The organism is Pectobacterium hainanensis (assembly GCF_046237015.1).
Lineage (GTDB): Bacteria > Pseudomonadota > Gammaproteobacteria > Enterobacterales > Enterobacteriaceae > JBJYIN01.
This window is the reverse complement of the sequence record NZ_JBJYIN010000001.1, coordinates 110,238-225,580: the sequence shown is the minus strand read 5'-3', so window position 1 is coordinate 225,580 and position 115,343 is coordinate 110,238. Positions and strand designations below refer to the sequence as shown.

Annotated in this window: 102 protein-coding genes, 3 tRNA genes and 1 pseudogene (2 of these 106 cut by a window edge); 72 read left to right on the top strand and 34 right to left on the bottom strand. The window is 45.8% G+C overall.

Annotation, left to right across the window (positions count from 1 at the left end; genetic code table 11):
* The 4 genes in view from pxpB to nei are tightly spaced (at most 24 nt apart) and all read left to right on the top strand, a layout consistent with a single transcriptional unit that may run on beyond the window.
* On the top strand, positions 1-387 hold the 3' portion of the coding sequence (gene pxpB, locus ACKPVM_RS01185; protein WP_409306321.1) for a 5-oxoprolinase subunit PxpB. It extends 270 nt beyond the left edge of the window; only the last 387 of its 657 coding nucleotides appear in the window; its start codon lies beyond the left edge, outside the window; its stop codon occupies positions 385-387.
* Positions 381-1,310 (top strand): 5-oxoprolinase subunit PxpC, encoded by a 930-nt coding sequence (gene pxpC / locus ACKPVM_RS01180; RefSeq protein ID WP_409306320.1) that lies wholly within the window; start codon positions 381-383, stop codon positions 1,308-1,310. The genes pxpB and pxpC overlap by 7 nt, the downstream gene beginning before the upstream one ends.
* Entirely contained in the window at positions 1,300-2,037 is a 738-nt protein-coding gene (gene pxpA / locus ACKPVM_RS01175) for a 5-oxoprolinase subunit PxpA (protein ID WP_409306319.1), read from the top strand. Before pxpC ends, pxpA begins: the two co-directional genes overlap by 11 nt.
* Before the next feature lie 24 nt (positions 2,038-2,061).
* On the top strand, positions 2,062-2,853 hold the full coding sequence (gene nei, locus ACKPVM_RS01170) for an endonuclease VIII (protein ID WP_409306318.1): 792 nt from the start codon (positions 2,062-2,064) through the stop codon (positions 2,851-2,853).
* A gap of 96 nt (positions 2,854-2,949) precedes the next feature.
* Here the strand turns inward: nei and ACKPVM_RS01165 are convergent, their stop codons facing one another.
* Positions 2,950-4,236: a citrate synthase gene (locus ACKPVM_RS01165; protein WP_409306317.1), complete on the bottom strand. Its 1,287-nt coding sequence runs from the start codon at positions 4,234-4,236 to the stop codon at positions 2,950-2,952.
* A 661-nt stretch (positions 4,237-4,897) separates the two neighbouring features.
* Between ACKPVM_RS01165 and sdhC the strand changes: the two genes are divergently transcribed.
* From sdhC to ACKPVM_RS01055, 22 genes are all read left to right on the top strand, one after another.
* A complete protein-coding gene (gene sdhC / locus ACKPVM_RS01160; protein WP_409306316.1) occupies positions 4,898-5,287 on the top strand; it encodes a succinate dehydrogenase cytochrome b556 subunit in 390 nt (129 codons plus the stop codon).
* The gene (gene sdhD / locus ACKPVM_RS01155) at positions 5,281-5,628 is read left to right on the top strand and encodes a succinate dehydrogenase membrane anchor subunit (protein ID WP_409306315.1); all 348 of its coding nucleotides are present in this window, start codon (positions 5,281-5,283) and stop codon (positions 5,626-5,628) included. Before sdhC ends, sdhD begins: the two co-directional genes overlap by 7 nt.
* A complete protein-coding gene (gene sdhA / locus ACKPVM_RS01150; protein WP_409306314.1) occupies positions 5,628-7,394 on the top strand; it encodes a succinate dehydrogenase flavoprotein subunit in 1,767 nt (588 codons plus the stop codon). Before sdhD ends, sdhA begins: the two co-directional genes overlap by 1 nt.
* 16 nt (positions 7,395-7,410) lie before the next feature.
* Positions 7,411-8,127 carry a succinate dehydrogenase iron-sulfur subunit gene (locus tag ACKPVM_RS01145; protein ID WP_409306313.1) on the top strand — a complete coding sequence of 239 codons (717 nt, stop codon included), beginning with the start codon at positions 7,411-7,413 and terminating at the stop codon, positions 8,125-8,127.
* Between the two features lie 448 nt (positions 8,128-8,575).
* Positions 8,576-11,383, top strand: a complete 2,808-nt coding sequence (gene sucA, locus ACKPVM_RS01140) for a 2-oxoglutarate dehydrogenase E1 component (protein ID WP_409306491.1) — start codon at positions 8,576-8,578, stop codon at positions 11,381-11,383.
* Positions 11,384-11,400: 17 nt separating this feature from the next.
* On the top strand, positions 11,401-12,621 hold the full coding sequence (gene odhB, locus ACKPVM_RS01135) for a 2-oxoglutarate dehydrogenase complex dihydrolipoyllysine-residue succinyltransferase (RefSeq protein ID WP_409306312.1): 1,221 nt from the start codon (positions 11,401-11,403) through the stop codon (positions 12,619-12,621).
* A gap of 135 nt (positions 12,622-12,756) precedes the next feature.
* Positions 12,757-13,923: an ADP-forming succinate--CoA ligase subunit beta gene (gene sucC, locus ACKPVM_RS01130; RefSeq protein ID WP_409306311.1), complete on the top strand. Its 1,167-nt coding sequence runs from the start codon at positions 12,757-12,759 to the stop codon at positions 13,921-13,923.
* A complete protein-coding gene (sucD, locus tag ACKPVM_RS01125) occupies positions 13,923-14,798 on the top strand; it encodes a succinate--CoA ligase subunit alpha (RefSeq protein ID WP_409306310.1) in 876 nt (291 codons plus the stop codon). The genes sucC and sucD overlap by 1 nt, the downstream gene beginning before the upstream one ends.
* Before the next feature lie 339 nt (positions 14,799-15,137).
* A complete protein-coding gene (locus tag ACKPVM_RS01120) occupies positions 15,138-16,322 on the top strand; it encodes a YfaP family protein (protein WP_409306309.1) in 1,185 nt (394 codons plus the stop codon).
* Positions 16,323-17,153: 831 nt separating this feature from the next.
* Positions 17,154-18,722 carry a cytochrome ubiquinol oxidase subunit I gene (gene cydA, locus ACKPVM_RS01115; protein ID WP_409306308.1) on the top strand — a complete coding sequence of 523 codons (1,569 nt, stop codon included), beginning with the start codon at positions 17,154-17,156 and terminating at the stop codon, positions 18,720-18,722.
* A 13-nt stretch (positions 18,723-18,735) separates the two neighbouring features.
* Entirely contained in the window at positions 18,736-19,875 is a 1,140-nt protein-coding gene (cydB, locus tag ACKPVM_RS01110; RefSeq protein ID WP_409306307.1) for a cytochrome d ubiquinol oxidase subunit II, read from the top strand.
* A gap of 16 nt (positions 19,876-19,891) precedes the next feature.
* Positions 19,892-20,008 carry a cytochrome bd-I oxidase subunit CydX gene (gene cydX / locus ACKPVM_RS01105; RefSeq protein ID WP_409306306.1) on the top strand — a complete coding sequence of 39 codons (117 nt, stop codon included), beginning with the start codon at positions 19,892-19,894 and terminating at the stop codon, positions 20,006-20,008.
* Positions 20,005-20,298 carry a cyd operon protein YbgE gene (gene ybgE, locus ACKPVM_RS01100; protein ID WP_409306305.1) on the top strand — a complete coding sequence of 98 codons (294 nt, stop codon included), beginning with the start codon at positions 20,005-20,007 and terminating at the stop codon, positions 20,296-20,298. Before cydX ends, ybgE begins: the two co-directional genes overlap by 4 nt.
* A 133-nt stretch (positions 20,299-20,431) precedes the next feature.
* Complete coding sequence (gene ybgC / locus ACKPVM_RS01095) at positions 20,432-20,836, top strand: tol-pal system-associated acyl-CoA thioesterase (protein WP_409306304.1); 405 nt, start codon at positions 20,432-20,434, stop codon at positions 20,834-20,836.
* Complete coding sequence (tolQ, locus tag ACKPVM_RS01090) at positions 20,833-21,519, top strand: Tol-Pal system protein TolQ (protein ID WP_113864624.1); 687 nt, start codon at positions 20,833-20,835, stop codon at positions 21,517-21,519. Before ybgC ends, tolQ begins: the two co-directional genes overlap by 4 nt.
* 12 nt (positions 21,520-21,531) lie before the next feature.
* Positions 21,532-21,957: a colicin uptake protein TolR gene (gene tolR, locus ACKPVM_RS01085; protein WP_409306303.1), complete on the top strand. Its 426-nt coding sequence runs from the start codon at positions 21,532-21,534 to the stop codon at positions 21,955-21,957.
* 64 nt (positions 21,958-22,021) lie between these two features.
* Positions 22,022-23,191, top strand: a complete 1,170-nt coding sequence (gene tolA, locus ACKPVM_RS01080) for a cell envelope integrity protein TolA (RefSeq protein ID WP_409306302.1) — start codon at positions 22,022-22,024, stop codon at positions 23,189-23,191.
* A 139-nt stretch (positions 23,192-23,330) separates the two neighbouring features.
* Positions 23,331-24,623, top strand: a complete 1,293-nt coding sequence (gene tolB, locus ACKPVM_RS01075) for a Tol-Pal system beta propeller repeat protein TolB (RefSeq protein WP_409306301.1) — start codon at positions 23,331-23,333, stop codon at positions 24,621-24,623.
* Positions 24,624-24,663: 40 nt separating this feature from the next.
* Positions 24,664-25,173, top strand: a complete 510-nt coding sequence (gene pal / locus ACKPVM_RS01070; RefSeq protein WP_010299226.1) for a peptidoglycan-associated lipoprotein Pal — start codon at positions 24,664-24,666, stop codon at positions 25,171-25,173.
* 9 nt (positions 25,174-25,182) lie between these two features.
* A complete protein-coding gene (cpoB, locus tag ACKPVM_RS01065) occupies positions 25,183-25,947 on the top strand; it encodes a cell division protein CpoB (RefSeq protein ID WP_409306300.1) in 765 nt (254 codons plus the stop codon).
* Positions 25,948-26,121: 174 nt separating this feature from the next.
* Positions 26,122-26,197, top strand: a tRNA-Lys gene (locus ACKPVM_RS01060).
* A gap of 46 nt (positions 26,198-26,243) precedes the next feature.
* Positions 26,244-26,319 (top strand) — tRNA-Lys (locus tag ACKPVM_RS01055).
* A gap of 575 nt (positions 26,320-26,894) precedes the next feature.
* Here the strand turns inward: ACKPVM_RS01055 and ACKPVM_RS01050 are convergent.
* The 3 genes from ACKPVM_RS01050 to ACKPVM_RS01040 form a co-directional block, all read right to left on the bottom strand.
* Positions 26,895-27,416 (bottom strand): YdgH/BhsA/McbA family protein, encoded by a 522-nt coding sequence (locus ACKPVM_RS01050; RefSeq protein WP_409306299.1) that lies wholly within the window; start codon positions 27,414-27,416, stop codon positions 26,895-26,897.
* Positions 27,417-27,749: 333 nt separating this feature from the next.
* On the bottom strand, positions 27,750-29,204 hold the full coding sequence (locus tag ACKPVM_RS01045) for a Cu(+)/Ag(+) sensor histidine kinase (RefSeq protein ID WP_409306298.1): 1,455 nt from the start codon (positions 29,202-29,204) through the stop codon (positions 27,750-27,752).
* Positions 29,194-29,877, bottom strand: coding sequence for a copper/silver response regulator transcription factor (locus tag ACKPVM_RS01040; protein ID WP_409306297.1), 684 nt, complete (start codon positions 29,875-29,877; stop codon positions 29,194-29,196). The genes ACKPVM_RS01045 and ACKPVM_RS01040 overlap by 11 nt, the downstream gene beginning before the upstream one ends.
* Before the next feature lie 193 nt (positions 29,878-30,070).
* Between ACKPVM_RS01040 and ACKPVM_RS01035 the strand changes: the two genes are divergently transcribed.
* The 5 genes from ACKPVM_RS01035 to ACKPVM_RS01015 all read left to right on the top strand — a co-directional run bounded on the left by ACKPVM_RS01035 (position 30,071) and on the right by ACKPVM_RS01015 (position 37,456).
* Entirely contained in the window at positions 30,071-31,456 is a 1,386-nt protein-coding gene (locus ACKPVM_RS01035) for an efflux transporter outer membrane subunit (RefSeq protein ID WP_409306296.1), read from the top strand.
* Between the two features lie 34 nt (positions 31,457-31,490).
* Positions 31,491-31,847 carry a cation efflux system protein CusF gene (cusF, locus tag ACKPVM_RS01030; protein ID WP_409306295.1) on the top strand — a complete coding sequence of 119 codons (357 nt, stop codon included), beginning with the start codon at positions 31,491-31,493 and terminating at the stop codon, positions 31,845-31,847.
* A gap of 116 nt (positions 31,848-31,963) precedes the next feature.
* Positions 31,964-33,247, top strand: a complete 1,284-nt coding sequence (locus ACKPVM_RS01025) for an efflux RND transporter periplasmic adaptor subunit (RefSeq protein ID WP_409306294.1) — start codon at positions 31,964-31,966, stop codon at positions 33,245-33,247.
* A gap of 10 nt (positions 33,248-33,257) precedes the next feature.
* The gene (locus tag ACKPVM_RS01020; protein WP_409306293.1) at positions 33,258-36,404 is read left to right on the top strand and encodes a CusA/CzcA family heavy metal efflux RND transporter; all 3,147 of its coding nucleotides are present in this window, start codon (positions 33,258-33,260) and stop codon (positions 36,402-36,404) included.
* Positions 36,405-36,739: 335 nt separating this feature from the next.
* Positions 36,740-37,456: a DUF554 domain-containing protein gene (locus ACKPVM_RS01015; RefSeq protein WP_409306292.1), complete on the top strand. Its 717-nt coding sequence runs from the start codon at positions 36,740-36,742 to the stop codon at positions 37,454-37,456.
* 48 nt (positions 37,457-37,504) lie between these two features.
* Here the strand turns inward: ACKPVM_RS01015 and ACKPVM_RS01010 are convergent, their stop codons facing one another.
* Positions 37,505-37,903, bottom strand: a complete 399-nt coding sequence (locus ACKPVM_RS01010; protein ID WP_409306291.1) for a YjaA family stress response protein — start codon at positions 37,901-37,903, stop codon at positions 37,505-37,507.
* Between the two features lie 196 nt (positions 37,904-38,099).
* Here ACKPVM_RS01010 and nadA point away from each other — a divergent pair, with 196 nt between their 5' ends.
* A complete protein-coding gene (gene nadA, locus ACKPVM_RS01005) occupies positions 38,100-39,161 on the top strand; it encodes a quinolinate synthase NadA (RefSeq protein ID WP_409306290.1) in 1,062 nt (353 codons plus the stop codon).
* A gap of 74 nt (positions 39,162-39,235) precedes the next feature.
* Entirely contained in the window at positions 39,236-39,961 is a 726-nt protein-coding gene (pnuC, locus tag ACKPVM_RS01000; protein WP_409306289.1) for a nicotinamide riboside transporter PnuC, read from the top strand.
* Positions 39,962-39,974: 13 nt separating this feature from the next.
* On the opposite strand, the gene zitB is transcribed toward pnuC, so the two are convergent.
* Positions 39,975-40,898: a CDF family zinc transporter ZitB gene (zitB, locus tag ACKPVM_RS00995; RefSeq protein ID WP_409306288.1), complete on the bottom strand. Its 924-nt coding sequence runs from the start codon at positions 40,896-40,898 to the stop codon at positions 39,975-39,977.
* A gap of 247 nt (positions 40,899-41,145) precedes the next feature.
* Here zitB and aroG point away from each other — a divergent pair, with 247 nt between their 5' ends.
* Entirely contained in the window at positions 41,146-42,201 is a 1,056-nt protein-coding gene (aroG, locus tag ACKPVM_RS00990) for a 3-deoxy-7-phosphoheptulonate synthase AroG (RefSeq protein ID WP_409306287.1), read from the top strand.
* Between the two features lie 115 nt (positions 42,202-42,316).
* Here the strand turns inward: aroG and gpmA are convergent, their stop codons facing one another.
* The 5 genes from gpmA to modE form a co-directional block, all read right to left on the bottom strand.
* Entirely contained in the window at positions 42,317-43,069 is a 753-nt protein-coding gene (gene gpmA, locus ACKPVM_RS00985; RefSeq protein ID WP_409306286.1) for a 2,3-diphosphoglycerate-dependent phosphoglycerate mutase, read from the bottom strand.
* Between the two features lie 196 nt (positions 43,070-43,265).
* On the bottom strand, positions 43,266-44,312 hold the full coding sequence (galM, locus tag ACKPVM_RS00980; protein ID WP_409306285.1) for a galactose-1-epimerase: 1,047 nt from the start codon (positions 44,310-44,312) through the stop codon (positions 43,266-43,268).
* A gap of 82 nt (positions 44,313-44,394) precedes the next feature.
* Complete coding sequence (gene galE, locus ACKPVM_RS00975) at positions 44,395-45,411, bottom strand: UDP-glucose 4-epimerase GalE (RefSeq protein ID WP_409306284.1); 1,017 nt, start codon at positions 45,409-45,411, stop codon at positions 44,395-44,397.
* A 161-nt stretch (positions 45,412-45,572) separates the two neighbouring features.
* A complete protein-coding gene (gene modF, locus ACKPVM_RS00970) occupies positions 45,573-47,051 on the bottom strand; it encodes a molybdate ABC transporter ATP-binding protein ModF (protein WP_409306283.1) in 1,479 nt (492 codons plus the stop codon).
* 86 nt (positions 47,052-47,137) lie between these two features.
* A complete protein-coding gene (modE, locus tag ACKPVM_RS00965; RefSeq protein WP_409306282.1) occupies positions 47,138-47,929 on the bottom strand; it encodes a molybdenum-dependent transcriptional regulator in 792 nt (263 codons plus the stop codon).
* 204 nt (positions 47,930-48,133) lie between these two features.
* On the opposite strand from modE, the gene ACKPVM_RS00960 reads away from it, so the two are divergent.
* The 4 genes from ACKPVM_RS00960 to modC all read left to right on the top strand — a co-directional run bounded on the left by ACKPVM_RS00960 (position 48,134) and on the right by modC (position 50,983).
* Complete coding sequence (locus ACKPVM_RS00960) at positions 48,134-48,289, top strand: AcrZ family multidrug efflux pump-associated protein (RefSeq protein WP_409306281.1); 156 nt, start codon at positions 48,134-48,136, stop codon at positions 48,287-48,289.
* Between the two features lie 173 nt (positions 48,290-48,462).
* Positions 48,463-49,236 (top strand): molybdate ABC transporter substrate-binding protein, encoded by a 774-nt coding sequence (gene modA, locus ACKPVM_RS00955; RefSeq protein ID WP_409306280.1) that lies wholly within the window; start codon positions 48,463-48,465, stop codon positions 49,234-49,236.
* Positions 49,236-49,925 (top strand): molybdate ABC transporter permease subunit, encoded by a 690-nt coding sequence (gene modB, locus ACKPVM_RS00950; RefSeq protein ID WP_409306279.1) that lies wholly within the window; start codon positions 49,236-49,238, stop codon positions 49,923-49,925. Before modA ends, modB begins: the two co-directional genes overlap by 1 nt.
* The gene (gene modC, locus ACKPVM_RS00945) at positions 49,925-50,983 is read left to right on the top strand and encodes a molybdenum ABC transporter ATP-binding protein ModC (RefSeq protein WP_409306490.1); all 1,059 of its coding nucleotides are present in this window, start codon (positions 49,925-49,927) and stop codon (positions 50,981-50,983) included. The genes modB and modC overlap by 1 nt, the downstream gene beginning before the upstream one ends.
* A gap of 62 nt (positions 50,984-51,045) precedes the next feature.
* Here modC and ACKPVM_RS00940 read toward each other — a convergent pair whose 3' ends face one another.
* The 4 genes from ACKPVM_RS00940 to ACKPVM_RS00925 form a co-directional block, all read right to left on the bottom strand.
* Positions 51,046-52,026: a LacI family DNA-binding transcriptional regulator gene (locus ACKPVM_RS00940; RefSeq protein ID WP_409306278.1), complete on the bottom strand. Its 981-nt coding sequence runs from the start codon at positions 52,024-52,026 to the stop codon at positions 51,046-51,048.
* 139 nt (positions 52,027-52,165) lie between these two features.
* On the bottom strand, positions 52,166-53,317 hold the full coding sequence (locus ACKPVM_RS00935) for a Gfo/Idh/MocA family protein (protein ID WP_409306277.1): 1,152 nt from the start codon (positions 53,315-53,317) through the stop codon (positions 52,166-52,168).
* On the bottom strand, positions 53,314-54,384 hold the full coding sequence (locus tag ACKPVM_RS00930; RefSeq protein WP_409306276.1) for a sugar phosphate isomerase/epimerase family protein: 1,071 nt from the start codon (positions 54,382-54,384) through the stop codon (positions 53,314-53,316). The genes ACKPVM_RS00935 and ACKPVM_RS00930 overlap by 4 nt, the downstream gene beginning before the upstream one ends.
* A 29-nt stretch (positions 54,385-54,413) precedes the next feature.
* Positions 54,414-55,655, bottom strand: a complete 1,242-nt coding sequence (locus ACKPVM_RS00925; RefSeq protein WP_409306275.1) for an MFS transporter — start codon at positions 55,653-55,655, stop codon at positions 54,414-54,416.
* A 186-nt stretch (positions 55,656-55,841) separates the two neighbouring features.
* On the opposite strand from ACKPVM_RS00925, the gene glk reads away from it, so the two are divergent.
* The gene (glk, locus tag ACKPVM_RS00920) at positions 55,842-56,807 is read left to right on the top strand and encodes a glucokinase (RefSeq protein WP_409306274.1); all 966 of its coding nucleotides are present in this window, start codon (positions 55,842-55,844) and stop codon (positions 56,805-56,807) included.
* 67 nt (positions 56,808-56,874) lie between these two features.
* Here glk and ACKPVM_RS00915 read toward each other — a convergent pair whose 3' ends face one another.
* Positions 56,875-57,696: a pyridoxal phosphatase gene (locus ACKPVM_RS00915; protein WP_409306273.1), complete on the bottom strand. Its 822-nt coding sequence runs from the start codon at positions 57,694-57,696 to the stop codon at positions 56,875-56,877.
* 297 nt (positions 57,697-57,993) lie between these two features.
* On the opposite strand from ACKPVM_RS00915, the gene ACKPVM_RS00910 reads away from it, so the two are divergent.
* A tRNA-Ser gene (locus tag ACKPVM_RS00910) sits at positions 57,994-58,081 on the top strand.
* 119 nt (positions 58,082-58,200) lie between these two features.
* Here ACKPVM_RS00910 and ACKPVM_RS00905 read toward each other — a convergent pair.
* Positions 58,201-58,569 (bottom strand): DUF4186 domain-containing protein, encoded by a 369-nt coding sequence (locus tag ACKPVM_RS00905; RefSeq protein ID WP_409306272.1) that lies wholly within the window; start codon positions 58,567-58,569, stop codon positions 58,201-58,203.
* A gap of 208 nt (positions 58,570-58,777) precedes the next feature.
* Between ACKPVM_RS00905 and pgl the strand changes: the two genes are divergently transcribed.
* Positions 58,778-59,773 (top strand): 6-phosphogluconolactonase, encoded by a 996-nt coding sequence (pgl, locus tag ACKPVM_RS00900; RefSeq protein ID WP_409306271.1) that lies wholly within the window; start codon positions 58,778-58,780, stop codon positions 59,771-59,773.
* A 64-nt stretch (positions 59,774-59,837) separates the two neighbouring features.
* On the opposite strand, the gene ACKPVM_RS00895 is transcribed toward pgl, so the two are convergent.
* The 5 genes from ACKPVM_RS00895 to metG form a co-directional block, all read right to left on the bottom strand.
* On the bottom strand, positions 59,838-61,208 hold the full coding sequence (locus tag ACKPVM_RS00895; protein ID WP_409306270.1) for an esterase-like activity of phytase family protein: 1,371 nt from the start codon (positions 61,206-61,208) through the stop codon (positions 59,838-59,840).
* 189 nt (positions 61,209-61,397) lie between these two features.
* Positions 61,398-62,036 (bottom strand): formate dehydrogenase-N subunit gamma, encoded by a 639-nt coding sequence (gene fdnI / locus ACKPVM_RS00890; protein WP_409306269.1) that lies wholly within the window; start codon positions 62,034-62,036, stop codon positions 61,398-61,400.
* On the bottom strand, positions 62,029-62,922 hold the full coding sequence (gene fdxH / locus ACKPVM_RS00885; protein WP_409306268.1) for a formate dehydrogenase subunit beta: 894 nt from the start codon (positions 62,920-62,922) through the stop codon (positions 62,029-62,031). Before fdxH ends, fdnI begins: the two co-directional genes overlap by 8 nt.
* A gap of 12 nt (positions 62,923-62,934) precedes the next feature.
* Positions 62,935-65,982, bottom strand: a complete 3,048-nt coding sequence (gene fdnG, locus ACKPVM_RS00880; protein WP_409306267.1) for a formate dehydrogenase-N subunit alpha — start codon at positions 65,980-65,982, stop codon at positions 62,935-62,937.
* A 281-nt stretch (positions 65,983-66,263) separates the two neighbouring features.
* Positions 66,264-68,291 carry a methionine--tRNA ligase gene (gene metG / locus ACKPVM_RS00875; protein WP_409306266.1) on the bottom strand — a complete coding sequence of 676 codons (2,028 nt, stop codon included), beginning with the start codon at positions 68,289-68,291 and terminating at the stop codon, positions 66,264-66,266.
* Positions 68,292-68,476: 185 nt separating this feature from the next.
* On the opposite strand from metG, the gene apbC reads away from it, so the two are divergent.
* The 5 genes from apbC to dcuC all read left to right on the top strand — a co-directional run bounded on the left by apbC (position 68,477) and on the right by dcuC (position 74,811).
* Entirely contained in the window at positions 68,477-69,586 is a 1,110-nt protein-coding gene (apbC, locus tag ACKPVM_RS00870) for an iron-sulfur cluster carrier protein ApbC (RefSeq protein ID WP_409306265.1), read from the top strand.
* 191 nt (positions 69,587-69,777) lie between these two features.
* On the top strand, positions 69,778-70,419 hold the full coding sequence (gene udk, locus ACKPVM_RS00865; RefSeq protein WP_409306264.1) for a uridine kinase: 642 nt from the start codon (positions 69,778-69,780) through the stop codon (positions 70,417-70,419).
* A gap of 60 nt (positions 70,420-70,479) precedes the next feature.
* Complete coding sequence (gene dcd / locus ACKPVM_RS00860) at positions 70,480-71,061, top strand: dCTP deaminase (protein ID WP_409306263.1); 582 nt, start codon at positions 70,480-70,482, stop codon at positions 71,059-71,061.
* Positions 71,062-71,281: 220 nt separating this feature from the next.
* Entirely contained in the window at positions 71,282-73,114 is a 1,833-nt protein-coding gene (gene asmA, locus ACKPVM_RS00855; protein ID WP_409306262.1) for an outer membrane assembly protein AsmA, read from the top strand.
* Between the two features lie 338 nt (positions 73,115-73,452).
* Complete coding sequence (gene dcuC, locus ACKPVM_RS00850) at positions 73,453-74,811, top strand: anaerobic C4-dicarboxylate transporter DcuC (RefSeq protein WP_409306261.1); 1,359 nt, start codon at positions 73,453-73,455, stop codon at positions 74,809-74,811.
* A gap of 32 nt (positions 74,812-74,843) precedes the next feature.
* On the opposite strand, the gene hepT is transcribed toward dcuC, so the two are convergent.
* The 5 genes from hepT to ACKPVM_RS00825 form a co-directional block, all read right to left on the bottom strand.
* The gene (gene hepT / locus ACKPVM_RS00845) at positions 74,844-75,263 is read right to left on the bottom strand and encodes a type VII toxin-antitoxin system HepT family RNase toxin (RefSeq protein ID WP_409306260.1); all 420 of its coding nucleotides are present in this window, start codon (positions 75,261-75,263) and stop codon (positions 74,844-74,846) included.
* On the bottom strand, positions 75,260-75,643 hold the full coding sequence (gene mntA / locus ACKPVM_RS00840) for a type VII toxin-antitoxin system MntA family adenylyltransferase antitoxin (protein ID WP_409306259.1): 384 nt from the start codon (positions 75,641-75,643) through the stop codon (positions 75,260-75,262). Before mntA ends, hepT begins: the two co-directional genes overlap by 4 nt.
* A 48-nt stretch (positions 75,644-75,691) precedes the next feature.
* Entirely contained in the window at positions 75,692-76,903 is a 1,212-nt protein-coding gene (locus tag ACKPVM_RS00835) for a type II toxin-antitoxin system HipA family toxin (protein ID WP_409306258.1), read from the bottom strand.
* Positions 76,903-77,160: a helix-turn-helix domain-containing protein gene (locus ACKPVM_RS00830; protein WP_409306257.1), complete on the bottom strand. Its 258-nt coding sequence runs from the start codon at positions 77,158-77,160 to the stop codon at positions 76,903-76,905. The genes ACKPVM_RS00835 and ACKPVM_RS00830 overlap by 1 nt, the downstream gene beginning before the upstream one ends.
* A 118-nt stretch (positions 77,161-77,278) precedes the next feature.
* Positions 77,279-78,865 (bottom strand): TerC family protein, encoded by a 1,587-nt coding sequence (locus ACKPVM_RS00825; RefSeq protein WP_409306256.1) that lies wholly within the window; start codon positions 78,863-78,865, stop codon positions 77,279-77,281.
* 816 nt (positions 78,866-79,681) lie between these two features.
* Between ACKPVM_RS00825 and wecA the strand changes: the two genes are divergently transcribed.
* The 17 genes from wecA to ACKPVM_RS00740 all read left to right on the top strand — a co-directional run bounded on the left by wecA (position 79,682) and on the right by ACKPVM_RS00740 (position 98,620).
* A complete protein-coding gene (gene wecA, locus ACKPVM_RS00820) occupies positions 79,682-80,779 on the top strand; it encodes a UDP-N-acetylglucosamine--undecaprenyl-phosphate N-acetylglucosaminephosphotransferase (protein ID WP_409306255.1) in 1,098 nt (365 codons plus the stop codon).
* A 118-nt stretch (positions 80,780-80,897) separates the two neighbouring features.
* Positions 80,898-82,034, top strand: coding sequence for a polysaccharide export protein (locus tag ACKPVM_RS00815; RefSeq protein WP_409306254.1), 1,137 nt, complete (start codon positions 80,898-80,900; stop codon positions 82,032-82,034).
* Between the two features lie 8 nt (positions 82,035-82,042).
* The gene (locus ACKPVM_RS00810) at positions 82,043-82,477 is read left to right on the top strand and encodes an arsenate reductase/protein-tyrosine-phosphatase family protein (protein WP_409306253.1); all 435 of its coding nucleotides are present in this window, start codon (positions 82,043-82,045) and stop codon (positions 82,475-82,477) included.
* Between the two features lie 15 nt (positions 82,478-82,492).
* Entirely contained in the window at positions 82,493-84,673 is a 2,181-nt protein-coding gene (gene wzc, locus ACKPVM_RS00805; protein WP_409306252.1) for a tyrosine-protein kinase Wzc, read from the top strand.
* A gap of 229 nt (positions 84,674-84,902) precedes the next feature.
* On the top strand, positions 84,903-85,901 hold the full coding sequence (gene pseB, locus ACKPVM_RS00800) for a UDP-N-acetylglucosamine 4,6-dehydratase (inverting) (RefSeq protein WP_409306251.1): 999 nt from the start codon (positions 84,903-84,905) through the stop codon (positions 85,899-85,901).
* A gap of 1 nt (position 85,902) precedes the next feature.
* Positions 85,903-87,066 (top strand): UDP-4-amino-4,6-dideoxy-N-acetyl-beta-L-altrosamine transaminase, encoded by a 1,164-nt coding sequence (gene pseC / locus ACKPVM_RS00795; RefSeq protein WP_409306250.1) that lies wholly within the window; start codon positions 85,903-85,905, stop codon positions 87,064-87,066.
* Positions 87,063-87,761, top strand: coding sequence for a pseudaminic acid cytidylyltransferase (gene pseF / locus ACKPVM_RS00790; protein WP_409306249.1), 699 nt, complete (start codon positions 87,063-87,065; stop codon positions 87,759-87,761). The genes pseC and pseF overlap by 4 nt, the downstream gene beginning before the upstream one ends.
* Positions 87,754-88,836 carry a UDP-2,4-diacetamido-2,4,6-trideoxy-beta-L-altropyranose hydrolase gene (pseG, locus tag ACKPVM_RS00785; RefSeq protein WP_409306248.1) on the top strand — a complete coding sequence of 361 codons (1,083 nt, stop codon included), beginning with the start codon at positions 87,754-87,756 and terminating at the stop codon, positions 88,834-88,836. The genes pseF and pseG overlap by 8 nt, the downstream gene beginning before the upstream one ends.
* An 18-nt stretch (positions 88,837-88,854) precedes the next feature.
* Complete coding sequence (gene pseH / locus ACKPVM_RS00780) at positions 88,855-89,370, top strand: UDP-4-amino-4,6-dideoxy-N-acetyl-beta-L-altrosamine N-acetyltransferase (RefSeq protein WP_409306247.1); 516 nt, start codon at positions 88,855-88,857, stop codon at positions 89,368-89,370.
* A 3-nt stretch (positions 89,371-89,373) separates the two neighbouring features.
* Entirely contained in the window at positions 89,374-90,420 is a 1,047-nt protein-coding gene (pseI, locus tag ACKPVM_RS00775; RefSeq protein WP_409306246.1) for a pseudaminic acid synthase, read from the top strand.
* 556 nt (positions 90,421-90,976) lie between these two features.
* The gene (locus tag ACKPVM_RS00770; RefSeq protein ID WP_409306245.1) at positions 90,977-91,969 is read left to right on the top strand and encodes a polysialyltransferase family glycosyltransferase; all 993 of its coding nucleotides are present in this window, start codon (positions 90,977-90,979) and stop codon (positions 91,967-91,969) included.
* Complete coding sequence (locus ACKPVM_RS00765; protein ID WP_409306244.1) at positions 91,950-93,173, top strand: oligosaccharide flippase family protein; 1,224 nt, start codon at positions 91,950-91,952, stop codon at positions 93,171-93,173. Before ACKPVM_RS00770 ends, ACKPVM_RS00765 begins: the two co-directional genes overlap by 20 nt.
* Positions 93,173-94,285, top strand: a complete 1,113-nt coding sequence (locus tag ACKPVM_RS00760; protein WP_409306243.1) for a glycosyltransferase — start codon at positions 93,173-93,175, stop codon at positions 94,283-94,285. Before ACKPVM_RS00765 ends, ACKPVM_RS00760 begins: the two co-directional genes overlap by 1 nt.
* Before the next feature lie 29 nt (positions 94,286-94,314).
* The gene (locus ACKPVM_RS00755; protein WP_409306242.1) at positions 94,315-95,364 is read left to right on the top strand and encodes a hypothetical protein; all 1,050 of its coding nucleotides are present in this window, start codon (positions 94,315-94,317) and stop codon (positions 95,362-95,364) included.
* A 179-nt stretch (positions 95,365-95,543) separates the two neighbouring features.
* Positions 95,544-96,356, top strand: coding sequence for a glycosyltransferase (locus ACKPVM_RS00750; RefSeq protein ID WP_409306241.1), 813 nt, complete (start codon positions 95,544-95,546; stop codon positions 96,354-96,356).
* A gap of 29 nt (positions 96,357-96,385) precedes the next feature.
* Positions 96,386-97,393, top strand: coding sequence for an NAD-dependent epimerase (locus ACKPVM_RS00745; protein WP_409306240.1), 1,008 nt, complete (start codon positions 96,386-96,388; stop codon positions 97,391-97,393).
* Between the two features lie 60 nt (positions 97,394-97,453).
* Complete coding sequence (locus tag ACKPVM_RS00740) at positions 97,454-98,620, top strand: nucleotide sugar dehydrogenase (protein WP_409306239.1); 1,167 nt, start codon at positions 97,454-97,456, stop codon at positions 98,618-98,620.
* Positions 98,621-98,762: 142 nt separating this feature from the next.
* Here ACKPVM_RS00740 and ACKPVM_RS00735 read toward each other — a convergent pair whose 3' ends face one another.
* The 3 genes and pseudogenes from ACKPVM_RS00735 to rfbA all read right to left on the bottom strand — a co-directional run bounded on the left by ACKPVM_RS00735 (position 98,763) and on the right by rfbA (position 100,255).
* Complete coding sequence (locus tag ACKPVM_RS00735; RefSeq protein ID WP_409306238.1) at positions 98,763-99,086, bottom strand: sugar nucleotide-binding protein; 324 nt, start codon at positions 99,084-99,086, stop codon at positions 98,763-98,765.
* Positions 98,995-99,363 (bottom strand): annotated as a pseudogene (locus tag ACKPVM_RS00730) (dTDP-4-dehydrorhamnose 3,5-epimerase family protein); the annotation flags it as partial. The pseudogene ACKPVM_RS00730 and the gene ACKPVM_RS00735, both read right to left, overlap by 92 nt.
* Positions 99,364-99,385: 22 nt before the next feature.
* The gene (rfbA, locus tag ACKPVM_RS00725; protein ID WP_409306237.1) at positions 99,386-100,255 is read right to left on the bottom strand and encodes a glucose-1-phosphate thymidylyltransferase RfbA; all 870 of its coding nucleotides are present in this window, start codon (positions 100,253-100,255) and stop codon (positions 99,386-99,388) included.
* A gap of 103 nt (positions 100,256-100,358) precedes the next feature.
* Between rfbA and ACKPVM_RS00720 the strand changes: the two genes are divergently transcribed.
* Entirely contained in the window at positions 100,359-100,577 is a 219-nt protein-coding gene (locus tag ACKPVM_RS00720) for a type II toxin-antitoxin system Phd/YefM family antitoxin (RefSeq protein WP_409306236.1), read from the top strand.
* 190 nt (positions 100,578-100,767) lie between these two features.
* Here ACKPVM_RS00720 and ACKPVM_RS00715 read toward each other — a convergent pair whose 3' ends face one another.
* A complete protein-coding gene (locus ACKPVM_RS00715) occupies positions 100,768-101,679 on the bottom strand; it encodes a hypothetical protein (RefSeq protein ID WP_409306235.1) in 912 nt (303 codons plus the stop codon).
* Positions 101,680-101,763: 84 nt separating this feature from the next.
* Positions 101,764-103,173, bottom strand: coding sequence for a thiol-activated cytolysin family protein (locus ACKPVM_RS00710; RefSeq protein ID WP_409306234.1), 1,410 nt, complete (start codon positions 103,171-103,173; stop codon positions 101,764-101,766).
* Positions 103,174-103,885: 712 nt separating this feature from the next.
* Here ACKPVM_RS00710 and ACKPVM_RS00705 point away from each other — a divergent pair.
* Positions 103,886-104,782, top strand: a complete 897-nt coding sequence (locus ACKPVM_RS00705) for a sugar phosphate nucleotidyltransferase (RefSeq protein WP_409306233.1) — start codon at positions 103,886-103,888, stop codon at positions 104,780-104,782.
* Positions 104,783-104,859: 77 nt separating this feature from the next.
* Here the strand turns inward: ACKPVM_RS00705 and ACKPVM_RS00700 are convergent, their stop codons facing one another.
* Together ACKPVM_RS00700 and ACKPVM_RS00695 are read right to left on the bottom strand one after the other, a co-directional pair.
* Positions 104,860-105,225: a DUF4751 family protein gene (locus ACKPVM_RS00700; RefSeq protein ID WP_409306232.1), complete on the bottom strand. Its 366-nt coding sequence runs from the start codon at positions 105,223-105,225 to the stop codon at positions 104,860-104,862.
* 96 nt (positions 105,226-105,321) lie between these two features.
* A complete protein-coding gene (locus ACKPVM_RS00695; protein ID WP_409306231.1) occupies positions 105,322-106,263 on the bottom strand; it encodes an omptin family outer membrane protease in 942 nt (313 codons plus the stop codon).
* Between the two features lie 532 nt (positions 106,264-106,795).
* On the opposite strand from ACKPVM_RS00695, the gene ACKPVM_RS00690 reads away from it, so the two are divergent.
* The 7 genes from ACKPVM_RS00690 to ACKPVM_RS00660 all read left to right on the top strand — a co-directional run.
* The gene (locus ACKPVM_RS00690) at positions 106,796-108,247 is read left to right on the top strand and encodes a M20 family metallo-hydrolase (protein WP_409306230.1); all 1,452 of its coding nucleotides are present in this window, start codon (positions 106,796-106,798) and stop codon (positions 108,245-108,247) included.
* Positions 108,248-108,500: 253 nt separating this feature from the next.
* Positions 108,501-109,907, top strand: coding sequence for an NADP-dependent phosphogluconate dehydrogenase (gene gnd, locus ACKPVM_RS00685; RefSeq protein WP_409306229.1), 1,407 nt, complete (start codon positions 108,501-108,503; stop codon positions 109,905-109,907).
* A 475-nt stretch (positions 109,908-110,382) separates the two neighbouring features.
* Entirely contained in the window at positions 110,383-110,664 is a 282-nt protein-coding gene (locus tag ACKPVM_RS00680) for a hypothetical protein (RefSeq protein ID WP_409306228.1), read from the top strand.
* 111 nt (positions 110,665-110,775) lie between these two features.
* Positions 110,776-111,435, top strand: coding sequence for a YjbF family lipoprotein (locus ACKPVM_RS00675; RefSeq protein ID WP_409306489.1), 660 nt, complete (start codon positions 110,776-110,778; stop codon positions 111,433-111,435).
* A gap of 9 nt (positions 111,436-111,444) precedes the next feature.
* Complete coding sequence (locus tag ACKPVM_RS00670; RefSeq protein ID WP_409306227.1) at positions 111,445-112,224, top strand: capsule biosynthesis GfcC D2 domain-containing protein; 780 nt, start codon at positions 111,445-111,447, stop codon at positions 112,222-112,224.
* Positions 112,224-114,359: a YjbH domain-containing protein gene (locus ACKPVM_RS00665; RefSeq protein WP_409306226.1), complete on the top strand. Its 2,136-nt coding sequence runs from the start codon at positions 112,224-112,226 to the stop codon at positions 114,357-114,359. The genes ACKPVM_RS00670 and ACKPVM_RS00665 overlap by 1 nt, the downstream gene beginning before the upstream one ends.
* Before the next feature lie 450 nt (positions 114,360-114,809).
* Positions 114,810-115,343, top strand: partial view of a diguanylate cyclase gene (locus ACKPVM_RS00660; protein ID WP_409306225.1) — the 5' end (the start) only. It continues 540 nt past the right edge of the window; 534 of the gene's 1,074 nt are visible here — the first part of the coding sequence; it begins with the start codon at positions 114,810-114,812; the stop codon falls past the right edge of the window.

The following is a 115,343-nucleotide window of genomic DNA, read 5'->3' as shown; positions in this document are numbered from 1 at the left end:
CCCGTTGTTTATGGCGGCGAATTTGGGCCGGATCTGGACATCGTGGCTCAACATTGCCATTTGACCGCACGTCAGGTGGTTGAAGCCCACGCCGCTGCGCATTACGTCGTTTATTTTCTTGGATTCCAACCGGGGTTCGCCTATCTGGGCGGATTGGATGAGCGCCTTCATACTCCGCGACGGGCGGAACCTCGTTTGCGCGTCGATATCGGTTCGGTTGGAATCGGCGGCGCACAAACGGGGATTTATCCGTTGGCTACGCCAGGAGGGTGGCAACTGATTGGTCGCACCTCGCTGACATTATTCAACCCGGACACCATGCCGCCGACTTTGCTTCGACCTGGTGATAATGTGCGCTTTGTACCACAGAAGGAGGGCATATGCTGAAAATTATCCATGCCGGGTTGCATACCTCCGTACAGGATACCGGACGTCAGGGATTTCGTCGTTTGGGGATCAGTCAGTCTGGCGCGTTGGATGTCCCTGCGTTGAAACTGGCGAATCTGTTGGTTGGTAATCCAGAGGGCGCGGCAGCGCTGGAAGTGACGCTGGGAAAATTTGTTGCCACTTTTACCTCACCCTGTTGGATCGCGCTAACGGGCGCGGATTGTCATGCCAATTTGGATGGCAAACCGTTATGGACCGGTTGGCGTTTTGCGGTAAAAGCCGGACAAACACTGAAAATGCACTTACCGCGACATGGTATGCGTAGTTATCTGGCGTTCTCTGGCGGTATCGATGTTCCTGAAGCCCTTGGATCGCGTAGTACCGATTTGAAAGCGGGTTTTGGCGGTTTTGCTGGTCGTTTACTGGCAGATGGTGATGTGCTTGCGTTGGGAACGCCGACTCGATTGCCGCTTAGGGAAACTGGGGTTAAACAACTGCTGTTTGGGAATCGCGTGCGGGCGTTACCGGGGCCGGAGTATCAGGCGTTTAGTGAACAAGCGCAGGAAACATTCTGGCGGACTCCCTGGCAATTGAGTCCACAGAGTAACCGCATGGGGTACCGGCTTCGTGGGCCAGAATTGCAACGAACGACACCGCGTGAAATGTCGTCACATGGATTATTACCAGGGGTGGTGCAAGTGCCACATAATGGTTATCCCATCGTGCTATTAGCCGATGCTCAGACGACGGGAGGGTATCCGCGAATTGCCTGTGTGATTGAAGCCGATCTTTTCCATTTGGCCCAGATCCGCCTCGGCGAACCGATACATTTTATTCGTTGTACGCTGGATGATGCTCAGCGGGCGGCTCAAGAACAGCAGCGTTATCTGGAGCAACTGGCGTGGAGGCTGAATGATTATTGATCTGAATGCCGATCTGGGCGAAGGTGGCTCGAACGATGAAGCGTTGCTGAAGTTAGTGAGTTCGGCCAATATTGCCTGTGGATTTCACGCTGGTGATGCGCAGACCATGCGGCAGTCAGTACGTTGGGGAATTGACTATGGCGTATCGTTGGGGGCTCATCCTGGGTTTCACGATCGTGAGCATTTTGGACGCAGAGCGATGAGTTTGCCCGCGGAGACCGTGTTTGCGCAGGTGCTTTATCAGCTTGGTGCTCTGAATGCCATTGTGATGGCCGAGGGGGGCAAGCTGTCACATGTGAAGCCACATGGCATGCTCTATAACCAGGCGGCAGACGATCCGGCATTGGCGGACGCGATAGCCAGGGCGGTGAAGGCGATTAACCCCGCATTGCGCTTAGTCGGGTTGGCTGGCAGTGAATTAATTCGCGCTGGGCGACGTTTTGGCTTGGTTACTCGTCAGGAAGTGTTTGCCGATCGGTGTTATCAATCTGATGGATCGCTGGTTCCTCGTCAGCAGTCTGGTGCGTTGATCAACAGTGATGAACTGGCGTTGGCGCAAACGTTGGAAATGATTCAGCGACAGCGAGTACGGGCTAGCGATGGTTCCTGGGTGCCCGTTCAGGCTGATACGGTCTGCGTTCACGGCGATGGTGAGCATGCGTTGACATTTGCCCGTAAGTTACGCCACTGCTTCACTCAACATCAGATACGGGTAGCGGCAGCATAACGATATTTTGTTATTGGAGAAAACATGCCGGAAGGACCGGAGATTCGTCGTGCTGCGGATAAACTTGTTGCCGCAGCAGCGGGTAAAACATTGCGCCACGTTTGGTTTGCCTTTCCTGAATTAAAACAGTACGAATCAGTATTAATCGGGCAGCACATTGAGCAAATTGTTACCCGTGGTAAGGCCCTGCTGACTTACTTTAGTAATGGATTGGTGCTTTACAGCCACAACCAGCTCTATGGCGTGTGGCGCGTTGTCAATGCGGGTGAAACGCCACAAACGAAACGCGATTTGCGAATCCGATTGGAAACGCAGGATGCTGCCATTTTGCTTTATAGCGCTTCCGATATTCACATGTTGACCCGTGAAACTATTGCTACACACCCTTTTTTACAACGTATCGGTCCTGACGTGCTCGATCTGACGTTGACCCGGGATACGGTGCAGGAAAGGCTATTGTTGCCTCGTTTTCGCCGTCGCCAGTTTAGTGGATTGTTGCTCGATCAATCATTTTTGGCTGGGCTTGGCAATTATTTGCGTGTGGAAATTCTCTGGCATGCCAGACTGGCACCACAGCGTACCGCACAGCAGTTGAATGAGTCTGAACGACATGCGTTGAGTCAGGCATTGATTGATATTCCTCGTTTGTCTTACAACACGCGCGGAAGCGTGGACGAGAATCGTCACCACGGTGCAGTGTTTGCGTTCAAGGTTTTTCATCGGGACGGAGAGCTATGTGAACGTTGTGGCAACGTTATTGAAAAAACGTCTCTGGCATCACGGCCATTTTACTGGTGTCCGTTCTGTCAGAACTAAAAGGGTATGAGCGCGAAGAGCGAAAGATTGATAGAAGAAAAGTTGCCACAATAAAAGAGGCCGGAGTTTCCGGCCTCTTTTCACATCGAGGGTGGATTAGTCGTTTTTCAAATTGGACGTAAAATCACGTTTGTCATAACCCGTATACAACTGACGTGGACGAGCGATCTTGATGCCGTCGTCGTGCATTTCGTTCCAGTGTGCAATCCAGCCTACCGTACGTGCCATGGCAAAAATAACCGTGAACATGGAAGAAGGAATGCCCATTGCTTTGAGAATGATGCCTGAGTAGAAATCGACGTTTGGATACAGTTTCTTCTCAATGAAGTACGGGTCGTTCAGGGCGATATTTTCCAGCTCCATTGCCACTTCCAGCAGGTCATCTTTGCGGCCCAACTCTTTTAATACTTCATGGCATGTCTCGCGCATAACGGTGGCGCGTGGATCGTGATTTTTGTAAACGCGGTGACCGAAGCCCATCAGACGGAAAGAATCGTTCTTATCTTTTGCCCGTTCGATGAAGGCCGGGATGTGTTCAACGGAGCTGATTTCTTCCAGCATACGCAAACAAGCTTCATTGGCCCCACCGTGCGCAGGCCCCCACAACGAGGCGATCCCTGCGGCGATACAAGCAAATGGGTTGGCACCGGAAGAACCGGCAGTACGCACGGTAGACGTCGACGCATTCTGTTCGTGATCGGCGTGCAGAATCAAAATTCGATCCATTGCACGTTCTAACACGGGATTGACCACATATTCTTCACAAGGCGTAGAGAACATCATGTGCAGGAAGTTACCGGCATAGGACAGGTTGTTTCTTGGATAAACAAAGGGTTGTCCCAGCGAATACTTGTAACACATCGCGGCAACGGTCGGCATTTTTGATAGCAGACGATACGCTGCAATTTCTCTGTGACGCTCAATACTGATATCCAGGGAATCGTGATAGAACGCTGCCAGTGCGCCCGTCACACCACATAGCACCGCCATTGGGTGAGAGTCACGACGGAAGCCGTGGAACAGACGTGTAATCTGCTCATGAATCATCGTGTGGCGGGTTACCGTGGTTTTAAATGTTTCGTATTGTTCTGGCGTTGGTGCCTCGCCAAATAGCAGGATGTAACAGACTTCCAGATAGTTGGATTTTTCTGCCAACTGGGCGATGGGATAACCACGGTGTAATAAAACACCCTCGTCACCATCGATATAGGTAATTTTAGATTCGCAAGACGCAGTAGAAGTGAAGCCAGGATCAAAGGTGAACAGGCCTTTAGAACCAAGGGGACGAATGTCTATTTCATCATACCCAAGCGTACCGGACAGGACATTTAACTCGATTGGATCTTTGCCATCTAGAGTAAGTGTTGCTTTTTTATCAGCCATTTACAGTCTCCTTAGCGCTTTAATTTTTAAATTTTCACCGAAGAAATACCGTCATGCCTGCACACCGGAGCACTCGCTACCGATGAAACTCTGTTGCGACACGTTTTGTCGATAAGGGCACAGAGCAGGGCGATGGGTCGTAGGCCCGCCACATTCAGGATGAAAACATCGTTCTCCAGGTAATTAACCATTCTCGGGATTTAATTCTCGGAATTTATTGTAGTCATTATCTATGACTTTTACGTGGGTTCTCTCCGTCCACTGTTACATAAGTTGTGCCAGTGGGGAAGCGTAACTATGTTTGCATTAATACATCATAAGAAATTTAGTGCCCTAGTTGTAATTTAAATGTTTAAGTTTTGTCAAATAAGATAATTAATTTTATATAAATTGTGAAAATCGTGACCTAAATCACTATTCAAGGGAAATGTTACCAAACGGTTTGTATGGGAATTGTAATGGGAATGTGAAGGACCTATACTGCCGCCAGGTCTCCGGAATACCCTGCAGTAGGCGCACCCAGTATGAAGGGATCATGCGCTGTTTAGACACCGGAATGTCGATGTTTGAGCGCGTACCGAAAACCTCGTTCCAAGGTTTTCAACTTTCATGCTGTCTGACCTCATCCAGGCCCGGAGGAAGAAACAATAATAAAAGCTGTGTGGGCAAATCTGTGAAAAAACAAAGACCTGTCAATCTGGAATTGCAGACGATCCAGTTTCCCGTTACTGCGATAGCCTCTATCCTTCACCGCGTTTCTGGCGTTATTACCTTTGTTGCCGTTGGCATTCTACTGTGGCTACTCGGCCTGTCTCTTTCTTCTGAGGAAGGTTTCCTTCAGGCTGCCGCAATGATGAATAGTTTCATTGCTAAGTTCATCGTCTGGGGCATTCTTACTGCATTGGCCTACCATATTGTCGGTGGCTTACGTCACCTGATGATGGATTTCGGCTATATAGAAGAAGATCTTGCCACGGGTAAACGTTCTGCAACGCTCTCCTTTATTATTACTGTCGTGCTTTCACTTCTGGCTGGAGTCCTTGTATGGTAAGCAATGCTTCTGCATTAGGACGTAATGGCGTACACGATTGGTTGCTGATTCGCGCTTCTGCCATCGTCATCGTGTTGTATGTGCTGTATATCGTTGGTTTTATTGTGAGCGCCAGCGAACTGACTTATGACGTCTGGCATGGCTTCTTCGCTATGTCTCTCACCAAGGTTTTCACACTGTTAACGTTATTTTCCATCCTGGTACATGCATGGATAGGGATGTGGCAAGTGCTGACCGACTACATTAAACCGCTCGCTTTGCGCCTGACTTTACAGTTGGCGATCGTGGTAACGCTGTTGGTGTATGTCATTTATGGAACTATCGTGGTGTGGGGTGCGTAATGAATTTGCCAGTCAGAGAGTTTGATGCTGTTGTTGTCGGTGCCGGTGGCGCAGGTATGCGAGCCGCACTGCAAATCTCCCAAATGGGTCTTTCCTGTGCGTTGTTATCCAAAGTCTTTCCAACCCGTTCCCATACGGTATCTGCTCAGGGCGGTATTACCGTGGCGCTGGGTAATACCCACGAAGACAATTGGGAATGGCACATGTATGACACGGTAAAAGGGTCAGACTATATCGGCGATCAGGATGCCATTGAATATATGTGTAAAACCGGTCCGGAAGCGATTTTGGAACTGGAACACATGGGATTACCGTTCTCACGTCTTGATGATGGTCGTATTTATCAGCGTCCATTCGGCGGACAATCCAAAAATTTTGGCGGTGAGCAGGCTGCGCGCACGGCGGCGGCGGCTGACCGTACCGGGCATGCATTGCTGCATACGCTGTATCAGCAGAACCTGAAAAACCACACCACCATTTTCTCCGAATGGTATGCGCTGGATCTGGTGAAAAATCAGGATGGCGCAGTAGTTGGGTGTACTGCGATTTGTATCGAAACTGGTGAAGTGGTTTATTTCAAAGCGCGAGCAACCGTACTGGCGACAGGAGGCGCGGGGCGCATTTATCAGTCTACGACCAATGCGCACATTAATACCGGTGATGGTGTGGGAATGGCGCTACGTGCTGGCGTGCCCGTGCAGGACATGGAAATGTGGCAGTTCCATCCGACAGGCATCGCGGGAGCAGGGGTGCTGGTCACGGAAGGTTGTCGTGGCGAAGGCGGTTATCTGCTGAATAAGCACGGCGAGCGCTTTATGGAACGTTATGCGCCGAATGCCAAAGATTTGGCAGGGCGTGATGTTGTCGCCCGTTCCATCATGATCGAGATCCGTGAAGGGCGTGGTTGTGAAGGGCCGTGGGGGCCGCATGCCAAACTGAAACTGGATCATCTGGGGAAAGAAGTTTTGGAATCGCGTCTGCCGGGGATTCTGGAACTGTCTCGTACCTTTGCTCACGTCGATCCGGTTAAAGAACCGATTCCGGTTATTCCAACTTGCCACTATATGATGGGCGGGATTCCGACCAAAGTGAGTGGGCAGGCGTTGACGATTAATGAGAAGGGTGAAGATGTCGTCATTCCAGGCTTGTTCGCCGTGGGTGAAATCGCCTGTGTATCAGTACACGGTGCAAATCGTCTGGGGGGGAACTCGTTACTCGATCTGGTGGTCTTTGGGCGTTCAGCCGGTATGCATCTGCAAGAGTCACTGGACGAGCAGGGGGCAAGCCGTGATGCCAGCGAGTCGGATATTGAGGCTTCGCTCGATCGCTTAACGCGTTGGAACAACACGCGTTCTGGTGAAGATCCGGTCGATATTCGCAAAGCGTTGCAATCCTGTATGCAAAATAACTTCTCGGTCTTCCGCGAAGGGGATGCGATGGCGAAAGGGCTGGAAGAGTTGAAAGTGATTCGCGAGCGTTTGAAAAATGCACGTCTGGATGATACGTCAACAGAGTTCAATACTCAGCGCATTGAATGCCTGGAATTGGACAATTTGATGGAAACTGCTTATGCAACAGCCGTTTCGGCCAATTTCCGGACCGAAAGCCGTGGCGCTCACAGCCGTTTCGACTATCCTGAACGTGATGATGAAAATTGGTTATGTCATTCGTTGTATCTGCCGCATACCGATAGCATGACGCGCCGTGAGGTCAACATGCAACCTAAACTACGTCCGGCTTTCCCGCCGAAAATACGTACCTATTAATAGCGGAGATCAGACGATGAAACTCGAATTTTCTATTTATCGTTATAACCCGGATGTTGATGATGCGCCGCGTATGCAGGATTATTCGCTGGAAGCGGAAGAAGGACGCGACATGATGTTGCTGGACGCGCTGATTTTGCTGAAGGAACAGGACCCGACGCTGTCATTTCGTCGTTCCTGTCGTGAAGGCGTATGCGGTTCTGACGGTGTCAACATGAACGGTAAGAATGGTCTGGCCTGTATTACCCCGGTTTCGGCGTTAAGGCGTGGCAGTAATAAGATTGTGATTCGTCCTTTGCCTGGATTACCCGTTGTCCGCGATTTGGTGGTAGACATGGGACAATTCTATGCTCAATATGAGAAAATAAAACCTTACCTGTTGAATAATGGGAAAAATCCACCGGCGCGTGAACATCTTCAATCTCCGGAACAGCGTGCGAAGCTGGATGGGCTATATGAATGCATCATGTGTGCCTGTTGTTCAACATCTTGTCCGTCGTTCTGGTGGAACCCGGATAAGTTTGTCGGACCGGCAGGGCTGTTGGCAGCATACCGCTTCCTGATTGATAGCCGTGATACAGAAACCAAACCGCGATTGGATAATCTGGACGATGCTTTTAGCGTTTTCCGCTGCCATAGCATTATGAACTGCGTCAATGTGTGCCCGAAAGGGCTTAACCCGACGCGAGCTATCGGCCACATCAAGTCAATGCTGTTACAGCGTAGTGCTTGAGTGCACCGTGTTGTTTTGAAGAAAAAGCGGTAGAGCATTTGCAGTAGAGTATTTGCGGTAAGCAGTAGTGTGTTTGCAGCAAAAGGTAAGAAGCCTATACCCTAAATAATTCAAGTTTCAGGAAGGCGGCAAGAGAAGGAATCCCGATGAGCTTACTTGAGTAAGTGATTCGGGTGACTGAACGTAGCCAACGCGCATGCAACTTGAAGTATGACGGGTATAAAACATGTACGCCCTCTGGTTCTGTATTGCCAGAGGGTTGCAGGAAACCTTTAAAAACCGGCTTACGCGCCAGAACCGGTTTTTAAAGGTTCCTTAAAGGGTGGGATACCCTGATAGCGCGTACCGATGTACGACAAGTGAACCGTTTACGGCAACTGATTTTATACGGCACGAATGACATGTTAACCACGGCGAAAACTGAAGCTTATTAGCTTAAGGGATCATGATGCAGAACGGCGCAATGAAGGCCTGGCTGGATTCCTCCTATCTGGCGGGCGCGAACCAGTCCTACATAGAACAGCTTTATGAAGATTTTTTAACCGATCCGGATTCTATCGATCTCAGCTGGCGCTCGATCTTCCAGCAATTACCGACTACTGGGGTCAAGCCAGATCAACTCCACTCCAAAACACGTGACTATTTCCGTCGTTTAGCGAAAGACTCGTCACGTTTTACCTCATCAGTTACCGATCCTGATATCGATGCCAAACAGGTCAAAGTGCTGCAATTGATCAACGCATTCCGTTTTCGCGGGCATCAGCAGGCGAATCTGGATCCGATTGATCTACGTCCTCAACTTCCTGTCGCTGAGTTGGATTTGGATTATCACAACCTGACTCAGGATGATTTGCAGGAAAGCTTCAATGTGGGTTCGTTTGCCATTGGTAAAGAAACCATGAAGCTGGCGGATCTGTATGACGCGCTGAAACGGACCTATTGTGGGTCTATTGGTGCGGAATACATGCATATCACCAGCACGGAAGAGAAACGTTGGGTTCAGCAGCGCATCGAATCGGTGATGGGGCAATCGTCATTTTCGGTGGAAGAAAAACGCCGGTTCCTGAAAGAATTGACCGCGGCGGAAGGGTTGGAACGTTATCTGGGGGCTAAATACCCTGGAGCTAAACGTTTCTCGCTGGAAGGGGGCGATGCACTGGTCCCGATGCTAAAAGAGTTAATTCGGCATGCCGGCAGTAACGGTACTCGCGAAGTGGTCTTGGGGATGGCACACCGTGGTCGTCTCAATGTGCTGGTCAACGTATTAGGTAAGAAACCTCAGGATCTCTTTGATGAGTTTGCCGGTAAGCATAAAGAGCATTTGGGCACCGGTGATGTGAAATATCACCAGGGTTTCTCTTCTGAGTTCGATACTGCGGGTGGGCTGGTGCATTTGGCGTTAGCGTTTAACCCCTCTCACCTGGAAATTGTGAGTCCGGTAGTCACGGGATCGGTTCGTGCTCGCCTCGATCGTTTAGGTAGCCAGAGTGGTCCCCGTGTACTCCCCATTACTATTCATGGTGATGCGGCGATCAGTGGACAAGGCGTGGTGCAAGAGTTGCTGAATATGTCGACGGTACGTGGCTATGAAGTCGGCGGAACACTGCGTATCGTTATTAATAACCGTATTGGGTTTACCACGTCTCACCCGCTGGATATTCGGTCGACGGAATACTGTACCGATATCGGTAAGATGGTTCAGGCACCGATTTTCCACGTTAATGCGGATGATCCTGAAGCCGTTGCCTTCGTGACCCGTTTGGCGCTTGATTTCCGTAACACCTTTAAACGCGATGTCTTTATCGATCTGATTTGCTATCGCCGACACGGTCATAATGAAGCGGATGAGCCAAGTGCGACTCAGCCGATGATGTATCAGAAGATCAAAAAGCATCCTACGCCACGTAAGGTGTATGCCGATCGTCTGGAGGATGAAAAAGTCATTAAGCTGGAAGACGCAACCGAAATGGTTAATCTGTATCGTGATGCGTTGGATGGTGGTGAATGTGTGGTTGAAGAGTGGCGAGAGATGGATATGCAGTCCTTTACCTGGACGCCTTATCTAAACCACGAATGGGATGAACCGTATCCGCACAAAGTTGAAATGAAACGTTTGCAGGAGCTTGCCAAACGCATCAGCGAGGTGCCAGAAGGCATCGATATTCACCCTCGTGTTGCCAAAGTTTACAATGATCGGGCCGAAATGGCGCAGGGAAATAAACCGTTCGACTGGGGCGCGGCAGAGAATCTGGCTTACGCAACGCTGGTCGATGATGGCATTCCAATTCGTCTTTCTGGTGAAGATTCTGGACGAGGAACGTTCTTCCACCGTCATGCTGTCGTCCACAATCAGAAAAATGGCTCAAGCTATACGCCATTGAGCCATGTCCATAACGCACAGGGTATATTCAACGTTTGGGACTCAGTCCTGTCCGAAGAAGCGATATTGGCTTTTGAATATGGCTATGCCACGGCGGAACCTCGGACACTGACTATTTGGGAAGCGCAGTTTGGCGATTTCGCCAATGGCGCGCAGGTGGTCATCGATCAGTTCATCAGTTCCGGTGAGCAGAAATGGGGACGGATGTGTGGTCTGGTGATGTTGCTGCCGCATGGCTACGAAGGGCAGGGGCCGGAGCACTCTTCTGCTCGATTGGAACGCTATCTGCAATTATGTGCTGAACAAAATATGCAGGTTTGTATTCCGTCAACGCCTTCTCAGGTTTACCACATGCTGCGCCGACAGGCTCTGCGTGGTATGCGCCGTCCGTTGATTGTTATGTCGCCGAAATCGCTGCTGCGTCATCCGCTGGCTATCTCGTCTCTGGATGAGTTGGCTAACGGTCAATTCCTGCCAGCAATTGGTGAAGTCGATGATCTGGATCCCAAGGCTATCAAACGTGTCGTTCTCTGTTCCGGTAAGGTTTACTATGATTTAGTGGAACAGCGTCGTAAGAACGAACAGAAAGATGTTGCCATCGTGCGTATCGAACAGCTTTATCCGTTCCCGCATCAGGCTGTTCAGGCGGTACTTGAGCCATTTGCTCATGTACATGACTTTGTGTGGTGTCAGGAAGAGCCGCTGAATCAAGGTGCCTGGTATTGCAGTCAGCATCATTTCCGTGAAGTGATTCCTTTTGGCGCATCTTTACGTTACGCCGGACGCCCGGCATCGGCTTCGCCTGCTGTCGGCTATTTGTCTGTGCATCAGCAACAACAACAAGCTCTGGTTAATGACGCGCTGAACGTTGATTAAATAAAAAAGGATAGATAATGAGTAGCGTAGATATTCTCGTTCCCGACTTGCCTGAATCGGTTGCCGACGCCACAGTGGCAACCTGGCACAAGAAACCCGGTGATAGCGTCGAACGTGACGACATTCTGGTTGAAATTGAAACGGATAAAGTTATTTTGGAAGTCCCTGCTTCCGAGGCTGGTGTTCTGGATGCGATTCTGGAAGATGAAGGCGCCACGGTAACGTCTCGCCAGGTATTGGGTCGTTTGCGCGCCGGTGACAGCTCCGGTAAAGAAACCAGTGAGAAAGCGCAGAGCAAGGAATCTACTCCTGCTCAGCGCCATACGGCTGCACTGGAAGAAGAGAACAATGAAGCACTCAGCCCGGCTATTCGACGCCTGATTGCAGAACACGACCTTGATGCCGCCGCGATTAAAGGCAGTGGTGTCGGTGGGCGCATTACCCGCGAAGATGTTGATAAACATCTGGCTGAACAGAAAAAAAGCGCGAAGAAAGAAGAGAAACCAGCTACATCCCCTTCAGCGCCGGCTCTGGGTAACCGTAGTGAAAAACGTGTTCCGATGACGCGTCTGCGCAAACGCGTGGCAGAGCGTTTGCTGGAAGCGAAGAACAGCACGGCGATGCTGACGACGTTCAACGAAGTCAATATGCAGCCTATTATGGATCTGCGTAAGCAATACGGCGAGGCTTTCGAGAAACGTCATGGTGTGCGTTTGGGCTTCATGTCTTTCTATCTCAAAGCGGTGGTCGAAGCGCTGAAACGCTATCCGGAAGTCAATGCATCCATTGATGGCGAAGATGTGGTTTACCACAACTATTTTGATGTCAGCATCGCTGTATCAACGCCTCGCGGTCTGGTTACGCCGGTTCTGCGTGATGTTGATGCCTTGGGTATGGCTGATATCGAGAAGAGAATCAAAGATTTGGCAGTGAAGGGGCGCGATGGAAAATTAACGGTTGAAGAGTTAACCGGTGGTAATTTTACCATTACTAACGGTGGCGTATTCGGCTCGTTGATGTCAACGCCTATCATCAACCCGCCGCAAAGTGCGATTCTCGGTATGCATGCGATTAAAGATCGCCCGATGGCGGTGGACGGTCAGGTGGTTATCCTGCCGATGATGTATCTGGCGCTGTCCTACGATCATCGCCTGATCGATGGACGTGAATCCGTAGGCTTCCTCGTCACCGTGAAAGAAATGTTAGAAGACCCTGCTCGTCTGTTGCTGGACGTTTGATCGAATAAGGCGGTAAGCCAGTAAAGGCTTACTGCCTGAAAATGTGTGCTATGCAGGCCGTTCTTATTAACGGCTTTATCCAAAAATATCAGAGAGCCTTGCGTCCTCTCTTCAAACTTAAATGGATAGAACATCATGAATTTACATGAATATCAGGCAAAACAACTCTTTGCTCGATATGGTTTACCGGCACCAACCGGTTATGCCTGCACGACCCCGCGCGAAGCCGAAGAGGCTGCATCAAAGATTGGTGCGGGCCCGTGGGTTGTTAAGTGTCAGGTTCACGCTGGTGGCCGTGGTAAAGCGGGCGGCGTGAAAGTCGTGAGTAATAAAGAAGATATTCGTGCGTTTGCAGAAAACTGGTTGGGTAAAAATCTGGTGACTTACCAGACAGATGCAAATGGGCAACCCGTTCACCAGATCCTGGTTGAAGCGGCTACCGATATTGATAAAGAACTGTATTTGGGCGCGGTGGTCGATCGTGGTACGCGCCGCGTAGTGTTCATGGCTTCTACCGAAGGTGGCGTTGAAATTGAGAAGGTCGCGGAAGAAACGCCTGAGCTGATCCATAAAGCCGCGTTAGATCCGCTGGCTGGGCCACAGCCTTATCAAGGGCGCGAATTAGCCTTTAAATTGGGTTTAAGTGGTAAACAGGTTGCTCAGTTCACTAAAATTTTTATGGGACTGGCAAAGATATTCTTGGAACGCGATCTGGCCCTGATAGAGATTAACCCGCTGGTCATCACCAAAGAAGGCGATTTAATTTGCCTGGATGGAAAACTGGGGGTAGATGGTAACGCGTTGTTCCGTCAGCCAGAATTGCGTGAAATGCGTGATCCGAGTCAGGAAGATTCCCGTGAAGCACATGCTGCACAGTGGGAACTGAACTATGTGGCGTTGGATGGCAACATTGGTTGTATGGTGAACGGTGCCGGTTTGGCGATGGGCACCATGGACATTGTTAAATTGCACGGCGGCGCTCCGGCTAACTTCCTGGATGTCGGCGGTGGCGCGACGAAAGAACGTGTGACCGAAGCGTTCAAAATCATTCTGTCCGATGACAAAGTGAAAGCTGTGCTGGTCAATATCTTTGGCGGCATTGTTCGATGTGACCTGATCGCTGACGGCATTATCGGCGCGGTAGCTGAAGTGGGCGTTAACGTACCTGTTGTTGTCCGTCTGGAAGGGAATAACGCAGAGCTCGGCGCTAAAAAATTAGCGGATAGTGGCCTGAATATCATTGCAGCAACCAGTCTGACAGACGCGGCTCAGCAGGTTGTTGCGGCAGCGGAGGGTAAATAATGTCCATTCTGATCAACAAAAATACCAAAGTTATCTGTCAGGGCTTCACCGGTAGTCAGGGGACATTTCACTCTGAGCAAGCGCTTGCTTACGGTACGCAAATGGTTGGTGGGGTAACGCCGGGTAAAGGCGGTACGGAACATTTGGGTCTGCCCGTATTTAATACGGTACGTGAGGCTGTCGAAGCGACGGGCGCGACCGCATCGGTTATCTATGTTCCCGCTCCGTTCTGTAAAGACTCCATTCTGGAAGCGATTGACGCAGGTATCGAGCTGATTATTTGTATCACTGAAGGTATCCCAACGCTGGATATGCTGACGGTGAAGGTCAAACTGGAACAAAGCGGTGTTCGGATGGTTGGCCCGAACTGCCCAGGGGTGATTACGCCGGGCGAATGTAAGATTGGCATTATGCCGGGACACATCCACTTGCCGGGTAAGGTGGGGATTGTTTCCCGCTCTGGTACGTTGACGTATGAAGCGGTAAAACAGACAACGGATACTGGTCTGGGGCAATCCAGCTGTGTAGGTATCGGTGGCGATCCTATCCCCGGTTCCAATTTCATCGACATCCTGAAATTGTTTGAACAGGATCCACAAACGGAAGCCATCGTTATGATCGGTGAAATCGGTGGCACCGCAGAAGAAGAAGCCGCAGCATACATTAAAGATCATGTGACTAAACCGGTTGTCGGATACATCGCAGGCGTAACGGCGCCAAAAGGCAAACGTATGGGGCATGCGGGAGCGATTATTGCCGGTGGTAAAGGTACTGCCGATGATAAATTTGCTGCGTTGGAAGCGGCTGGGGTGAAAACCGTGCGCAGTCTGGCTGATATCGGTGAGGCAGTTAAATCGGTATTATACCCAAAATAATTCAAGTTGCGTGAAGGCGGCAACCGAACGAATCCCCAGGAGCTTACTTAGGTAAGTGACTGGGGTGAGTAAGGGCAGCCAACGCACAAGCAGCTTGAAGTATGACGGGTATAGCGCGTTAATTAATTATTCGCTTAAATACTCTAGCCACCTTCGGGTGGCTTTTTTTTAAGCGAGCTTATCTGAGTAAACGGCGTAATTAAGTGACGCATGACTTTGATATCATTTTACTGGATAATTCACACAGTTAAACATGTTGGCTAGTAATTTATAGAATGGAAATTATCCCATTGGGTGAATGTAAATAGGTGTAATTAATTGACTTTAAGAGAGGGTTGTGTGAAAGGAAATATAAAAGCGCTGATACTGGTATTATCTGCATTTACCTGTGCGGCTAGCGCACAACCTATTAATCTCGAAGTGCTAAGTGCAACAGTTAAAGATAAAAAAATTGATGATGCAGAAGTTATTCTGCAAAAAAATGGGGCGCAGTCCGTCATCGCTCGCTCTGATATTGCTGGTCGAGTGGCACTTAACTCAACATTCGAGGACGATAATGACAGCCTGTTGATCATAAAAAAAGCAGGTTACTCTGATCTGGTGGTGAAATGTCCGTGTAATGGCATGACTTATGCCGTTAGCCCAGTAATGAAAAACCTGGATGGCATGCGAATTGTATTAACCTGGGGTAAAACACCATCCGATTTGGATTCTCATCTTATTTACTCGAAGAATCATATTTATTTCGCCAGAAAAAATGGTCGTGATGCGAATCTGGATGTTGATGATACCGATAGCTTTGGCCCGGAAACGATCACCATTGATAAAAAGCATTTAGGTGAAAGTTATGTGTATGCGGTGCAAGACTATTCGAATAGTGATATCACTCAGTCATTGGCTCTTTCCTCAAGTGATGCAAAGGTGTTTGTCTATGTAGGGAGCTCGCAGGTACGAACCTATTCTGTTCCGCTGAATAAGCAAGGAAATATCTGGACCGTTTTCCGGCTTAACCCTAACGGAGATTTTGAGGACATTAATACTGTTACTGCGGCTAATTTCGGCGAAGTGACTGGCGGTGTTGATTCGCTACCGACAGTGCTTAATTCGGCGCAGGCAGCCCTCCATGCAGACGTTCCCGCTACGAGAAATACCGAGTTAGCAAAAAATCTTAATCGTGATGGTGAGGCAGCCTATGGTCGCGGTGATCTTGCGCAGGCCACCGCGCTATTTCTTGCCGCGATCGAAGAGGATAGTGCGTTTGGTCAGGCATATAGCAATCTGGGTCTGGCTTATCACAAGCAGGGGAATATCGCTGAGGCAATTTGGGCCAATCGTAAAGCGATTGCATTGGCAAGTGGTAGCAAGGCTGAAACTATTCGTGCCAGTTCGTATTACAACATTGCAAGAATCTACGAAAATGCTGGTCAGCTCAACGATGCACTTCAGCATTATGAATTCGCAAAAAGTCAGAAAAGTAACGTGGTTTACGATAAGGCAATAGAACGTGTGAAAAGTAAGATGTAACTCAATGAGTTTATTTACTTATTTTTTAGGTCGCAGGAATAATCGTTACCGCGTTTAGACAATATATCGCGTTGGTTCTCAGAGAGGCACATTATGTGCCTCTTCATGCGTTAAGAGACCCTCTTTCGATAAATTTACTCGGGTAGTTTCGGGTGACTGACAAATCTGTCAGACGCTGATGTAGATGCGGATTGGAGTGGTGCCTTTGTCAGGGATGAGTAGCGCTAGTCGTTTGAATTCTGATGAACATATCACCCCGCTAATTTATAACGACATAATTTATAACCACAGTGGAAATTTTTCAGATCCCCACTTTTTTGGGTATTAATCGATAATGGAAAGTAAAGAATATATTTTTTTATTGGTTTTAATTAAACCTAAAAATCACATTACATTAACAATTGATCTAATGGGGAAATTAATGCAACGTTTTAATTACTAAAAAACATTAAATTGTTTTAGATCAAAAAGTTCATCTGGATATATTTAGAGAAATAAGATTAAATTGCGGCAGATCAATTATGCGCATATGGCATCTAAATTGGGAAAGTTGATTTGAAACCAAAAACCCAATCTGTGTCACGTAAAAACCTATTTATTGTAGGGGATTACAGGCGTAATATACCGTTACCCCTTCTAGGGTAGGATATTTGTAATATTTATGATCTTTTTTTGGGCTTACTGTTGGATTCGCTGATTTATTTTCGACAGTGTAAGCCTATGCGAAGGCAATTTTCTGTTGTGTTCTTTTTTGGGTGTTTACTGCCGGGTTTTTAGCGGCTTGTCAGTTTCTGCAAGCTAAAATCTTCCTGCGAGGAGCAAGGAGTCAAGATGTTTGATATAGTCGAACTGTCACGCTTACAGTTTGCCTTAACTGCAATGTACCATTTTCTATTCGTACCATTAACGCTGGGGATGGCGTTTCTGTTGGCGATTATGGAAACGGTGTATGTGCTGTCTGGTAAACAAATCTATAAAGATATGACCAAGTTCTGGGGCAAGTTATTTGCGATTAACTTTGCTCTGGGGGTTGCTACCGGTCTGACCATGGAGTTCCAATTTGGTACTAACTGGTCATATTTCTCGCATTATGTTGGGGATATTTTTGGGGCGCCTCTGGCCATTGAAGGTTTGATGGCATTCTTCCTTGAATCCACATTTGTTGGCTTGTTCTTTTTCGGCTGGGACCGTTTAGGAAAAGTTCAACACATGGCGGTCACCTGGCTTGTTGCGTTGGGCTCAAACTTTTCAGCGTTGTGGATCCTGGTCGCGAATGGCTGGATGCAAAACCCTATCGCCTCTGATTTCAATTTTGAAACCATGCGTATGGAAATGGTGAGCTTTGCTGATTTAGTGCTGAATCCGGTCGCACAGGTGAAATTCGTTCACACGGTGGCTGCGGGGTATTGTACTGGTGCCATGTTCATTCTGGGTATCAGTTCTTACTATCTGCTGAAAGGCCGCGACATTGCCTTTGCCAAGCGTTCGTTCGCAATTGCAGCCAGTTTCGGTCTTGCTTCTGTCTTATCCGTTATCGTACTGGGTGATGAATCCGGCTATGAGATGGGCGATGTGCAGAAAACCAAGCTTGCCGCTATCGAAGCCGAGTGGGAAACGCAACCTGCACCCGCTTCCTTTACCCTGATTGGTTTACCTAATCAGGAGAATATGAAAAACGATTATGCCATCAAGATCCCTTATGTTCTGGGGCTAATTGTGACGCGTTCTACTGATAAGCAAGTTACTGGTCTGAAAGAGCTGATGGAAATGCACCAGGTGCGTATTCGTAACGGCATGAAGGCCTATCAACTGCTGGAAGAGTTACGTGCGGGTAGCACTGACCCTGCTGTTAAAGAAGCGTTTAACCAATCCAAGCAGGATTTGGGCTACGGTATGCTGCTGAAGCGTTATACGCCGAAGGTATCTGACGCAACAGAAGCCCAGATTCAGCAGGCAACGAAAGATTCTATTCCACGCGTCGCGCCGTTGTACTTCTCTTTCCGTATCATGGTGGCATGCGGCATCCTGATGCTGTTGATTATCGGCTTGTCTTTCTGGACGGTGCTGCGCGGCAAGATTGGTCAGAAAAAATGGCTACATCGTGCAGCGCTATACGGGATCCCATTGCCGTGGATTGCTGTTGAAGCGGGGTGGTTTGTTGCCGAGTATGGACGTCAGCCTTGGGCTATCGGTGAGATACTGCCGACAGCGGTGGCAACTTCATCACTGACCGCTGGCGACATTCTGTTCTCTATGGCGTTGATTTGTGGTCTGTATACGCTATTCCTGATCGCAGAAATGTATCTGATGTTCAAATACGCTCGCCTTGGCCCAAGCAGCCTGAAAACAGGGCGTTACCACTTTGAACAACCCATAGCGGTTGCGCAGGAAGCACGGTAAACAGGAGTCCACTATGTTTGAATATGAAGTTTTACGTTTTATCTGGTGGCTGTTGATCGGCATCCTGCTGATTGGTTTCGCTGTCACCGATGGTTTTGACATGGGTGTCGGGGTGCTGGTCCGTTTAATGGGGCGCGGCGATACCGAACGTCGTGTGATGATCAACAGCATCGCTCCGCATTGGGATGGAAATCAGGTGTGGTTGATCACCGCCGGAGGGGCGTTGTTCGCGGCCTGGCCAATGGTCTACGCTGCGGCATTCTCCGGCTTTTATATCGCGATGATCCTGGTTCTGGCATCACTGTTTTTCCGTCCCGTTGGCTTCGACTATCGCTCGAAAATAGAAGATCCGCGCTGGCGTAATATGTGGGACTGGGGCATTTTCATCGGTAGCTTCGTTCCACCGGTTGTGATTGGTGTGGCGTTCGGCAACCTGTTACAAGGGGTGCCGTTCCATGTTGACGAATACCTGCGTCTCTATTACACCGGCAACTTCTTCCAGCTTCTCAATCCGTTTGGTTTACTGACCGGTATTGTCAGCCTGACCATGATTGTTGCGCAGGGAGCTACTTATCTGATGATGCGGACAACGGGTGACTTACACGTTCGCGCTAGATCGGCGGCTCAGATTTCTGCGTTGGCCATGATGGTGACGTTTGCGTTAGCCGGTATTTGGGTCGTTTACGGTATTGATGGATATGTAGTGACTTCTGCCTTGAATACGGCGGCGGAATCTAATCCGCTGCATAAAGAAGTTGCGCATCAGGCGGGAGCCTGGCTGATTAATTTCAGCAATCACCCGATCTTGTGGGCGATTCCTTTATTAGGCGTGGTGTTACCCTTACTGACTATTGTGATGGCTAAAATGGAAAAGGGTGCATGGGCTTTCTTGTTCTCTTCCTTGACCATTGCTTGTGTCATTCTGACGGCGGGTGTTGCGATGTTCCCGTTCATTATGCCTTCGGTAACCGTGCCAAATGTCAGCCTTACCATGTGGGATGCGACATCTAGCCTGTTAACGCTGAAAGTGATGACGGTTGTGGCGATCATTTTTGTCCCCATCGTGCTGTCTTATACTGCATGGTGTTACTACAAAATGTTCGGACGGATCACCAAAGAACAGATTGAGCAAAACACTCATTCTATGTACTAAGTAAGGAGCTTAATTTATGTGGTATTTTGCCTGGATACTCGGAACGCTTCTTGCTTGTTCTCTGGGGATTATCACCGCCCTGGCGCTAGAACAGAGCGAGGCAAGTAAAGCGACTGAAGATAAAACTCAATGAGTGATTTGGTCGATAAGCTTTATCGCCTGATGGATAAGAGCCTGCTAAGGGCTCTTTCCCTAATCATGGCTCTTTTTATGGCCGGTTGTGTTTTCTGGGACCCAGCACGTTTTGCTGCCCGTACCAGTGAACTAGCAGTATGGCAGGGTTTTCTGCTGATTTGGGCGGTGTGTGCTGGCGTCGTTCACGGTGTGGGGTTTCGTCCTCAACGGGTTCGCTGGCGCGCGTTTTTCGCACCGCTTCCGGCCTTTGTGATCTTGGGCGCAGGTTTGTATTACTTCTTTAGCTAAAATAGCTGTCTATTCCATTTAGTTATGGGTTGCTTGCAACCCATAACTATTTTCTTTCCTCAGTGACAATCCATTCCAAACCTCATTTCTCTTGCGTATAGTAGCGATGTTTATTGCATTACCGGGATGTAGAGTGAGTAATACGTTGTTCCGCTGGCCAGTTAGAGTCTACTTTGAAGACACTGATGCAGGTGGTGTTGTCTACCACGCGCGTTATATCGCCTTTTATGAAAGGGCGAGAACGGAGATGTTGCGCGAGCGCAATTTTCATCAGCACACTTTAATGAGTGAGCATGTCGCTTTCGCTGTTCGTCGAATGACGGTGGAGTATCTTGCCCCGGCGCGCCTTGACGATATGTTGGAAGTGCAAAGCGAGATCGTTTCGATACGTGGTGCTTCTCTGACTTTCGCACAGCGCATTCTCAATTCACATGGTACCTTATTGAGCCATGCTGACGTTTTGATCGCATGTATCGATCCACATCAAATGAAGCCAATTGCGCTTCCTAAGTCTATTGTCGCGGAGTTTAAGCAGTGACTGACATGAACATTCTTGATTTGTTCCTGAAGGCAAGCCTTCTGGTCAAACTAATCATGCTGATTTTAATCTGTTTTTCCATCGCTTCTTGGGCGATTATCATTCAGCGTACTCGCATTCTGAATGCGGCAACGCGCGATGCTGAAGCGTTTGAAGATAAATTTTGGTCAGGTATTGAACTGTCTCGTCTGTATCAGGAAAGCCAAACTCGCCGCGATAGCCTGACGGGCACGGAACAAATCTTCTATTCAGGTTTCAAAGAATTTGCCCGTTTGCATCGTGCCAATAGCCATGCGCCGGAAGCGGTGGTTGAAGGCGCTTCCCGTGCGATGCGTATTTCCATGAACCGAGAACTGGAAGCATTGGAAACGCACATTCCGTTTTTAGGTACGGTCGGCTCTATTAGCCCCTATATCGGTCTGTTTGGTACGGTTTGGGGGATTATGCATGCATTTATCGCTCTGGGTGCTGTAAAACAGGCTACCTTGCAAATGGTTGCTCCGGGTATTGCTGAAGCGTTGATTGCAACGGCGATTGGTTTGTTTGCTGCTATCCCGGCAGTGATGGCATATAACCGCTTGAACCAGCGGGTAAACAAACTGGAACAGAACTACGACAACTTTATGGAAGAGTTCATTGCCATCCTGCACCGCCAGGCTTTCTCCAGCGATAGCAGCAAATAATCAGGGGGAATCATGGCTCGAGCACGTAGAGGCCATCGCGAACTTAAGTCCGAGATTAACATTGTTCCGTTGTTGGATGTGTTGTTGGTGTTATTGCTCATTTTCATGGCAACGGCACCCATTATTACGCAAAGCGTTGAAGTCGATTTACCCGATGCGACGGATTCAAAAACGGTGTCCAGCAATGATAATCCACCTGTGATTGTTGAAGTCTCAGGGGTGGGACAATACAGTTTGGTGATCGAACAAAACCGAATGGAACAACTTCCTGCGGAGCAGGTGGTTGCTGAAGCGCAATCACGTTTAACAGCCAACCCCAAGACGGTGTTTTTAATTGGTGGCGCAAAAGATGTTCCTTATGATGAGATTATTAAAGCGTTGAATCTGTTGCATCAGGCCGGGGTCAAATCCGTGGGTTTGATGACACAACCGATTTAAATGAGCGAATCACCGTAATGAGCGTTAGACATATTTCTGGCAATACAGTTTTTGGGAATCGCTTGTGCTAAAGGCAACCGAACAAAACGATAAGCTGAAACGTGCCGTTATTATCTCGGCTGTTTTGCATGTCATATTGATTGCTTTGCTGCTCTGGAGCTCGTTTACTCAAACGATGGATGCCAGTGGAGGCGGAGGAGGCGGGTCATCCATTGACGCTGTCATGGTTGACCCTAGCGCGGTTGTTGAGCAATACAACCGACAACAGCAACAGCAGACTGATGCTAAACGCTCAGAACAATTGCGTAAGAAGCAGGCCGAGCAACAGGCTGAAGAATTGCAACAGAAGCAGGCGGCAGAGCAACAAAGGTTAAAAGAGCTGGAGAAAGAGCGCTTACAAGCACAGGAAGAGGCGAAAAAGCAGGCTCAGGAACAAGCCCAGGAACGTAAGCAGGCCGAAGCTGCTGCTCAACAAGCGAAGGAGCAGCAAAAGCAAGCTGAAGCAGCGGCTGCGAAGGCGAAAGCGGAAGCTGAGCAGCAGGCTAAGGCAGCGGCAGACGCAAAGAAGAAAGCGGAAGAAGAAGCTAAGAAACAAGCTGCCGCCGCAGCCGCAGCGAAGAAACAGGCAGAAGACGACGCGAAGGCTAAAGCGGCCGAAGACGCGAAGAAAAAAGCAGCAGAAGCGGCAAAAGCCGAGGCGGCGAAGGAAGCCGAACAGGCAAAACAACAGAAAGCAGCGGAAGCCGCTAAACAAAAAGCCGATGCTGAGGCAGCCAAGAAAGCGGAAGCAGCGGCAGCGGCTAAGAAAGCGGCAGAAGATAAGAAAAAAGCAGCGGCTGAAGCGGCTAAGCAGGAAAGTGCGGTTGATGATTTACTGGGTGGATTGGCGTCATCAAAAAATGCGCCTAAATCGGGCGGAGGTGCGCCTGCCGGAACCGGTAATAACAAGAAGAGTGGCGCATCAGGTGCTGCGCTTGATAGTTACGGTAGTCAGGTTCGTTCGGCAATCCAGAGTAAATTTTACGACTGGCAATTGTATAAAGGCCGAACCTGTACCTTACGTATTAAGCTGGCTCCCGATGGGCTGTTGATCGATGTGAACGCTGAAGGTGGCGATCCCGCCTTGTGTCAGGCTGCGATTGCTGCGGCTAAGCAGGCTAGAATTCCTAAGCCGCCAAGTTCAGATGTTTATGAGGCTTTCAAAAATGCGCCGATAGATTTTAAACCGCAGTAACTTGGGCTGTTTACCCTATAGGTTTAGGATTATTACTATGGTAAGCAAACCAGGTTATAGTGTTTTGTTAACATTGGTTTGTTTTTGTTAAAATTCTGCTAATTTATCGCAGACTCTGCGTCTGGATAAGGGAGATGAAATGAAGCAGGTACTTAAAGTTGCATTAGGATTTTTAATGCTGTTTGCCGCGGTGGCGCACGCGGAAGTACGCATTGAGATTACCCAAGGGGTAGACTCTGCGCGTCCGATTGGTGTTGTGCCTTTCAAATGGGCGGGGCCAGGAGCTGCGCCTGAAGACGTGGGCGGTATCGTCGGCGCTGATTTGCGCAACAGTGGTAAATTTAATCCGATCGATGCCAACCGCATGCCTCAGCAGCCTGCTACGGCATCGGAAGTCACTCCGGCAGCCTGGACCGCGTTGGGTATTGATGCTGTCGTCATTGGACAGGTTCAACCAGGCGCAGATGGTAGCTATGTCGTCTCTTATCAACTGGTTGATACCTCTGGTAACCCCGGTAGCGTATTGGCGCAAAATCAGTTCAAAGTGACCAGACAATGGTTACGTTATGCCGCGCATACTGCTAGTGATGAAGTGTTTGAAAAACTGAGTGGTATCAAGGGGGCGTTCCGCACTCGTATTGCTTATGTTGTGCAGACGAATGGTGGTCAGTTCCCTTATGAACTGCGTGTTGCGGATTACGATGGTTACAACCAGTTCGTTGTGCACCGTTCTCCAGAACCGTTGATGTCTCCGTCTTGGTCTCCAGATGGCAGCAAGCTTGCTTATGTTACCTTCGAAAGCGGGCGTTCGGCGTTGGTGATTCAAACGCTGGCGAATGGTGCCATTCGTCAGGTAGCTTCATTCCCGCGTCATAATGGGGCACCCTCTTTCTCTCCTGATGGCAGCAAATTGGCATTTGCGTTATCTAAGAGTGGTAGCTTGAATTTGTATGTGATGAATCTGGGCTCAGGGCAAATTAGCCAGGTTACTGATGGTCGTAGTAATAATACAGAACCGACATGGTTCCCAGACAGTCAGACTCTGGCCTATACTTCCGATCAGGCCGGACGCCCTCAGGTTTATAAAATGAATGTCAACGGCGGTGCACCACAGCGTCTGACTTGGGAAGGTTCCCAGAATCAGGATGCAGAAGTGAGCGCCGATGGTAAATTTCTGGTAATGGTTGGCTCTAATGGTGGAGCTCAGCACATTGCTAAGCAGGATCTGGTAACGGGAGCCGTACAAGTATTAACGGACACGTTCCTGGACGAAACGCCAAGTATCGCGCCGAATGGCACCATGGTTATCTATAGCTCTAAACAGGGCTTGGGTTCCGTGCTGCAACTGGTTTCGACTGACGGGCGTTTCAAAGCGCGTCTTCCGGCTACTGATGGACAGGTTAAATTCCCTGCCTGGTCGCCGTATCTATAAGTACAGATATGTACAATAAACTCGTCAAAGGACATAAGAAATGCAATTCAATAAAGTGCTGAAAGGCCTGATGTTGGCTCTGCCGGTACTGGCAGTGGCCGCTTGTAGCTCCAACAAGAATGCGGACAATGACCAATCTTCCATGGGTGCTGGTAACAACGGCATGATGGACGGCGGTAACATGTCTTCTTCTGAGCAAGCTCGTTTGCAGATGCAAGAATTACAGCGTAATAACATCGTTTACTTCGGTCTGGATAAGTACGATGTGAGCTCTGAATTTGCTCAGATGCTGGACGCACACGCTGCATTCCTGCGTAGCAACCCGTCTTACAAAGTGACTATTGAAGGTCACGCGGACGAACGCGGTACGCCAGAATACAACATCGCACTGGGCGAGCGTCGTGCCAACGCGGTACAAATGTACCTGCAAGGTAAAGGCGTTTCTTCCGATCAGATCTCTATCGTTTCTTACGGTAAAGAGAAACCAGCTGTTCTCGGTCATGACGAAGCGGCGTATGCCAAAAACCGTCGTGCCGTTCTGGTATATTAAGAGAATCGCATGAGCAGTAACTTCAGACGTCACCTGTTGGGTCTGTCGTTACTGGTTGGCGTAGCGGTCCCTTGGGCCGCTACTGCCCAAGCGCCAATCAGTAATGTCGGCTCGGGCTCGGTCGAAGACCGCGTCACGCAATTGGAGCGTATTTCTAACGCTCACAGTCAGCTTTTAACTCAACTTCAGCAACAACTCTCTGATACGCAGCGTGACATTGACAGTTTGCGTGGGCAGATTCAGGAAAGTCAGTACCAACTGAATCAAGTTGTTGAACGTCAGAAACAGATCTATCAGCAGATTGATGGATTAAGTTCTTCATCAACAGCAACGACAGGAAGTAACACTTCTTCCGTTGATACAGGTGCCGCAAATAATGCGGCACCTGCTGCGACGACGGGTGATGTGAACAGTGATTACAATGCCGCTGTTGCACTGGTACTGGAGAAAAAACAGTACGATCAGGCAATCAACGCATTTCAGGCCTTCGTCAAAAAATACCCTGATTCAACGTATCAACCTAATGCCAATTATTGGCTTGGGCAGTTGAATTACAATAAGGGCAAAAAAGACGATGCGGCCTATTATTTTGCCAATGTGGTAAAAAATTACCCCAAATCACCTAAAAGTGCGGAAGCGTTATTTAAGGTTGGGGTGATCATGCAGGAAAAAGGGCAAACGGATAAGGCCAAGGCCGTTTACCAGCAGGTCGTAAAGACGTATCCCAATACGGAAAGTGCAAAGCAGGCTCAGAAACGCTTATCCGCATCATGATCGTTATCATCAGGCATAAAAATTACTCATAACGAGCAATTTTTATGCCTGAATGCCTTAAGAATAGACAGTTGAACTATTTTTATAGGAAATAGGTTGCGCTGAAAATTTAAATTAGTAATATATGCCGCCGTTGCCAAGGTAAGCGTGAAACGTTAAGGCAGCGGAGAAATTGGGTCGTTAGCTCAGTTGGTAGAGCAGTTGACTTTTAATCAATTGGTCGCAGGTTCGAATCCTGCACGACCCACCAATTTAAATTTGAAGTGTTATTGGATTTCTCAAAAATTCCGCATTGCGGGTCGTTAGCTCAGTTGGTAGAGCAGTTGACTTTTAATCAATTGGTCGCAGGTTCGAATCCTGCACGACCCACCAAATCAGAAGTAGAATTCCTTTCTCGAATAAAGTCATTTTAACTCATATATCCCAAGTATCGTGTAGGTGAACAACCTGTGCTCAGATTCTAGCCGAGCGAAGCGAGACCGCAACAATCATACGACCTCTCCTCTTTTTTGGCGATCTGCCAGCCACCGTTCTCGTCGCGATAAATCGCTCATCTTTGTAAACAGGTCGATGTGAGAGGAAAATCCTCGGTAGTTGGTATTCAGGGGTTAGGTTGATGCCAAATAGTCGGCAGGGTGGCCCCAGAATGGCGTGACAAAGCCTTCTGTTTGTCCTTCTGGTGGAAATGCATGACTATTTTCCTGGATAGCCTTGTGGCATTGCTACGATGCGGGAAGGAGAGATCGGACTTTGGGGTTCCTGAATCGATTAACCGTTGGGGTTTAACCGTAGGCGCTCAACACGAGTTAGATATATCCCCGTCATACTTCAAGTTGACTATATTCGTCCCTTGGCCCATCCATGAGCCTTATTTTTGCTGCGTGGTTCAATACGCTAACGTTTTGCCCTGGGACTTGAATAAGTTAGCGTCTCTCAGGGCGTATCCATTATTGCAGTAGCACTGCATTGCCGAACAGTTGGTTGTTTCCTCTGACTGATATCACTTTAAAAAATGGTGCACCAGCATCTCGTGCCTTTTCAGCCAGCCCTGCAACAACGTCATCAGGGGTCGCTTTACCGTGGACAGAGACGTGACCGATAATCGTATATCCATGGATCTCGGTTCTTTTATGCTCATTTGTTGGTGAGAGTGGGTGAATGTTTTCACCGATGACGTTTTTAGCAGCCTGATTTTCACTCATCTTTTGATGCCGCTCCGATATTTGTTCGTGAGCGTAAGAAGTACCATTGTTCATCGTTCCATGCGCAATCATTGCTCTTTGATGTTGATCCATCTCTGTCATTTTTTTACTTTTCCCTGTTATTGCCGAGTCCTGAGTGGAAGCCTGCACTTGATTTGCTGGTATAAGAACGTGATTGGTTCTGCCGATTGAGCTCATTGTATCGGTTGCTAATACAGGCGCAGTAAAACTCATGGCAATAGCCGTGACGATAAAAAATTTTTTCATGGTATGTCCCCTATAGTTAAGTTAAAGGCCTCTAACTAGCCGTGGTAATGTGGCGTGCTGGTCATGCCCGCTATGAAAGATTTTTGATACACGATCTCGAACCGAGCAATGAGCAACAAAATGCGTTATTTTCGCGTTGTTTATTTAAGATGTGATTGATTATAAAGAGGTTGTTCTGTTAGCTGCGTGACGGGGCAATGACAAGTGTGTCATGTGCTGAAAATAGGTAAATGTGATGACAATCAAATGGTTGCAATATTAAGAATATTGTCGCATTGACGTTGTCTCTTGGCATTTGAAATGGGATCTGCATGCTGCAGATCCGTATCTGTGTTAGTTACTGGGTCGTGGAAGTGAGATGGTAAAACGAGTTGATATCGTATCGGAAGCGACACGTATTTTTCCCTGATGCGCATTTACAATGGATTTTACAATTGCAAGGCCGATGCCGCTCCCTTCACTTTTTCTCTGCCTCGAGGGATCAACACGATAAAATCGATCGAAAAGATGGGTCAAATGATCTTGCGGAATAGGGGAGCCCGGGTTTTCAACGGTAAGTTCAATCTGTGTTGCTTGTTCATGCAGATGAACGGTAACAAACTGTCCGGCAGGCGTATAACGAATCGCGTTGGATAATAGGTTATTGATAACGCGTCGGAGCATCAGGGGGTCACCTTCAACAATGGAGGAGTGACCTTCAAATCTAAGCCCTACTTCTTGTTCTTCAGCCCAGGCTTCGAAAAATTCAAACACTTTGATCGTTTCGGATTGCAGATCCAGCGGTAAACGCTCAAGGATAAGTTGATTGTTATCCGCTTGAGCAAGGAATAGCATATCGCTGACCATTTTTGCCATCCTGCGATATTCTTCCAGATTAGAATACAGGACATCCTCCAGCTCTTTTTCTGAACGATGTTTGCTTAACGCAATTTCAGTTTGCGTAACAAGATTAGTTATTGGGGTTCTGATTTCATGTGCGATATCTGCCGAGAAATTAGCCTGACGCGTAAATACGTCTTCGATGCGCTCGATCATATGATTAAAGGAAATGACGAGTTGCTCTAGTTCAATTGGCACTCGTTCTGGTTCAAGCCTGACATCGAGATTTTCGGACGTAATATTTTTAATTTTCATGCTGACATTTCGTAAGGGCTGATGCCCTTTATGGACAGCAATCAACACGATAAAAATAATCATCAGGTTAATCGCGGAAGCGATCATAATCAGATTTCTTTTGAGCTCATCAATGTAATGAAGATGAAAATCGATAGAAAGGGCTACCAACAATGTATAAGGGGAACCTTGTTCATTTTTCGAGGGATAAATAGACGTCGCAATAACTCGATAGCTAGTGTGTTTCATTTCCTCAATAGTATGTGTTTTACCTGGAGAAGCTTCCCCTGACCAGAGAAATATATTGTTGCTATCAAGATATTGTTTGAAATTTTCTGTGTTAAAAATGGACGTCAGATCCGGCCCATTAGGGGAATGATAGAGTATCTGGTTATCTGGATGACGGAGCAATACCGAGATATTTCGGTAGCTGGCGAGAACATTACTAAATTGTTTTATTTTTTGTGGTTCTGATTCTGTCGTATTTTCCATTATGTTACTTAATGTGGCACTGATTTGCTGGAGATCGTTGATGTCTTGATCTGCAAAATGTTTTTCCACCGAGTGCAGCATAATCCAGGTAAAAGCCACGAGTGCAATAATGGTTGAAACACAGATGAAGAAAGTGAGTCGGGTTGCCAAAGAGAACGGGCGGTGGATTCGGTTAATCCCCATTCGGCACCTCAAGGACATAACCTACGCCACGTACCGTCTGGATCAATTTAGGTTCAAAATCGTTGTCGATCTTGGCTCGTAATCGTTTAACGGCGACATCGATGGCATTGGTATCGCTGTCAAAATTCATATCCCAAACCTGTGAAGCGATGAGAGAGCGGGGTAAAACCTCATCTTGATGGCGAATGAAAAATTCGAGCAGGGTAAACTCTTTGCTTGTCAGCGTGATACGGACTCCCCCTCGACTTACTTTTCTGGATACAAGATCCAGCGTTAAGTCAGCAACCTGAAACTGACTTTCTGGTATTAAGGTCGCGCCTCGGCGTAGTAGCGTTCTGACGCGTGCGAGAAGTTCAGCGAAGGCAAAAGGTTTCACCAGATAATCATCAGCGCCGAGCTCCAAACCTTTCACCCGATGTTCTATCGTTCCGAGTGCTGTCAGTAGCAAAATGGGCATTCCCTTATTTGCCGCACGCAGCATACGGACAATATCCCAACCGTTAACGTCCGGTAGCATGATATCCAGAATAATAAGGTCATATTCTTCCGTCATAGCGAGGTGGTAGCCGGTCATACCATTATTGGTGAGGTCTACCACGAAACCAGCCTCCGTGAGACCTTTACTTAGGTACTCACCTGTTTTCACCTCATCTTCAACAGTTAGTATTTTCATATGGTCTCCGGCACATCAAGTCATGATGTCATTCTAGTGGGCCAAAACACGATATCAACGACTTAAATCGAAAATGACAATTTTGTCATTATCCTGTCACCCGCCAAACAGAGTTGGTCCGCTAAGGTAGCTACAGTAAATCTCCGGAAAGCATTTGAACCCTTTTATTAAGGTCTCCTGGGCAGGAATGGATATGTTCACATTAAAACGGCTGACCATCGGCACGGCATTTATTCTGGCGGGATGTGTTTCCTTGACGCCTGAATCTCCGCATCCAGAACTTCCGGTGCCACAGCAATTTTCGCAGTCCCGTAACGCTCTTGTGCCCGCAACCGTTGGCTATCAGGAGACGGGATGGCGTACATTTTTTACTGACCCTCAGGTAAAGCGACTGATTGGTGAGGCTCTGACTCATAACCGTGATCTGAGAATGGCGACCCTAAAAGTACAGGAGGCCAGGGCGCAGTTTAATGTGACCGATGCTGATAGGTATCCTCAGTTGAATGCTTCATCCGAGAGTACCTATCGACGTGGATTAAAAAGCGAAAGTTCAACAACCAGAGAATATGAAGCGGGGTTGGATCTGCGTTTTGAATTGGATTTTTTCGGTAAACTAAAAAATTTGAGCGAAGCCGATCGGCAGAGTTTCTTTGCTAGCGAGGAAGCTCGACGCGCCGTACATATTCTTCTTGTTTCAAATGTTTCCAAAAATTATTTCAGTCGGCGACTGGCTGATGCGCAGTTGAATATCGCCAGAGAGACATTACAGAATTATCAGCAGTCATATGCTTTCGTTGAGCAGCAGCTTATTACGGGGAGCACCAATGTGCTTGCTCTGGAACAGGCGCGAGGTGTGATAGAAAGCACTCAGGCGGAAATTGCAAAGAGGGAAGGCGAGTTAGCTCAGGCAAACAATGCCCTTCAGCTTATTCTGGGAACCTACAACGCACTCCCGGATGATAACGGTAGCGCCGAGGATGATCTCAACCCTGTAAAATTGCCTCCGAACCTGTCATCTGAAATTTTGTTACAACGACCGGATATTATGGAAGCAGAATATTTGTTGAGAGCAGCAGATGCCAATATTGGTGCGGCAAGGGCCGCATTCTTTCCCTCGATCTCCCTGACCGGTGGGCTTTCAGGCAATAGCACAGAACTGTCGAGCCTGTTTAATGCCGCCAGTGGTATGTGGAATTTCATTCCGAAAATAGATATACCCATTTTTAATGCTGGTCGTAATAAGGCGAATTTGACACTGGCAGAAATTCGTCAGCAACAGTCAATCGTCAATTATGAGCAGCGAATCCAGACAGCATTCAAAGACGTTGCTGACGCACTTTCGCTTAGGGAAAGCCTTCGCAGCCAGATTACGGCGCAGCAACGTTATCTGAATTCTCTTCAAATAACGCTGCAACGTGCTCGAGGGCTTTATGCTAATGGTGCGGTGAGTTATATCGAAGTGCTGGATGCTGAGCGTTCTTTATTCTCTACTCGGCAGTCAATACTTGATTTGAAATATGCTCAGCAGGTAAATGAAATAAATCTATTTACCTCACTTGGCGGTGGTTGGGCAGAATAATTATTTTAACTTTAAGAAATTAAGGGCAGTTAATATGAATAAATCAATGAGCATTTTTTTGTTTGGTCTTATCTCCGTTTTTGCAATGACGGGAGTTCAGGCAAATGAACATCACCACGGCGAAATGGCATCTGTCGCTGAAACACCCTCTCAGCAACAGGTTGTCAGTGCGAGCGGAATAATTAAAGGTATCGATCTTGATAATAAGAAAATTACTATCGAGCACGGTGTTATTCCGTCAATAAATTGGCCTGCAATGACGATGCGGTTTACTTTCACCACACTCAATAGCAGCATCAGTGATTTGAAAATAGGCAATCATGTAAATTTTTCGTTTGTGCAACAGGGGAATATTTCCTTACTTAAGGAAATAACAACCATTCAGCCTTGATTTATTTTCTGATGAGTCATTGTATTGTCTGCCGTAACGCGGTTATGGCAGATATACCCGTCATACTTCATCAATCACGCCTACTGGGATAGGCTATAAACTCAGCGGGAATAATAATGATTTCTTTAAAATTAAAATATGCTGTAGTGACTGTGAGTAGCCTTGTTATCGGAGGGCTTATATCTGTTAGTGCTTACCAGTATTTCAATTCAGCGGATAAAACGGCGATCCAACCATCGGAGCGGAAAGTGCTGTTTTGGTATGACCCGATGAAGCCTGATACCAAGTTCGATAAACCAGGAAAGTCGCCGTTTATGGATATGGATCTTGTGCCCAAGTACGCCGATGAAGGGGGCGCTGAGAACAACAACGGTATCCGTATCGATCCAACTCAGGTTCAGAATCTGGGGCTTAAAACAGAAAAGGTGAGTAAAGGTCGCCTAACGTATTTTCAGACTATCCCTGCCAATGTCAATTTTAATGAATATCAGTTTGCCATCGTTCAGGCTCGGTCGGACGGATTTATTGAAAAAGTTTATCCGCTGACTATCGGAGATAAGGTGAAAAAGGGAACACCTCTGGTAGATATTACCATTCCTGCCTGGGTGGAAGCCCAGAGTGAGTATCTTTTGTTGCAGGGAACAGGCGGCTCGGCAACACAGCTTAAAGGTGTACTTGAACGGCTTCGTCTTACCGGCATGTCGGAAGAGGATATCCTCCGCTTACGCACGGCTCGTACCATTCAGACTCGCTTTACGATTAAAGCACCTATTGATGGTGTGATCACCGCGTTTGATTTGAGAACCGGGATGAACATTTCAAAGGATAATGTTGTGGCTCAGATTCAAGGAATGGATCCGGTCTGGGTGAGTGCCGCAGTCCCTGAGTCTATTGCCGCTCTGCTTAAGGATTCTTCCCAGTTTGATATCACCGTTCCGGCTTACCCGGATAAGACTTTCCATATTGAGAAATGGAGTATTCTCCCCAGCGTTGATCTGACGACCCGGACGCTTCAGGTTCGTTTTCAGGTAGATAATAAAGATGAATTACTCAAACCAGGCATGAATGCCTATCTCAAGCTCAGCACTCAGAGCCAGGAAATGTTGCTCATTCCCTCTCAGGCTGTCATCGATACCGGTGACGAACAGCGCGTTATTACCGTAGACAACGATGGTCGTTTTGTTCCTAAAGCAATTCGAATCTCGCATGCGTCGCCACGACAGACGGGGGTAGCGGCTGGGTTGAGTGAAGGGGAATCTATCGTTGTTAATGGCCTTTTCCTGATTGACTCGGAAGCCAATATTTCGGGTGCCTTGGAACGTATGCGCCATTCGGATAAGCCAGAAAGTTCGACGCCAGAGCACGCTGACCATTCTGCAAATGCACATGCTGGTCACTGAGGAGACGACGATGATTGAATGGATTATCCGGCGTTCGGTCGCCAACCGGTTTCTGGTGATGATGGGGGTTTTGTTCCTGAGTGTCTGGGGAACCTGGACGATCATCAATACGCCCGTTGATGCGTTGCCTGACCTCTCCGATGTACAAGTGATTATTAAAACCAGCTATCCAGGGCAGGCACCGCAACTTGTTGAGAATCAGGTAACTTATCCTCTGACGACAACCATGCTTTCTGTACCCGGTGCAAAAACGGTACGCGGTTTTTCCCAGTTTGGTGATTCCTATGTGTATGTGATTTTTGAAGACGGCACCGATTTGTACTGGGCAAGGTCGCGCGTACTGGAATATCTCAATCAGGTTCAAGGGAAATTACCCGCCGGAGTCAGTTCAGAGATTGGCCCTGATGCCACCGGTGTAGGTTGGATTTTTGAGTATGCGCTGGTCGATCACAGTGGCAAGCATGATCTTGCGGAGCTACGTTCTCTTCAGGACTGGTTTTTAAAATTCGAATTGAAAACCATTCCTGATGTAGCGGAAGTTGCCTCCGTGGGCGGAGTGGTAAAACAGTATCAGATTCAGGTTAACCCGATGCAACTGGCCCAGTACGGCGTTGGTCTTCAGGAGGTTAAACAGGCGCTTGAGTCTTCCAATCAGGAGGCTGGTGGCTCTTCGGTAGAGATCGCAGAAGCAGAATACATGGTCCGCGCCAGCGGATACCTCAAAACCATTGATGATTTTAATCATATTGTTCTTAAAACGGGGGAAAACGGCGTTCCAGTCTATCTGAGCGACGTAGCCCGTGTTCAGATCGGACCGGAAATGCGGCGTGGCATCGCAGAACTGGATGGTGAAGGTGAGGTGGCCGGTGGCGTGGTGATCTTACGTTCAGGTAAAAATGCCCGCGAAGTCATTTCCGCGGTGAAAGATAAGCTTGAAACGCTGAAAAACAGCCTGCCGGAAGGGGTGGAGGTGGTCACGACTTACGATCGTAGTCAGCTCATTGATCGTGCGATTGATAACCTTAGCGATAAATTATTGGAAGAGTTTATTGTCGTCGCCATTGTTTGTGCGCTGTTCCTCTGGCATGTGCGCTCAGCGCTGGTTGCGATCATCTCGTTGCCGCTGGGCCTGTGCATTGCTTTTATCGTCATGCGTTTTCAAGGACTGAATGCCAATATCATGTCACTGGGAGGCATCGCGATTGCCGTTGGGGCGATGGTGGATGCCGCTATTGTGATGATAGAGAATGCACATAAGCGACTGGAAGAGTGGGAGCATAACCATCCGGATGAGCAGATAAACAATGAAACGCGCTGGAAGGTGATCACGGATGCGTCGGTTGAAGTGGGTCCTGCATTGTTTATCAGTCTGCTGATTATTACGTTATCGTTTATTCCGATTTTTACGCTGGAAGGACAGGAAGGTCGTCTATTTGGTCCGCTCGCCTTTACTAAAACGTACGCTATGGCTGGTGCGGCAGCACTGGCTATTGTGGTGATCCCTATTCTCATGGGATTCTGGATTAGGGGGAAAATTCCGGCTGAAACCAGTAATCCACTGAACCGTTTTTTGATCAGAATTTATCACCCCTTGCTGCTCAGGGTACTTCACTGGCCAAAACTGACGCTGGTGGTTGCGGTGTTATCGATTTTTACCGTGATATGGCCATTGAGTAAAGTCGGGGGGGAATTCCTGCCAAAAATGAATGAAGGCGATTTACTCTATATGCCGTCAACGCTGCCGGGCGTTTCGCCAGGGCAGGCCGCTGCACTTTTGCAGATAACGGACAAACTCATTAAAACGGTACCCGAAGTCTCATCGGTATTTGGTAAGACGGGGAAAGCAGAAACGGCAACTGACGCGGCTCCGTTGGAGATGGTGGAAACCACCATTCAGCTTAAGCCGGAAGATCAATGGCGTCCGGGCATGACGTTGGACAAGATTATTGAGGAATTAGACACAACGGTCCGTTTGCCGGGGCTGGCTAACCTCTGGGTTCCGCCGATCCGTAATCGTATTGATATGCTATCCACCGGGATTAAGAGTCCGATCGGTATAAAAGTATCAGGCACGGTGCTCTCGGATATTGATGAAACGGCCCAGCAAATTGAAAATGTGGCTAAAACGGTTCCTGGCGTTGTTTCCGCGTTGGCTGAGCGTCTGGGGGGCGGGCGCTATATTGATGTGGATATTCATCGGGAGAAAGCTTCACGTTATGGAATGACGGTGGGGGATGTGCAACTGTTTGTCTCTTCTGCTATCGGAGGGGCAATGGTAGGTGAAACCGTCGAAGGCGTGGCGCGTTATCCTATCAATATTCGTTACCCCCAGGGATTTCGTGATGGTCCAGAAGCGCTGAGGCAGTTGCCGATACTCACACCGATGAAGCAGCAAATTACACTGGGTGATGTGGCTGAGGTGAAGGTTGTTTCCGGCCCGACAATGCTGAAGACCGAAAATGCGCGTCCTGCCAGTTGGATCTATATTGACGCTCGTGGCCGTGACATGGTCTCTGTTGTCAACGATCTGAAGACTGCTATCGGTGAGCAGGTTAAGTTTCGACCCGGCATCAGCGTCTCTTTCTCTGGACAATTTGAATTGCTGGAGCATGCCAATAAAAAATTGAAGTTGATGGTTCCCATGACGGTGATGATCATCTTCATCCTGCTTTATCTGGCATTTCGTCGCGTTGATGAAGCGCTTTTGCTGCTGATGAGCCTGCCGTTTGCGCTGATCGGGGGGATATGGTTCTTGTATTGGCAGGGGTTTCATATGTCTGTCGCGACGGGGACAGGGTTTATTGCGCTGGCGGGGGTAGCCGCAGAGTTCGGTGTCGTGATGTTGATGTATCTGCGTCATGCTATCGAAGCGGATCCTGCATTATCCAATAAGGATACATTTACCTCGGATAGGCTTGATGACGCGTTATACCACGGTGCCGTATTGCGGGTGCGGCCAAAGGCGATGACCGTGGCTGTCATTATTGCCGGTCTTCTGCCCATTTTATGGGGAACTGGCGCGGGCTCAGAAGTGATGAGTCGTATTGCGGCACCGATGATTGGCGGTATGATCACTGCGCCATTGCTATCGCTGTTTATTATTCCTGCGGCCTATAAATTGATCTGGTTACGTCGGCATAGCAACCATTCTTATTAGCCGCAGAAAACTCGCGGCACAGATCCATCAGGTTGATAATCGGGTCCCGGCTGGAAGCTGGGACCCCACGCCAATAACGTTGGCAAAAGTAGCGTGTGGATGATACCCCGAGTCACTTGTCTCGCAGCCATCTCTGTTTGAATCCGTCTCTCTCCGCACTGCCGTTGCCGTTTTTTAATGTTCTCCTTTCACCTCCACTTTGGGGTATATTATGTTTTTTAATCCCTCGCTATAGCGCCGTAAAGCCCATCCGGTCATTTATATTTCAAAACCTATAGTTGTTGTGGAGTCGTCGCTACGGAAACGTATGTTTTGCCGTGGTTAGGGAGATTTTTATGGTTGGTCCTTTGATTAATGGTGCTGCTATCCTGATTGGTGGCGGCTTGGGTATTGCATTACGTCGTTTTATTCCACAACGCTTACAAGATGGTTTGCCTCCGGCATTTGCCATGGTGTCTATTGCGATGGGAATTACGCTGATCGTAAAAGTTCAGCAATTACCCGCAGTGGCGCTGGCAACGGTTATCGGTGTTGCCGTTGGTGAGTTGCTGCGTATGGAATATGGCGTTCAAAAGTTTGGTGTGTTTATCCAACGAATGTTAAGCCGTGTTTTGCCTACGCCTGAACACCGGTTGCCACAGGATGTTTATACACAGAATTTTACGGCACTTATCGTATTGTTTTGTGCCAGTGGTACGGGGGTAGTTGGTGCATTAACAGAAGGGTTGACCGGTGACTATCAGTTATTGATTATCAAGTCGGCGCTGGATGTGTTTACCGCACTGATTTTCGCCATTACGCTGGGTTTCGCGGTGATGTCGATAGCTGTCCCACAGTTGATTATTCAGGCTTTGCTCTTTTTCTCCGCTAAGCTGATTATGCCGTTTATGACCGATATCACGATGGGCGATTTCTCCGCCTGTGGTGGCATTATTATGGTTGCCGTAGGGCTGAGGATTGCTCAGATTAAACTCTTTGCGGTTGTCAATTTTCTGCCAGCGTTAGTACTTATTATCCCTATATCCCTTTACTGGCACCGGATTTTTGGCTAGTGCTCTTCTGTCACATTGGCTAGCATTCGATGGCGATATGGCGATCGCTTAACGGCTGACAACACCGCTCTGTTGGCCGCTAACTATCTGAATAATCTCCTGATCGGTTAACAAGGCTGGTTTACTGCATACGTAAATTTGCTTTCCTTGTGGGCTAATAGTTTTGGCAAGTTCGATATAACTGGCAAACTCAACCTGACTGTGTCCTCCTTCATTCATCTCCATCGGATGAATAATCACTTTATGAGGAAAGAAGCAATTGACGAGTCGTTTGGGTGCGGCCTTTTTGGTTAATTGTTGCAGTAATTTCATCGCCGGAATCATTTGCCCGAGCAGCAACCGTGCTGTGGTAAACGGTGTTTCCGGTTTTCCCGTCACTTCTTCCCCAGTATCCACATTTCTGACGATCAACGTATTGCGATAAATTTTGATATAAATATGCGCCACTGAATCTCCCGTTTCCTTGATGAATGATTTATAACGTTGTTTTTAGCAGAGTAAACAATTAAGCCATGGTTATGTAAAAATAAAGCGACTTTAGGCGTTTTTTTCGGTATTTTGTTTAGGATAAAAAACACATGAGAGTAAAACCGATGCGGAAATGTTCGTTCGGTATTCTACATTGTCATCATGGAAATCCATAATGAGTATCCTTTTCGATAGCAATGAAACAATTTACCCCTTCCCCGCGAAGCCAAAGCCTCTGTCTGCCGAAGAAAAGCTGCATTACCGTAGCAGGATAAAATCCTTACTGCAGCAGAGAAATGCGGTAATGGTTGCTCACTATTATACCGATCCGGAAATCCAATCATTAGCGGAAGAAACGGGAGGATGTGTGGCGGACTCGCTAGAAATGGCGCGTTTTGGTCGTTCGCATCCCGCGTCAACGTTGTTAGTGGCGGGTGTTCGCTTCATGGGCGAAACAGCGAAAATACTCAACCCCGAAAAAACGGTACTGATGCCGACGCTGGAGGCCGAATGTTCGCTCGATCTTGGCTGTCCTGTTGAGTCGTTTAATCAGTTTTGTGATAGCCATCCCGATCGTATTGTCGTGGTGTATGCCAACACATCCGCGGCGGTTAAGGCGCGAGCGGACTGGGTCGTGACGTCGAGTATTGCGGTTGAGTTGATTGAGCATCTTGACAGTCTGGGACAAAAAATCATTTGGGCGCCAGACCGCCATTTAGGAAACTATGTGCAAAAACAGACTGGTGCTGATGTGCTGTGTTGGCAGGGAGCCTGTATTGTTCATGATGAGTTTAAAACTCAGGCGCTGAAACGCATGAAAGTACTTTATCCCAATGCGGCAATTTTAGTGCATCCAGAGTCCCCTCAAAGCGTTGTTGAAATGGCAGATGCGGTGGGTTCGACGAGTCAGTTGATTCAAGCGGCAAAGACGTTGGCCCAGAGAGAACTGATTGTGGCGACCGATCGCGGTATTTTCTACAAAATGCAGCAGGCATGCCCAGATAAAACATTGTTAGAAGCGCCGACGGCGGGGGAAGGAGCTACGTGCCGTAGCTGCGCGCATTGTCCCTGGATGGCAATGAATGGCCTTGAGGCAATTGCTCAGAGTCTGGAGCAACAGGGGGGAAATCATGAAATTCATGTTGATGAATCACTACGTAAAGGCGCGCTCATTCCATTGAACCGGATGCTGGATTTTGCGGCAGAACTAAAATTACGTGTACGCGGGAATGCCTGATACCGATATTTTTTGTTATGTCTTGATTAAAAACATAACAAATTTTATTTAATCAATAAGATAGGGTGGCGGAGATGGACTTTTTTAGTACCAGTAATATCTTGATTCATATTCCATTGGGTGCGGGAGGATACGATCTTTCTTGGATTGAAGCGATTGGCACAGTGTTTGGTTTGCTGTGTATCTGGCTCGCGAGCCTGGAAAAAACCATCAACTATTTGTTTGGCTTGATTAATGTCACCCTGTTTGCGGTGATTTTCTTCCAGATTCAGCTCTATGCAAGCCTGTTGTTGCAGATTTTCTTTTTCGCTGCCAACGTATACGGCTGGTATGCCTGGACGCGTAAAACGGATGCCAATGAGATCGAACTCAGGATCCGTTGGCTTCCCTTGCCTAAGTTGATTGGCTGGTCTGCGGTGAGTGTTATCGCGATTGGTTTGATGACGGCCTACATCGATCCGGTTTTTGCTGTACTGACGCGTGTTGCGGTATCAGGGATGCAAATAGCAGGAATGGATATACAGATGCCAGAATTGCAACCTGATGCATTCCCGTTCTGGGACTCAACCATGATGGTACTATCTATTGTGGCGATGTTATTGATGACACGTAAATATGTTGAAAACTGGCTATTGTGGGTCGTGATTGACATCATCAGCGTCGTGATTTTTGCTTATCAAGGGGTCTATGCCATGGCCGTGGAATACGTGATTCTGACGCTGATTGCGATGAACGGTTCGTGGATGTGGATTAAAAGCGCTCGCGAAAACCGCTCGGCCCCACTTGCGCGTGGAGCCTAATCATCGGATCAACCTATTCGTGATGGTGATGATGACGAGTTGTGGGATGAATATCGCAATGGTCATCATCACAGTGTTGATACTCCATTTGGATCGTTGTGTGACCAATCTGATAGTTTTGTCGTAAGTATTCCTGAATCCGTTTTAGCAAAGCGTCATGGTCGTGAGGCGGAATGATCTGCGCATGTAGCGTCATCATCGGTTGTTCGCCAATCTGCCATATGTGTACATGATGAATATTTCTGACTTCGGGGATATTCATCGTTAAATCTTTCTTCAGTGATTCAATGCTTATCGCACCGGGTGTCCCTTCCAGCAGTTCATGAATACTCTCTTTCATCAGGGACCAGGCGCTACGTAGTACCAGACAGGAGACTAAAATCGACAAAATAGGATCGATAGGCGTCCAGTTGGTCAGCAAAATAATGAGTGCAGCGATAATAGCACCAACGGAACCGAGTAAATCACCCAGTACATGTAATGCTGCCGCACGGACATTGATGTTTTTCTCTCCGCTACCGTGATGCAATAACCAAAACGCGACGATATTCGCCAATAAACCGCCGACGGCAACCAGTAACATGGGAATACCCGCCACAGGTTGGGGTTCATAAAAACGTTGGATCGCTTCCCAAACAATGAACGCAGTAATGACTAACAGCGTTAGGGCATTGACGAATGCGGCAAGCGTAGTGAAACGCAAATAGCCAAACGTATGACGAGAATTTGGTTTCTTTTGGGAAAAATGAACAGCCAGTAGCGCGACAAATAAAGCGGCGGCGTCAGTTAACATATGCCCAGCATCGGCAAGCAGCGCTAAGGAGCCAGATAGCAACCCGCCTACTACCTCTGCCACCATAAAGGTAGCCGTTATAATAAACGCAGCCAGAAGACGCTGACTGTTGCCTGACTCTGCATGGTTATGATCGTGTGCCATCGTTTGACCACCTAATTAATTTACCCACATTCGGATGCTAAAGTGACGATATGCTGAAAAGGTAAGAATATTTCATGGTGAATAGGATTTCATCGAATAATATTGCTCGAATTTAGCGCCATGATGCCACCTGATTGACATATAATGCGTGAATATCACTGTTTCTCAAGCTTGCAGCTGTCTTGTGTACGAGCGATACGCGTTGCGTGTAAGCTAAAAATACCGTTCTGGAATCGATGGAATTACTATGAATTACCAAAATGATGATTTAAGAATTAAAGATATTAAAGAACTTTTGCCGCCGGTTGCTCTGTTGGAGAAGTTTCCCGCTACGGATAAAGCTGCGGAGACGGTATCGTTCGCGCGTACTGCTATCCATAAAATCCTCAACGGTAACGATGATCGCTTGCTGGTTGTTATTGGCCCTTGCTCTATTCATGACCCAAAAGCGGCCAAGGAATATGCTGCTCGTTTGCTCAAGTTGCGTCAGGAATTGAATGACGACCTGGAAATCGTCATGCGGGTTTATTTTGAAAAACCTCGTACGACAGTTGGCTGGAAGGGATTAATTAACGATCCGCATATGGATCATAGCTATCAGATTAACGATGGTCTGCGTATCGCCCGTCAACTGCTGCTGGAAATTAATAGTTTGGGGCTGCCCGCGGCTGGTGAGTTTCTGGATATGATTACGCCACAGTATTTGGCAGATCTCATGAGCTGGGGAGCGATAGGGGCGCGTACCACCGAGTCTCAGGTTCATCGTGAATTGGCTTCGGGCTTGTCTTGTCCGGTTGGGTTCAAGAATGGCACGGATGGTACAATCAAAGTAGCCATTGATGCTATCAATGCGGCCAGTGCGCCACACTGTTTCTTGTCCGTGACGAAGTGGGGGCACTCCGCGATCGTTAACACCAGTGGTAACAATGATTGCCATATTATCCTGCGTGGCGGTAAAACGCCGAATTACAGCGCTGAACATGTGAAAGATGTGAAAGTGGGTCTGGAAAAAGCAGGATTAAAACCGCAGGTGATGATTGATTTTAGCCATGCCAACAGTAGCAAAAAGTTCGAAAAGCAAATGGAAGTCTGCGAAGACGTGAGTGGTCAGCTTGCTCAGGGTGAAAAAGCGATCGTGGGTGTGATGGTGGAAAGCCATCTGGTTGAAGGTAATCAGAATCTGGAAGGAAACGAGTCGTTGGTCTACGGACAGAGTATCACTGATGCCTGTATCGGCTGGGAAGATACTGAAGTGTTGTTGCGTCAGTTAGCGGCCGCCGTGCGTGCGCGTCGCAGCAAATAACGATCGGGTTATGATCACAAAAAACCGGCTTATTAGCCGGTTTTTTTATGGAGGTAATAAATCTTACCTTCAGGTTATTAGCGCAACATTTTCATGCGTTTGAGAATGTCTGAGATTACTTGGCTTTACCCTGATTTGCTACGGCTGCTGCTTTTGCTGCGATTTCGTCAGCATTGCCCAGATAGTAGTGTTTGATTGGCTTGAAGTTTTCATCGAATTCATAAACCAGCGGTACACCGGTTGGGATATTGAGCTCAAGAATTTCATCTTCACCCATGTTGTCCAGGTATTTAACCAAAGCACGCAGTGAGTTGCCGTGAGCAGCGATAATAACGCGTTCACCACTCTTGATGCGTGGCAGGATGGTTTCATTCCAGTAAGGCACAACACGTTCAATCGTTAGCGCCAGGCTTTCGGTCAACGGCAGCTCTTTATCACTCAAAGATGCATAGCGCGGATCGTGTCCAGGGAAACGTTCATCTTCACGAGTCAGTTCCGGTGGTGTCACCGCGAAGCCGCGACGCCATTGTTTTACCTGATCATCGCCATATTTTTCAGCGGTTTCGGCTTTATTTAAACCTTGCAGCGCACCGTAATGACGTTCATTCAGTTTCCAGGATTTTTCAACTGGTAGCCAGGCTTGATCCAGCTCGTCCAGTACATTCCACAGTGTATGGATGGCACGTTTCAGCACGGAGGTATAGGCGAAATCAAAGGCGAAGCCTTCTTCTTTCAGCAATTTACCGGCGGCTTTAGCCTCTGTGCGACCCTTGTCGGACAGATCAACATCGTACCAGCCCGTGAAGCGGTTTTCGTTGTTCCACTGGCTCTCACCGTGTCTTACCAATACCAGCTTAGTTACAGCCATAGCTAAACTCCTTCATATCCTAAGATTTCTGTGATAACTCATTTCATTATAGGGGCGGAGAGCGGTGATCGGCAATGGATTGTCAATAAGGACGTCATTTATCCGCATGCTATTTGTTCGAAATCACGTACTGCTTTACCGTTTCAGCTTTTTCTCACGCTGATGTCGGGCACTTGGTCAGAGGTGGCTATCTTCGTCATTGAGTAAAAAATTGATAAATGGTTTCAGAACGATAGACTTTGCCTGGTTTTAGCCAACAATCCGGTTGTGGCCAGTTCGGATGATTAGGGCTATCCGGTAAAAATTCACTTTCCAGTGCCACACCAGCATGATTTTTGTAGGTTCCACCTTCTCTTGATGGCGTGCCGGATAAGAAGTTTCCGCTGTATAGCTGTAATGCAGGCGCACTGGTAAAGACACTCATCATTACCCGGCCATCTGATGACCATAGATTGGCTGCTGGGCTTTCACTGGATCCGCATGTTCTATGTAATAGGTAAGCATGATCGTAGCCGCTCACCGCAACCTGATCGTCATCCCGCAGGAAATCCTGTTCCAAAGTCTTTGGGTGCCGGAAATCCATTCCTGTCTCTTTAACCTGTTTAAGATCAGCACAAGGAATACCCGCACTATTTACCGGTAAGTAGTAATCGGCAAACAACTGTAACTGGTGTTTTCGGACATCGGTTGTGCCGCCGTCAAGGTTGAAATAGGCATGATTAGTCAGGCAGACCGGGCAGGTTTTCTCTGTGACGGCCTGATAGGTGATTTCCAGTGAATGATGTTCCGTCAGGCGATAACAGACTTGCACATTGAGCTGTCCGGGATACCCCTGATCGCCGTCTGACGAATAGAGTTGGTAGGTAATCTGTGAGGCATCTTGACTGAGGATGGTCCAGCGTCGAGCATGAAACCCTTCAGGTCCTCCGTGTAATTGATGGATATCCTGATTGGCGGTGAGAGAATAGGTTTCATCACCACGGGTTAGCGTGGCATTGGCAATGCGATTAGCGTATCGACCAATTGATGCGCCGAGGTAGGCACTCTGCTGGGGATATTGCTCTGGCGAAGCACATCCTAATAGTACCTCTCTGACTTCTCCCTCTAGAACGGGAATCTGGCAAGAAAGCCAGGTTGCCCCCCAATCCATCAGGCAAACGCGCATGCCAGCCAAATTCTGTAAGGTAGTTAATTGAAATGGCTGACCATCGGGTGCTAACGCTGCCGTTTTTTCATTCAACATGACCAACTCCTGTAGATGACCGACCAACATCGCATAATGTTAGTTTATGCGATGTTTTGATGTTTTTTCGTCCGAGTAACGTTTAGTCCGGATAACCATAAGGATGTGTGGACTGCCAGCGCCAAGTGTCTTGCGCCATCTCTTCCAATGAACGGCTGACCCGCCAGTTTAGCTCTCGCGCTGCTTTCTCGGCATCAGCCCAATAAGCGGCCAAATCGCCTTCACGGCGCGGCACAAAGTGGTGGGCCAGCGGTTTGCCGCAGGCTTTGCTGAAAGCATCGACCACTTGTAATACGCTATAGCCCACGCCAGCGCCAAGGTTATAAACATGTACGCCAGCGCGATCTTGCAATGCTTTCATCGCGGCAACATGTCCATCAGCCAAATCAACGACATGGATGTAATCACGCACGCCTGTGCCATCTTCTGTTGGATAATCATTGCCAAAAATGGCCAGTGACTCCCGACGACCAACGGCAACCTGAGAGATATAAGGCATCAGGTTATTAGGAATACCCTGTGGATCTTCACCCATCTGGCCTGACGGATGCGCACCTACCGGGTTGAAATAACGCAGTAGTGCGATGCTCCAATCAGGCTCAGCTTGCTGCAGGTCCCGCAGAATTTGTTCCACCATCAATTTACTACGGCCATAAGGGCTAGCAGGGTGACCTGTCGGGAAACTTTCCTGATACGGAATCTGAGGCTGATCACCATATACGGTAGCGGAAGAACTGAAAATCAGGTTTTTCACGCCAGCCTTTTTCATGGCTTCCACCAGTGTTAGGGTGCCGTAAACGTTATTATCGTAATAACTAACCGGTTTGCGGACAGATTCCCCAACGGCTTTCAGACCGGCAAAATGGATCACCGTATCGATAGCATGGCGAGAAAATATGTCATTCAACAATGCAGTATCACGAATATCCCCTTGGTAAAAGTCGGGCGTCTTACCCGTTAATTGCGCGATAGTTTTCACTACGCTGGCTTTGCTGTTACATAAATTATCAAGAATGATAGGGTGGTGTCCTGCCGTGAGTAATTGCACGCAAGTATGACTACCTATGTAACCGCTACCACCAGTAACTAAAACGTTCATAATGACCTCTTTTGTGACAACAAAGCAGAAAATAACACGACTTTATACAGTGAAAGGTGATCTATAACGAAATCCTGAAACTTGAATTGTGTAGAGTATAAACACATTCTTTCTTTGATATATTTATTTTTGTGGTAGCGTTATCATCCCTGGTTTAGGGGTTATATATCCTTATTTCCTTCTATCTGATAGCGATAGATATCGCCTTCAGCGAGAAATGTCAGGCGGTGAGTGATGCATTTCGGGGCATCTTCAGCGTGGTGAGAAACGAAAAGCAATTGCGTATCGCCTTCACCAATTAAGATATCCAGCCAGCGAAGAACCAACTGACGATTGAGCGGATCCAAACCTTGTAACGGTTCGTCCAGAATTAACAGCGCGGGGTGCTTTACCAATGCTCTGGCGACCAGAGCTAGACGCTGCTGGCCCCAGGATAATGACTGAAAGGGGCTATCCGCTATCGCACCATCAAGGCCTAACAGCGCCAGCCATTGATCGGTGAGCTGCCGTTGACGATCGGAAATAGCCTGATAAATCCCGATAGAGTCGAAAAATCCCGATAGGATAACGTTACGAACGCTGACACTGACTCGATAGTCCAGATGTAAGCTGCTGCTGACGTAACCAATATGGCGTTTGATATCCCAGATCGTTTCTCCGCTACCGCGTCTGCGGCCAAACAGCGTCAGGTCATTACTGTATCCTTGTGGGTGATCGCCAGTAATCAAACTCAACAACGTTGATTTTCCTGCGCCGTTAGGACCGACGATTTGCCAGTGTTGACCACTCAGCACTTCCCAATTTAATCCATGTAGGATGGGGCGATCGTTATATTGAACGATGCCATTACGCAGTGTAATCAGTGGACGGTTAGTGGGTAATTTGGTGTGCCGCAATGGATCTTCAGGTTCGGGAATTGACGTGCCGGTTAATTTTTCGCTATAAGCCAATTGTGCAATCAACGCGTCAGAGAAAATCTTTTCGCGTTCGCCAATGCGAGTTAATGTGCAGTCGGCGAGAATACCGACATGGCTAATAAAAGAAGGGATATCATCGAACCGATTGAGGATCAGGACCAAAGTGCAACCATCGTCGGCAAGTTGTGAGAGTTGCTCAGCCAATTGCTGACGCGAAGCGACGTCCAGCCCGTCAAACGGTTCATCCAGAATGAGTAAGTCGGGGTGGGGCATCAGCGCCTGGCATAACATAGTTTTGCGTGTTTCGCCGGTAGAAAGATATTTGAATCGGCGAGTGAGAAGATGTTCTATACCAAACTGTTCGGCAAGTAATTGACAACGAAATTGATCTTTCACGTTATCCTGAATGACGTCGGCAGTTGTGCGCCCGGTATCGTCTTCGCCATCGCTGAGCATGTCGGTGTTATTACGTTGCCACTCTTCGGAAACCAGCTTTTGTAATTGTTCAAATGATAGCCTGACGATTTGGTGGAAATTGCATGTCCGTTCACCGCTCAGAATGGGCAAATCACCGGATAATGCGCGTGCTAATGATGATTTTCCGCTGCCGTTTGCGCCCACAAATGCCCAGCATTGCTCTTGTGTTACCGCTAGATCATCCAGTCGTAGCATTCGCGTATCACTTAAACGAAACAATCCTTGCGATATTTTTAATAACGACATTTTTTATCCTTTCTCAGCAGAGCGATAACCTATTCTTATCATGAGAGACCTTGGCTGGGGGCTACCGGTGTGACCACATCGTAGCGCTAACAGAGGGTCGCGATAATCACCTGATCGGCATTAAAAGATGCCTTGACGTCCATACCCAGTTGCAAGCCCTGTGCTTTGACGGCTTCATTAGGCACGGTTGAGCACAGCGTTTCTCCTCCGGCCAGCGAGATCAATACTTCACTGTTGTCGCTGCCTGTTTCGAGGGTGCTGATTTGACCGGTGAGAATATTATCGGCCTGTATTTCAGGGAAATCGGTGGCGTAGACATTTACCCAAGGAGCCTTAATCAGCACTAACACTTCTTTCCCGGTATCCAAACGCAGACGTTCCGCACTTTGACGGGTGATCAGTGCGCTAACCGTTGTTTTACCGTCGGCGAGCAAAATGTCCAGATGTTGTTGAACGGCTTGATGGCTGCGTGCAAGCACGGTTCCAAAAAATTGGTTGCGAGCGCTGGTTTGCAACGAAAAACGTGCTATTGCTGCTAACAGACTATCCAGCGGTAGCCCATCCTCTTGCAGTACATCGAAGGCTTTTTGCTGAATCTGAGCCAGTAAATCATAAAGTTGGAGCAGGCGTTCGCCATAGCGGGTGACCTGCGCACCGCCGCCGCCTTTACCCCCCGTCATGCGATCGACAATGGTTTGTTCAGCCAATTGGTTCATCTCGTTAATGGCGTCCCAGGCGCTTTTATAACTGATTCCTGCCAGTTTGGCCCCTTGACTAATGGAGCCGGTATGGCGGATTTGTTTTAGGAGTTCGATGCGCCGGGGATCGGCAAATAAACGCTGTTGAAGTTTTAAGGTAAGGAGAATTTCAGCCTGCATAGGGAAAGTCCACGGGTGACGGATGTAATAAAGGGTATTGTCGCTATTTTTTTCATCAGGGGCAAATCGCACAAATGGACGTATTATTTTCTTTCATTACGGTAAACTGTTGGTATGTAAGTATGACTATGCTAGTTTACGGCGAGGCTGTACGTTATGTGAACGGCAGACGTAGCCCTGATGATTGTGATAAGTGAGGTGAGCATGTTGGAGTTATTAACTAGCCTGTTGTTTGCGGTGGCGATGGTTCCCGTGATGATGGCGATCATTCTGGGTGCTATTTATGGTCTGGGTGAAGTGTTTAATGTTTTTTCAAGAATCGGCCACTCTGATCACCAAGCTGTTAAAAAATCACATTAATTATCGATTTTTTAGATTCATGTCCGGCGTTGTGCCGGACGTTATCTACCCCTTCATTACGCCTGCATCTACCCCCTAATAATTGTTTATGTCCCTGATAAATTAGGTGACATAGTTTGATTCAGCGCTATAGTATGCTCTGTATAACGATGATAACGGTCAGGAGATAAATAATGAAACAGCAATGGTTGAAATGGTTTGCTGCGCTGACAATTAGTGCAGGGATGGTATCGTCGGCGTTGGCTGCGGAAGAAAAGGTCACTGTATTTGCTGCCGCTTCGCTGACTAATGCTTTACAGGAAATTGGTGCCCAGTATCAGAAAGAAAAACAGGTAACAATTGTCGCGTCTTATGCCTCTTCTTCAACGCTGGCACGTCAAATTGAGCAAGGTGCGCCTGCTGATATGTTTATTTCAGCCGATCAGCAATGGATGGATTACGCTCAAGATAAAAAACTGATGGATAATGACAGCCGTCATACGCTGTTAGGCAATGAGTTAGTTGTGATTGCGCCTAAATCCAGCGCACAAAAAGAGATCACCGTTAATGAAAAAACGGATTGGAAAAGTCTGCTGAAGGGGGGGCACTTGGCGGTAGGCGATCCTGATCATGTGCCTGCGGGTCTTTATGCTAAGGAAGCACTGCAAAATTTAAAATCATGGGATGAGCTTTCCCCGATTATGGCGCGTGCTAATAACGTGCGTGCTGCCATGGCGTTAGTTGAACGCGAAGAAGCTCCTCTGGGGATCGTTTATGGTTCGGATGCAGTGGCCAGTGATAAAGTTAAGGTTATTGGCGTATTCCCGGCAACCAGCCATAAGCCAGTAGAATATCCGATGGCCATTGTGAAAGATCACAAGAACGCAACGGTTAGCGGGTTCTATGACTATCTGAAAACCCCCGAAGCGGCTGCAGTCTTTAAACGTTATGGATTTACTCCTCGTTAATGATGCTGAGTGATTATGAATGGCAGGCGGTTGAATTAAGCCTCAAGGTTTCTGTTGTGGCGGTGGCATGTAGCTTACCGTTCGGAATATTGATGGCGTGGATTCTGGTGCGTTGCCGGTTTCCTGGTAAATCGCTTCTGGACAGCATTATCCATTTGCCACTGGTGCTGCCGCCAGTGGTAATTGGGTATCTGCTGTTGATCGGCATGGGGCGACGCGGTGTTATTGGTGCGTGGCTCCATGACTGGTTTGGTTTCAGCTTCAGTTTTAGCTGGCGTGGTGCGGCATTGGCATCGGCTGTTGTCGCTTTTCCCCTGATGGTGCGAGCAATTCGTTTGTCACTGGATGCTGTGGATACGCACCTTGAACAGGCTGCGAGGACGTTAGGTGCCTCACCGTGGCGAGTTTTTTTCACTATCACATTACCCCTTTCCTTTCCTGGTATTGTTGTTGGCACGGTATTAGCGTTCGCGCGTTCGTTAGGCGAATTTGGTGCGACGATTACGTTTGTTTCCAATATTCCGGGTGAAACCAGAACGATACCGCTGGCGATGTATACGCTGATTGAGACGCCAGGTGCGGAAGCTGATGCGGCCAGGCTTTGTATCATCGCAATTGTTTTATCACTGGTGTCGTTACTGGCATCCGAGTGGCTGACGACATGGAGTCGTAAGCGGTTGGGGGGATGATGCTAAAACTTGATTTTGACCAGCAACTGGGGGCGCTTTCTCTTAGCGTCAGCGCAGAATTACCCGCCAACGGTATTACGGCCATCTTCGGTGTTTCCGGTGCGGGTAAAACATCGTTGATTAATGCGATTGTCGGTCTAACTAAGCCTGACTCTGGGCGTATTGTATTGAATGACCGGGTGCTGGTTGACACGGCGCAGCACATTTCTCTGCCGCCGGAAAAACGACATATTGGTTATGTTTTTCAGGACGCTCGTCTGTTCCCCCATTATCGTGTTCGCGGTAATTTATGTTATGGCATGTCTGCTGTGATGAAGACACAGTTTGACGACATCGTGGGGTTACTGGGTATTGAACCGTTGTTGAACCGCTATCCATTGACGCTATCTGGTGGTGAGAAACAGCGCGTAGCCATTGGTCGAGCATTGCTTACTGCACCAGAATTGTTATTGATGGATGAACCGCTGGCATCGTTGGACTTACCCAGAAAACGTGAGTTATTGCCTTATCTGGAACGGTTGGCTAAGGAAGTAAAGATTCCTATTCTGTATGTTACGCATAGTATGGAAGAAATCGTTCGGCTGGCGGATAGCGTATTGGTGTTGGATAGTGGCAAGATCAAGGCGCAAGGTAAATTGGAAGACGTTTGGGCCAGTAGTGCGTTACGTCCCTGGTTGCCACACGATGAGCAAAGCAGCATTCTGAATGTCAGGTTGTTGGCTCATCACGAACGCTATGCGATGACGGCATTGTCGTTAGGAAAACAGCAACTGTGGGTGGCGAAACTGGATGCTCAGCCGGATGCCGCCTTACGCATTCGCATCAATGCTGCCGATGTTTCATTAGTGCTTACACCGCCAGAGGTCAGCAGTATTCGTAATATCCTGCCGGTTACTGTCGTTGAGTTTATTGATGTCGATGGACAGGTAGAGGTCAAACTCCTCATTGATAGCCAAATTTTATGGGCACGAATTACGCCTTGGGCGCGCGACGATCTGGCATTACATCCACAGCAGCAGCTTTATGCGCAAGTGAAAGGCGTATCGATTACGGCATAAACATATGGTTGTAAGGCCAGAATGCGTGGTCATCGTATGATGTGTGCCGTTTGTCGGGTTTGTTAACTCGACGCCCGTTCAATAAATTTCCAATCAAGTATGCGCTTTTCCGTTTCGCTATCAGGGTGGTCAATCTGTGCCAGCAGCAGTTTGACGGCTTGTCGACCAATATCGGCCGAAGGCTGTTGTATGGTACTCAACTGAGGGGAAGTTATATAACCTAGTTCGACGCCATCGAAGCCAATGACAGCAATATCGTCAGGTACACGCAATCCAGCATCACTGATAGCACTGAGTGCACCAGCCGCTAAGGTATCGGATACGGCGAAAACCGCATCTGGTCGTTTTTCCGTGTTCAGTAATGCTGACATCGCCGTTTTTCCACTTTCATAGCTCAGTGTGCTGGCATATTCGACCGTGCAATAGTCGAGCTGGTTTTCAGCAACGACATCGCGATAACCTTTTTCACGTAACTGAGCATAGAGGTAATTCATATCGTGATTAATCATCGCGATATGACGGCGGCCCTTGGAGAGAAAATGGTTAATGACGAAACGAGATGCTTCAACATCATTGATACCGACGGACGAAATGGAGGAGCGATCATCATGTTCAGCACATTGCACCCAAGGCGCATCACCGATAATGTTCTGAAGTTCTGACAGTGTTGATATTGCGTCCATGGTGATGACCCCATCGACCATTTTACCTGACAGAAGTTGTAAGCTGGATTGAGCACGGACGGTATCAGAGCCTGAATTGCAGAGAAGAATGCGATAGCCATTCTTTTCAGCCTCCGCTTCTATTCCTTTAACGACATCGGCACAAAAAGGATTCGCAATATTGGAAACCATAACGAGCAGCATATGGCTACGAGCGGTGCGTAATTGTCTGGCTAGCAAATTTGGCTGGTAGTTGCTTGTTTCTATTGCGTTTAAAACACGTTCGCGGTTTTTAGGTTTAACCGTACCGATGTTATTTAACACCCGAGAAACGGTTGCCACCGATACACCGGCGATCCGTGCTATTTTTTGAATCGACATAATTCAGAAGGCGCTCGTGCTCACTTATCATAGGTCAGGCAGATTATCATAAATCGAGAGTTGGCTGAATCGCCTCAGATCAGCAACGCGGTCGTGAATAAAGACGCCTCTGAAGGGAGGCGTAGCGGTAAGCAGTACATTAATCGGCAACGTGAACCCATCGTTGTTGCTGGTGGCTCTGTACGATAGCGTCAATAATAAACACGACGTTAGCACCGTCGTTAAATGTCGCAAAGTTTGTCGGATCGACGTTCGGCTGTTTGCCATCACGTAAATAAGTATAAAAGTTCGCCATCATATTCTTGAACGCATCCGGCCATCCTTCAATATGTCCACCGGGAAAATGGACGGAGGAAGCCGCGTCACGATTCATCAGCGATGGATCGTCGGAAAGCCATTCATTCGGCTTATCACGATAACCAATCCACAGGTTTTGTGGTGTCTCCTGATCCCATGCGAGCGATTTTTTGCTTCCGTTGATCTCGAATGTCAGGCGATTTTTCCTGCCCGCACTCACTTGTGAAACGGTGAATGATCCCCGGCTACCATCATTGAACCGCAATAGGATGGCGGCATAATCTTCCGTATTCACCGGTTTATCATCGTACTCTGTCGTAGCATCCGATGATGAAAACGTTGAACTTCCCCTCCGACTTGATTTACGCGTTGGGTGTACGATGGCGAAATCGGCAAACACCTCGGTGATTTTCTTTCCGGTAATGAACTGTATTGTATCGCACCAGTGTGAGCCGATGTCTGCGACCGTGCGCGATATGCCGCCGAACGCGGCCTCAACTCGCCAATTGTAGTCGGTTTCATATAGCATCCAGTCTTGCAGATAACCACCGTGGACGGCAAAGATGCGACCAATCTCCAGTTGTTTAATCATACTGGCGGCCTGTTGCACCATGCCGAATTGACGATACACAAAGCTGACGCCATGAACGATCCCCTGTTTTTGCGCCAGCGATACGAGTTCGCGAGCTTCCTCGCTGGTCATACACAGCGGCTTTTCGGAAAAAACATGCTTGCCGGCGAGTATAATTTGTTTATTGATCGCAGCATGCAGATGATTCGGCGTACAGTTATGGATAACGTCAATATCAGGATGATTCAGCAGGTCGGTAACAGAACCATAAGCGTGTGGAATATTAAGCTGGCGAGCTTTTTGCTGTGTGGTTTCCACAGAATTTTCAGCCAGTGCCACTACGTCCACAAAACCCAGTCGACGAATAGCGTCAATGTGCGCCGGTCCAATAAAGCCAGAACCAATAATGCCAACACGGATCATTTGGCGTTCTCCTCTGCTAACCCAAGCATCTTTCTCACCAGATCGCTGTCATGGCTGGTGGCGGCAAAATCATCAAAAGCGTGCTGTGCAACGGGAATGATATGTCGTTTAATAAATTCCGCGCCTTCTTTTGCACCGCAAGCACTGTCTTTCAGGCAGCACTCCCATTCAAGAACAGCCCAACCGTCATAATCGTATTGGGCAAATTTGCTGAAGATTGCACCAAAGTTGATTTGTCCGTCACCCGGCGAGCGGAAGCGTCCGGCTCGGTCTGTCCATGTCTGATAGCCACCGAAAACGCCACTCTTTCCTGAAGGTATAAACTCAGCGTCTTTCACATGAAAAGCCTTGATCCGTTGGTGGTAGCAATCAATAAACGCAAGATAGTCCATGTGTTGTAAATGCATATGGCTGGGATCATAGAGGATGTTGGCGCGTGGGTGATGATTAACCGCGGCGAGAAAACGCTCGAATGTGGCCCCGTCATGTAAATCCTCCCCAGGATGAAGCTCATAGCAAACATCCACTCCTTGTTCGTCAAAGTGGTCGAGAATTGGCATCCAACGTCGAGCCAGTTCCTGAAAGGCTTCTTGAATCAAGTTCTCGTTACGTGGTGGCCAGGGATAAAAGTAGGGCCAAGCCAGTGCCCCGGAGAATGTGGCGTGAGCCTGCAATCCTAACCGGGAAGACGCTACGGCTGCCTGTTTGAGTGTGGAAATAGCCCACTGCTGCCGGGCCTGTGGGTTATGCCTATAGGCTGGGGGCGCAAACTCATCGAATGCATCATTGTATGCAGGGTGCACTGCAATAAGCTGCCCTTCCAGATGCGTGGAGAGTTCACTTATCACCAGTCCATACTGCGCCAGGAGGCCTTTAACATCGTCGCAATAGGTTTGGCTGGTAGCTGCTGTAGCCAAATTAAAAATATGTGGATGATGACAGGGTATTTGCAATGCTTTAAATCCTAGTCCTGCTGCCCAGCCAGCCAGATTTTCCAATGTGTTAAAGGGAGCCTGCTCGCCAATATATTGGGTGAGAAAAATGCCCGGTCCTTTTAACGTTTTCATCTGTACCTCCTCGGAGAAAATGGTGGCAGTTATGCCCGTTCTTTATATTTGAAAGAGAATAAGAAGATGGCCGCGATAATTGAGGCCGCAATTGCCGGGATCCACCAGAAGGTCGCCCAGATGTCTGGTGCATTGAGCGTACCGTTTTCGAATAGCTTGTTATAAATCGCGCCAGAAACTTGGGATCCCAATAGCATGCCGATGCCGTAAGTGAACAGGACGACAAGACTTTGTGCCTGGCCTTTAATTTTCTCGCCAGCGATACGATCGGTGTAGATAAAACCGATAACAAAGAAGAAATCGTAGCAAACGCCGTGTAATAGAATGCCAATATAGAGTAACCAACGGGCTTCTTCGTTTACCCCTAGTGCGAAAAGGGCATAGCGGACAAACCAGGCTAACATACCGATAAATAGCATGTATTTCACACCCAGCCGTTTGAACAACAGCGGGATGATCAGCATAAAGACAATTTCAGACATCTGCCCGAAAGACATGGCGGTGCTGACGTTATTGATACCAACATCGCTTAGGAATGACGCGGTGTAAGCGTAGTAGGTCCCCAGTGGAATAGAGATCAGCATTGCGCAGATAGCGAATACCAGAAAATGGCTCTGTTTTAGCAGGGCGAATGCATCGGCACAGAACAAGTCGCGAACTGCCAGCGGCTGACCTTTGGCCGGGGCTGGCGTGTGCGGTAGTGTCAGACTGTAAAACGCAAGGATCGTGGAGAAAACGGCGGCAACATAAAAGATGGTGACGCTGGCTGAGATGCCGGCTATGCCAATACATACGCCAGCCACAATCCAGCCAATCGTGCCGAATACACGTACGACAGGAAAACTTTTTTCGCTGTTAGTCAGATTGTGGAACGCAATATTGTTGGTTAACGCCAGTGTTGGCATAAAGCAAAGTGTATAGGCGAAGAGCAATATCAGTAGTTGGGAGCCGTTCTCACTAGTCAAAGCAGCAGGAACGAACCAGAGAATAACGGCCCCAGCCAGATGCAATAGCGCCATGACTTTTTGTGAGGGGAAAAAACGATCGACCACCATACCGAGTACAAAAGGTGAAAGAATGGAGGCGATTGGCGCGGCAGAAAACGCATCACCAATCATTGAAGCCAGATTGTGCTGTGTCATCACCAGTCCAAGCGTTACTGACCACGACCCCCAGATGAAGAATTCTAAAAACATCATGAGTGACAGTCTGGGAACCACAAATGCCGGCTGTAACGATTTGGATGCGGTATTTTCAGATGAAGAAACCATGGCGTATCCCTTTTTAAAGTAATCGATTACAATTTGAAAAATAAAATGTAATCGATTACTTTTTATTTTTCCGCCGCTTTGAGTGATAAATGCGAGCTTTATCACTAGAAAGTTATAACAAGGTTGTTGCATGCGGTATGGTGCAGCGATGATCTGAGCATCTATTTTAATCTGGAGAAAGAAATCATGGCGCATTATGTTTTGGTCGGCGATGTCGGTGGTACCAATACCCGCTTGTCGTTGTGCGATCGTGAAACGGGCGAATTATCGCAAACGAAAACCTACTCCGGATTACATTTTCCGTCGCTGGAAGCCACAATTCGTCACTACCTTGAAGAACGGGCGCTATCGGTACAGGATGCCTGTATCGCTATTGCTTGTCCGATCACCGGGGATTGGGTTGCGATGACGAACCATACCTGGGCTTTTTCTATTGCAGAAATGAAGGTGAGTCTTGGGCTAAAGCATTTCGAAGTGATTAATGATTTTACGGCAGTATCGATGGCCGTGCCAGTTATAGAAAAAACACATGTGTTTCAGCTCGGTGGTGGCGCACCCGTTCCGGGTAAGCCGATTGCTATATATGGCGCAGGAACCGGGCTTGGTGTTGCGCATCTGGTTTATGCCGCAGAGCGCTGGATAAGTTTGCCGGGTGAAGGTGGTCATGTAGATTTCGCGCCTGGCAGTGATGAAGAAGAAAGTGTTCTGACTATTATGCGTAAAGAGTGGGGGCATGTTTCGGCAGAGCGACTGCTTTCGGGGCAGGGGCTCGTTAATATTTATCGTGCGCTGGTATTGTCCAATGGCCGAGTCCCCGAGGAGATTGAACCTAAAGAAGTGACTGAGAGAGCGTTGGCGAATGCTGATATGGATTGTCGTCGGGCATTGTCACTATTCTGCGTAATGTTGGGTCGTTTCGGGGGGAATTTGGCTCTCACGATGGGCACTTTTGGGGGCGTTTATATTGCCGGAGGGATTGTTCCGCGTTTTCTTGAGTTTTTTAAAGCATCTGGTTTTCGATCTGCGTTTGAAGATAAGGGGCGATTTAAGGCGTACGTCCAGGATATTCCTGTTTATCTGATCACACATGAACAACCGGGATTATTGGGTGCCGGGGCTCATCTCCGGCAATTACTGGGCAATAGACTTTAAAACATAGCACTCGATGAGCATGAGTTCAGGAAGCACCTAACGTGCTTCCTGATAGGGGGGGTCGGGCTTACGACAGGACTCGGGTACGAATGACATTCGCGATGCTGGGTTCTTCGTTACTGCCGATAATCAGATCGGCTCGGGCTTTGATTTCATCAGCGCTATTGCCCATGGCAACGCCCAGTCCCGCACCTTCCAGCATGCTGATATCATTGAAATTATCACCAAAGGCAATAACATCTGTCATGCTAATATCCTGCTCTGCAAGCCACTGTTGCAGTAGTTTTCCTTTGCTGTTGCCGGTTTGGGCAATATCAACCTGATCTTGCCATGACCATTCACAGGCGAGCCCGAGTTGTTGCTCCACCGCGCCGGCGAAGTCGTTCAAGGTAGGGATGTCCGCATGGGATGTAGCAAATTTCCAGATGGCTACAGATTCCTCGGTCTGTTGGATCAAATTGGCAACCTGTTTAAATGAAGGGCGCTGTGATTCCGGTAAGGTGGATGCCCAGGCTTGGGTCCGTGTTACGTGCCCTGTGGGATATTGGTAATACATTGCATCGTCGGCGTACATTAGCCCGTGAATATCAAATTCATGCAGCATGTTAAGAACGCTTTTAGCCTGAACGGCAGATAACGGATTGGCGTGAGACGCTTTTCCTGTCAAATAGTCGTAAACATAAGTGCCATTACAACAGATCGCGGGGGTATCAAGCTGCAATGCCTGATAAAACGGGTGAATGGCAGAATGGTGGCGTCCGGTAACGATCACAACTTTGATGCCTTGCTGGCGAGCCAATGCCAGTGCGGAAAGGGATTCCGGTAAGATTTTTTTCTGTTGATTCAACAAGGTTCCATCAAGGTCAAGTGCAATTACACGGTAGGTCATAGTCATCTCGCAAATAAAAAGGCCATTATTAATCGCCTTACGATAAATGACATGATGATAAATGAATAGGGAACAACGCAATAAATACGGCATTACAGGATATCGCGAGCTTCCGGTCGCGTTTTTATCTCTGTTTTTTATTGCTTTCGTTATTGTCTGATGCGGCAGGATTGCCACATTATCGACGTTTGTTGGTGATTTTCTGTGCTTTCAATAAGTTGTCATCTATTTTTTCAGCAATTGGTTACGGTGTGGCTTTACAATACCCGACATACTATTTATAGTTTGCTCCGTTGCGGAGGAGTGGCCGAGTGGTTGAAGGCACCGGTCTTGAAAACCGGCGACGCGAAAGCGTTCTAGAGTTCGAATCTCTACTCCTCCGCCACTTCACCGATAAATCCCGATTTTGTCTCGCACAACAATACATAAATGCGTTCTGTTATGGTTTTTAGCATTTCTGAACGATTTGTTGTATCCCTTGCTTTTATCTCTGTTCATTCGCCGTCACGACTCAACCTCAGAACTCAGATCGTTTTCAATCCAATACAGAATAACCTCAACAATATAGCGCTGTTCGCCGTCATTTAGCGGACGGTGTTGCTTAATATTATGCCATTTTTCCAGACAGCCACGGCAGCAAGTGGCGGTGGCGTGCTGTGCGATAAAAACGGGATGGCCGCGCATCGGCGTTTGTTTCCCATCGTTGACCGGGTCCGCTGGCGCTAATCTGCGAGCAACAAAGTCGGCTGCGTGGGAGGCAATCAGCGGTTTACCTTTATTAAAACAATAGTTGCGTTCTTTAGCGCCGAGGTGAAAACGTTGACGAAAACGAGAGCGGGATAATCGGATAAACAGCGTATCGAATGGCATCATTATTCAGGCGTTATGTCGTTATCATTGATGTGGAATGTCGCCACCATAAATGAATGGTAGTCTTGCTACGTGTCTGTAGAATAAAGCGATTATTCACTATGGTACACCGTAAGTCAGGTTGTACAAGGTGCAATGGGTAGAAACGGCTATTCAAGGTCGGTTAGCATGTGCCTGAGCAGCAAAATTCGCGTTCATTAAGGAGAGTACGATGCAACAAGTGGTTTATGTCGCCAGCCCGGAAAGCCAACAGATCCACGTATGGCAGCTCGGAGCTGAAGGTCATCTGACGTTATTGCAGGTTGTTGATGTTCCCGGTCAGGTGCAGCCAATGACCATTGCTCCTGATAAGCGCCACCTGTATGTCGGTGTTCGCCCTTCGTTTCGTGTGATTAGCTACCATATTGATAATCAGGGCCGGTTGACTGATGTTGGCGCGGCAACATTACCTGGTAGTCCGACGCATCTTTCTACCGACCGCAAGGGGCGTTTTCTGTTTAGTGCTTCCTATAGCGGTGCCTGTGTGAGCGTTAGTCCTATTGGTGAGGACGGTGTGGTCGGCGAACCTATTCAGCAGTTGGATGGGCTGGAAGGATGCCATTCAACCAATATCGATCCGACGAATACGGTGCTATGGGCACCTTGTCTGAAAGAGGATCGTATTCGCTTATATGATTTGGGGGAGGCGGGGGAACTGAGTACGCATCGTCAGACGCAAATGACGACGGTCTCGGGAGCGGGTCCGCGTCACATGGCATTTCACCCTAATAACCGTTTCGCCTATTGTGTTAACGAATTGGACAGTTCTGTGGATGTTTATCAGCTTGACGCTGCCGATGGTCAATTGCAGAAAGTTCAAACGCTGGATGCGATGCCTGCGGGGTTTGCCGACACGCGTTGGGCGGCGGATATTCATATCACGCCTGATGGCCACTTCCTGTATACCAGTGACCGTACTGCCAGCTTGTTGAGTATTTTCAGCGTATCTGAAGAAGGGCGTACGCTAGCCTTAGTTGGGCATCAACCAACGGAAACGCAACCACGTGGTTTCAATATCGACCACTCTGGTCAGTTCCTGATTTCAGCCGGGCAAACGTCACATCATATTGAAGTGTACCGTATTGAAGGTGAAACAGGCGGCTTACAGCCACTCGCCCGTTATGCGGTTGGTCAAGGGCCGATGTGGGTGAGTATTTTAGCGCGTTAATTGTTATTGCTGGTTAAAACAGGCTTTCCCTGCCGATGAGAAACGACAGGGAAAGTAGGACGGTTTATTTTTCTAGCAGTGCTTTGACATCCAACAGGATGAACTCATTATCATCAGCCGAATTGGGCTCGCGACTGGATGAGAAGGGGAAGTTGTTGTCATTCCCCACGATGATATGGCTATCGTCAACGACATCCACATTCTCAATCGTCATAAACGGAAATGTTAACACGCCATGAGTTAGCGGCTTGCGTGCCAGATGATGGGGATCCTGAATGTTCATCAGATCGATATAGGCGATTTTTTCTACGGGTTGGCCAACATTCGCGTCAGAAAACGTGACCTTATAAATGCGTTTGAATGCGGCAGGTTTGCTAAAGCAGCGTTCCGTTGGTGCGCCTGCCGCACAGGCTTTATCGGCGGTTCCTTCGTTACTGTCGCGTTCAATGATTAACCCGTGCTGCTTGTCAATCATGTTAAAGTCGCCTATAGCATTCTGATTGTCTTCTAATACATATTTCCAACTCCGACCCGTCCATGCCTGATTTTTAACATCAAATTCGAGCACGCGCAGGTAGCGTTTGCCGTTCTGGTTTTCATATTCTTGTGCGGCAGTATCCCATAATGCTCCCTCAAGTAGGGGATATAACATGGAGCCGTTTTTTGCTGCGGCCATGCCTTCAAATCCCTTTGAACGGGAAACCTGAAAGTTTAATTTGCCATCCGGTGTGCCTGGCGATGCCAATGTTGGATTATCTGGCGATTTGACTACCTTGCCGTCAACCTGAGTACTGAATACCCGCTGTATTCTGCCATTTAAATCAGCTTTGATCAGATAGGGGCCAAATTCATCGCCGATCCACAGGCTGTCATCAGCGAACTGAAAACTTTCGGGATCGAAATCGGCACCGGTTAAATAACGCTGTTCGGTACTTTCATTCACGATATGAAACGGGACTTGTCTGTCGGGATCGTGTAGGAAAATGGTTTTTAATCGTTTGACATCACCCTGTTTAAAATCAATCTGGTAATGGCTTAGAAATAACATGGAATCAGGAGAGTTAGCCTTGGTTCCGTAGCCGTTATCCGTCAATACCCAGTAAGTGCCATCCGGTAGATGTTTAATTCCGGAATGCCCTTGCAGCGGTTGTCCTTCTACTGGCAGACCGATCCCCGTCAGACGATCGGCTGATTTGGCGGCTATGCGACCTAATTCGGTGACTCTCTCGCCATTGGTGTATTTACCGCTGATCGTGAGATCGGAAGGTGCATCCTCGGGTGTGGTGATAAATGACTTAACCGGCATCACGGCATGACCGCTTAATATAGCGGGAACGGCCTGTGCTGTTTGTGCATAAAGATGAGTATTGAAGCCGAGTATTGTGATGAATGCCAGAGCGCAACGGCGTATCGGAAAGGGGTTAGCGATATTCATAGCGGTCCTTTTATCGTTGTGGAAATGAGCGTATTCGTCTCTGATGCGGGTCATTCAATATAGAAATTGCCAATGACAAAAATATGAAATGACCTGAAGAAGGTCTTCCTGCTGGCGTGAGAATGATGGAGAGGCATAGGGGGAGATCAGAAACCGTCCCTGCGTGTGCAGGGACGGTGTGGGTATTGTTTACTTTTTGATTTCTTTCTCTTCTTTTAGGCTACGAGCCCAACGAGGGTGGTGTTTCTTCGCCCAGCGTTTGGAAACCTTGCCTTCTATCATGCCCTTAATTGAGCCTTTTACCCAAAATGCCATGTACATATGAATCAGAATGGCGTGGATTAAGACAATTGCCGCAGCCGCGTGGATCAAGATTGCGTAGCGCACGATATCAATAGGGAAAAGATGAGCGAAATAGGGCCGCCACATAATGACGCCGGTAATCAATAGGACTAATGTCAGCCCCATGATGCTCCAAAACATCATCTTCTGCCCAGGGTTGTATTTGCCCACATCAGAGACTTCATGCTCGTTGCCTTTCAATACCTCAACGATATGCAGGAACCAAGGCAGATCGCCGCGTTTGGGAATGTTATGACCGACAAAGCGGAAGAACATTGGAACCAGACAAATCACAATCAGCACACCGAAAAAGGGATGCATGATCCGGCCCATTTGCGGAGTACCGAAAGTTTGCGTCAGCCATTGCAGCGTTGGGAAAAACAAGGCTATACCCGATAGGGAGACCAGGAAAAAGCTAATCACCACAATCCAATGACAGATGCGATCGATAAATTTGGTACGCAAAATCATTTTCTGCTTACTCATGTTTGTCTTCTCCCTCATCTTCGTGCTCCATTTCTTCGGTATTCGGCCCGATACCGACATAGTGGAACATTAACCCGGCAAAGGTGGCGACAAACCCCAGTGCGGATAGTGGCTTCAGTATGCCTTTCCACAAATTCACCGGTGTGGAGATTTGCGGATTGTCCGGCAGGTTGTGATAGAGCGACGGGCGATCGGCATGATGCAGGACATACATTACGTGTGTTCCGCCGACACCTTGAGGATCGTAAAGCCCCGCATGTTGATAGCCGCGTTTTTTCAGATCGACAATGCGCTCTTCTGCCAGATGCTTCATTTCTTCTTTGGTGCCGAAACGAATGGCTCCGGTTGGGCAGGTTTTCACGCAGGCTGGTTCTTGCCCAACGCTAACGCGATCAACACACAGAGTGCATTTATAAACACGGTTGTCCTCTTTATTCAGACGAGGAATATTGAACGGACAACCCGCGATGCAATAGCCACAGCCGATACAATGTTCCGACTGAAAATCGACAATCCCGTTGGCATATTGGATAACTGCGCCTGCTGACGGGCAGGCTTTCAGGCAACCAGGATCGCTACAGTGCATACAGCCATCTTTGCGGATGAGCCACTCCAGACGATCGTTTTCCTCTACTTCGGAAAAGCGCATCAGCGTCCAGGATTTGGCGCTGAGATCGGCCGGGTTGTCGTAAACCCCTGCGTTATGACCCACTTCATCACGAATGTCATTCCATTCAGAGCAGGCAACCTGGCAGGCTTTACAGCCAATACAGGTTGTGACGTCGATAAGTTTAGCCACTTCACTTTTATCGCTGCGTACCTGCGGCGGCGGTGTAAAGTCATTGGTGGCCGAACGTTTGATAATATCTTGAGATTGCATTGACATGGTTGGCTACCCTTACACCTTCTCTACATTAACCAAAAACGCTTTGTACTCAGGCGTTTGTGAATTAGCGTCACCGACGCTGGGGGTGAGCGTGTTAGCCAGGAAACCTTTACGGGTGGCCCCCTCAAAACCCCAGTGGCAGGGAATTCCGATGGTTTCCACGGTTCGACCAGCGATTTGCAATGTTTTAATACGCTTGGTCACGACCGCCTTGGCTTTGATGTAGCCGCGCTGGCAAGAGACTTTCACATCGTCGCCTGCTTTTATGCCTTTGCTTTGTGCCAGGTTTTCACCGATCTCAACAAATTGTTCGGGTTGAACAATCGCATTCAGACGCGCATGTTTTGTCCAGTGACGGAATAGCTCGGTAATCGAGTATGTTGTCGCGACGTAAGGGAAGTCCTTCGCGGTGCCCATTGTTTTGGCATCACGTGCAAACAAGCGCGCGGCCGGACTGGAAACCACCGAAGGGTGCAGCGGGTTCGTGCCGATGGGGGACTCAATGGGTTCATAATGTTCAGGGAACGGCCCGTCGACCAGCTTGTCCATGGAAAACAGACGAGCAAGACCTTCCGGTAGCATAATGAATGGCCCGGTGTCTTTGCCCGGAGGAACGGTAGCGGCGAAGTCAGGCACATCAATGCCTTGCCATTTCTGACCATTCCACTCCATGAGTTTACGTTTACTGTCCCACGGTTTACCTTGCAGATCAGCAGAGGCGCGGTTGTATAGAATACGGCGGTTTTGCGGCCACGCCCACGCCCAGTGAGGGGTGCAACCTAAACCGGCGTCGGCGTTATCACGCTTGTCCATCTGGTTGCCAGCTTCGGTCCAGCTTCCGGCATAAATCCAGCAGAAACTGGATGTAGAACCATCGTCACGCAGTTGCGAAAAATCTGCAATTTGCTGACCTTTCTTCAAAATCAGCTTGCCGCTGTCATCATAGATATCGGCTAGCGCGATGCCGTTGGCTTCACGAGCAATTTCTTCCGGCGTAGGGTCTTCCTGATCCTGATAGTTCCAATTGATATTCATCAACGGATCGGGATAAGCCCCGCCTTCTTCACGGTAAAGTTCGCGCAAACGCATGAGCAACTTACCGAGAATTTTACCGTCGTGCAGCGCTTCTCCAGGTGGCTCAGCGGCTGCCCAGTGCCACTGTAGCCAACGGCCTGAGTTGGCGATGGAGCCGTTTTCTTCGGCAAAGCAGGAAGAGGGCAGGCGGAAGACTTCAGTTTGAATAGCCGCAGGATCGACATCGTTAAACTCACCGTGGTTTTGCCAGAACGTTGACGTTTCTGTGACCAACGGATCAATGGTTACCATGTACTTGAGTTTTGATAGTGCTTCTGTCGCTTTATTCTTGTTAGAAAAAGCGGCAACCGGGTTGAAACCCTGAACGATATAGCCGTTCATTTTACCCTCAACCATCAACTCGGTTTGTACCATCACATCGTAGCTACGATCCCACTTGGGTAAGAAGTCATAGCCCCAATTGTTCTCTGCTTGAGCGTGGTCGCCGTAGAAACTCTTCATCATGCTGATAAAGAATTTGGGGGTATTTTTCCAATAGTTAACCTGTTCCGGCAGCAGGGCGTTTGGTGTGATTTGCCCCAGATAAGTCTTCAAATCGGCCTGTTTTTCGGATGGCAGCGGCATATAGCCCGGCAGATTTAATGACAGCAGACCCAGGTCGGTATAGCCCTGAATGTTGGAGTGACCGCGCAACGCATTGATCCCGCCACCGGACATACCAATGTTACCCAGCAATAATTGGATAATGGCGGCAGAACGAATGATCTGGGCACCGTTGGTGTGGTGTGTCCAACCCAGAGCGTACATAAAGGTTGCGGTTTTATCGGGTACGCAGGTTTCTGCCAGCGTACGGCAGATTTCTTCGTAATCTTTGGTTGAGGTGCCGCAGAGCGACGTCACCATTTCGGGTGTGTAGCGCTCAACGTGCTTTTTCAGCAGATTCCATACGCAACGAGGATGTGTCAACGTTGTGTCGCGTTTGGCGAAACCAGATGCATCGAGTTCATATTGCCAACTGGACTTGTCATACTGACGTGTTTTTTCGTCGTAGCCGCTGAACAAGCCTTCTTCAAAGTGGTAATCGTCACGAACGATCAAGCTGGCGCTCGTATAAGAGACAACATATTCATGATGGATCTTATTGTGTGTAATGAGGTAATTGACAATACCGAGTAAGAAGGCCGCATCGGAACCTGCACGTATCGGCGCATACAGGTCAGCGACGGCAGCAGAGCGGTTAAAGCGTGGATCGACCACAATCAGTTTGGCGTCGTTATGCGTTTTGGCTTCAACGGCCCATTTAAACCCGACAGGGTGCGCTTCCGCTGGGTTCCCGCCCATCACGATAACGACGTTGGCGTTCTTGATATCGACCCAGTTGTTGGTCATTGCGCCGCGGCCGAAAGTAGGGGCCAGCGCGGCGACGGTTGGCCCATGACACAGACGAGCCTGACAATCGATGGCGACCATGCCGAGCGAACGCGCGAATTTTTGGTCGAGAACGCCCGTTTCATTACTGGCGGCGGAAGAACATAGCATACCCGTTGTTAACCAGCGGTTAACAGTCGTGCCTTTGGCGTTGGTCCGTTCGAAATTGGCATCACGATCGGCTTTCATCAGTCGCGCAATGCGGTCAATTGCCTCATCCCAACTGATTCTTTGCCATTTATCTGAACCCGGTGCGCGATATTCAGGATATTGCAGGCGGTTTTCGCTGTGAATGTAATCCACCAGACCCGCGCCTTTAGGGCACAGAGAACCACGGCTAACCGGATGGTCAGCATCGCCTTCAATGTGGAAAACGGAGGGCTTGGCGTTTTTAGCGCCGTCTCCCAGGCTATACATGAGGACGCCACAACCGACAGAACAATAAGTGCAGTTGTTACGCGTTTCTTTCGCGCGTAACAATTTATATTGACGAACTGATGCCATTGCTTCCGTCGGTGTAAAGCCCAATACCGCGAGAGTGGTTCCGGCCATCCCTCCCGCGCAAACTTTAAAGAAACCTCTTCGATTCAGTTTCATTAGTTTCCCTATATTATTATGTGTCATTTTTGTTAAGAGGCAATTTAACAACACGAAAAATACGGGTTTTGCGCGAAATCAAGATTTAAGTATTTAAACCACCAGAACACCCCCTAAGAGGTATGTTTTTTATTCGTTATATAGTGTAATATATAACGTTTTTGTTGTTTGTTTGTTAAATGTGGGTTTTATTTCGTGAGTGGCTAGAAATGTAAAAAAGAGGTTTAGCGGGAATGTGTTACAAAAAAGAAACAGGCCGGACAATATCCGGCCTGAAGCGATTATTTAACTTGCATACCCGGTTGGGCGCCGCTATCCGGGCTCAGAAGGAAAATTTCCTTCCCTCCAGGACCTGCCGCCATCACCATACCTTCCGATACGCCAAATCGCATTTTACGAGGGGCAAGGTTAGCGACCATGATAGTCAGGCGACCCACCAGTTTGGCTGGTTCCGGATAGGCTGAGCGAATGCCGGAGAAGATCTGACGGGTTTCGCCACCGAGATCCAACGTCAAGCGCAGCAGTTTATCTGAACCATCAACCAGTTCCGCTTTCTCGATCAGCGCGATACGCATATCCACTTTGTCAAAGTCATTAAAGCTAATCTCATCCTGTATTGGATTGTCCGCCAGTGGGCCAGAAACGACCTTAGCTTGCGCCATATCTTCTTTAGAGGCGGTGACCATCGCGTTGACTTTATCCAGATCGATACGGTTGAAAAGTGCTTTGAACGTATTGACCTGATGGTTAAGTAAAGGCGTTTCGATTTCATCCCAATGCAGGGTTTTATTCAGGAATGCTTCCGCTCGTTCTGCCAGTGCAGGTAACACGGGTTTCAGGTAAGTCATCAATATCCGGAACAGGTTAATCCCCATGGAGCAAATGACCTGTAGGTCGGCGTCGCGACCTTCGGCTTTAGCCACCACCCACGGAGCCTGCTCATCAACATAACGGTTTGCCAGATCGGCCAGCGCCATAATTTCCCGAATCGCCTTGCCTGATTCGCGATGAGCATAAGCTTCAGCGATACTTTCGGCCGCATCGGTGAATGTTTTATACAGCGCGACGTCGGCCAATTTATCGGAAAGTTTGCCGTCAAAACGTTTGCTGATGAACCCTGCATTACGTGACGCAAGATTGACCAGTTTATTCACGATATCGGCATTGACACGCTGCACGAAATCTTCCAGGTTGAGGTCGATATCATCGATTCGTGAAGAAAGTTTCGCCGCATAGTAATAACGCAGGCAGTCTGAATCCAGGTGTTGCAGGTAGGTTCCGGCTTTTATGAACGTACCGCGAGATTTGGACATCTTGGCACCGTTAACCGTGACATAACCATGGACAAACAGGTTAGTCGGTTTGCGGAAATGGCTGCCTTCAAGCATGGCTGGCCAGAACAGACTATGGAAATAGACAATGTCTTTACCGATAAAATGATAAAGATCCGTTGTTGAATCTTTACTCCAGAACTCATCAAAATCCAGATCGCCGCGCTTGTCACACAGATTTTTGAATGATCCCATGTAACCTATTGGGGCATCGAGCCAGACATAAAAATATTTGCCTGGTGCATCAGGCACCTCGAATCCGAAGTAAGGGGCGTCACGCGTGATATCCCACTGTTGCAGGCCAGCATCGAACCACTCCTGCATTTTGTTGGCAACCTGCTCTTGTAACGCACCAGAACGCGTCCACGCTTGCAGCATTTCACTGAACGCTGGCAAATCAAAGAAGAAATGCTCCGATTCGCGCATGACCGGTGTTGCGCCAGATACGGCAGATTTAGGATCAATCAGCTCTGTAGGGCTATAGGTTGCGCCGCAGACTTCACAGTTATCGCCATACTGATCGGCTGCTTTACATTTTGGACAGGCCCCTTTCACGAAACGATCGGGCAGGAACATGCCTTTTTCCGGATCGTAAAGCTGAGAGATCGTCCGGTTTTTAATAAAACCGTTCTCTTTGAGGCGACCATAGATTAGCCCAGACAACTCTCGGTTCTCTTCGCTATGCGTAGAGTGGTAGTTGTCATAGCTAATGTTGAAACCAGCAAAATCCTGCTGATGTTCCTGACTCATCGCCGCAATCATTTGTTCTGGCTCGATTCCCATTTGCTGCGCTTTCAGCATGATGGGGGTGCCGTGGGCGTCGTCTGCGCAGATAAAATGAACCTGGTTGCCGCGCATTCGCTGGTAACGAACCCAGATATCCGCCTGAATGTGTTCAAGCATATGACCGAGGTGGATCGAACCATTAGCGTAAGGTAGCGCGCACGTTACCAATATTTTCTTTGCGACTTGAGTCATGAGGAACTTGCTTTCTTTTGTGATAGAGGAAGACCGATGGTAACCGATAGCGGCTTGCGCCGTAAACCGCTGCCTTGCTTAATCCTGCCTGCATGAGTTTTTTGCATTCATCCACGCTACGGCGGTCTCATTCTGATATGCTACAGCCGTTTATCGGTTAATAATCAGAATTTCAAGGAGCCGGAATGAACTCAACACCCTCCGAGCAACGTCCTGAAGCATTGCGGGCCATAGTCAATGGGGTCCTTTCCACTTTTCAGCACCCGACACTAAAAAATAACCTGACCACTTTACATGCGTTGCATCATTGTGCACTTCTGGATGATGTGCTGCATATTGAGCTGACGATGCCATTTGTCTGGCTCAGCGGATTGGAAGCATTAAAAGAGGCAACCAGCGCCGAACTACTGAGTCTGTCTGGCGCGAAAGCGATAGAATGGCGTTTAACCCATAGTATTGCCACACTGCGTCGAGTGAACGATCAGGCTGGTATTAAAGGCGTAAAGAACATCATTGCTGTCAGCTCTGGCAAGGGTGGCGTTGGAAAATCCAGCACGGCGGTTAACATGGCATTGGCGTTGGCGGCCGAAGGTGCCACTGTGGGTATTTTAGATGCAGATATTTATGGGCCATCGATTCCAACGATGTTGGGAGCGGCAAGTGAGCGTCCAACATCGCCTGATGGTCAGCATATGGCACCCATTATGGCGCACGGTCTGGCGACCAATTCGATTGGTTATCTGGTGACAGATGACAACGCCATGGTTTGGCGCGGTCCAATGGCCAGTAAAGCACTGTTGCAGTTGTTACAAGACACACTGTGGCCGGATCTGGATTATCTGGTGTTGGATATGCCGCCAGGAACCGGTGATATTCAACTGACGTTAGCGCAAAATATTCCGGTTACGGGTGCTGTGGTGGTCACGACGCCGCAAGATATTGCATTAATGGATGCCATGAAAGGTATTGCGATGTTCGAGAAAGTTAGCGTGCCGGTTCTGGGCATCGTTGAGAATATGAGCGTCCATATCTGTAGCAACTGTGGCCATCTTGAGCCTATTTTCGGGACGGGCGGTGCTCAGAAACTGGCGGAAAAATACCAATGTGCGTTGCTGGGGCAACTGCCGTTGCATATTTCCTTGCGTGAAGATCTGGATCGCGGCGAACCTACGGTCGTCAGTCACCCCGATAGCGAATTCACCTCATTGTACCGAGAGTTGGCAGGGCAGGTCGCCGCTCAACTCTATTGGCAAGGGCAGGTGATTCCTACTGAGATCGCTTTCCGAGCCGTGTAGTTCCTTTTTCCCTATCGAATATTTCCTTATCGTCCCTGCCTCGGCAGGGACCTGTATCTGATTGATGGTGACTCGTGGCAAGGCCCACGGGAAAGGCTGGCGTGAGTCGTACTAACTCCCTATAATTGCGCGACAAAGCGTCAGCCGACGCGTTCCTGTCTCTTTTTATTGTTAATCAGGCCGTTAATACCATGACCGAGCAGTCTCACCAGTGTGTCATCATCGGGATTTCGGGGGCATCAGCTTCCGGTAAAAGTCTTATCTCCAGTACGTTATATCGTGAGTTACGCGATCAGGTGGGGGACGAACATATTGGTGTGATATCCGAAGATAGTTATTACAAAGATCAAAGCCATTTGACGATGGAAGAGCGGGTTAAAACAAATTATGACCACCCCAGTTCAATGGATCACAGCTTATTATTGACACACTTGCGCATGTTAAAAGCTGGTCAGTCGATAGAATTACCGATGTATAGCTATGTTGAACATACGCGAAAGCAGGAAACGATTCATCTTGAACCGAAGAAAGTCATTATACTTGAAGGTATTTTGCTGCTGACCGATGCTCGCCTACGTGGCGAGATGAATTTTTCTATTTTTGTCGATACCCCGCTGGATATTTGTTTGCTGCGTCGTATGCGTCGTGATGTTAATGAACGGGGACGTTCAATGGATTCTGTCATGGAGCAATACCAAAAGACGGTGCGTCCGATGTTTTTACAATTCATCGAACCCTCAAAACAATATGCCGATATCATTGTTCCTCGTGGGGGTAAAAACCGTATCGCGATTGATATTTTGAAAGCCAAGCTAAGCCAGTTCTTTGAATAGAAGGCGTGTTTGACTACGTTTAGGGAGTTTCCCCCATACCGGTGTCGAGTGGAGAAAAAGATGAGACTGTGTGATCGAGACATTGAAGCCTGGTTGGATGATGGTCGGCTAGTGATAACGCCTCGCCCACCAGCAGAAAGAATTAGCGGCGCGACGGTAGATGTCCGTTTAGGAAATCAGTTTCGGGTATTCAGAGGTCACACCGCGGCCTATATTGACCTCAGCGGCCCAAAGGACGAGGTCAGTGCAGCGTTGGATCGCGTCATGAGCGATGAGATTAATTTACCTGAAGGGGAAGCTTTTTTCCTCCATCCGGGGGAGTTGGCGCTGGCGGTCACGTTTGAATCAGTCACGTTGCCAGATAATTTGGTGGGATGGTTGGATGGCCGTTCTTCTTTGGCTCGTTTGGGATTAATGGTTCATGTCACGGCGCATCGTATCGATCCGGGTTGGCAAGGAAGAATTGTGCTGGAGTTCTATAATTCAGGTAAGTTGCCGTTGGCATTGCGTCCCGGCATGATGATTGGCGCGTTGAGTTTCGAGCCATTATCTGGCCCAGCGGCTCGGCCTTACAACCGTCGGCAGGATGCCAAATACAAAGATCAGCAGGGTGCGGTTGCTAGCCGGATTGATGAAGATTAGTGGCCTTATTACCCCGTAGGTTTTTAGGCGCAGGATAAAACGTGAGGGTTTTGAAGGGCCTAAAGTGTTGGCCTCGTCAGAGCGAGGCATGTTAGGTGCCTCATCACTCCGCAAGCGAAAGATCAATTCGCCGGGAGCTAATGTGTCCAGACAGCCTCTCTTCCACTTGACCGATGGCGGGTATGAACCGATTGAATAAGCGAATAACAATGAGGATGGCATGAGAAGATTTCTGACAACACTGGCAATTCTGCTTGTTGTGTTGATAGCAGGAATGACGGCTTTAGTCGTGCTAGTGAATCCCAATGATTTTCGCGCTTATATGGTAAAGCAGGTTGAGGAACGTAGTGGTTATCGTCTGCAACTGGATGGTGACCTACGTTGGCATGTCTGGCCGCAGTTAAGCATTCTGTCCGGTGGTATGTCACTCAGTGCGCCAGGTTCGACAGTCCCAGTGGTTAGCGCAGAAAATATGCGGCTCGATGTACAGCTTTGGCCATTACTCTCTCATAAACTCGCGATCAAGCAGGTCATGCTGAAAGGGGCGGTTATCCAACTGACGCCCGAGAGCGAAGCTAAAAAGTCCAGCAGTGCACCGATTGCACCATCGGGTTCATCAGTGCCAGTGGAAGAACGCGCCTGGCGATTTGATATCAATAAGTTAAAAGTTGCGGACAGTTTATTGGTTCTGCAACGAAATGATGATGAACAGATCAATATTCGCGATATTAATTTATTGATGGAGCAGGATGGCGATCGCCAGATCAACATGACGCTGTCCAGTCGGATTAATCGTGATCAGCGTGACGTCGCTTTCTCTTTATCGGCGAACGTTGATATGCAGCACTTTCCGCAGCAGATCGATGCCAATATCAACTCGTTGGAGTACCAGATTCAGGGGGCCGCGCTTCCTGAAGAGGGGATAAGTGGGAGTGGTAGCCTACAGGCGAGTTATCAGCAGCAACCTGAAAAAATTACCGTTACTCAATTGGCGCTGAGTGCGAATGAGAGCCAGTTAACGGGCAATGGCAGTGTGACGTTGGGCGAACATCCCGACTACGCGCTGGATTTGAAATCTGACAAGTTTGATGTCGATGCGTTGCTTGGCATAAAGCCCGCTGCGGAAAAGAGGGTATCGAGCACTTCGGGTAAAGCGGGCAAACCCGTGATCTCCTCGGAAACATCGTCAAACAATGTGGAAAATGAACTCCGTGAATTTACGGCTCGTTTATCGTTGCGGGCTGATTCGCTGCTCTATCGTGGGCTCAATATCCGTCAGTTTATTCTCCATGCAACAAATCAGCAGGGTGTACTGACCGTTGCTACGCTTAGCGGGAAGCTAGGTGATGGGAGTTTCTCCTTGCCAGGCAAGATGGATGTCGGTGCCAAACCGCTTATCACGTTGCAACCTGAGATGAATAACATCCAGTTGTCACCGTTAATGGCAGCGTTTGATTTGCCTGAAACGCTAAGCGGCAGTTTATCTTTGACGGGGAAATTGAGTGGTAATGCCTTCACGTCATCAGCGATGACTCAACAATGGCAAGGCTCGGCCACGTTTAAAGCGAGTAGCCTGCGTATGCAGGGGTTAAATATTCAGCAAATGGTGCAGATGGCGGTGGCACGTAATAACGGTAACGTGCGAGGGCAGGAGCGTTATGAACGTTACACCGAGGTGCAGCAGTTGACGGGGAAAGCCTTGCTTAATGCGGGTAAGTTACGAGTCAGCGAGCTCAATGGAATGTCTGAATTGTTGACAGTGAAAGGCTCGGGCGTTTTCGATCTGCCCACGCAAACTTGCGATGTCAACTTTGGTGTATTAATTACGCAAGGATGGCAAGGCGATGCGCAATTGGTCAGCGTACTGCAAAATACGGAAATTCCCCTGCGCCTCTATGGCCCGTGGGATAATTTGAATTACCAGCTACAGGTTGATCAGTTACTTCGTAAACGTCTACAGAACGAGCTGAAAAAACGGCTTGATGACTGGGCAGGAAAAAATCAGCAAAGTCAAAAAGGGAAAGATTTGAAGCAATTGCTCGATCGCTTATAAGCGCGTTTTCACGCCAGAGACGATTTCTGAGCCAACTGCTCCACTTCATCCTGAGTGAGCCCAGTGATTTAGGCATACGTAACACTCAGAGGCGTGTTCGAGTATCAGGCGGTCACCACGCAACTCACATTAGATAAAGGTCTATCTTCTCGTAGAAATGGAAAGTAGAGCCCGACTCTCTTTTTTATCTCTATAAATTGAGATTTCTCTCTTTTTTTACTTAATAAAGCAGTAAAATCCTTTCCTTAATTCGAGGATGCATCCGTTTTCAATTATCAGACTGAAATCGAAGGTATCCGGCAATTTATCATTTCATTCATCAGGTACAGAACTTAACTATGCTCGAACTTTTTATTGGTGTTGTGGTAACGGTGTTGGTGGGTCGTTACATCATAAAAGGCTATTCAGCCACAGGCGTTTTGATGGTCGGGGGGCTGCTGTTACTGGCTATCAGTGCCATGTTGGGAAAAAACGTGTTGCCAGCCAGTGCCAAATCGACCGGTTTGAACGCTACAGATATTATTGAATACGTTAAGATCTTACTGATGAGTCGCGGCGGCGATCTTGGCATGATGATTATGGCACTATGCGGATTTGCTGCGTACATGACACATATCGGTGCAAACGATGTAGTTGTCAAACTGGTATCCAAACCGCTAAAAATGATCAACTCGCCCTATTTGTTGATGATTGCCGCTTACTTTGTTGCTTGTCTGATGTCGCTGGCGGTGTCTTCTGCAACCGGCTTGGGTGTTTTGTTAATGGCGACGCTGTTTCCCGTGATGGTTAACGTGGGGATCAGTCGTGGTGCGGCGGCGGCAATTTGTGCGTCTCCGGTTGCTTTGATTCTGTCACCTACATCCGGTGATGTTGTTTTGGCAGCTCAGGCGGCTGAAATGAAGTTGGTGGATTTTGCCTTCAAGGTGACGTTACCGATCTCTATTGTTGCGATTATCTGTATGGCGGTCGCGCATTTCTTCTGGCAACGCTATTTGGATAATAAAGAGAACATCAGCCATGAGATTCTGGATGCCAGTGAAATTGCCACCGATGCGCCGCGTTTCTACGCCATTTTGCCGTTTACGCCGATCATGGGGGTGCTGATATTTGATGGTAAATGGGGGCCGGAACTGCACATTATTACCATCCTGGTGATGTGTATGCTTCTGTCTGCTGTACTGGAGTTTATTCGTTTCTTCAATGCGCAAAAGATTTTTGCTGGTCTAGATGTGGCTTATCGCGGCATGGCTGACGCGTTTTCTAGCGTGGTTATTCTGCTGGTGGCCGCGGGTGTTTTCGCTCAGGGATTAAGCACGGTTGGTTTTATCAGTGGTTTAATTGGTCTGGCGCAATCTTTTGGTAGCGGCGGATTAGTGATTATGTTGGTGCTGGTGGTGATCACGATGCTGGCTGCAATGACTACGGGATCGGGTAATGCGCCTTTTTATGCGTTTGTGGAATTGATTCCCAAACTGGCTTCACAAATGGGCGTCAATCCTGCCTATCTGGCAATTCCAATGTTGCAAGCCTCTAACCTGGGACGGACAATCTCTCCTGTTTCAGGCGTGGTTGTCGCTGTGGCCGGGATGGCAAAGATATCGCCTTTTGAGGTGGTAAAACGCACCTCAGTTCCAGTGTTGGTTGGCCTTATCGTGGTGGTTGTCGCCACTGAAATCATGGTACCCGTCGTACGCTAATGGCAATCAAGCAGCACCTTTATGGGACATACCTAAAGGTGCTGTTTGTCGCTGTATCGTGCGATTTCTTTGGTGAATTGTTCGAAGTCGCTTAGACGATGACGAATAACATGGATGACGATGTCCAGATTCAATGCCTGATAGTCATGCACTGCAATGTTTCTCAATCCCACCATTTTTTGCAAGTTATCCGCCAATGTGATTGGAATGATTTGGTAGGTTGACAATAAAGCGAAACTATCACGACTACTTTGTGGTATACCCAATTGCTGAGCACGGATGAGGTAATTGGCGATATCAATAGCCGCTTCACAGGCACGTTGTATATTTAACAACACGGAATCTTGTTTGGTAAAATTTTGTCGAAATTCATCTTCCGTATTGAACTCTTCGTGAATGCGACGCAGACATCGATGTATGGTACTGCTTTTGTTGAGTAAAACGTCATTCATGCTTTCAGATCCTGATGAAAACGTTGGATAATATCAGCGCGTTCTCTTTGCAAATGCTGATACATGGAAAGCGTTGTCATTTCAAATTGTGCTGATGTCGTTCCGATTTGATAAAGCAACTGGCCTTGGCGCACTATCTCCATTCTTAAAACGGTCGATGCTTGCAGCAGATCGATAAGATCGACATCATGGCCCAACTCTGTTGTCAGTTGATTAGCTAAATCCCAACGGACGAGCGGGTCTAGTTTGTGCCCTGCCATAATCGCAATATCCACATCACTATTCTTGTGGGCATGCCCCGTCGCCCTGGAACCAAAAAGGTAAATTATTTTGATATCAGGTAGCTGTTTTTTTAGAACAGCGACGATCTTATCATTCATGCTAATCCCCTTTATCTCCCAGTCGACGTCGCTGATTGTGTGACAGATTTACTCAAACTTCAATTTTCTGTCGTGACGGTAGGGCTTGTTGGTGTATTGAGTCGTCATGACATTCGAAACGGATTGATAAATAGAGGCTTTCAAGCCATCAAACAGAGAAATCTCCGACGATTGCGCAATATATTCCAGTATTCCGTCAGCCATTGATTCAATGATTTCCTTTGCGTTTCGAACCTTAAAGTGTTGAGATTCAGCCAATGACAACAGATGGTTTTTGTCTGGAAAAACTTTACTATTCGCCAATTTTAAGGCCATTTTGTTGTCTATCGAGTCATAGATGAGGGTATGCGTCACATCATAAATTGGCGATACGAAAATATTTTTCATATCTTGGGTATATTGCAGGGCGAAATTTTTTAAATGGGCATCACCGTTCCCAATTAGGCAGTTAAACACGATGTATTGATATATTTTCTCAACTTCAGAAAGGCTATTCGTATAGAACAATGTGGCTTTTAGCAGCGTTTCATAACTACCGGTATATTTTGCATCAGGGTTGCTTGGTTTTTTCAATAACGTCGTAAAATCTTCATAGCCGAGAGGAATACCATTCGGCCTGTCAAACCGCTCGACAACAAAGGTTTCAAGATTCTCTGATAAATAGACTTGAGGAGAATTAAGCCCGCAATACTTTGCTGCCTCCATGCAGACAAATTCGTTAACGGTCAAAAGTGGAAATTCATCATCGAACGACTTAACGATCAAATCTTTTTGTTCAATGGTACGATCGGTCTTTGAAATACTGACTTTAGGTTGCACGCCTGCCAGGGAGTTACGTAGATAATATTTTTCCAATAATTGAGGAAATAAAGGATCTGTTCCCTGATAAGTCAATATATCTGACAGGCTGATTGATTCGACTTCCGGAAGTATAAATTCACCGGCATAGCTTAGCATTCCGATCCCACGATCCCCCTGTAAAGCGAGAAAATACATATCGTTAATGTTGACATAACGCGCCAGTTTTTCAGAAATGTATCGGCGGTTAAAGCCCTCGGGCAGATTTTGAGAAAATATGGGATGCAGCGCGCCAGATGAATAACCATCCATGCCGTTTCCTGTCATGGTTAGCGATACATTTAGCCTGTCTTGTGTGGGCTGATAATAATGAACCGATCCATGGGTTAATATTCCGGCTTCGGCTTCGTTGACGAAAACAGTCAGGCGATCAACCTTTCTTGGCAGGGATGATAGTGCCATTATTCGTCCTCGGAGAATAAATCGTCAATTTCGTCCCATTTGGGCAAGGTATGTTGTTTAGGTTCTGCATTGAGTTGGAGTCCGACAGCATCAAGGTAGCGTTCCAGTATGTCCAGAGAGCCAGTGAAACGGCCATTTTCTATTTTTGATAGCGTGGTTTTGAAAATGCCCGTGACATCGGCCATCTGTTGCTGTGTGTTTCCCATGTTTTTTCGGGCATCAGCAATTTTTTTACCTATCGACAGTCTATTGCTCATTATTTCACCAATAAATGTTGCCTATATAAGAAACATTATAGGAGATAAAACAAAAGTTTCCTATATAGGCATCAATTGATGAAACGACACACTATTATTAAACCTCGAAACCCTATCATTAAACCTCAAAATCAGATTGTGGCTCGCGGTTGGGGGTAATCAGTACCTTCATTATTCGGTGGCTTTCTACCGTCAGAATGGTGAATTGATAGTTATCAATCGACAATTTATCGCCAGACTGTGGAATACGCTGGGAGTGTTCCATCAGCAAACCGGCCAGCGTGTAATATTCCCGCTTTTCATCCAACGTAAGTGGAACATACATGGTTAGATCTTCCAGCGGAATATAGCCGTTCGCGACCCAACTACCGTCTTCATTCTGTTGAATATCATGGCGTGCATCAATTTCTTCACCAGCCAATGGCAGATTCCCTGCAATGGTTTCCATCACATCGCTTAGTGTCACAATCCCTTCGACGGAGCCAAATTCATCCACAACGAAGGCAAAGTGAGTTTTGGCTTCTCTGAACTGCTCCAGCGCCAGCAGTAACGAAAGTTGTTCAGGGAACACCAGAGGCTGGCGAAGTAAAATGGACAGATCAAACGGCTCCTGATTCAACTGTTGTTGCAATAACTCTGATATATGCACGATCCCCAGTGGCTCATCCGAGGTCTCGCTATCCGTGATAACCAATCGGGTATGCAGGTTGCTGTTCAACAACTGGGAAAGTTCATTTTGTGACGCATGCAATTCGACCGGATCGATATCGTGGCGAGAGGTCATAATGCTGCTGACAGTCCGTTGCGCCATGCCCAGTACGCGTTCAATCATTCGGCGTTCCTGCTGGTTGAACACTTCATGACCAGCATGGGTATTATCTGCAATCATCGATGACGTTTGGTTATCCAGTTCCGCTTCTTCGTGATTGCCACGCAGGATGCGCAAAACAACTTCCGCTGTGCGTTGACGCAGAGGGACGGAAGACGAGAGGAAACGCCGACGGTTAAATTGTGAAACCTGATTTAGCATTTCGATCAGCACGGAGAAACCAATCGCAGCATAAAGATAGCCTTTAGGAATGTGGTAACCGAATGCATCGGCAACCAGGCTAAAGCCAATCATTAGCAGGAAACTCAGGCAGAGAATCACAATTGTTGGATGCTCGCTAACAAAGCGAGTCAACGGCTTGCTTGCCAGAAGCATTAAAAAGATAGCGATAGTGACGGCAGACATCATGACGAGCAGATGGTCTGTCATGCCCACGGCGGTGATGACGGAATCCAGTGAAAAAATGGCATCCAGCACGACGATCTGTGCGACAACAGGCCAGAATTTAGCCCCTTTTCGCTGTGCTTGCTGTTCCTCATCTTTCCCTTCCAGACGTTCATTGAGCTCTACTGTGGCTTTGAACAGCAGAAACAATCCGCCAACCAGCATAATCCCATCACGGGCGCTGAAGGTATGTTCAAACAAAGTAAAGAGAGGGGTTGTCAGGGAGACCAGCCAGGAAATCGAAGATAAGAGAACCAGTCGCATCAGCAGCGCGAGGAGAAGCCCAACAACTCTGGCTTTATCTCTTTGTTCTTTAGGTAATTTTTCAGCCAGAATGGCAATAAAAACAAGATTATCAATACCCAGTACCAGCTCTAAAACAATCAATGTCGCCAGGCCGGCCCATATTGTTGGATCAGCGATCCACTCCATACTTATTATTTCACCTTTCTTAACGAGGACGCCATTAGCGTATCAGGGCTGGCGTGAATGAACCAGAATTTGTAGGGAATTACGCAGAGAGTTTTTCTGAATCAGCACCGTACAGGTTTATTTTTATCGGATGACTCTCGAGTTAGCCGTGTTGCTTATGCTTCCAGCAAAGGCTGAGAACGTAGAAATATAGAGTAGATAGGCTAGGACTGTACTGTAGACGTCTGCCTCACGTATCGGTTATGTCAGATTTCAGTTAACGAAAGTTTAAAAAAATCAAAAAAAGACCATAAGCAAAATTTTCTGCTTTATCGGCAAGATATCGGCCCTAAAATTTGCTCATACTAGCGAAGCAAGCATAGAATGGCGCGCCTGTTGTAATCTGGTACAGAGTTGTGCAATAGGTGGTGGCGTAACGCGTTTTTTTACTTAAATGTACCAACTTTATTCTTTAAATTAGTTTTTCCTACTAACGGAGGATCGCACGTTATGGATATACGTAGTCTTATTCCTAAAAAACCTCTCTCTCAACATCTTGCTCTTGTGCTCTTCGTTTAGTCGTCAATACTATGGGGGTTTGGAAATCTAAATTTTCCAAAAAGGCCACCTTTTTCATATGAAAAGTGCTTTTTGTTGACGTTTTGTTAACCACTCGACGCGCTAAGGCATGACAAAAAAATTACAAAACTTGTAACTTACGGGGCCAGCGTCTACACCACATGATGGTATTCCGTACTTTGACAGTGCACTGGTAGCTACAAGCCAGGGGCGGTAGCGTGCCTGATGTAACAATTCATAACGGTTGATGGTGCTAAAATGCAAGAATTCGCGGTGATATTTTTAAGCGCTTTTATTGCGTTATTCGTAGCAAGAAAAGTGGCAATCAAAGTAGGACTAGTGGATAAACCTAACGTACGTAAGAAACACCAAGGGCATATTCCGCTCGTGGGAGGGGTTTCTATCTACATGGCGTTATGGGTTCTCTATGTTTTACAACCCGACTGGTTACCTAATTTCACACTCTATATGACTTGTGCTACCGCGCTATTGGTTGTCGGTGTGTTGGATGATCGATTCGATCTCCCCGTTTTACCTCGCGTGGGGCTACAAGCGCTGGTCGCTGGGCTGATGATGTATGCTGGTTTGTATCTGGTGACATTGGGTAATGTGTTATTCGGCTATGAACTTTTCTTAGGTATTTTTGGCTATACGGTTACGCTGTTTGCGGTATGGGGCGCGATTAATGCTTTCAATATGGTCGACGGCATTGATGGCTTACTGGGTGCGCTATCCTGCGTGACATTTGGTGCGTTGTCTGTGGTTTTCTACCTTGGTGGGCATAGCGAGCTTGCGAGCTGGAGCTTATGTTTGTTAGTCGCCACGTTGCCTTATATTCTCCTTAATTTAGGGGTAATTTGGGGCAGAAAGTTTAAAGTATTTATGGGCGATGCTGGCAGTACGCTGATTGGTTTTACCGTCATTTGGCTACTGGTGTTGGCAACACAAGGAGAGGATGCCGTCATTCGCCCAGTAACAGCATTATGGTTTATTGCTATTCCGCTGATGGATATGGTGACAATCATGGTGCGCCGTATCCGACAAGGGCATAGTCCCTTCAAACCCGATCGCGAGCATTTGCATCATATACTGATGCGCGCAGGCTTAACGCCTCGTCAGGCTTTGTCAGTCATTGTGGGGGCAGCCATTTTATTTGCAATGATCGGCATTATCAGCGAGCGGATTGGGGCGACAGAGTCTATTATGCTAAGCGTATTTTTGATGGCATTTTTCGGCTATTTCTGGATGATTAGCCGAGTCTGGCGTGTCTTGACTTGGTTTCGACGCATTAACCAGAGTCAACACTCTGGGGCGGTAATCGTAGATAAAGAAGGTACCTCGCCGTTAAAGCGGTAATTAACCCGCCTTTTATACGTTAGACCGCAGGTTAATGTGAATCTATTCTTCTCTATAATAATGGGCTATTTTGTAGGGATTTGCGCATATTTCAATTAAGAGTGATGGCATACACAGGATGATAAAACACAAGTTAAAACTGATCCCATTGGTGGTGTCGGCTGCATTGCTTAGCGGTTGCACCTTATTTCCTGGGTCTCACCTTTCCAGCAGTGGCAAAAACGTTATTGAGCAACAGGATGCGGATTTTAATATTGATAAGCTCGTAAACGTTTATCCTTTAACGCCTTATTTAGTGGAAAAAATGCGACCTAAGCCGCTGATTGCGCAAACCAATCCGGCGCTGGAGCAAGAACTGCAAAGGTATGAATACCGCATCGGTATTGGTGATGTCATCATGGTAACCGTTTGGGATCACCCTGAACTTACCACGCCAGCAGGGACTTACCGTACCGCAGCCGATACCGGTAACTGGGTACATTCAGATGGCACCATTTTCTATCCTTATATCGGCAAAGTTAGCGTTGCGGGTAAAACGGTCACTGAAGTACGCGATCAGATAATGAGTCGTCTGGCGCAATACATTGAGTCACCTCAGGTTGATGTGAGTATCGCGGCGTTCCGTTCGCAAAAAGCCTATGTCAGCGGGGAAGTGGCAACATCGGGACAACAACCGATTACCAACGTTCCCTTGACCGTACTAGATGCGATTAACAAAGCGGGTGGTCTGACTGAAAATGCCGACTGGCGCAACATTGTGTTGACTCACAACGGCAAAGAACAACGACTCTCTCTTCAGGCACTGATGCAAAACGGTGACCTTTCTCAGAACCATCTCCTCTATCCCGGCGATATCCTCTATATTCCCCGCAATGATGACCTGAAAGTGTTCGTGATGGGGGAAGTGAAAAAACAAAGTACCCTCAAAATGGATCGCAGTGGCATGACTCTGACAGAGGCCTTGGGCAATGCTGAAGGGCTCGATCAGGCATTTTCAGATGCCACCGGCATTTTTGTCATCCGCTCATTGCGCGGTACACAAGGGCCGAAGTTGGCGGATATCTACCAGCTTAATGCGAAAGATGCGACAGCGATGGTGATGGGAACGGAATTCCGACTACAGCCTTATGATATCGTTTATGTCACTACGGCACCGATCGTTCGTTGGAACCGCGTTATCAGCCAACTCGTACCGACCATTTCCGGCTTTAATGAGTTAACCGAAGGTTCGTTGCGCGTTCGTACCTGGCCATAGAGATAAGCATGTTTGATTCGATATTAGTGGTTTGTGTAGGCAATATCTGCCGCTCCCCGACCGGGGAGCGGCTATTGAAACAGGCATTGCCTGCTAAGCGAGTGGCTTCGGCTGGTCTGGGGGCGTTGGTAGGGAAACCTGCTGATAGTACTGCTACTGAGGTAGCAAATGGGCATGGCCTTTCTCTGGAAGGGCATCAGGCACAGCAATTAACCTCATCCTTATGCCGTCAGTATGATCTGATTTTGGTGATGGAGAAAGGTCATATTGATGCGGTAGGCCGCATTGCGCCTGAAGTTCGCGGTAAGACTATGCTATTCGGCCACTGGCTAAATCAACAGGAAATCGCCGATCCCTACCGTAAAAGCCGCGAAGCATTTGAATTCGTTTACTCACAACTTGAACAGTCTGCCCAAAAATGGGTACAGGCATTGAATCGTTAATCGTCAGAGAATCCGATGGCAGAGAAAACTTCAGTAAAAACATCTGAAACAGCGGTTTCGGATGAGATCGATTTAGGGCGTTTACTAGGAACGTTACTGGATAACCGCTGGTTAATTATTGGTGTAACGGCGCTGTTTACTGTTTTGGGTATTATGTATGCCATGTTGGCGACGCCTGTTTATAAAGCCGATGCGTTGATTCAGGTGGAGCAGAATCAGGGAAATTCTCTGCTGAATGATATTTCTAGCATGTTGCCAGATGGCAAGCCTCAGTCAGCCGCAGAAATTGAATTGATCAAATCTCGCATGGTGATCGGTAAAACGGTCAGCGATCTAGTGTTAGACATTAATGTTCAGCAGAAATATTTTCCCTTGGTCGGTAAAGGCATTGCCCGTTTGATGGGCGATGAACCGGGAAAAATCGCGGTTTCTCGCTTGGATGTGCCGGCGTCCTGGCAGGATGAAGCGATAGAGTTGGAGATACTGGAAAATCAACAATATGCGGTGGAGGCAGGCGATACGGTAAAATTTACAGGAACGGTAGGTCAATTAGAAAACCATAACGGTATTACGTTATTGGTGAGTGATATTGCCGCCGAAGCTGGTACCGTTTTTCGTTTACAAAAATTAAACCAGCTAACGGCAATTAATGGTTTGTTAGATGACCTGACAGTGTCCGATAAGGGTAAAGATACCGGTGTGTTATCCCTTAGTTTAGAAGGTGAAGATCCTGTACTGACGACGAAAATATTAAGTAGTATTAGCCAAAATTACCTACAACAAAACGTAGAGCGTAAATCAGAAGAGGCAGGAAAAAGTTTAGAGTTTCTGAAAGAACAGTTACCAAATATACGTAGTTCTCTGAACGACGCAGAGAACAAGCTGAATCAATTTCGGCAAAAAAACGAATCAGTCGATCTTTCTCTAGAAGCTAAAGCGGTATTGGATACCACGGTATCGGTTGAAGCTCAGCTTAATGAGTTAACCTTTAAAGAGGCGGAAATCTCCAAGCTCTATACTCGTGAACATCCCGCTTATCGGGCGCTGATGGAGAAACGCAAAACTCTGGAGCAAGAGCGCGATAAGCTGAATAAGCGTATCGGCGGTATGCCCAAAACCCAGCAAGAAGTGTTGCGTTTGACACGTGATGTGCAAGCTGGTCAGGAAGTTTATATGCAACTGCTGAATAAACAGCAGGAACTCAGCATTAATAAAGCCAGTACAGTCGGCAATGTACGCATTGTTGATAACGCGGTGATTCAACCTAAACCTGTAAAACCGAAGAAAGCGCTAATTGTATTGTTAACAATGATATTAGGTGGAATGATTTCTACCGCATTTGTTGTATTGAAAACACTGTTGCACAAAGGTATTGAAAGTCCAGAACAGTTGGAAGAATTGGGAATCAATGTATACGCCAGCGTTCCACTTTCTGAGTGGCAGCAGAAGAAAGACCGGGCATTGCTGGGTAAGGGCAAGAAAAAGAATGTTCGTGCTACGGAACTATTAGCGGTAGGTAATCCGGCCGATCTCGCGATTGAGGCTATCCGCAGTCTGCGTACCAGTTTGCATTTCGCCATGATGGAAGCGAAAAATAACGTGCTGATGATTTCTGGTGCAAGTCCAGCAATTGGTAAAACCTTTATCAGCGCTAACTTAGGAGCGGTGATTGCGCAAAGTGGACAACGAGTGCTGATTGTTGATTGCGATATGCGAAAAGGCTATGCCCATGAATTAATGGGAACGCAGAGTAACAACGGCCTTTCCGATATCTTATCCGGCCAGTGTGATGCGGAGAAAAGCGCGCGCAAAACCGCAGTGGAGAATATGGAGTTTATCCCGCGTGGGCAGGTGCCACCTAATCCATCTGAATTGCTTATGCACAGCCGCTTTGCCGATTTTTTGAAATGGGCTGGTGAACATTACGACTTAATTCTGCTAGATACACCACCGATTCTGGCGGTAACCGATGCGGCAATTATTAGCCGCCATGCTGGTACTTCTTTATTGGTAGCTCGGTTTGAGATGAATACGGTGAAAGAAATTGAGGTCAGTATTCGTCGCTTTGAACAAAATGGCGCCGAGGTGAAAGGTGTTATTCTTAATGCAATTATGAAGCGTGCGGCAAGTTATTATGGGTATGGTAATTATCATTATTATACTTATGATTATAAATCTGATGATAAGAAAAACTAGCATAGTTTCGTAAAATAGCAGCGATTGTTTTTCTCTAGAGCAATCGCTTTTTAATCTGAATTAGTTCGCGACTTTTTGAATAATCTGAAGAATATAATTTCAGATTGGAATAATAATCTATTGCAAAGTAACTACTTTCCATTAGCGTTATATGTGATGAGATAATGTATTCTAAATACAGAAAATCTCGATTTTTATTCAACTTATTATTAATAGTGAAGATGTAAATATGTTAAGAGATAAAACGATCCTCGTAACTGGTGGTACGGGTTCATTTGGTAATACTTTTGTGCCAATGACATTAGAAAAATATAATCCTAAAAAAATCATCATTTTTTCTCGTGATGAAATGAAACAATGGGATATGGCAAAAAAATATAAAGATGATCCTCGTATTCGTTTTTTTATTGGTGATGTACGAGATAAAGATCGTCTCTATCGTGCTTTAGATGGGGTTGACTATGTTGTACATGCAGCCGCAACTAAAATTGTTCCTACTGCGGAATATAATCCTTTCGAATGTGTAAAAACGAATGTGATGGGGGCAATGAATTTAATTGATGCTTGTATTGATAAAGGCGTCAAACGTGTAGTGGCGCTGTCAACTGACAAAGCAAGTAGCCCAATCAATTTATATGGTGCGACTAAACTGGCGTCAGATAAATTATTTGTAGCTGGTAATGCATATTCTGGTGAGCATGGTACGAGATTTTCTGTTGTTCGCTATGGTAACGTTATGGGCTCTAGAGGTTCTGTCATCCCATTCTTTATGTCTATCAAAGACAAGGGGGTTTTGCCTATAACTGATGATCGTATGACTCGTTTTATGATTTCGTTAGAGCAAGGTGTCGAGCTTGTATGGCATGCTTTCGAGGACATGGTCGGTGGTGAAATCTATGTGAAGAAAATTCCTTCAATGAAAGTAACCGATCTTGCTTCAACTATTGCACCGGAAGCTAAGCAAGAGATCATTGGTATTCGTCCCGGTGAAAAACTGCATGAGCAGATGATTAGCGCAGAAGATGCGTACTACACTTATGAGTATAAAGAGCATTTTAAAATTTTACCTGTCATTAATGCGTGGAGTGAATCTCCTGAACGTATTAAAGATGGGAAGCGTGTGCCTGAAGGTTTTGTTTATTCCAGCGACAATAATACAGAATGGATGAGCAAAGCGGATTTACAAGTTTGGGTTAAGCAGAATCAGCATAAAATCGGGAGTATTTAATATGATTCCCTACGGCAGACAGGATATCAATCAGGCAGATATTGATGAAGTTATCTCTGTTTTGAAGTCAGATTTTCTAACACAAGGTCCTTATGTCCCTGCTTTCGAGAAAAGAGTGGCGGATTATTGTGAAGTGAAACACGCATTAGCTGTGAACAGTGCAACGTCGGCCTTACACATAGCCTGTCTTGCCCTAGGGCTTAGCAAAGGTGATTGGTTATGGACGACGCCAATTACCTTTGTTGCTTCATCGAACTGTGCTTTATATTGTGGAGCAAGCGTTGATTTTATCGATGTTGATCCTGAAACATATAATATCGATATTGACAAGTTAGCCGAAAAACTGGCAGTAGCAGAAAAAGAAAGACGGTTGCCTAAAGTTGTTGTTCCAGTTCACTTATGTGGCTTGTCTTGTGATGTAAAGAGAATCCAACAATTAGCGAAACAATATAATTTTAAAATTATTGAAGATGCATCTCATGCTATTGGTGGACATTATTTAGAACGCCCTGTTGGTTCATGTCAGTATAGTGATATTACAGTATTTAGTTTTCATCCGGTTAAGATTATTACCACTGCGGAGGGGGGAATGGTGCTAACCAATGATGGTAGGTTGGCGGATAAAATGGCGTTATTACGTAGTCACGGTATAACACGTGATGCTGAAAAAATGACGCATGAACCAGATGGTTCATGGTATTACCAACAGATTGATTTAGGCTTTAACTATCGAATGACTGAACTGCAGGCGGCGTTAGGTGTATCCCAAATGGATCGCTTAGACAAGTTTGTGGCTAAGCGTCATCATATTGCAAAGAAATACGATAAATTGTTAGCTAATCTACCTGTATATACCCCTCAATATCACACGGAGAAAGCTTATTCTGGTTTGCATCTCTATGTGATTCGCTTAAACCTTGAGTTGATTACGACTACGCACAAGGCAGTTTTTGATTATTTACGTGCGAATGGTATCGGCGTAAACCTGCATTATATTCCCGTACATACACAGCCTTATTATCAGAATATGGGTTTTAAACAAGGTGATTTCCCTGAAGCTGAGCGCTATTACCGCGAAGCGATTAGCCTGCCAATGTTTCCAACATTAACCGAGGAAGATCAACTACATGTTGTTAATGTTTTAAGTCAGGCCCTCGCTCAATGAAAGTCGCGATTATTCCAGCTCGTGGTGGCAGCAAACGTATACCACGTAAAAATATTAAATTGTTTTGCGGTAAGCCAATGATCGCTTGGTCAATTGAGCAAGCAAAGGCATCCGAGTGTTTTGATAACATCATTGTTTCAACAGATGACTACGAAATTGCGGATATCGCTTGTCAATATGGTGCAGAGATCCCTTTTATGCGTCCTGATGAGCTATCAAATGATTACGCGACGACAGGGCAGGTGATGAGTCATGCAGTCACATGGTTACAGCGTGAGTCTATCATCCAGTCTGCTTGCTGCATTTATGCAACAGCGCCTTTTTTGTCTGCCTCTGATATCCGCAACGGTTATCAGAGGCTTAAAGAGACACAATCTGATTATGTGTTTTCTGTTACAACCTATGCTTTTCCTATACAGCGTGCATTAAAGAAAAATGTAGATGATGGCGTCAGTATGTTCCAACCTGAAACATTTCAAATGCGTTCTCAGGATTTGGAAGAGGCTTTTCATGATGCTGGTCAGTTTTATTGGGGGAGACCAGAAGCATGGAAGGAAGAAAAACCTATTTTTAATAGCTATTCCACTGCAATAGTACTTCCCCGTCATCGTGTTCAGGATATTGATACACAGGAAGATTGGGATAGGGCTGAGTTAATGTTTCAAGTTTTACGGCAAAGCAGCAATCATGGCTAAATATCTTTTTAGAGCAGATGCATCTATTGATATAGGCAGTGGCCACATAATGCGATGTATCACATTGGCTGATGAATTACGTCGTTCAGGTCATGATATTTATTTTATTTGTCGCGACCTTCCTGGGCATTTAGGCGCTGTTCTTGAAAAAAATGAGATTGCATATTCGCTGCTATGTGCACCTGAACACGATGAACAGAATGTTCAAGAGCCGAGTTATGCTCATAGTATGTGGTTAACGGTGAGCCAAAAAGTAGACTTTTTACAAAGCAGGAGCGTTATTGAGTGTTATCAGCCTGACTGGATTGTCGTTGATCACTATGCATTAACTGCTATTTGGCAAGAATATGCCAGAGAATATACAGCGAAAATCTGCGTTATTGATGATTTGGCTGATAGGCCTCATTGCGCTGATATTCTTATTGATCAGAGTGTCGGTCGTAAGGCTAATGATTACCGTGATTTAGTTCCGGCATATTGCCAATTACTCATCGGACCTAAATATGCACTTTTGCGTCCAGAATTTAGCCACTGGCGTGATTTTAGTTTGAAAAGACGTACCAAAATTAACAATATTCAGCAAGTTCTGGTCAACTTGGGAGGGGTGGATAAAGATAATATCACAGAAAGCATATTGTCAGCCTTGGCTAAAAGTAATGTATTGGACAAGGAAATCAGTATTACGGTTGTGATGGGGAAAACTGCGCCACATCTCCAGTGTGTTATAGAGAAAGCGAATCAAATGCCTTACCAAACGCAGGTGCTCTGCGGTGTTGATAATATGGCTGAGTTAATGGCCAATTCAGATTTGGCCATTGGAGCCGCAGGAAGTACATCATGGGAACGATGCTGCTTAGGATTGCCTACAATCCTCGTTGTGTTAGCTGAGAATCAAAAAGATATAGCTAAGCACCTAACTAAGTTAGGCGCCGCTGTTGCGATAGAAAAAGGCTGGTATTGCATTGAAGAACATTTAATCACACTGAATGCAGAAAACCTTATCGATATGAGCCAAAAAGCTTGTGCTTTAGTCGATGGCCTCGGTGTTGAAAAAGTAATAAGTCATTTCTATTAACTCTAGAAACAGGTCGTTATGAAGAAAATAGATTCTGACAATAGGCTTCGTCTTGCAACTGAGAACGATGCTGAACTTATTTGGCGATGGCGAAATCATCCTAAAATAAGAGAGTGGATGTTTAATCAGAGTGAAATTGATTTAGAAGAACATAAAAATTGGTTTTTTAATGAATTAAAAAAAGTTGACAAGATTTTTTTGATTTATATCCATAATGATGTTGAGTGTGGCTTCATTAACTTCAGAAAACTAAGTTCAAATAATGTATGGGAATGGGGATTTTATATGTCACCAGAAGGACCTAAAGGTATTGGTCGACATCTGGGCGAGAGTTCCATTAAATATGCATTTGAAGTTATTCATGCTGAAAAAATATTTGGTGAAGTGCTAGGGTATAATCTTCGTTCTATTAAATTTCATGAAAATCTAGGGTTCAGTAGAGAAGGTTGTTTGCGACAACATTTTTTTCTTAATGGCAAGTTTCATGATGTTTTCCTTTTTGGTCTGCTAAAAAAAGAGTATATAGGGAATTAAATAATGAAAGATATCAAAATTAATAATAGACTTATTGGTGAAAATTCACTTCCTTATATTATTGCCGAAATGTCAGCTAATCATAATGGTAAAATAGAGACTGCATTTAAAATTCTTGAAGAAGCAAAGAAAGCAGGAGCAGACGCAGTGAAATTGCAAACCTACACTGCTGATACTATCACATTAAATGCTACTGGACCTGAGTTTACTATTAATGGTGGATTGTGGCATGGCAGAACACTCTATGATTTATATCAGGAAGCGCACATGCCATGGGAATGGCACAAACCTCTTTTTGATTTTGCTAAAGAACAGAATATTACTATTTTTAGCTCACCGTTTGATTTTAGTGCTGTTGATTTATTAGAAAGTTTGGATGCTCCGGCCTATAAAATAGCGTCTTTTGAAGCTGTTGATTTACCTTTGATAAAGTATGTTGCTCAAACAGGTAAACCGATGATTATATCAACGGGTATGGCTGATGCGGAAGAAATCCAGGAGGCTGTTGATGCAGCAAGATCAAATGGATGCCAGCAACTTGTGGTATTACATTGTGTGAGTGGCTATCCTGCGCCAGCGGAAGATTATAATCTTAGAACGCTTCCAGACATGGCACAACGATTTAATGTATTGACGGGATTATCGGATCATACATTGGATAATACGACAGCCATTGCAAGTGTGGTGTTGGGGGCTAGAATTATTGAGAAGCATTTCACATTGGATCGTAATGGCGGTGGCCCTGATGATAGTTTCTCATTAGAACCCGCGGGGTTGAAAGAATTGTGTCAAGGTGCTAAGACTGCTTGGCAGGCGTTAGGTGGAGTTAATTATGCTAGAAAATCTAGTGAACAAGGTAACGTTCAGTTCCGGCGTTCTCTCTATTTTATAAAAAATATGAAAGCAGGCGATATTATTGATGAAACTTGCATTCGGAGTGTAAGACCGGGATTTGGATTAGCTCCGAAGTATTGGGATGAATTGATTGGTAAGCCAGTAATTAAAAATATAAAGAAAAACCAGCCAGTCAAACGTGAGTTTTTTGGGTGAGTAAATCAAATTTTTATCTTTTAGTGGACAGCCTCTTAGATTTGTTGAATAAACTAATTATGTTTAATAAACGGGAAAAAATATATTTCTTCTGTCATAACTCAACTAGCTATAGTGATAATGAAAGTTAACATCGTTAATTAGATTTGTCGCGATGGCGTGTTTTGGTAATGTGTGAGGTACTGACATTCTTATCTCGGTGATACAATCATCAGTATGATGCTAGGGAAAATATGAGAAACGTATTTTTATACTAAATATTATGTTTTGCACTTAAAAAGTGGATGAAATCCGCTTGAAGAAATATGATTTTCTGTTATTAGGCATAAAGTAGAGTTTAAAAATTAATAAACATACCTTAATCACCCCAAGGTATAGAGGGGATGTAAAAATAGAACAGTGTTAGCTTAAGGTAAAAAGAGTGCCGTCAGAAGTGTTTCTCTATATTTTCATTTCTTGAAATATATAAAATTGATGTATGGTATAATTATATAATGAAGTCTTTTATAGTTAAATTATATTACTTTTAATATTATCATTCTTTGATGAAAACCAAATGAAAAAAAAGACGTTAGTGGGGATAAAAATATCATCTTCGTATCAGCTAATAAATTTTTTGGCTTTATATGATGAAGTGAGATTTATATATGAAAAAGCCATTGTATATAAATATAATTATTGGGGTGATGACAAGATATATAAAAGGTACTTGGATTTTGCAGAAAAAATGGGTGTTGAAGTTAAAGAAGCAACAAGGGAAAAAGACATTGTTAATGATTTAAATGTAGAAGGTAAATCTGTTTTTTTTAATAGGGAGTTTGATTTTGTTTATGTGAATAATATATCTATTGTTATTAAATTAAGTTTTCCTTATTCGAAATCCTTTATTATATCAGATGGTCTTGGTATGTATGGGGATATATTTACATATATCGGTGCCTATAAGAGAGAGAAAAAAGTAAATGATTACTCCTTATGTGTGTTTTTTGCTGGTATAAATTTTCTCTTAAAAAAAATGGCTGGGTATTTATTCAAAAGTAGTTCGTTTTCTCTTTTTGATCCCCTTACATTAAAAATAAATAAAAGATATATTGAATCTATTAAAAAAATATTTAATGAATCATTGTCATCATTACCTAAATTAAAAAATGGTACAATGATTTTTATATCTCAACCATTAGTCCAGTTAGGTATCATTTCGCATGGTGAATATTCAAGTATTATTAACCGATTGAAAAAAATTGCTAATGACGAGGGGTTGGATTTCCTAATAAAATTACATCCAGTTGAGTTATCAGGTAATGAATATATTTCATCAGATTTTTTTCAGTTTGATGGACTAATCGAGGAAGCTTGTGTCATAGATAAAAATGTAAAAGTGGTGGTCTCTTTTTTATCTACTGGTTCCCTGAATATTGAGTTTTTATCAGATGCTAAAAATTATATACTTCCTGTTTCAATATTGAATTTAAGGCTTAGCAAAAAACAAAAAATACTAATTTCAATGATTAAAGAAATAGATATTGGAAATGAATATAAAATCATTTAAAATTTTTAGTTATTTAGTTTATACTAGAATAATCCAGTTTTTAGCACCATTGGTGATATATCCTTTCTTAATAAAAACAGTAGGGTTTAATAATTATGGGGAAATTACGTTCTGGCTAGGTCTATCTTCATTTATTGCTAATTTTTGTAGTTTAAATATGGAAACCTATGCATCAAAAGAAGTTTTATTTGCTAATAGCAATGAAGAAATAAAAAGAGCTATTATAATCCCAACACTATTAAAAGCATATGTGTGTTTTGTGTGTGTTATTATATGGATGATGGCTTCTCTTTTATTTTCTAATAACATAATGACGACACTATTGATTGTTTTTAGTATTCACCCTTTTTTATCAATAGCTATGATGCCGACGCATTACTTTATGGCTAAAGGTGATTTTAGATTGCAATTCTTTTCTATGCTTATAGAAAAAATTACATTAATAGCTTTGTTTTTTATCTTTATAAGAAAAGAAGATGATTATTATTTTATTCCTCTAATAACCTTTGTTTCTGTTTCGTTATCATCTTCTTATTGTGTACATCACTTGATTGTGATGTATAAAATGAAGTGTTTTGATTTTATTATAAGTTGGGTTGAATTTAAGAAATATTTTTCAGTTTCTCTTTTTCTTTTTCTCGGGAAATTGACTCAATTGCAGACAAATGCAGCTAGATTTCTCGTTGGTTATTTTATTGGGTATACAGAAGCTGCGATTTATGATATATGCGAAAAAATAGTTAATGTTTGTAAAATACCTATGATAATAATAAATCAATATTTTTTTTCTAAGATAGGAAATGAGTTTAAGTCTGTCATGACGTTGTTTTTCTTTCATTTTTTAACCTTTATTTTTGTTTTCTTTATGTTTTATATATTTGATGACATTATCTTGAAGTATTTTGTCGGCGAGGCAATTTCAGTTGAGCTCACTCGTGTGTATCACATAATGTTATTAATATTAATATCAGTACCATTCGTATTAACGTTTGGTTCTAGTTACTTAGTTAAGTGCGGAGCTGATAAACTGTACGGGCATACTTTATTGTTTTGCAATGTCATTTCAATGTCTTTTTTATTGATCCTGTATATAACTAATAGCGTAAACATTATTTCTTTTACATGGTGGGTAGTTTGGGCCGAGTGCTCATTTTCTGGAGCATGTGTGTTTTTTAGTTTACGATATATGATAAGAAGGTATTAATGCTCAAGATTTTTTCTGAGATATACAAGAAAGTGAAAAATTGTGACATATATGTTGCATATATGGGGAAATATACGGATCTTATAGGCCCTCCATCTTCGATGAGAGAATTACATAATATTTTATCTAAAAAAAATAATGTAATGGCTACTCGTAATTTATATTTTAACAGCAAGAAAAAAAATAGAGATCTGATAGTAAAAAATGAAATTGGAGTTCCGTTTAAAAAGAATGGTTTAATATATAATATTCTTAGAGAAATAAAGATTTTTTTTCTTTTAATATTGTTTAATTTTAATATAAATCTTATGCTTTTCCTGAATAAAGATGTTAAAATAATCATAACTCAACCATTTTTTATTCCATTTTTATCTATGAACTATAATGTGTTCTATGTTAGAAGGGCTAATACGAACGTAAATGAAATCTCATCTAGAGAATATGTTACAAGATATTTTGAGTCTTTGTTTTTAAAAAAAACTAAATTTAAAATTGTTTATTTAGTAAAACAAGAATTCTGCTCTTATCATTATTACGTTATACCTAATTCCTTTAATGTAAAAAATCATATTATCACCAAGGGAGATAATGTAGAGCCTAACATTCATGTTACAGGTACATTTTCATCTAGGAAAGGTGCTGACAGAGTAATTGCAATATCTCATTGTGCCCAAGGTAAAAAAATCAATGTATATGGTGGATTAGGGAGTGAGCATGAACTTAATAATAAATTATTAAATGAAATTAATATAATTTATCATGGAATAACCAAATTCCCATATAAGAACTATATATGTGGTGATATTTTCTTGTCATTTTCTAGAGTAGAAGGATTACAGCGTTCTCTTGTTGAAGCTTTACTTCAAGGATGTATTATTATTGCTTGTTCTCGGCCTGATTCAAATTCAATTAAAGACTACCCAGGAGTATTTGTCTTTGATTGGAGTGATGAGAATATTGATGCATTTATTAGCTCAATCGATAAAGTTTTTAGCATGAATAGTGAATTACGATATAATCTTGGATTGAAGAATAGAGAAAGGGCTATTGTTGACTTTGATGAGGGTTATATTCTTTCACGCTGGCAAGAATTACTTTACACTAAAGAATGAAAAACACTTATCAGGATCAGGAAGAGACTATGAATAAGATAGAATATAATTATAAAAAACTCATTGTGTTTTTTTATTTTATTATACCTTTTGTGTTCTATTTGGTTCCTTATTTGCTATCGTTGGAATATGGTGGCTTGAGTTTCCATTTTTTTAAAACATTTTTCGTGACTAAAAACGAACTTTTTGTTTTATTCATTGGTCATGTTATGTTAGGCAGTGGCATCATATGGATGCTAAGTTCCGTTAAATATACTATTATCTTTAGAGAGTCAAAATCATTTTCATCAGATATATGTGCAATAGTACTGTTTGTTATATATTTTTACGTCCCCATTAGCTATGTGACAATATTCGCTTTCCCATTATTTGTCTTATGCATAAGTAGAAGTATGCCATATAATATAACATTTGTTATTTTACTCTTTATTGCATGCATGCAGCTAATATTTAATTATGATCGCTACCCTGTCATTATGGTATTGATAATTTGGAGCGTTAAATTATTATCCGGGTTCAATTATAATAAATTATTCTTTGGTTCAATATTAGCTATAGTTTTCTTAATTTATGTTCTTCAGCCATTGAGGGCTGGCATTATACCATTTGCAAATCAAGGTGCATTAGATAGTTTGAGTTATTTTTTTATTCATTTGAATCCTATATATATATGTGCGTATTTGTCTTATTCGTTAGATTTTTCTGTGTGGGTTTTACTTTCAGAATCAATTCCATTGATGAAGAGTATTATTGGGTCTGATGGGGTGATTGAGATTATTGCTAATTATGGCCTTCCTGATGATATTATTGCTGACGGGATTCGGTACGGTTCTAATTCAAGTATGTATTTTTCCCCTTTGGGAACTATTATTCTTCTTTTAGGAGGAGGGCTGATAAGATATTCTCTTAAATACATAAAATTAACAGTTTTCAAAAATGCAGTAATGTTAAATTTCATTCTGCAAGGACCCTATTTTATACGAAGAAGTTTTGGCTCTATGATTATTGATTTTATTGTTATGTTATTTGTTGCATTTTTGTTTTTTTTGTTTATAAAAACATATAATAAGTCGCGATAGCAGCTTTTCTATTATAAGCATGAAATGCTATCAATAATACATTTATACTGGTTTTTAATTTAACTTCTTTACCTTCACTATACCAAGATTTGCTGATTTTTATCTATATTGGGGTTAGTGTGTCACTAATATATTATTTCTTAATTTTAATGCTCTATGTTGTATTATGAGTGATTGTTATGACTGATAAAATTGTGGTTATAATGTCAGTTTATTATTCTGATGCCCCTGATGATTTTAAATTGGCTGTAGATAGTATGTTATCACAATCTGTATATTGTGATATTTTTATTTATAGAGATGGGGCCGTTTCTGAAGAGTTAGATAGGATATTGAAGTTTTTCTTAAATGAAAAAAGGATAAAGATTTTTCCTTCTGAAACTAATAATGGTTTAGCATATGCTTTGAATAGCCTAATTGATGTCGCTGTGTCTAATAATTATGATTTTGTGGCTAGAATGGATAGTGATGATATATCTAGAAATGATAGATTGTACAAGCAAATATCTTATTTTAAAGATAATCAAGATGTGGATATTTGTGGGGGGTTATGTAGAGAGTTTAATTCTGAATATGCGTTAGAAAAAAAACAGGTCCCCATGTTTCATGATGATTTGGTCGATTACAGTATTGCTAGATGTCCTTTTATACATCCTACTGTCATGTTTAGAATTTCCGTATTCAAGAATGGCTATCGTTATCCAGTAAATACAAGTTTTAGCGAGGATATGGCGCTATGGTATAACTTAATACTCAATGGATACAAATTAGGTAATGTAAATGAGATTCTCTTGGACTACAGATTAAATGATAAAACCTTATCTAGAAGGAAAGGGATAAAAAAAGCCTGGAGTGAAGTTGCTCTTAGATTTAATTATATGATTGCCTTGCGTCGATGTTCTATAAAGAATGTTTTTTTTCTATTCTTTAGGTTTTTCTTTCACCTTATGCCTGTAGTATTTACTAAAGTTTTATATAAAAGGATGAGGTAAAATTACTTACCTGTTTAGGTCAATATGTGATGAATATATTAATTACTGGTGTCGCCGGGTTTATTGGATATTATACCGCTAATGTATTATGCCAAGGTGGTCATGATGTAATCGGTTTTGATAATGTAAATGATTACTATGATCAAAATTTAAAGTTTTCGCGGGTTAATAATATACAGAGGAATGAGCAATTTAAATTTATTCATGGTGAACTTCATGATAGTGACTTGTTAAACAAAATTTTTTCTGAAAATAAATTCGATTACGTTATTCACTTAGCAGCCCAGGCTGGAGTCCGTTACTCATTAGAAAATCCATCAGCTTATGCAGACAGCAATCTTGTCGGTTTCCTGAATATTCTGGAATGCTGCCGTCAACATAGAATAAAACATTTGGTCTATGCATCTTCCAGCTCAGTCTATGGGTTGAATGAAAAAACCCCATTCTCGACTAACGATTCTGTAGATCACCCTGTTTCATTGTATGCTGCAACGAAAAAAGCGAATGAATTAATGGCACACTCATATTCGCATCTTTATGGTATTCCCACTACAGGACTTCGTTTCTTTACTGTTTATGGCCCGTGGGGGCGTCCGGATATGGCATTATTTAAATTTACGAAAAAGATATTAAATAATGAGGCCATTGATATCTATAACAACGGCAATCTAAGTCGTGATTTTACTTATATTGATGATATCATTGAAGGTATTATACGTATTCTGGATGTTATTCCAGAACGAAACGAAAACTGGAATGCTGAGTCAGGAAGCCCGGCAAATAGCTCTGCTCCGTATCGTGTTTATAATATTGGCAATGGTAGTCCAGTAAAGCTGATGGATTTTGTCACTGCATTAGAAAATTCACTGGGAATCGAGGCGAAGAAAAACTTTTTACCCATGCAACCAGGAGATGTCTATCAGACCTGGGCAGATACAGATGATCTTTTTGCTGTAACAGGGTATCGGCCTAAAGTTGGTGTAAATGAAGGTGTTGCACGGTTTGTAGAGTGGTATCGAGATTTTTATCAGTGTTAGCCTTTTAATTATTATTAAAAATAGCGTTCATGTTTTGTCAGTTAATTTAACGGTTAAAAAATGAAAATAGCAATTGCAGGTACAGGCTATGTTGGTCTTTCCAACGCCATACTATTGGCGCAACATAATCAGGTTGTGGCATTAGATGTAGTCTCTGAAAAAGTCGATTTATTGAATAATAAACGTTCTCCCATTGTTGATCGTGAAATAGAATGTTTCTTAAGTGAAAAAGAACTGAATTTTTACGCCACACTGGATAAGCAAGAAGCTTATCAAGATGCAGATTTTGTCATTATCGCAACGCCGACCGATTATGATCCTAAGTCTAACTACTTCAACACACAATCCGTCGAATCGGTAATCCGTGATGTTATCGAGATTAATCCAGATGCGATTATGGTAATCAAGTCCACAGTTCCTGTAGGGTTCACCAAATCGGTAAAAGAAAAATACGCCAGTGAAAATATCATTTTTTCTCCCGAATTTCTGCGTGAGGGAAAAGCACTGTATGATAATTTGTATCCTTCAAGAATTGTAGTCGGGGAGTGTTCGGAAAGAGCTAAGCGGTTTGCTAATTTATTATTACAAGGTGCAATTAAGCAAGATGTATCAGTATTATTTACTGATTCAACAGAAGCAGAAGCGATAAAATTGTTTGCTAATACTTATTTGGCTATGCGAGTAGCGTATTTTAATGAACTAGATAGCTATGCTCAGATTCATGGTTTAGATAGCAAACAAATTATTGAAGGTGTTGGATTAGATCCGCGTATTGGCGGCCATTACAATAATCCTTCATTTGGCTATGGTGGTTACTGTTTGCCTAAGGATACTAAACAGTTATTGGCAAACTATGCCAGTGTACCTAATAGCCTCATTTGCGCTATTGTTGAGGCAAATCGCACTCGTAAGGATTTTATTGCTGATTCGATTATTGAGCGCAATCCTAAAGTTGTCGGTGTTTATCGATTAGTGATGAAAGCTGGTTCAGATAATTTCCGTGCTTCCGCCATTCAAGGCGTGATGAAACGTATTAAGGCTAAAGGTATCGAGGTTGTAGTGTATGAACCTGTGCTTGAGGATGATTCGTTCTTTCGGTCTCGTGTTATTCGTGATATGAACGAATTTAAACAAATATCAGATGTGATTATCTCTAATCGTATGACACCTGAACTTTCAGATGTTGTCGAAAAAGTCTATACGCGTGATCTTTTTGGTTCTGATTAATGTTTTAGTTGCGTGGTATCTTTTTTGTAGGAGGCTTTCTGTGTCTGCGGAAAGCTCCACTTTTTCTCTGGGTATGATGATCAGATGAACTATGATCTAATACATTGATTACTATAAAAATGATTTTTGCTAAACTTTCTTCTCAGCTAGATAAACGAATACCCAACCTTTTCATCTTTCCGCAGGCTAATGTTGAAAAAGCAGGTCTGTGTGCTGGAGTGGGATATTGCTCTGTTGCTATTGGTTTCAGTGTCGGTATTTTAGCCATAATAGTTTTTTGCTCCGCAACGCTAAAAATTTCTTCAGAAAATTCATACCAAATCCCCCCTTTATCCCCGCTGTAGTGGTAAATTCCACTTTCTGCCTCTTTCTCAAGCAAGGATGTAATTACCAGAGCCAAGTCCCGGCGGTAACCAGAATTGCATCTTATTTTCTTCTGACAGAACGAGGCCTTCCCATTTACCATAAGTCGGCGATTCTAGTCGTATGTCTACGGCAACATCGAAAACTTCCCGCGTACCACTCGAACTAATTTCCCCTGTGGATTGATTTTCTGGAAATGTAACCCGCGCAATACGCTTTTACCTGAGCGAGAATAATTGTCTTGCACAAATTCAAGATCGATATCTACCATTTTCTGGTAGCGTTTTTTTTCAAATGTTTCAAAAACCTGAGTGCATTACCAAATACAACCTGAGTGCATTACCAAATACTTTCGGCTTAATGATTGTGGTCTTAGAAATTCAAACGCTAATAAGTGACATATCACTTTTCAGCAATTAATTGCAATAAATATTGCCCATAGGGCGTTTTACTCATGCCATTTGCTTCTTCCTCAACTTGCTGGCGGGATATCCAGCCCTTTCGGAAAGCGATTTCTTCCAGACAAGCGACTTTTAGTCCTTGGCGTTTTTCAATCGTATGGATAAATTGTGAAGCGTCAATTAAGCTATCATGTGTGCCGGTGTCCAACCAGGCAAAACCACGACCAAGTAATTCCACATTTAATTTGCCTTGTTCAAGATACATTTGGCTGAGCGTAGTAATTTCCAATTCGCCGCGATGTGATGGCTTGACCTGTTTGGCCATTTCCACCACATTCCTGTCGTAAAAATAAAGCCCGGTTACTGCCCAATTAGATTTTGGTACGAGGGGTTTTTCTTCTATAGAAAGTGCTTTGAAATTGTCATCAAACTCAACCACGCCAAACCGTTCTGGATCGGTGACCTGATAGCCAAAAATAGTGGCACCTTCTTCCTGCGCTGCAACAGCTTCCAGCTTTTTACCAAATCCCTGACCAAAATAAATGTTGTCACCCAACACTAAGGCACAACAATCATTGTTGATGAATTCTTCTCCAATGATAAATGCTTGGGCAAGCCCATCGGGGCTAGGCTGGATTGCATAGCTGAGTTGAATACCAAAGTGGGAACCATCACCTAACAAGCGTTGAAAGGCGGGCATATCTTCGGGGGTGGTAATGAGGAGTATTTCACGAATTCCCGCGAGCATTAAGACGGAAATAGGGTAATAAACCATGGGTTTATCATAAATCGGCAGCAGTTGCTTCGAAATACCGCGAGTAATCGGGTGGAGGCGAGTACCTGTGCCGCCAGCTAACACGATACCTTTCATTATTACACCTTTAAGGTCTTATTAACTGTTGATGTTATCAGGGTGGTAGTATATCCCATCGTATTGAAACTGTCCGTAGGGGATACGGAGCAATGGGAATGCTATGATTAACCAACTCTTTGTAGGATCTGTGCAAAAAATCAATCTCTACGGGGCAAAAAGCAATTTCTCAAAAATTATCAAGCATGTATCAGAAACGGGAGAATCTTATGTTATCGCCCGCAATGGTAAACCCGTGGCTAAGAACGTTCCTCTTACCACTACCGAAAACATTGGTTTCATGAAGGGCCAAGTTTCAGCCCGGATAATTTTGATGAGATGAATAAAGAAGAAATTATCGACATGTTTAATGGGAAATAATGATGGAAATCAGCAAGGACGATACATCAAACGGCACTCTACGATCTTCCCATCCCATAACGATTTGTAGCACGTCATGCAACCAGCTATCTCTACCGGGCAATAAGACCGGTAGAGATAAGGTGAGTGAATTCGATAGGTTCAACGTCGAATTAGATCTTAATTTCTCCTACCGCCTTCAGATTGGTGCTGTTCATCAAATCGCCGGGGAAAACGAACATGTTCATATTAGCCTGCAATTGATGTGTGGCACTTAAGGCGTTCGCATCGTTTGGCATACCCAGTAGTGCTGCATTGATACTGGCGAATGCTTCAATGGCTTGCACTAATTCTGCGTTAATATCAGCGGCATCGTTGCTGGATATTCCATTTTCAATGGCGAGTTTTAATGCTTCGCACAGCGCTTCATCACTTTCTGTCATTGTATTGTCAGGTGTCAGTCCAACGTTATTCATGACAGGAATAGGGTTCTGATCAATAAATTTTACTGCCATGTCTAACAGGTTTTTATTGTGGCTTGCTTTCAGTAGTGGGTGATCGAAATGTAATTGGTATTGGCTCCCTGCATCTTCAAAGCATTGAGCGACAAACTGTGAGCAAACCATCGGCATTTTTCCCGGGTTTTTATGCTGTTGCAGAAACTGCGTCAAGGTTGCGGTTAGCTTCTTCAAAATACGTAAGGTGACTTTCTGAGCAAGTGTTGGCAGTGAGATTTTTTTATACAGCAATAATAATCCTACGATATACAGGCTGGCATTATCATAGGGATCCAGGTTATTTCGGTGCTCTGTCGCCGCATTGATGACTGGCGATAAATTTTGTTGGGTTGTATGCCGGTAGACATAAATGGTACGTCCCTTAAACCGTTTAAGCGCGTCATTAACCGCGACCTGAGGAGGACTCTCTTCAATAATGGTAAGCGGTGTTTTTTGATACAGCATGGCGGCATGGCTAACGGGAGCATTAGTCAGAAAGGTAATGGCCCATGAGATAAAGCTTCCTTCTTCGGGGGAAAAGAGCAGGACATCCCCTTCAGTCAAATCGTTAGGTGAAAATGTTTTCATGAAATCGATCCTTATGGATATTGCGATGGTGTTCCATTCGCTATTGGTATGATTTCTGGTAGAAATTTTATCTTATCGTTCGCACTAGATTCCCGGTGTCACACTCGAACTCGGCTGGAGTGTTGTTCCGGAAATATGTACCGTTCGTTCAGGCACCAGCGGCACGTTGTGATAATCAACCACGGTTCGCCACCATTCCCAGGGCAGTCCGGTGCATTCTTTGGCAAAGATAGAGATATTGGTACAGTTGCCATTGAGTGGAATGACGGTATTGAATGGCGCAGTGCGATCTTTTTGATTATCTCCCCATCCCCGGGCGACAGTTATCGGGTGACCTTGATCGGTATAACCAGTGATTTCATCCCAGGTGACGCGGAATTGGGCGACGTATCCTCCTGTATGTTTGAGTTTTATCTGGCCCGATGAATATTCACTGTAGGTGGTTTCAATATATTCCGCAGTGCTGTTGATTAGCGCAATTTGGTTATTTTTCAGGAAAACGCAGCTATATCCAATCGGATAACCAGGATTTTGATTACTGTAGGTCGCATTTTCAGTAATAACGCGCTTAACGTCGTCGATATTGGTCACGCTAATAAGACCGATATGTTTTGAGGTGCCGCCACCCAGAACAAAGACGGTGAATTGTGCATTCTCCAAAAGTGCTTTATGTTCGGCGGATATTTTCGCACTGTTACCGGAGAGTGCCGCATCTAACGCCGCTTTGACATTGGTATTCGAAGAGCTGGTTTCTATTTTTACGTAGATTGTCCGGCCGTAGGCCACGCTGTTGACTAATAACGGTGGGTTTTTATTGTCGACATTTTGAGAGAGATCTTCCCAGCTCACTTCATCAGCAAACAAGTCTGAGGGGTGTAGGGGGAAGGATGTGGATACGGTATAAAAAATTTGACGGAATGTCGCGATGGCAACAGAGTGTTTGTTTTTTGATGTTGAACTAAAATCAATGTTTAATTTTTTCGCAATACCTTTTATTTCTAGCCCTAGCTGTGTACATAACTGACTTTCATTGAACACCGTTGCGCTGTTGTAATGCATTCTTGCTGCAATTTCATATTTTTGAGCGTATTTCTCATTCCAGCATGTAAGTACCTCATCGAGTTTAGCCGCAACATTATTGCTAGTTGGGTTATCGACGGTAAATAAAGCCTCGCTTCCCATACCGGGGAGATCGACTTTGAATGTCATTGGTTTACGGGCGACCACTAGTGACGTTGGATTGTTTTCTATTAATCTGGCATTGGCGAGTAACAATGCGCCAGGATGTACAATGTCTTTCAATGATTCGATGACAGCAATGTCTGCACCTTCATTATGAATACTTTTTCTTTCACGTTTTACAACAATATATTTACCATTTCCTTCGTTTGTTCCTTCAACTGCTTTGAACGATGATAAACGCTCTCCGGTATAAGCTAAAATTGCTTTTTCATCATAATGGAGCTCAGCTATTTTTTTATCGATGTCTTTCATGATAGCATCCTTATTATTTGTCTGATATATACCCAATAGATTTTGCATTGCTGTGCGCTAATGAGTGGTTGAGGTGTCTGCAACTCGTATTATTTTGGGTACAGTCGTAAAAAGATAACCTGTTTCATTAATCTCTGTTTCTGAATAACGAAAAGATATTGATGCGGGGGTATGCTTTTTACTACTCACAGATTAATAAGAAATAATCTAATGTCCATCACCCCTTTTCTGATTTATTCCTCACCCCCTGGAGTAAATATGAAGAAAGTAATCACCCTCCAATTGGCTTATTATTGTCAATTAGCCATATGAAACACGTTTTTCCTCATTCAAAGAGGGGGCATTTCACCCCGAATGATCATCATATACATGGGAGGTGAGCGGAGATGTGGATGGCGAAGGTTTGCTTACATTACCTACAATTGGCAGTGGTATTGCCAAAAAGAAGAGAGGCAGGTCACATTAGCATGTGATGTTCGTCGCATTTTACCCGGCAGCTTTGCTGCCATGTCTTTACCAATAATCAGTTTTGGTTCTCTTGTTATGGACGAACCGTACCAGAATTGTCCGATGTGTCAGAAAAAGTCTATTCGTGAGATCGCTTTGATCCAGATTAGGTGTAATCTTAGCGTCATGCGTGACGTGACCGGATTGCGTTGCCAGGTGAAACGATCGGCCAGATCGAGACAATTAAATTGAAGAGAGTCAATTCATGACATCATTGAAAGCGATTATCCCTGTCGCAGGTTTAGGGATGAATTTGTTGCCCGTGACGAAAGCAATTCCAAAAGAGATGTTGCCAATAGTCGATCGTCCGGTGATTGAAAAAATTGTTAATGAGTGCGTTCGTGCGGGGATCACTGAAATTGTTCTCGTGACGCATGCGTCTAAAAACGCGATCGAAAACCATTTTGATACCTCTTTTGAGCTGGAATCCTTGCTTGAGGAACGCGCTAAACGTCAGTTGCTGGCTGAAGTCCAGTCAATTTGTCCGAAAGGTGTCACGATCATGAACGTTCGACAGGGGGAAACGCTGGGATTAGGGCATGCGGTGTCCTGCGCGAAGCCGATTATTGGCGATAACCCGTTTGTTGTGGTGTTACCGGACGTGGTTCTGGATGAAAGCACAGCCGATCAAAGCAAAGAGAATCTTGCGTTGTTGATTTCGCGTTTTGAAGAAACCGGACGCAGTCAGGTATTGGTGAAACATCGTCCTTATGAAGTTTTACCGGAATACTCGGTTGTGGAAACGGCAACTCAGTTAGTACAGGCTGGCGATGCTGCGGCGATTACGTCCATGATTGAAAAACCGGAAGCGCCATCTGCGACCGGTTCAGATCTTTCTGCAGTAGGCCGTTATGTTTTAACGGCAGATGCATGGCCGTTGTTGGATAAAGCGGTGCCAGGAGCCTGGGGGCGTATTCAGCTTACCGATGTGATTGCTGATTTACTTCCTACTCAACAGGTTGATGCGGTGCAAATGGCGGGTAAGAATTTTAACTGTGGTCGTAAACTGGGCTATGCGCAGGCTTTTGTTTCTTATGGGTTGCGTAACCCGGAATTCGGCGCGGAATTTAAAGAAAGTATTAAAGCGTTGTTGAAGAAGTAACCGTTGTAGCGAGTTTAAGGAAGGAGACACGACTGGTGTCTCCTTTAGCGTTATTTTATGATGATTGGCTGTTCCAGCTATTCATCGTACCATTCAGCAAAGCTGCCTTCATAAGCGCGGTTATCGCCGCTAATATAGGCAATTTTTGTGTCCGGATGGCCTTTTGCGGTTTCGCCATTCGGGGCGTGAAAGAATTCGTAATTTTTAATTGTTGCCTGCCATTTTGTACCATCAGCAGTGATGTAGTTAATAACCGCGTCTTTATGGCCTTCTGCCTTTTTCCCCTGATGCCAGTGAAAAAAAGCGTTTCCATTATCAATCACTTCTGCAAGCCATAAGTGAGGATCATCCCAGGTCTTATAGGCTATAAATTTACTTGCTGTTTTTACCGCATTATCTGATAGAAGCTGATTGATAAAAACAGGTTTTTTATATTTTACCATTATGTATTTCTCCTCATTTTGTCGTTTAAATTCATGGCGGTAGTGCCATTTTTAAATTCATTGAGTGATTAATTACATATTTTCTGATATTGATATTTAGAATCGATGTTGAATGCCTAAAGAGAGCGTATAGTACTTATTATCTAATCCGTTCCAATCACCGTCGTAGTAATCCGTATATCCACCTTCTCTCCACTCCATTCCACCTTTTGCTTCTTCATAACGACTGTAGGCGGCTTCCGCATAGATTTTAGTTTGTGGATAGATGTAATAACCTGCACTTATGGTCGCAGAGAGATGTTGGGCGTTATTGCCTTTATTTCGGATAGTTAATTTTCTGTCATAGTGTTCATCATTACCTTTTCCTTGGACCCAACGACTAAATTTAACTAATCCACCGAGTTCAATATCCTTATAGCGCCACGAACCGATAAGACCAATATAGGGCATACTATATTTTTGTTGATAACCGAAAATTTTATAATTGTCAGGAAGAGTAAAAATATCATTGCCATTATCGTAGTTAAAATAACCACCGTATCCCGACCAGCTAAATGTGGTTCTCTGGTAACCTAACGTGGCGCCAATCTTGTAATTCGGTTCTTTAATTACCCAGCCAATGATGTTTAGGTCAATTTCGTTAGCATAATTGAGGTCAGTTTTCTCATGGTGACTCCAGTGTGACCAACCCGATTTGCTATTATCCATCCAGTCATAATCATCCATGGTGCCATTGCCAGAAGAAAGCGTTGTCCACCCCCGTAACCCCGCACTGAAACGAGGGAAAATATCATAGCTCACGTCACCTTTTAGAATCACGGCATTATCAATTTTCCAGTCGAGTTCACTGGCCTTTTTCCCTCCGTTATGAGGGTGATAAATTGATTCATGAGACTCCCCCGCTAAAAAACCTAATGCAATACTGCCGGTTAATTTGTCCTGATAAAAATATTGGCGTTTTTCGTCGATATCAGCCATAGCGTATCCACTGATAAGCAATCCACTGGTAAGACTAATAATAATGAGTGGTGTTTTCATTTTTTATCCTTCAGCCACTTTATTGATATGAATTTGTAGCAATAGTTAAATAGATAACAAGAGCGGTTTTTAATTATTGAAAAATTAAACCGCTACCCGGTTCGATATCCACGCGATGGGCATTTTTTTCTGTTACGTTCCTTCCAGACATTCTATTTCCCTTTAGTATTTAGATTATCCAAAAATCGGACTATTCCTATCACCTTTTATCTGATTTAGTGTTCACCCCCCTGAAAAACAGAACGTCGAACTTATGCACAATTACCGATGATATGGTGATGAAATTTGTCGTAAAGCGTGAGGGGGTGAGCAACAAATATCACCCCCTGAAATTTATTTATTCTTTGTTTTTTAATGTTTTTTTCTTCTCTTTAAGCGTGGCTCACCTCCTGAAAAAGGAAAAATGCGGTTTAGTAGGGTGATTCTGATTTTTTATATTTACACCATGTGGACGATCACGGTAAAACGGTGTGGTGTTATCCAATATATTGATATTGATACCTTTCATTCTTTCTGCGATGGCCATCTTATTATGAATAAAATGTTAAATTTTCTTGCGCAGCAGGAAGGTGAAGTGGTGGGGCTCCACCGTGAACTGGTATGTCGTCCGGCGATTAACCCTGAGCACGGTGGTGAAGGTGAGGAAATCAAAGCGCGCTGGATAGAAAACTGGCTTTATCACAATGGGCTATGCCGGGTACAGCGAATGGATGCTCTGGATGTTCAGGCTCATAATAAATTACGCCCGAACCTCGTGGCGCATTACCTCCCATCGGGGTGTAAGCAGACGCTCTGGCTAGTGACTCACATGGATGTTGCTGCGCCGGGGCCATTGGAAAACTGGGTGAGTGATCCTTTCACACTGCGTATTGATGGTGATCGTCTTTATGGTCGGGGAGTGGAGGATAATAATCAGGGCATTGTCTCGGCGTTGTTATTGCTAAAAGCGATAAAACAACTGGCAATTACGCCGCCGATGGGAATTGGTGTGGTGTTTACCAGTGCCGGGATTACGGACTATACCAAAGGAATTGGTCATATTTTGAATAAGTCGCCGAACCTATTTCGTACTGATGATTTGGTGGTTGTGCCGGATTATGGTAATGAGAATGGCAGTATTATTGAAATTGGCGAGAAACGTAATGCCTGGGTGCGTATTGATGTGCGTGGGCGAGAATATCATGCTGGTTTTAGCGAAGGACCAAATTGTTTCGAAGCTGCTGCTCGATTTATTTCCCGCCTGAAACATGTGCGTCGGCGCTATGCTTGCCCTGATCCTTTCTTTTTTCCACCTACGTCAACGATTACACCGACGCATTCGGAAACCAACTGTACTGGCCTGAATCATGTCCCGGCGAATTTTGTGTTTTATTTAGATATTCGCTTAATGCCAAATTGTGCACTAGAACCGGTGATGGATGACCTCCAGCAATTGGCGAAGCTGATTGAAAAACAAGAAAAGGTGGCGTTTGCCTTTGACTATGTTGAAATCACGCCGGATGCGCCGATTACGCCAGGAAATTCTCCTGTCATTCGCCTGCTTTCCGATGCCATAGAAAAAGAGCTTAATGTCACGCCGACATTGGTGGGCGTGGGCGGGGTGACGATGGTGTCGGTGATCCGTTCGTTAGGACTGCCAGTGGCCGTGTGGGGCATTCAACAGTCGAGTAAAAATCAAACCAATGAAAGCATTAGTATCAAAGCTCAACTGGCTCAAACGCGTATCTTTGCCCGAATGCTTTATGCCACATTGTTGAAAGAATATCCTGCCGCTCGTCAGAAACCGTCAGAGGAGGGAAAACGGAAAATTACCCCTGCCGAACAGGTGGTAGCGGGGTTGGTGGGTGTTGGCATGAATAACGAACAGATCGGTGAACAGCTTAATCTGAGTGTGAATACGATACGGTCACATTTGAAGAACTTATACCGTAAAACGGGGGCTCGTAACCGACGCGAATTGCAACGGCTGTTTATTTTGAAATAACGGTTTATTTTGAAATAATCGAAGGTTCTTGCATGGCCTATAAACGTTATTACATTGTCGGTAAACGTTATCACGTTGCCGGTATAGCAACGGATGTGATGCAGTAAAACGACGGATTTCGACTATCAAACCAATCACTACCCACTCACGCAAAGCTGAGTTACCATGTTGGCCTGTTTTTAATTGCTTGTGGGATTGGCATTCGCGCGTTTGCAGCCACAGGCAGGTTATCCTTCAGACAGGAGTTGCTTTAATGTCCAAACAGCAAATTGGCGTTGTTGGTATGGCGGTGATGGGGCGCAATCTGGCGCTGAATATTGAAAGCCGCGGCTATACTGTTTCCATTTTTAACCGCTCTTCAGATAAAACTGACGAAGTGATTGCAGAAAATCCAGGCAAAAAACTGGTGCCGTATTATACCGTTGAAGAGTTTGTTGAATCCCTGGAAAAACCTCGTCGTATTTTGTTGATGGTTAAGGCCGGAGAAGCGACTGATAAAACCATCGAATCGCTGAAACCGTATCTGGAAAAAGGCGATATCCTTATTGATGGCGGTAATACTTTCTATAAAGACACGATTCGCCGTAACCGCGAACTGTCTGCCGAAGGTTTCAACTTCATCGGCACAGGGGTGTCTGGTGGTGAAGAAGGGGCACTGAAGGGGCCATCCATTATGCCGGGTGGACAGAAGGCGGCCTATGAACTGGTTGCGCCGATCCTGGAGAAAATTGCTGCCCGCGCAGACGGCGAAGCCTGTGTGACTTATATTGGCGCAGATGGCGCAGGTCACTATGTGAAAATGGTTCACAACGGCATCGAATACGGTGATATGCAGTTAATTGCCGAAGCCTATGCATTGCTGAAGCAGGCGTTAAACTTGAGTAATGACGAACTGGCCGCGACGTTCTCCGAATGGAATAAAGGGGAACTGAGTAGCTATTTGGTCGAAATCACCGCAGATATCTTCACCAAAAAAGACGAAGATGGAAAATATCTGGTGGATGTCATTCTGGATGAAGCGGCGAATAAAGGTACCGGCAAGTGGACCAGCCAGAGTTCTTTGGATCTGGGAGAACCACTATCCTTGATCACAGAGTCTGTTTTCGCTCGTTACCTGTCTTCTCTGAAAGTTCAACGTGTTGCGGCATCTAAAGTATTAACAGGCCCGACGGCGACTCCGTTCAAGGGTGATAAAGCCGAATTCATCGAAAAGGTGCGCCGTGCGCTTTATCTGGGGAAAATCGTTTCCTATGCGCAAGGTTTCTCTCAGCTAAAAGCCGCATCAGAAGAAAACAACTGGGATCTCAACTACGGGGAAATCGCCAAGATTTTCCGTGCTGGCTGCATTATTCGTGCACAATTCTTGCAGAAAATTACGGACGCTTACGAGCAGAAAGCCGATATTGCTAATCTGTTGTTAGCGCCTTACTTCAAGAAAGCGGCCGATGAGTATCAACAAGCGTTGCGTGATGTCGTGTCTTACGCGGTTCAGCAAGGTATTCCTACGCCAACGTTTTCTGCTGCTATCGCTTACTATGATAGCTATCGTTCCGCGGTGTTACCGGCTAACCTGATTCAGGCTCAGCGTGACTACTTTGGAGCACATACCTATAAACGTACTGATAAAGAAGGTGTATTCCATACGGAATGGCTGGAATAACGTATTGTCTTCTCTATTTCTTCCCGGCGTTGTCCTCTCGCAGGCATGACGTTGGGGGAAATTGATAGGGCGAATAAAAACGCCAGATTAGGAAATATCTGGCGTTTTTGTTAGAAATGCGATTTGTGATCTTATCATTCAGATTTTTATCGTATTCTTCCCGCTATTTTTGTCAATTTACTTAAGTAAAAGCCTTTTTTTACCGATAACTCCGTTTTCTATTGTGTCAAAATCTTGCTATTTTTAACGGTGTTGCAAAAATTGATCTGGAGCCGATGGCTTCGGTTCTTTATTTGAGGTGGTTTTTACTGCCATGCACCTGTAACGCATAACTGGGAGGATCCCAGTTTCGGGTAGGCTAAGGGTAAAATAGGCTTTTGCCTGATAGCGGTCTGTCCGATAATGAAGGACGGGGTATGGTCCAACGGGCGGTATCCCACCCTGAAGTACTTCATGTTTAAAAAAGGAAATCGTAATGAAGAAAACGTTAATCACGCTGGCTGCTGTTCTGGCCATGTCGTCAAACGCGTTTGCTGTTGATGGTGTTTCCAGCGCGACTGCGGCAGGAACCTCAACCACCACGACCACCAGTGCTGCTGCTGCGGGTGCTGCTGGCGCTGGCGGTGCCGGTTTTGCAGCTGGAACAACTGGGTTGATTGCTGTAGGTGTTGCTGCTGCAGTCGCTGTGGGTGTTGCCGTTGCTGTTGCTAACGATGATGACAGCAGCACTGGTACCACGACGCAGTCTGCCCGTTAATATCGTCTTAACTACAAGGCCACTTCGGTGGCCTTTCTTTTTCCGGGTCAAGCTGTTCAGCGGGAATTTCATTTAATGACCAACATAAAACGACTGACCAAAATAACACAAATGGCAAAAATGAAGATGCTGATTGCCATCCCTCTTGCCTCCCTTCTTTTGGCGGGTTGTTCGCAAAAAATGGATGCGGTAGGTAAAACGTTCAAATTGGCTTTTTTCGGGCAAGATGACACTCACGTTACTGCCAAACGCGTTGCTGATACCCCCTATGCTTCTGCTTATTTGAAAGTTGGCCAGGCACCGCAGGCGTTTGTTGTGCTGGCATTTGCCGAGCACGATCAACAGAAGTGGATTGCCGCAGATAAAAATATGGTGGTGATGCAGCACGGTAGATTAGTGAAAACCCAAGGATTTGGTGAAGATGTTACGTATGTCAGCCATCTTGATCAGGATCCGCTGGCATTGGGATTGTTGAAGTCGTCTACACCGACCACGTGGCAACGTCGCGTTGAGTGGTCGCAGGTCTTCCGGGGCGGTCATGAGATCACGTCAGTATTTCATTCACGTGGCAAAGAAAGCGTCATCATATTAGATAAACCACGTGAGCTGGTCCGTTTTGATGAGCAGGTGACGGTACCCGCGTTAAACGAAAATTACACCAATAGCTATTGGATTGAACCATCTAATGGACAGGTTGTGCAAAGTTATCAGTATATGGGGCCAGGTATGGCATTGGTGAAATTCACTGTATTAAAACCATACGTACAATAAGGGGCTTAAATGTTGGCACTCACTCGTATGGCTACCCTGTTGCTGCTGGTTTCTGGCGCGGCGACGGCTGCCCAGTTAACCGTCAAGGATCCGCAGCAGACTCTGGCGGTAGTAAAGTTGGATGACGGTACGCGCCTCGAAAAATTTTATGAGCAGGTCAATTTTCCTTCTCGTGTAAACTGGCGGGTAGCTTTGATTTCAGATTTTGCCACAACGCAAAAGGTATATGAGCAAGGTGATACCCTAAGAGCAAAGTTGGCTGAATTGGAAACGCGCTGGCGTAATTCTGGCGATGGCGACTTGGCAATATCGGCTTGGTTACTGCGTAAAACGCTAGAGCCGATCAACGTAGCGGGACGGATTTATACCGACCTCGATCCCGATCGCGTCCGGGTGAACCTACAGGATAATCGTCCTCTGGTTGGGGAATACGCACTTTATGTGCCGTTACATACGAATAGTTTTTCACTGATTGGCTTGGTGAATACGTCAGCCGATGTCGGTGAGCTGGAAACATCCGGGAATATTGCACTTCAATCTGGGTGGTCAATTGAACGATATGTCGCCGGGCGGAGATTGCTGGCAGGGGCGGATAATAGCGCCGGCTATTTAATTAGCGGTGATGGCTCATGGCGGAAAGTGCCGCTGGCACTGTGGAATCGCCAGCACATTGAACCTGCTGCTGGTGAAACGCTGTTCATTGGTTTTGATGCGTCAACGTTGCCGAATGATATGGCTTCGCTGAACGATCAGCTTGCCGACTATCTTGCTAACCGGATCCCTTTCTAATGACAAAAAACAGAAACGTTAAATTAAACTGTCTGTCGTTGGCAATTGGCAGCCTGTTGAGTGCGCAGGCGTTGGCCGCCGATAAGACAAACGATGGTGTGACTAACCTGAATACCCGCTATCAACCGGCTGGGGTCTCGCAGTCTGACTTTGGTGGCACCGGCTTATTGCAAATGCCGACCGCGCGGATGGCAGAAACCGGGGAGTTCAGTGTGAACTACCGTGATAACGAGGAATATCGTCGTTATTCCGTGTCATTGCAGCTGTTCGACTGGTTGGAAACCACCGTGCGCTATACGGATATCCGTACTCGTCTGTATAGTAATGATCCTAGTTTCAGTGGTGACCAGACTTATAAAGACAAAGCTTTTGATTTGAAAGCCAGGCTATGGCAGGAAAGTTACTGGTTGCCGGATGTCTCGCTTGGATTCCGTGATATTGCCGGGACAGGGTTATTCGATAGTGAATATTTGGTTGCCAGCAAGCGGATGGGGCCGTTTGATTTCACTCTCGGTATGGGGTGGGGCAATATGGCAGAAAGCGGCAATATCAAAAACCCAGCCTGTTCATTTAAAGAGAGTTTTTGTAACCGAACTGACTCTTATAAAAGTGGTGGCGGGCAGTTTGAAGTGAAAAATTTTTTCCACGGCCCAGCGGCTCTATTCGCTGGTATCGAATATCAAACGCCGTGGGATCCGCTTCGCTTCAAGCTGGAATATGACTCGAACGATTACAGCCGGGAAGCGGCCGATCGTAGGCGTAGTGAGAAAATTAAACAGGACTCGCCCTTCAACATCGGTGCGGTTTACCGTATAGGGGATGTGCTGGATACCACGCTTTCCTGGCAGCGTGGCAACACGTTGATGTGGGGTTTTACCCTGCGTACTAACTTTGACAGCCTGAAACCCGCGCATCTTGACGACGCCCCGCCGGTTTATGCGCCGGTACGCGATGGTAAAAATACCAACTGGCAGCAAATCGCAAAAGAACTGGATGATAAAGCGGGTTTCAGTGAAGCGGATATCTATGCCGATCAACATCAGGTGACGATCGTCGCCCAGCAGGATAAATACCGTGATAATGATGAAGCGTCTTTGCGAGCCGCTACGGTGCTGGCAAACCATGTTCAGGAAAACGTTGGCGAATACCATATCGTACAGCGTAGCCAGCGTATGCCGATTGCCAGTACGCAAGTCGATGCCAGAGCGTTTCATCAGGTTCAGCAGGCTGCCACTCCGTTAGGGCAGGTTGAACCGGAAACGCACCGTGCAGAACCGATATCGGAGGTTCGCGGTCAGCAGGTATTACAAACTGAACCGAAGCGTTTCTCCTATTCATTGGATCCTGCGTTGACCCAATCGATAGGTGGGCCGGAATCGTTCTATATGTATCAGGTTGCCTTGAAAGGGAATGTCGATTATCAATTTACGGATCATTGGTCAATCGGTGCAACGGCCTCGCTGAACGTGTTGGATAACTACGATAAATTCAACTACAAAACCCCTCCTCAGGACGGTGCCGCACTGCCGCGTGTCAGAACCTGGATCAGAGAATATGTTACGTCTTCAGACCTGTTGCTGACCAACTTGCAGTTAACCCGAATGGATAATCCATCGCGAGATTGGTACACGCAAGTCTATGGCGGTTATCTGGAAATGATGTATGCCGGCGTTGGTTCGGAAGTATTGTACCGGCCTTATGGTAAAAGCTGGGCGCTGGGAATGGATGTCAATTACGTGAAACAGCGTGATTGGAACGACATCATGAAGATGGCCGATTATGACGTGGTGACAGGGCATCTGACGGCGTATTGGGAACTGCCTTATGTGGAAGGCGCGGTAGCTAAAGTCAGCGTCGGACGCTATTTGGCTGGGGATAAAGGCGTCACGATCGACCTGTCCCGTCGCTTTGATAGCGGTATCATTGCTGGCGCATTTGCAACGAAAACGGATGTCAGCTCAAGTGAATACGGGGAAGGTAGCTTTACTAAAGGCTTCTATATCTCTGTACCGTTTGATTTACTGTTCACTGAACCGACGGTGAAACGTGGTTCTGTTGGATGGGTGCCATTGACTCGTGATGGTGGCCAAACGCTGCAACGTCGTAATCCACTGTATAGCGTCACGGATAGGTAATTCATGATATTTAATATCTGATGTCATGATTCGGCTCTTCATCTTGCCATTTTGCGGGGATGAAGAGTCTTTTAATCGAATGCGGTTGGGCATTTTATTTTTCATTTAACATTAAAATCAAAAAAATAACATTGTTGTCATAATTCAGTTTCGTTATGTCACAAAATAAATTAAACATCTATACCCAAAATAATTCGAGTTGCATGAAGGCGGCAAGTGAGGGAGTCCCGATGAGCTTACTTGAGTATGTGATTCGGGTGAGTGAGCGCAGCCAACGCACAAGCAACTTGAAGTATGACGGGTATATCATCAGGAATCACACTTTAGCCTCCATAGTACGATATTGTTTTTGCCAAACTTTTTTTGACAAATGCTTCTTTTGAAAAATGATTGTTTTGACAAATTGTTGTTTTCACAAATTGTTGCTTTGGCAATGAGTGAGTTAATAGCATGAAGGTTGCCAGGTCTGCCTCCCCTCCGTTGTTTTCGACGATAGATGGGCGTCGTTCGGGGTTGCGTTTTTCCAGACGAGTTTATGTGCCAAGGATTATCGGCACGCTGTTGTGCGTCTTATTTATTGCCTCGGTGTTAATCACCAAATCACCACCCGTCTGGGTCTGGTGCCTTCTGATTTTAAATGCGTTTCTGTGGCCGCATCTTGCGTATTATCTGTCAAGAACCGCCCGCGATCCCATGAAGTGCGAGAAACTCAGTTTGTTGGTGGATGTGTGTTTTGGTGGCGTATGGATGGGGGCGATGGGGATGAATATGTTGCCCAGTGCACTCATTGTCTCGATGGTGGGGATGAATAGCATCGCCGGTGGTGGAATAAAATTATTCACTCAGGGTATCGTATTTCAGTTTGTCAGTTGCTTCATGGTAATGCTGCTTTTTTCTATCCCTGTCGATATTGTGACAACGCCCAGTCAAATGTATGCCTGTTTGCCTATGCTTTTGATTTATCCTGTGTTGCTGGGCTATGTG

What these genes read in the sequence shown, in the direction of transcription:
- pxpC (WP_409306320.1), top strand. Translation starts at nt 381, where the DNA reads ATGCTGAAAATTATCCATGCCGGGTTGCATACCTCCGTACAGGATACC.
- pxpA (WP_409306319.1), top strand. Translation starts at nt 1,300, where the DNA reads ATGATTATTGATCTGAATGCCGATCTGGGCGAAGGTGGCTCGAACGAT.
- nei (WP_409306318.1), top strand. Translation starts at nt 2,062, where the DNA reads ATGCCGGAAGGACCGGAGATTCGTCGTGCTGCGGATAAACTTGTTGCC.
- ACKPVM_RS01165 (WP_409306317.1), bottom strand. Translation starts at nt 4,236, where the DNA reads ATGGCTGATAAAAAAGCAACACTTACTCTAGATGGCAAAGATCCAATC.
- sdhD (WP_409306315.1), top strand. Translation starts at nt 5,281, where the DNA reads ATGGTAAGCAATGCTTCTGCATTAGGACGTAATGGCGTACACGATTGG.
- sdhA (WP_409306314.1), top strand. Translation starts at nt 5,628, where the DNA reads ATGAATTTGCCAGTCAGAGAGTTTGATGCTGTTGTTGTCGGTGCCGGT.
- ACKPVM_RS01145 (WP_409306313.1), top strand. Translation starts at nt 7,411, where the DNA reads ATGAAACTCGAATTTTCTATTTATCGTTATAACCCGGATGTTGATGAT.
- sucA (WP_409306491.1), top strand. Translation starts at nt 8,576, where the DNA reads ATGCAGAACGGCGCAATGAAGGCCTGGCTGGATTCCTCCTATCTGGCG.
- odhB (WP_409306312.1), top strand. Translation starts at nt 11,401, where the DNA reads ATGAGTAGCGTAGATATTCTCGTTCCCGACTTGCCTGAATCGGTTGCC.
- sucC (WP_409306311.1), top strand. Translation starts at nt 12,757, where the DNA reads ATGAATTTACATGAATATCAGGCAAAACAACTCTTTGCTCGATATGGT.
- sucD (WP_409306310.1), top strand. Translation starts at nt 13,923, where the DNA reads ATGTCCATTCTGATCAACAAAAATACCAAAGTTATCTGTCAGGGCTTC.
- cydA (WP_409306308.1), top strand. Translation starts at nt 17,154, where the DNA reads ATGTTTGATATAGTCGAACTGTCACGCTTACAGTTTGCCTTAACTGCA.
- cydB (WP_409306307.1), top strand. Translation starts at nt 18,736, where the DNA reads ATGTTTGAATATGAAGTTTTACGTTTTATCTGGTGGCTGTTGATCGGC.
- cydX (WP_409306306.1), top strand. Translation starts at nt 19,892, where the DNA reads ATGTGGTATTTTGCCTGGATACTCGGAACGCTTCTTGCTTGTTCTCTG.
- ybgE (WP_409306305.1), top strand. Translation starts at nt 20,005, where the DNA reads ATGAGTGATTTGGTCGATAAGCTTTATCGCCTGATGGATAAGAGCCTG.
- tolR (WP_409306303.1), top strand. Translation starts at nt 21,532, where the DNA reads ATGGCTCGAGCACGTAGAGGCCATCGCGAACTTAAGTCCGAGATTAAC.
- tolB (WP_409306301.1), top strand. Translation starts at nt 23,331, where the DNA reads ATGAAGCAGGTACTTAAAGTTGCATTAGGATTTTTAATGCTGTTTGCC.
- pal (WP_010299226.1), top strand. Translation starts at nt 24,664, where the DNA reads ATGCAATTCAATAAAGTGCTGAAAGGCCTGATGTTGGCTCTGCCGGTA.
- cpoB (WP_409306300.1), top strand. Translation starts at nt 25,183, where the DNA reads ATGAGCAGTAACTTCAGACGTCACCTGTTGGGTCTGTCGTTACTGGTT.
- ACKPVM_RS01050 (WP_409306299.1), bottom strand. Translation starts at nt 27,416, where the DNA reads ATGAAAAAATTTTTTATCGTCACGGCTATTGCCATGAGTTTTACTGCG.
- ACKPVM_RS01045 (WP_409306298.1), bottom strand. Translation starts at nt 29,204, where the DNA reads ATGGGGATTAACCGAATCCACCGCCCGTTCTCTTTGGCAACCCGACTC.
- ACKPVM_RS01040 (WP_409306297.1), bottom strand. Translation starts at nt 29,877, where the DNA reads ATGAAAATACTAACTGTTGAAGATGAGGTGAAAACAGGTGAGTACCTA.
- ACKPVM_RS01035 (WP_409306296.1), top strand. Translation starts at nt 30,071, where the DNA reads ATGTTCACATTAAAACGGCTGACCATCGGCACGGCATTTATTCTGGCG.
- cusF (WP_409306295.1), top strand. Translation starts at nt 31,491, where the DNA reads ATGAATAAATCAATGAGCATTTTTTTGTTTGGTCTTATCTCCGTTTTT.
- ACKPVM_RS01025 (WP_409306294.1), top strand. Translation starts at nt 31,964, where the DNA reads ATGATTTCTTTAAAATTAAAATATGCTGTAGTGACTGTGAGTAGCCTT.
- ACKPVM_RS01020 (WP_409306293.1), top strand. Translation starts at nt 33,258, where the DNA reads ATGATTGAATGGATTATCCGGCGTTCGGTCGCCAACCGGTTTCTGGTG.
- ACKPVM_RS01015 (WP_409306292.1), top strand. Translation starts at nt 36,740, where the DNA reads ATGGTTGGTCCTTTGATTAATGGTGCTGCTATCCTGATTGGTGGCGGC.
- nadA (WP_409306290.1), top strand. Translation starts at nt 38,100, where the DNA reads ATGAGTATCCTTTTCGATAGCAATGAAACAATTTACCCCTTCCCCGCG.
- pnuC (WP_409306289.1), top strand. Translation starts at nt 39,236, where the DNA reads ATGGACTTTTTTAGTACCAGTAATATCTTGATTCATATTCCATTGGGT.
- zitB (WP_409306288.1), bottom strand. Translation starts at nt 40,898, where the DNA reads ATGGCACACGATCATAACCATGCAGAGTCAGGCAACAGTCAGCGTCTT.
- aroG (WP_409306287.1), top strand. Translation starts at nt 41,146, where the DNA reads ATGAATTACCAAAATGATGATTTAAGAATTAAAGATATTAAAGAACTT.
- gpmA (WP_409306286.1), bottom strand. Translation starts at nt 43,069, where the DNA reads ATGGCTGTAACTAAGCTGGTATTGGTAAGACACGGTGAGAGCCAGTGG.
- galM (WP_409306285.1), bottom strand. Translation starts at nt 44,312, where the DNA reads ATGTTGAATGAAAAAACGGCAGCGTTAGCACCCGATGGTCAGCCATTT.
- galE (WP_409306284.1), bottom strand. Translation starts at nt 45,411, where the DNA reads ATGAACGTTTTAGTTACTGGTGGTAGCGGTTACATAGGTAGTCATACT.
- modF (WP_409306283.1), bottom strand. Translation starts at nt 47,051, where the DNA reads ATGTCGTTATTAAAAATATCGCAAGGATTGTTTCGTTTAAGTGATACG.
- modE (WP_409306282.1), bottom strand. Translation starts at nt 47,929, where the DNA reads ATGCAGGCTGAAATTCTCCTTACCTTAAAACTTCAACAGCGTTTATTT.
- ACKPVM_RS00960 (WP_409306281.1), top strand. Translation starts at nt 48,134, where the DNA reads ATGTTGGAGTTATTAACTAGCCTGTTGTTTGCGGTGGCGATGGTTCCC.
- modA (WP_409306280.1), top strand. Translation starts at nt 48,463, where the DNA reads ATGAAACAGCAATGGTTGAAATGGTTTGCTGCGCTGACAATTAGTGCA.
- modB (WP_409306279.1), top strand. Translation starts at nt 49,236, where the DNA reads ATGATGCTGAGTGATTATGAATGGCAGGCGGTTGAATTAAGCCTCAAG.
- modC (WP_409306490.1), top strand. Translation starts at nt 49,925, where the DNA reads ATGCTAAAACTTGATTTTGACCAGCAACTGGGGGCGCTTTCTCTTAGC.
- ACKPVM_RS00940 (WP_409306278.1), bottom strand. Translation starts at nt 52,026, where the DNA reads ATGTCGATTCAAAAAATAGCACGGATCGCCGGTGTATCGGTGGCAACC.
- ACKPVM_RS00935 (WP_409306277.1), bottom strand. Translation starts at nt 53,317, where the DNA reads ATGATCCGTGTTGGCATTATTGGTTCTGGCTTTATTGGACCGGCGCAC.
- ACKPVM_RS00930 (WP_409306276.1), bottom strand. Translation starts at nt 54,384, where the DNA reads ATGAAAACGTTAAAAGGACCGGGCATTTTTCTCACCCAATATATTGGC.
- ACKPVM_RS00925 (WP_409306275.1), bottom strand. Translation starts at nt 55,655, where the DNA reads ATGGTTTCTTCATCTGAAAATACCGCATCCAAATCGTTACAGCCGGCA.
- glk (WP_409306274.1), top strand. Translation starts at nt 55,842, where the DNA reads ATGGCGCATTATGTTTTGGTCGGCGATGTCGGTGGTACCAATACCCGC.
- ACKPVM_RS00915 (WP_409306273.1), bottom strand. Translation starts at nt 57,696, where the DNA reads ATGACCTACCGTGTAATTGCACTTGACCTTGATGGAACCTTGTTGAAT.
- ACKPVM_RS00905 (WP_409306272.1), bottom strand. Translation starts at nt 58,569, where the DNA reads ATGATGCCATTCGATACGCTGTTTATCCGATTATCCCGCTCTCGTTTT.
- pgl (WP_409306271.1), top strand. Translation starts at nt 58,778, where the DNA reads ATGCAACAAGTGGTTTATGTCGCCAGCCCGGAAAGCCAACAGATCCAC.
- ACKPVM_RS00895 (WP_409306270.1), bottom strand. Translation starts at nt 61,208, where the DNA reads ATGAATATCGCTAACCCCTTTCCGATACGCCGTTGCGCTCTGGCATTC.
- fdnI (WP_409306269.1), bottom strand. Translation starts at nt 62,036, where the DNA reads ATGAGTAAGCAGAAAATGATTTTGCGTACCAAATTTATCGATCGCATC.
- fdxH (WP_409306268.1), bottom strand. Translation starts at nt 62,922, where the DNA reads ATGTCAATGCAATCTCAAGATATTATCAAACGTTCGGCCACCAATGAC.
- fdnG (WP_409306267.1), bottom strand. Translation starts at nt 65,982, where the DNA reads ATGAAACTGAATCGAAGAGGTTTCTTTAAAGTTTGCGCGGGAGGGATG.
- metG (WP_409306266.1), bottom strand. Translation starts at nt 68,291, where the DNA reads ATGACTCAAGTCGCAAAGAAAATATTGGTAACGTGCGCGCTACCTTAC.
- apbC (WP_409306265.1), top strand. Translation starts at nt 68,477, where the DNA reads ATGAACTCAACACCCTCCGAGCAACGTCCTGAAGCATTGCGGGCCATA.
- udk (WP_409306264.1), top strand. Translation starts at nt 69,778, where the DNA reads ATGACCGAGCAGTCTCACCAGTGTGTCATCATCGGGATTTCGGGGGCA.
- dcd (WP_409306263.1), top strand. Translation starts at nt 70,480, where the DNA reads ATGAGACTGTGTGATCGAGACATTGAAGCCTGGTTGGATGATGGTCGG.
- asmA (WP_409306262.1), top strand. Translation starts at nt 71,282, where the DNA reads ATGAGAAGATTTCTGACAACACTGGCAATTCTGCTTGTTGTGTTGATA.
- dcuC (WP_409306261.1), top strand. Translation starts at nt 73,453, where the DNA reads ATGCTCGAACTTTTTATTGGTGTTGTGGTAACGGTGTTGGTGGGTCGT.
- hepT (WP_409306260.1), bottom strand. Translation starts at nt 75,263, where the DNA reads ATGAATGACGTTTTACTCAACAAAAGCAGTACCATACATCGATGTCTG.
- mntA (WP_409306259.1), bottom strand. Translation starts at nt 75,643, where the DNA reads ATGAATGATAAGATCGTCGCTGTTCTAAAAAAACAGCTACCTGATATC.
- ACKPVM_RS00835 (WP_409306258.1), bottom strand. Translation starts at nt 76,903, where the DNA reads ATGGCACTATCATCCCTGCCAAGAAAGGTTGATCGCCTGACTGTTTTC.
- ACKPVM_RS00830 (WP_409306257.1), bottom strand. Translation starts at nt 77,160, where the DNA reads ATGAGCAATAGACTGTCGATAGGTAAAAAAATTGCTGATGCCCGAAAA.
- ACKPVM_RS00825 (WP_409306256.1), bottom strand. Translation starts at nt 78,865, where the DNA reads ATGGAGTGGATCGCTGATCCAACAATATGGGCCGGCCTGGCGACATTG.
- wecA (WP_409306255.1), top strand. Translation starts at nt 79,682, where the DNA reads ATGCAAGAATTCGCGGTGATATTTTTAAGCGCTTTTATTGCGTTATTC.
- ACKPVM_RS00815 (WP_409306254.1), top strand. Translation starts at nt 80,898, where the DNA reads ATGATAAAACACAAGTTAAAACTGATCCCATTGGTGGTGTCGGCTGCA.
- ACKPVM_RS00810 (WP_409306253.1), top strand. Translation starts at nt 82,043, where the DNA reads ATGTTTGATTCGATATTAGTGGTTTGTGTAGGCAATATCTGCCGCTCC.
- wzc (WP_409306252.1), top strand. Translation starts at nt 82,493, where the DNA reads ATGGCAGAGAAAACTTCAGTAAAAACATCTGAAACAGCGGTTTCGGAT.
- pseB (WP_409306251.1), top strand. Translation starts at nt 84,903, where the DNA reads ATGTTAAGAGATAAAACGATCCTCGTAACTGGTGGTACGGGTTCATTT.
- pseC (WP_409306250.1), top strand. Translation starts at nt 85,903, where the DNA reads ATGATTCCCTACGGCAGACAGGATATCAATCAGGCAGATATTGATGAA.
- pseF (WP_409306249.1), top strand. Translation starts at nt 87,063, where the DNA reads ATGAAAGTCGCGATTATTCCAGCTCGTGGTGGCAGCAAACGTATACCA.
- pseG (WP_409306248.1), top strand. Translation starts at nt 87,754, where the DNA reads ATGGCTAAATATCTTTTTAGAGCAGATGCATCTATTGATATAGGCAGT.
- pseH (WP_409306247.1), top strand. Translation starts at nt 88,855, where the DNA reads ATGAAGAAAATAGATTCTGACAATAGGCTTCGTCTTGCAACTGAGAAC.
- pseI (WP_409306246.1), top strand. Translation starts at nt 89,374, where the DNA reads ATGAAAGATATCAAAATTAATAATAGACTTATTGGTGAAAATTCACTT.
- ACKPVM_RS00770 (WP_409306245.1), top strand. Translation starts at nt 90,977, where the DNA reads ATGAAAAAAAAGACGTTAGTGGGGATAAAAATATCATCTTCGTATCAG.
- ACKPVM_RS00765 (WP_409306244.1), top strand. Translation starts at nt 91,950, where the DNA reads ATGAATATAAAATCATTTAAAATTTTTAGTTATTTAGTTTATACTAGA.
- ACKPVM_RS00760 (WP_409306243.1), top strand. Translation starts at nt 93,173, where the DNA reads ATGCTCAAGATTTTTTCTGAGATATACAAGAAAGTGAAAAATTGTGAC.
- ACKPVM_RS00755 (WP_409306242.1), top strand. Translation starts at nt 94,315, where the DNA reads ATGAATAAGATAGAATATAATTATAAAAAACTCATTGTGTTTTTTTAT.
- ACKPVM_RS00750 (WP_409306241.1), top strand. Translation starts at nt 95,544, where the DNA reads ATGACTGATAAAATTGTGGTTATAATGTCAGTTTATTATTCTGATGCC.
- ACKPVM_RS00745 (WP_409306240.1), top strand. Translation starts at nt 96,386, where the DNA reads ATGAATATATTAATTACTGGTGTCGCCGGGTTTATTGGATATTATACC.
- ACKPVM_RS00740 (WP_409306239.1), top strand. Translation starts at nt 97,454, where the DNA reads ATGAAAATAGCAATTGCAGGTACAGGCTATGTTGGTCTTTCCAACGCC.
- ACKPVM_RS00735 (WP_409306238.1), bottom strand. Translation starts at nt 99,086, where the DNA reads ATGGTAAATGGGAAGGCCTCGTTCTGTCAGAAGAAAATAAGATGCAAT.
- rfbA (WP_409306237.1), bottom strand. Translation starts at nt 100,255, where the DNA reads ATGAAAGGTATCGTGTTAGCTGGCGGCACAGGTACTCGCCTCCACCCG.
- ACKPVM_RS00720 (WP_409306236.1), top strand. Translation starts at nt 100,359, where the DNA reads ATGATTAACCAACTCTTTGTAGGATCTGTGCAAAAAATCAATCTCTAC.
- ACKPVM_RS00715 (WP_409306235.1), bottom strand. Translation starts at nt 101,679, where the DNA reads ATGAAAACATTTTCACCTAACGATTTGACTGAAGGGGATGTCCTGCTC.
- ACKPVM_RS00710 (WP_409306234.1), bottom strand. Translation starts at nt 103,173, where the DNA reads ATGAAAGACATCGATAAAAAAATAGCTGAGCTCCATTATGATGAAAAA.
- ACKPVM_RS00705 (WP_409306233.1), top strand. Translation starts at nt 103,886, where the DNA reads ATGACATCATTGAAAGCGATTATCCCTGTCGCAGGTTTAGGGATGAAT.
- ACKPVM_RS00700 (WP_409306232.1), bottom strand. Translation starts at nt 105,225, where the DNA reads ATGGTAAAATATAAAAAACCTGTTTTTATCAATCAGCTTCTATCAGAT.
- ACKPVM_RS00695 (WP_409306231.1), bottom strand. Translation starts at nt 106,263, where the DNA reads ATGAAAACACCACTCATTATTATTAGTCTTACCAGTGGATTGCTTATC.
- ACKPVM_RS00690 (WP_409306230.1), top strand. Translation starts at nt 106,796, where the DNA reads ATGAATAAAATGTTAAATTTTCTTGCGCAGCAGGAAGGTGAAGTGGTG.
- gnd (WP_409306229.1), top strand. Translation starts at nt 108,501, where the DNA reads ATGTCCAAACAGCAAATTGGCGTTGTTGGTATGGCGGTGATGGGGCGC.
- ACKPVM_RS00680 (WP_409306228.1), top strand. Translation starts at nt 110,383, where the DNA reads ATGAAGAAAACGTTAATCACGCTGGCTGCTGTTCTGGCCATGTCGTCA.
- ACKPVM_RS00675 (WP_409306489.1), top strand. Translation starts at nt 110,776, where the DNA reads ATGGCAAAAATGAAGATGCTGATTGCCATCCCTCTTGCCTCCCTTCTT.
- ACKPVM_RS00670 (WP_409306227.1), top strand. Translation starts at nt 111,445, where the DNA reads ATGTTGGCACTCACTCGTATGGCTACCCTGTTGCTGCTGGTTTCTGGC.
- ACKPVM_RS00665 (WP_409306226.1), top strand. Translation starts at nt 112,224, where the DNA reads ATGACAAAAAACAGAAACGTTAAATTAAACTGTCTGTCGTTGGCAATT.